This is a genomic window from Devosia aquimaris, from assembly GCF_020169335.1.
Lineage (GTDB): Bacteria > Pseudomonadota > Alphaproteobacteria > Rhizobiales > Devosiaceae > Devosia > Devosia aquimaris.
In genome coordinates this window covers 783,459-894,117 of the sequence record NZ_JAIEZN010000001.1, presented here as the reverse complement: position 1 = coordinate 894,117, position 110,659 = coordinate 783,459, and the positions used below count along the sequence as shown (strand labels likewise).

The window sequence follows — 110,659 nt, the reverse complement described above, 5'->3', positions numbered from 1 at the left end:
GCCGATTTCGTCACCTTCCGGGCCCAGCATGTGCCCGAGGCCGTTGTGGCCGTGCCGGGTGCGCGCTCGGTGTACAAATCCGGGCGGCTGGTGGCGCGGGACGGCAAGCGCGTGGGGGTGAACTGATGCTCGAAACCGCCCTGGGCTTTGCTGGCGCCTTCACCGCCCCCCACCGCGCCGCCGCCCTCACCGGCCGCGATATCCTCAAGGCGGGCGGCAGTGCCGTCGAAGCCATGGTGGCCGCTGCGGCAACCATCGCGGTCGCCTATCCGCATATGAACGGGCTGGGCGGCGATGCGTTCTGGATCATCCATCGCCCCGGCCACGACCCCGTCGCCATTTCCGGCGCCGGACGCGCCGCGGCCCTGGCCACGCCCGAACGCTATGCCGAGCGCGGCCTCACCACCATTCCCGCCCGCGGCCCCGATGCGGCGCTAGTGGTGCCGGGCGCCGTCGCCACCTGGCAGGCGGCTTTGGCGGTGGCACCTGGGCGGTTCAGCCTTGGCGAATTGCTGGCCGATGCCATTGCGCTGGCCAAGGCCGGTGTGGCGGTGACGCCGCTGCTGGCCCACACCAGCCGGGTCAAGGCCGCTGAACTGCGCGCCATCACCGGTTTTTCCGCCGTGCATCAGCCGGGCGGCCAGCCGCATCAGGCCGGCGACCGTTTCGTGCAATCCGGCCTTGCCGCCACACTGGAGCAATTGGTCGCAGCCGGGCTCGACGATTTCTACCGTGGCGATCTCGCCGCTACTCATGGCGCCTTTCTGGACAAGGCCGATAGCCCGCTGCGCGCCAGCGACTTCGCCACGTACCGCGCCGAGACCGGCGCGCCGCTCGGCGTCACCACCTCGGCCGGCACCACCTACAATATTGCCCCGCCGACCCAGGGCATTGCCACGCTGATTGCCCTGGCCGCCTTTGACCGGCTGGGCATCACCGAGGCCGATGGCTTTGCCCATATCCATGGCATGGTGGAAGCCACCAAGCGCGCCTATAGCCTGCGCAACCGCCATGTGGCCGACCCCGATTTCATGACGGTGGACCCCAAATCCTGGCTCAGCGACGCCGCACTCGACGCGCTGGCCGCCGGCATTCACCCCAGCCGCGCCACGCCCTGGCCGGAGCCCTCATCGCCCGGCGACACCATCTGGATGGGCGCCGCCGACAAGGACGGCACGGTAGTCAGCTTCATCCAGAGCCTCTATTGGGAATATGGCTCAGGCCTCACCTGCCCCACCACCGGCATCACCTTTGAAAATCGTGGCGCCGGCTTCTCGCTGCGCCCTGGCCCCAACCAGTTGGCCCCAGGCAAGCGACCGTTCCACACGCTCAATCCCGGCATGGCCCGCCTTAAGGACGGGCGTGTGCTCTCCTTCGGCACGCAGGGCGGCGAGGGCCAGCCGCAGACCATGACGGCGCTCTATTCGCGCTATGTGCAGTTCGGCCAGGGCCTGCAGGCCGCCATCACCGCGCCGCGCTGGTTGCTCGGCACCACCTGGGCCGACCCCACCACGACGCTCAAGCTCGAAAACCGATTTGATCCCGCCCTGGTCCAGGCGCTGGCCGATGCCGGCCATGTCACTGAAACTGTGGGCGCCTTTGATCCCATGATGGGCAATGCCGGGGCCGTGGTGCATCATGCCAGCGGCCTGATGGAAGCGGCCACCGATCCCCGCTCGGATGGCGACGCCATCGCCTTCTGACCCGCCAAAGCAAGAAAGCCTGCCATGGACATGAGTTTCTCGCCGCTCGAACTGCTGATGCTGCTCGGCGGCCTGGGCGTGGCCTCGATCATCGCCGGGCTCGTCGCGGGCCTGTTGGGCGTGGGTGGTGGCATTGTCATCGTGCCGGTGCTGTTCTGGATTTTCGGATTCACCCATTTCCCCGACGATCTGGCCATGCACATGGCCGTGGCCACCTCGCTGGCCACCATCATTTTCACCTCCATCGTCTCCATGCGCGCGCATCACAAGCGCGGTGCGGTGGACTTTGACCTGCTCAAGCGCTGGGCGCCGGCGCTGGCCGTGGGCGCACTGGCTGGAGGCCTGGCGGCGCGGTTCTTCGAGCCGGCGGTGCTCACCGGCATTTTCGGGGTGGTGGGCCTGTTGGTCGCGGCCAATTTGGCCACCAAGCGCACGCTGGTCATCGGCCCCGCGCTCCCGGCCACGCCCATCCAGGTCGCACTGGCGACGGTGATCGGCTTTGTCTCGGCCCTGATGGGCATTGGCGGCGGCACGCTGGGCGTCCCGACCCTGGCGGCCTTTTCCTATCCCATCCATCGCGCCGTGGGCACAGCGGCGGCCTTTGGCGTGGTCATCGCCATTCCCGCTGCCCTGGGCTTTGTCATCTCGGGCTGGGACATCCCGGGCCGTCCGCCACTGTCACTGGGTTATGTGAGCCTGATCGCCGCCGCGATCATCCTGCCCTTCACCACCTTTTTCGCGCCCATCGGCGCGCGGCTGGCCCATTCGCTGGAGCCGATCTGGGTCAAGCGCGCCTTTGCGCTGTTCCTGGTCATCACCGCCGGCAAGATGCTCTATTCGAGCCTGACATGACGCCTGACCTGGTCATCGCCAATGCCCGTCTGCCCGGCGCTGCCATGCCGATGGACGTCGCGGTGGCCGGCGGACGGATTGCCGGCATTGCGCCGCAGATCGTCTCCGACGCGCCGCGCCACGATGCGCGAGGGGCCCTGCTCGTCCCCGGCTTTGTCGAATGCCATATCCATCTCGACAAGGCCGGCATTCTTGATCGCGCCAGTATTGTCGAAGGCACGCTGCCCGAGGCCGTGCGCGAGACGGCGCGGCTCAAGGCCGGCTTCACGGTCGAGGATGTGCATGCCCGCGCCAGCGCCGTCGTGCGCAGGGCGATCAGCCACGGCACCATGGCCATGCGCACCTATGTGGAAGTCGACCCACGCGCTGGACTGCGCTCGTTCGAGGCTATCAAGGCAGTGCGCGCGGAATTCGCTTCCTCCATCGATATCGAGATCTGCGCCTTCGCGCAGGAGGGGCTGACCAACGAGCCGGAGACGCAGGCCCTGCTGGAAACGGCGCTGGCTGATGGCGCCGACCTCGTCGGTGGCTGCAGCTATACCGACCCCGACCCGGTCGAGCATATCCGGCGCATCTTTGCCCTGGCCGAGCGCTTCGGCGTGGCCGCCGATTTCCATGTCGACTTCGACCTCGTGCCCACAGGCTCTGACCTGCCGGCTATCCTGGCTGAAATGGAGCGCCGGCGCTGGCAGGGCCCCGTGGCTTGCGGCCATGCCACCAAATTCTCCACCTGGGCGCCGGCCGAGCGAGACGCCATGGCCGACCGGCTGGCGGCTGCCGGCGTGGGCATTGTCGCCCTGCCCGCCACCGACCTGTTTCTTCTGGGCCGCAGCGCCGAAACACTGGTGCCGCGCGGCGTGGCGCCGCTGATGGCGCTGGCCGCGCGCGGCGTGGTCACCGCTGTGGCCACCAACAATGTGCTCAACCCGTTCACGCCCTATGGCGACGTCAACCTGCTGCGCATGGCCAATCTCTTCGCCAACGTGGCGCAACTTGCGCGCGATGATGATCTCGATGCAGCCTTTGCGATGATCGGGGCTCGCCCAGCCCAACTTCTGGGCCGCCAGCACGCCGTGAGCGTCGGCGCTGCGGCCGATCTCATTCTTGTTGATGCCACATCCGGCGCCGATGCCGTACGCCGCTGTGCGCCGGTCCTGGCCGGCTGGAAGCGTGGCCGGCTCAGTTTCGAGCGTCCGGCCCCCATCCTTCGATGATCGCCGCCAGCGTCAGTTGGCGCGCAGCTTGAGCGGGGCGCCGGGGCGCACGCGGCCATCCCGGCGGAAATCGCTGGGCGACATGCCCGCAATCTTGCGGAAGGATTTGTTGAAGGCGCTCAGCGAGCCGAAGCCGCTATCCATGGCCACCTGCAGCACATTGGCATCTTCCTGCATCAGCAGGGCCTGGGCGTAGCTCAGGCGCATCAGGTTCACATAGTCGTTCAGCGTCATGCCGGTGGACTTCTTGAACACGTTCATCGCGTATTTGGGATGAATGTCGGCAGCCGAGGCTATGTCGGCTGAATCGATGTCCTCGCGGAAATTCTCGGCGATGAAGTCGCAGATGCGCACCACGATCGGCGAGGATTGGTGGTCGAGCCCCTCGACCGTGAGGCCGGCCTTGTCGATGTCCGGCAACAGCTGGAACCGATCGAACCGGATGCGCTCGATGCGCAGCAGCAACTCGTCCACCGCCATGACCGCCTTCATGGGGTCGCCCGAGCGGGCATATTCATTCCATCGCGAGAAATTGAGGGTGTCGGCGATGTCGGTGGCGCGGGTCACCAGCGTTGCCCCCTGCATCAGCCGGGCCTGCACGTCGCGCGGCAGGCGCAGGCGGAAGAAGTGCACCAGCGGCAGATGGCCCCCGGTGTAGACCAGATCATCGGAGCAATCATCGAGCTGATGCGGCAGCCCACCCCAGAACAGGGCCATATCCCCTTGCTGGAACTGCACTTCGTGCCCGCTCATTTTGTAGTGGGCCCAACCGCGGACGATGTAGTTGACCTCGACCTGCGCATGCCAGTGAGGCGCCCGCATGATCAGCGGCGTGGCATGGAACATGCTCAGCGATGTCGGCAGGCGTTCCACGCCATTGGCGACGGGCTCGTAATAGGCCCTGTCCGCTATCTTACTTTCCGCCAACTCTGCATACCCTTTTGGTGGGACGCCACCGACTATTCAGATAGCTTAGAAATCGCTCATCGCAAGAGCAACCTTAAAGGGAGGATGAATATGAACCGTATTGCTTCGCGTCGTGGACGCGTGCTTGGGCTGGCTCTCGCCGGCGTGAGCTTTCTCAGCGTCGCTGCTGCCTCGGCCGGAGAAATCTCGGTCTGGGTGTGGGACAAGGCATTCAATGGCGACACCATGCGTGAGGCTGGCGCCATCTATAGCGCCGACCATCCCGATGTGACCTTCAATGTCGATGATACCGCCAGCCAGGACGACATCCGCGCCAAGCTGCAGACGCAGCTGCTGGCCGGCAGCACCGAAGGCCTGCCCGACATCGTGCTGATACAGGACGACGTGGCGCAGAAGTATCTGCAGTCCTTCCCCGGCGCCTTCGAGCCGCTCTCGGATTCGATCGATATGTCGCTGTTCGCCCAGTACAAGGTCGCCGCCGCGACCCTGGACGGCAAGTCTTACTCGGTGCCCTTCGATTCCGGCGTGACCGGCCTGTTCTACCGTTCGGACTATCTGCAGGAAGCCGGCTTCACCGCCGACGACCTCAAGGACATCACCTGGGATCGCCTGATCGAGATCGGCACCGAAGTCAAAGCCAAGATCGGCAAGCCCCTGCTCGACCTCGACCTCAATGACACCGGCGTCATCCGCATGATGATGCAGTCGGCCGGCGAGTGGTACTTCAATGCCGACGGCAGCCTGCATATCACCGACAACGCTGCCCTCAAGAAGGCCCTCGAAACCTACGCCAAGTTCTACCAGAACGATCTGGTGAAGCCGGTTTCCGGCTGGGCCGAATACACCGGCGCTTTCACCTCGGGTGAAGTGGCCGTGGTTCCGGTTGGCGTGTGGATCACCGCCACCATCAAGGCCAATGCCGATCAGTCCGGCAAGTGGGGCGTTGCGCCCATCCCGCGCCTCGACATGGAAGGCGCCGTCAACGCCTCCAACCAGGGTGGCTCGAGCTGGTTCGTGCTGTCGTCCTCGGACAACAAGGAAGAGACCATCGACTTCCTCAAGACCGTCTGGGCCGGCAATGACGACTTCTACCAGGACATCCTGATCAAGCGCGGCGCCGTTGGCTCGCTGCTGTCGGCTCGCAATGGCGAAGCCTTCAAGGCATCCGACGAGTTCTTCGGTGGCGCCCCGGTCTGGCAGGACTTCTCGACCTGGCTGTCGCAGGTTCCCAGCGTTGACTATGGCACCTTCACGGCCGAAGTCGACGCCGCTGTTCAGGCCCAGCTCCCCTCGATCATCGAAGGCGGCGACATCGACGCAGCCCTGCAGGCCATCAGCGACCAGGCCCAGCAGCAGATGCAGTAACCTCCCCGACGAAGGCGGGCTCCAACCTGCTTTCGTATGGGTCGGGCGCCATAACCTGGTGCCCGGCCCTTCGGCAGTTATTTCGGTTGTGCATCAGGGAGGGTGACAATTGGCGCAAGCGCGACTTGATCGCAAGGAACAGATAACCGGCTGGGTATTCATCGCCCCGGCGCTGGTCCTGCTCGGATTGTTTATGATCTATCCCATCGTCTGGTCGCTCTGGATGAGCTTCCAGGTCGGCAAGGGGATGAATCTCAGCTTTGGCGGCTTTGCCAACATATTGAGGCTGACCAAGGACGCCGTTTTCCTTCGGGCCCTGGGCAACACCTTCACCTTCTTCATCTTCCAGGTGCCGATCATGATCGTGCTGGCGCTGCTGTTTGCAGTGGCGCTGAACGACTCGACCCTGAAGTTCCGGGGCTTCTTCCGCACGGCGATCTTCCTGCCCTGCGCCACCTCGCTGATCGCCTATTCGACCGTCTTCAAGTCCATGTTCGCCATCGACGGCGTCGTCAACCAGACGCTGATGGAGTTGCACCTGATCAGTGCGCCCATCTCCTGGCTCGGCGACCCCTTCTGGGCCAAGGTGCTTATCATCATGGCCATCACCTGGCGCTGGACCGGGTACAACATGATCTTCTATCTGGCGGCGCTGCAGAACATCGACCGCTCGATCTACGAGGCCGCCCGCATCGACGGCGTTCCTGCCTGGGCCCGCTTCCGCTACCTCACCATTCCCATGCTCAAGCCGGTGATCCTGTTCACCACGGTGATCTCCACCATCGGCACGCTGCAGCTGTTCGATGAAGTCTACAACTTCAGCGCCGGCACCGGCGGACCGTCGGATTCCACGCTGACGCTGTCGCTTTACATCTACAATCTGACCTTCAAGTTCATGCCGAGCTTTGGCTATTCGGCCACCGTCTCCTGGGTGATCGTGGTTCTGGTGGGCATACTGAGCTTCCTGCAGTTCATGGTTGCCCGTGACAGGAGGACGTCATGACCTTCGCCATGATCCGTCGCGGCCTCGTCTATATCCTGCTGTCGCTGGCCGCCTTTGTCTCGATCTTCCCGTTTTACTGGATGGTCGTGGGCGCCACCAACACCTCGGCCGAAATCATCAAGGGCAAGTCTTCGCTGGGTGATGCGCTGTGGCTCAATGCCACCGCCTTCTTCACCCAGGTGGATGCGGTGCGCATCTTCTGGAACTCGGGCGTCATCGCCGTGGTGGCCACCGTGCTCACGCTGGCAGTCTCGTCACTGGCCGGTTACGGCTTCGAGATGTTCCGCTCCCGCATCCGCGAGCGGCTGTTCGGCTTCCTGCTGCTGCTGCTGTCGATCCCGTTCGCGGCCATGATGGTGCCGCTGTTCGTGATGTTCAGCCAGGCCAAGCTGGTCAACACCTTTACCGCGGTGATCCTGCCGACCGTCGCCTCGATCTTCATCATCTTCTACTTCCGCCAGGCCACCAAGGCCTTCCCGCGGGAGCTGCGCGATGCCGCCAAGATCGACGGGCTCAAGGAATGGCAGATCTTCCTCTATGTCTATCTGCCGGTGATGCGCTCCACCTATGCGGCGGCCACCATCATCGTGTTCATGGCCAACTGGAACAACTACCTGTGGCCGCTGGTCGTGCTGCAGACGGCCGAGAACAAGACGATCACGCTGATCCTGTCGGGGCTGACGGCGGCCTATACGCCTGACTATGGCATGATCCTGTTCGGCACGGTGCTGGCCACCCTCCCCACCCTTTTCATCTTCTTCCTGCTCCAGCGCCGCTTCGTTGAAGGCATGCTGGGCGCGGTCAAATAAGGTTCAGAACCATGAGCAGTCTCAAGCTTACGGACGTTCACAAGACCTACGGGAAACTCGAAGTCATCAAGGGCGTGAACCTCGAAATCCAGTCCAAGGAATTCGTGGTCTTCGTTGGTCCCTCCGGCTGTGGCAAGTCGACCCTGCTGCGCATGATTGCCGGGCTCGAACACATCACTTCCGGCGATCTCGAGATCGGCGGCGTGCGCATGAACGATGTCGATCCCTCCAAGCGCGGCATCGCCATGGTGTTCCAGTCCTATGCGCTCTACCCGCATATGACGGTGCGCGAGAACATGGGCTTTGCCCTGCGCTTTGCCGGTGTCGCCAAGGACCAGATCGCCAAGCAGGTCAACGAGGCTGCCCGCATCCTGGCGCTTGAGCCGCTGCTCGATCGCCTGCCCAAGCAGCTTTCGGGCGGTCAGCGCCAGCGCGTCGCCATCGGCCGCGCCATCGTGCGCAATCCGGAAGTGTTCCTGTTCGACGAACCGCTGTCGAACCTGGACGCCGAACTGCGCGTGCACATGCGCATCGAGATCGCGCGCCTGCACAAGGAGCTGCAGACCACCATCATCTATGTGACCCACGACCAGGTGGAGGCCATGACGCTCGCCGATACCATCGTGGTGCTGCGTGATGGCATCATCGAGCAGGTCGGCAAGCCGCTCGACCTCTATGACAATCCGGCAAACCTGTTCGTCGCCGGCTTCATCGGCTCGCCAAAGATGAACTTCATGGCCGGCGTGGTGACAGCGTCCGGCCATGGCGCAGTGACGGTAGAGCTGACCAACCAGGGCAAGGCGCAGGTCATCCTGCCGCTGAGCGGCCCTGCCCCGGCCGTTGGCGCCGAGGTGACCGTGGGTGTTCGTCCCGAGCATTTCCAGCCTGCCGGCAGCGGCGGTTCGGAGATCACCGTGGGCATCGACGTGGCCGAGCACCTGGGCTCGACCAGCTATATCTATGCCAATACCAAGAGCGGCGAGCAGATCATCATCGAGCGCGAAGAGTCCCGCCACGAGCTGGGCACGGACACCATCACCGTGGCCATCGATCCGGCCAGGACCTTCCTGTTCTCCGCCAAGGGCGAGCGCCTGCGCTAGGCCCCTCCTGCATTCGACGGTTCGGCTCGGCCACTGGCCGCCGGGCCGCCCGGTTTCACCCCCACTGCCGTTCGCCCTGGTTTTCGGCGCGGCCAATCGATAGGACACAAAAATGACTTCCAAAATCCGCTGGGGCATCATCGGGCCCGGCAGCATTGCCAAGGCCTTCTTCGGTGGCGTCAACGGCAGCCAGCATGGCGTCATAGCCGCCATCGCCACGCGCGATCCGAGCAAGCCGAACCTGGCCACTGATTTCCCCGGCATCCGCGTCGTGCATGGCTATGACGCCCTGCTGGCCGATCCCGAAATCGATGCCGTCTATATCGCCGTGCCGCATACCGGCCACGCCGAATGGGCGATCAAGGCCGCCCAGGCGGGCAAACACGCGCTGGTCGAAAAGCCCTTTGCGCTCTCTGCGCATGAAATCAGCGCCGTGCTGCATGCCCACCGCAAGGCTGGCACCTTCGCGGGCGAGGCCTTCATGTATCGCCTGCATCCGCAGACCGCCAAGCTGCTCGAGCTGATCAAGTCCGGCGTCATCGGCGAAGTCCGCATGATCCAGTCCAGCTTCGGCTTCTCGATGGGCAAGTTCCAGCCCGGCCATCGCCTGTTCGCCTCCGACCTCGCTGGCGGCGGCATTCTCGACGTCGGCGGCTATCCGGTCTCGATGTCGCGCTTGATCGCCGGCGCGGCCCTCGGCAAGCCCTTCGCCGATCCGGTCAAGGTCGCCGGCACTGCCAAGCTCAATGCCGAAGGCACTGACGACTGGGCCGCTGCCGTGCTGACCTTCGAGAATGGCATTGTCGCCCAGGTGTCCTGCGCCGTGATGGCGAACCTCGACAACGTACTGCGCATCCATGGCTCGGACGGTCGCATCGAAGTGCCGGACTTCTGGTTCGCCGGTGGCGACCGCACCCAGGGCCTGGGCAAGATCGACATCATCAAGAACGGCAAGACCGAAACGATCAGCGTGGGCGAAGAGCGCCACGTCTATTCCTTCGAGGCCGATGCTGCCGCCGAAGCGATCCTCGCCGGTCGCCAGGAGCTCTCCGCCCCCGGCATGAGCTGGGACGACAGCCTGGGCAATGCCCGCGTGCTGGACAAGTGGCGCAAGGACGCAGGTATCGAATACTCCGTCGAGACCCCGGCCAAGCGCGTCAACACGCTGGACAACCGCAAGCTGGGCCCCAACACCGGCGTCATCCCCAAGCGCTCCATTCCGGGTCTTTCCAAGCAGGCCTCGGCCGTGGCCTTGGGCTTTGAGGATTTCCAGACCTTCGCTTCGGGCTCGATCCTGCTCGATGCATTCTGGGAAAATGGCGGCAATATCTTTGATACCGCCTTCATCTATGGCGGCGGCTATACCGAAAAGCTGTTCGGCCAGTGGCATGCCAGCCGCGGCACGCGCGAGCAGGCTGTGCTGATCGGCAAGGGCGCCCATAGCCCGCTGGTCTATCCCGATGTCATCGCCAAGCAGCTCACCCAGTCGCTCGATCGCCTGCAGACTGACTATGTCGACGTCTATTTCATGCACCGCGACAACACCGATGTTCCGGTGGGCGAATTCGTCGATGCCATGGATGCCGAGGTCAAGAAGGGCCGCATCCGCGGGCCGTTCGGTGGCAGCAACTGGACCAAGGAGCGCTTCGACGAGGCCGTGGCCTATGCCGAACGCACCGGCAAGACCAAGCCACAGGCCCTCTCCAACAACTTCGCCCTCAGCGAAATGCTGGTGCCGATCTGGGATGGCTGCGTCACCGCCTCCACCGACGATTGGAAGGCCTGGCTCAAAGCCCGTCAGGTCACCAATTTCTCGTGGTCCAGCCAGGGCCGCGGCTTCTTCACCGACCGCGCCGGTCGCGACAAGCTCGATAACGAAGAGCTGGTCCGCTGCTGGTACAATGACAAGAACTTCGCCCGTCGCGATCGCGCGATCGAGCTGGCCAAGCAGCTCGGCCAGAACCCGATCCACATCGCCCTGGCCTTCGTGCTGGAACAGGATTTCCCCTCCATCCCGCTCATCGGGCCGCGCACCCTGGGCGAACTCGACGACAGCCTCAAGACCTTCGACTTCAAGCTGACGCCCGAGCAGGTCGCCTGGCTCGACCGCGGCTAGAGGTTGATGGAGTGTTGAAATGAAGAGGGCCCCGGTGGGGCCCTCTTTTTGTTGGAGGCATGAGGATGTCGACTGAGGGCCGTGGCAGGCTCTTCTCCCGCGCGTCGCCGCATTGGTGCGAACAGAATTTCCGCAGTGTTCACCGAAAGACGCACAGTTACACCAAGGTGCGTGCTTGTTTGCCTGGCCTGCCTGCCTTATGTTCATCGTCGCGGGACGATAAAGCCCGCAATGTTCTCAGGGCGGGGTGCAATTCCCCACCGGCGGTAAAGGCGGCAACGCCAAGCCCGCGAGCGCCTTTGGATTTCGGTCCGAGGGGTCAGCAGATCCGGTGTGATTCCGGAGCCGACGGTATAGTCCGGATGAAAGAGAACGGGACCAACGCTGGCGCGCCGGCGTCTGCACCGCTTTGCGGGCGCAGATGCGGGCCGTGGCGAGCCTTCCCGTAACCCTGAGGAAACTGGTTACGGAAAGGATTATTCATGAACCACGTTTCCTCCCCATCGACCAACGGCGCCGCAACGGGCGCCCTGTTCATGGTCATCGCGAGCCTGGCCTTCGCCGGCTCCAACCTGCTGCAATCGGCCCTGCCCACCCCCGTCGAATATGGCGGCTATGGCATGAGCTCGACCGGCATGGCCTTCTGGCAATATCTGATTGCCTCGATCCTGGCCCTGCCCCTGATCTTCCGCATCGGTATCGACAAGTTGCGCACCACGCGGCCGCTGCTGCATGAAATCCGCGCCTTCGTCTCGGCGCTGGGTGTGCATGTGTTCGTGTATGGCTTCGCCACCGGCGTGCCGATCTGGCAGATGGTGACGCTGCTGGCCACCGGCCCGCTCTTCATCGTGCTGGCCTCGACGCTCTTCCTGGGTGAGCGCGCCTCCAGCGCCCGCATCCTGGCGTCCCTGGTCGGTTTCTTCGGCGCCATCCTGATCTCCGGGGTGGGCGAAGAGGGTCTCACCTGGTCGACACTGATCCCGATCCTGGCCGCCGCGCTCTGGGCCACCACCGACGTGCTGACCAAATACCTCTCCCGCACGGAATCGCCTGAGACGCTGACCATCTCGCTGCTGGTGCTGGTGACGCCCAATCACCTGCTGATCCTGCTGGCGGTGAATGCGCTGAGCTGGCTGGCACCGACCGTGCTGCCAGCTGGCCTCGCCAATGGCTTCCCCTTCGCCCTGCCCTCGGGCGATGCGCTCTGGCTGCTGCTCCTGCTGGGCGCGCTCACCGGCGCGGCACAATATCTGCTGAGCTTTGCCTATAAGGTCGCCGACGCCACCTATCTGCAGCCTTTCGGCGATCTCAAGGTGCCGCTGAGTGGCCTCTTGGGCTGGATGATCCTGGGCCAGGTGCCCTCGGTCTGGTTCTGGCCCGGCGCGTTGATGATCCTGGCCGCGTCCAGCTTCATCCTCTGGGTCGAAGGCCACAACAGCCGCCAGCCGAGCCTGGCCTGACGCAAACGCCGGCCCTGCCCATGGCCGGGGTCGGCGTTCCCACTGCTAGAGACTGACCCAAGCCTGATCCTGATGGCTCCTGGCCATGGCATGTACCGCCCGCTCGATGTTGAGGCCGGCGGCAAAATCGATCACGCGGGCCGGCTCGCCCGCAATAGCCCGCAAGAGCTCGTGGCATTCGATCAACTTGAGATCATTGAAGCCCAGCCCATGGCCGGGTGCGGGTATGAAGCGGTCATAGGGCGCATGCTGCGGTCCGGCCAGAATGGTGCGAAAACCCTGTGTCCCAGGGTCGCCATCGGCCAGATAGAGCTGCAGCTCGTTCATGCGCTCCTGATCATAGGCGATCGTGCCCTTGCTGCCGAAGATCTGCAGCGCGATGCGCCCCTTGCGGCCCCAGGCCGAGCGATTGAGCGCCATCACCCCACTGATCCCCTCGCCGATTTCAAACAGGACGCTGGCGATGTCGAAGGTCTCGACCGTCCGACGGTTACCATCCTGAGTCGGACGAGCAGCGTAGGGCTTTGAAAGATTGGCAAAAACCCGGCTTACCGGACCGAAGAGCTGCAGCAGAAGGCTCAGCGGATGCACGCCGAAATCGTCGAGCGCGCCATAGCCGGAGCTGGCCTCGCTTTTCCAGTAGAACAGCGCTTCGGGGTCAGCCATGAAGTCCTCGTCCATCTCCAGACGGACGTGGTTGACGGTGCCGATGGTGCCGGCATCGAGGATTTCCCCGATCTGCCGTATCAGCGGGTTCTGAATGTAGTTGTAGCCCAGTATGGCCGTGCGTCCGCTGGCGCGGGCGGCCGCATACATGGCTTGGGCATCGCCAAGGGTCACCGCCATGGGCTTTTCGCACCACACATGCTTGCCAGCCTGGAGAGCCGCAATGGCCATTTCGGCGTGGAAGGCATTGGGCGTGGTCACCGAGACCACCTCGACCTCCGGATCAGCGATCAGCGCGCGCCAGTCGCCCGTGGCGCGCTCAAAGCCGAACTCGTCGGCGCGCCGGCGAGCAAAGTCGGCGTGGTTCTCAGCCAGGTGTACCAGGCGCGGTCGCGGGCCGTCGCCGAACACGGCCTTGACGCCATTCCAGGCCAGCGCGTGGCACTTGCCCATATAGCCGGTGCCGATCAGGCCCACGCCGATTGTTGCTGTCATCGCATCCTCCCATGCTGGGGGACAAATTAGTCCATTTGTTCCAATCCCGGAATTGGCTTTGTGTTGGCACTTGATTGGCTGGCACTATTGGGGATTATGGGGCCGACACCGCGCCAGCAGCGAGCCATGCAATGACCGATGCCGCCGAAAAAGCCGAACCGCCGCAGGACTTTGATTCCCTGCGCCTGGCCATCCTCGAACGGCGGAGCGAATTGCCAAAACGGCTGACGCAGGTCGCCGCCTATGCGCTCGACCATCCCGACGAGATTGCCTTTGGCACTGCGGCCAGCATTGCCGCCTCTGCCAATGTGCAGCCCTCGACGCTGGTGCGCTTCGCCCAGCATTTCGGCTTCGATGGCTTTTCCGGGCTGCAGCTGCTGTTTCGGGCCCGATTGCGGGAGCGCACGTCTTCCTATGAGGAGCGGCTGCGCACACTGGAGCAGAACGGCCCTGCCCTGGCCGAGAGCACGACGATCTTCAACGGCTTCGTGGCCGCTGCCCACCGCTCCATCGATGCCGTCGCTGCCGCGGTGGACCCCGCAGCCTTTGAGCGCGCGGTGACCATACTGGCCGAGGCAGAAACCATCTATCTCATCGCCAAGCGGCGCTCCTATCCCATCACCAGCTACATGGCCTATGCGTTCGGCAAGCTGAAGGTTCGCTCGCAACTGGTGGGCACCTCGGCAGGCATCGACGATGACCTGCTAGCCATGGCCACGCCGCGCGATGCTGCCTTTGCCATCAGCTTCTCGCCCTATGCCTCGGAAAGCGCCGCCCAGGCCCGCTCCATGGCGGGACGCGGCATACCGGTCGTGTCGCTTACCGATTCGGCGTTCTCCCCGCTCAGCGAGTGCTCGCGTGAGTGGTTCGAGGTGGTGGAGGCCGATCATGCCGGCTTCCGTTCCCTGTCGGCGAGTATGGCCTTTGCCATGGCGTTGACGGTCAGCATAGCGGAGAAGCGGCGCCGCGGCTGACGTTTCGCGTTTGGAATGTACATTCCATATTGACGGATATTCGAAACCGATGTTTCATGCCGGCCAACCAGCCTGCTGGACAATTCAACATCGGCCAACGGCCATTTGGGGAGGACGGCGCCAGCGCCTGCCCGCCCCGAAAAAGGAATACACATGCTCGACGTGATCACGATCGGCCGCGCCTCGGTCGACCTCTATGGCCAGCAGATCGGCACAAGGTTGGAAGACATCGGCAGCTTCGCCAAGTCGGTGGGCGGTTGCCCGGCCAATATCGCTGTGGGCACGGCGCGGCTGGGGCTGAAGTCCGCGCTGATAACCCGCGTGGGCAATGAGCAGATGGGCCGCTTCATCACCGAGCAATTGGCCCGCGAAGGCGTCGAGACGGCCGGCATCACCACCGATCCCGAGCGCCTGACGGCGCTGGTGCTGCTCTCGGTCGAGGCCGAGGGCGTCTCGCCGATGATCTTTTATCGCAGCGACTGCGCCGATATGGCCCTGTGCGAAGACGACATCGACGAGGCCCTGATTGCCTCGGCCAAGTCCATCGTCGTCACCGGCACGCATTTCTCGCGCGCCAATAGCGAAGCGGCGCAGAAGAAGGCCATCCGCATTGCCAAGGTCAATGGCGCCAAGGTGGCCTTTGACATCGACTATCGCCCCAATCTCTGGGGTCTGGCGGGCCATGAAGCCGGCTTCTCGCGCTATGTCGCTTCCGACGTCGTCTCGCAGAAGTACAAGTCCATCCTGCCCGACTGCGACCTGATCGTGGGCACCGAGGAAGAGGTGCTGATCGCCTCCGGCGAGGCCGATCTGCTGGCGGCGCTCAAGACCATCCGCTCGCTTTCCAACGCCACCATCGTGCTCAAGCGCGGTCCCATGGGCTGCATCGTCTATGACGGCGCCATTCCCGATGATCTCGAAAAGGGCATTGTCGGCAAGGGCTTCCCCATCGAGGTGTTCAACGTGCTGGGCGCGGGCGATGCCTTCATGAGCGGCTGGCTGCGTGGCTGGCTGCGCGGCGAATCCCACGCCACCAGCGCCACCTGGGCCAATGCCTGCGGCGCCTTCGCCGTCTCGCGCCTGCTCTGCTCGCCCGAATATCCAAGCTGGACCGAGCTCAGCCATTTCCTCAGCAAGGGCAGCAGCGAGCGGGCCCTGCGCAAGGATGCCGAACTCAACCATCTGCACTGGGCCACCAATCGCCGCCGCCAGATCCCCAGCCTGATGGCGCTGGCGATCGATCACCGCAGCCAGCTCGAAGACATGGCTGGCGGCGATGCCAAGGTGCTGGCTCGCATTCCGGCGTTCAAGGCGCTGGCGGTGCAGGCCGCCCTGCGCATTGCCGATGGCCGCCCCGGCTTTGGCATGCTGCTTGATGACAAATATGGCCGCGACGCGCTGTTCGCTGCAGGCTCCCTGCCCGATTTCTGGATCGGCAAGCCGATCGAGTTGCCCGGCTCGCGCCCACTCAAGTTCGAGTTCAGCCAGGACCTCGGCTCGCGCCTGGTCGACTGGCCGGTGGATCACTGCATCAAGGTGCTGTGCTTCTACCACCCCGACGACGATGCCGCGCTCAAGCAGCAGCAGATCGAGACGCTGCGCACCGCCTATGAGGCTGCCCGCAGAATAGGCCGCGACCTGCTGATCGAGATCATCGCCGGCAAGCATGGCGTGCTGGGCGAGGACACCATCGCCCGCGCCATGACCGAAATCTATGACGCCGGTCTCAAGCCGGACTGGTGGAAGCTCGAACCGCAGACCAGCGCGGCCGCCTGGGCGGCCATCGACACTGTGATCGAAACGCGCGACCCCTGGTGCCGTGGGGTGGTGTTGCTCGGGCTCGACGCCAGTCATGAAGCACTCGAAGCCGGCTTCACCCTGGCTCGCGGTTCGCGCAGCGTGCGTGGCTTTGCCGTCGGTCGCACCATTTTCGCCGATGCGGCGCGCCAGTGGCTCGCCGGCAACTTGAGCGATGACGCAGCGGTGGACGACATGGCGCAGCGCTTCGGCGCGCTGGTCGCGGTCTGGGAACGGCTGGGCCAAAGCGCCGCGTAATACGCCGCGCACAAGCATGCTAGAATGACACGAAGGCGCCCGACGCGCCCACGACGAGGATCAAGGCGATGAGCCCCAAGACAGTTCGACTAACGATGGCCCAGGCCGTGGCCCGGTTCCTGACCATGCAGAAGACCGAGATCGACGGCGAGATCATGCCGATCTTTGGCGGCATCTTCGCCATTTTCGGGCATGGCAATGTCGCCGGCATCGGCGAGGCGCTGCATGGCATCAAGGACACGCTGCCCACCTATCGCGCCCAGAACGAGCAGGGCATGGCCAATGCGGCCGTGGCCTATGCCAAGGCGAGCTTCCGCCAGCGCTTCATGGCTTGCACCACCTCGATCGGCCCCGGCGCGCTCAACATGGTCACGGCCGCCGCGCTGGCCCATGTGAACCGCCTGCCCGTGCTGCTGCTGCCCGGCGATGTCTTTGCCAACCGCCTGCCCGATCCGGTGCTCCAGCAGGTGGAAGACTGGGGCGATGGCAGCGTCACCGCTAACGACTGCTTCAAGCCGGTCAGCCGCTATTTTGACCGCATTACACGCCCCGAGCAGATCATCCCGGCCCTGCGCCGCGCCATGCAGGTCCTGACCGATCCGGCCGAATGCGGCCCGGTGACCCTGAGCCTCTGCCAGGATGTGCAGGCCGAGGCCTATGACTATCCCGAGAGTTTCTTTGCCGAGACCGTCTGGCGCGTGCGCCGGCCGATGCCCGATGCCGACGAATTCGCTGCCGCTGCAACGGCGCTGCTGCATGCCAAAAAGCCCGTGATCATCGCCGGCGGCGGCGTGCTCTATTCGCAGGCCAGCACGGCGCTGCGCAATTTTGCCGAGCGCTATGGCGTGCCGGTGCTCGAGACCCAGGCCGGCAAGTCCAGCCTGCCGAATGATCATGCGCTCAACATGGGTTCGGTCGGCGTTACCGGCACCTCCGCCTCCAATAGCCTGGCCGAAGAGGCCGATGTGGTGCTGGCGGTCGGCACGCGCCTGCAGGATTTCACCACCGGTTCCTGGGCGCTGTTCAAGAACGATGACCTCAAGATCATTGGCCTCAATGTCCAGCCCTTCGACGCGCACAAGCACCGCGCCCTGCCCCTGGTGGCCGATGCCAAGGCCGGGCTCGATGCCCTCAATCAGGCCCTGACCGGCTGGCAGGTGGAGAGCGCCTGGACCAGCCAGGCCAAGGCCGGCAAGGAGACCTGGCTGGAAGCCGCCGACAAGGCCACGGCCACCACCAATGCCGAGCTGCCCTCGGACGCCCAGGTGATCGGCGCCGTGCAGCGCGCGCGCGAAAACGCCGTGCTGGTCTGCGCCGCTGGCGGCCTGCCGGGCGAATTGCACAAGCTGTGGAAGGCCAATGGCCCGGGCAGCTACCACATGGAATATGGCTTCTCGACCATGGGCTACGAAATCGCCGGTGGCCTCGGCGTCAAGCTGGCGCGGCCGCAGGACGATGTCGTGGTCATGGTCGGCGACGGCAGCTACATGATGATGAACTCCGAGATCGCCAGCTCGGTCATGCTGGGCGCCAAGCTCACCATCGTGCTGCTCGACAATGCTGGCTATGGCTGCATCAACCGGCTTCAGATGGCCACCGGCGGCGCCAACTTCAACAATCTGTTGAAGGACACGCACCATGTCACGCTGCCGGGAATCGATTTTGCCGCGCATGCCGCCGCCATGGGCGCCCTCACCCGCAAGGTGAGTTCCATCGCCGAGCTGGAAACGGCGCTGCAGGAAACCGAGGCCAATGACCGCACCACGGTCATCGTGATCGATACCGATCCGTTGATCACCACCGATGCCGGCGGGCACTGGTGGGATGTCGCCGTGCCCGAGGTCAGCGACCGCCCGCAGGTCAATGCGGCCCGTGAAGCCTATGTGCAGGCCCTCAAGGCACAGCGCGCCGGCTAGTCACAGCCATTCCAAAATTCAGTGTCATTCCAGTCCCTGGCTGGAGTGACACGACATATTGACGAAGCCCCATGGGCTAGCATTCGGAGCATAAAGTGAAAGCAAAACTCGGCATGTCGCCCATCGCCTGGTGGAACGACGATCTGGTGGAACTGAGCGACGACGTCTCGCTGGAAGAATGCCTGCGCCAGTCGCGTTCGGCAGGCTTCACCGGCATGGAAAAGGGCCGCCGCTTCCCCGACGATCCCGATGTCATGCTGCCCATCCTGAGGGCTGCCGACGTGACGCTGTGCGGCGGCTGGTTCTCTGGCACGCTGGTCGATGAAGATCTCGCAGCCAACAAGGACCGCATCGCCCCGATGATCGCGCTGTTCAAGGCGGTGGACGCCCCCTGCATCGTCTATGGCGAAGTGGGCCGCTCCATCCAGGGCAAGCGCGAGATCCCGCTGGCGCAGAAGGCCAAGCTCTCCGATGACGAGATGAAGGCCTATGCCCGCAAGGTCACCGAATTCGGTGAATGGTGTGCCGAGCAGGGCATGCCCCTGGCCTATCACCACCACATGGCCGCCGTGGTCGAGACCGAGCCCGAGCTCGATGCCTTCATGAAGCACTCTGGCGCCGGCATTCCGCTGCTGCTCGATGCCGGTCACCTGGCCTTTGCTGGCGGCGACGTGCTGCGCGCTATCGACAATCACCACGCCCGCATCAGCCATGTGCACGTCAAGGACGTCCGCATGGATGTCATCAACAAGCTCGACCGCACCAAGCAGTCGTTCCTCGATGCCGTGGCGCTGGGCGCCTTCACCGTGCCGGGCGATGGCTCGCTCGATTTCGGCGCCATCGTGCAGAAGTTCGCCGACTATGGCTATGAGGGCTGGTTCGTCGTCGAGGCGGAGCAGGATCCCAAGGCCAACCCGCCGCTCAAGATGGCTCAGGTCGGCCACAAGGAACTGATGCGGGTGATGACCGCGGCCGGCTACACCGTCGAGACGCAGGGCTTCCCCAAGGGGTGAGTTTTGCCCCTGCCCTGTGCTAGAGCTAGCCAGACGCAATCGAAACGTGAAGGCAGAGCGGCGTGAAGGCAAATGAGGTAAGCTGGTTTCGTCCGCTGTGGCGACGCCTGTCAGTGGCGGTGTTCCTGACGATCTGGCTGGCATGGGAGCTGTTCTGGACCAAGGACCAGTTCTGGGCCTTCCTGGTCGGGGCCGCCCTGCTCTATGCGCTCTACAACTTCTTCTACGCGTTCCCCAAGGAGGACCCCACCAATGGCGACCAACCCCAACCTCCGCGTCCGCCCGAAGGGAACGACGGGCCAGGTGCATGATGTCACGCCGGCCAATGCCGGCTGGCAATATGTCGGCTTCGCGCTGCACAAACTGAACGACGGCGAGGTGGCTGGCGGTCAGGCCGGTGCCAATGAGCTGTGCCTGGTGCTGGTGAGCGGCAAGGCCCGCATCTCGGTGGACGGCGTCGATCTGGGCGTGATCGGCGAGCGCATGTCGCCGTTTGATGGCGCGCCCTGGGCCGTCTATGTGCCGCTGGGCAGCGAGTGGGTGGCCGATGCCACCACGGCGGTCGAACTGGCTGTCTGTGCCGCCCCCGGCGGCGGCAATTACACCGCGCAGGTGATCCCACCGGGCCGGCACCCGCGCATCACCCGTGGCAAGGGCGCTAATGTGCGCCATGTCTACAACATCATGCCCGAGGACGATGGCGCGGCCCATTCGCTGCTCGTCGTCGAGGTCATCACCCCGCAGGGCAATACCTCGTCCTATCCGCCGCACAAGCACGACCAGGATAACCTGCCGCATGAAAGCCAGCTGGAAGAGACCTATTTCCACCGGCTCAACCCGCCGCAGGGCTTTGCCATGCAGCGCGTCTATACCGATGACCGGAGCCTGGATGAAGCACTGGTGATCGAGGACGGCGATGTGACGCTGGTGCCCAAGGGCTATCACCCGGTGGCTACCACGGCGGGCTATGACCTCTATTATCTCAACGTCATGGCCGGGCCCAAGCGGGTGTGGAAGTTCCACAATGCGCCAGAGCATGAGTGGCTGCTGAAATAGTCCAAATGAAAAGGCCGCCCACCGGGCGGCCTTCGTGTTTCCGGCGTCAGAGGCAGGGCCTCAGCGGCCCTGGAACACGCTCTTGTCGGCCATGACGCCGGTGATCTCGCTCACCTTGACGGCGCGGCCTTCCTGGATCGACTTCAGCGCCGCATCGGCCAGTGCCAGGGCGATCAGGCCGTCGATGCCGCTGGGCGAAGCCGGAGACTTCGATTCCACCGCGTCGATAAAGGCGGTGATCTCGAGGGCGTAAGCCTCGGTGTAGCGGGTCATGAAGAAGTCATGCAGCGGCGGACGGGTGTAGCCCTTGGCATTGGCGACTTCGATGGAGACCGGGCGCTGGTTCTCGGCAGCAACGGCGCCCTTGGAGCCGTGCACCTCGATGCGCTGGTCATAGCCATAGGTGGCGCGGCGCGAGTTGGAGATGGTGGCATGCTTGCCCGAGGCCGTCGCCAGCATCACCGACACGCTGTCGTGGTCGCCGGCTTCGCCGATGGCCTTGTCGACCAGCACGGAGGCCTGGGCCGAGACGGTCTCGATCTCCTCACCGAGCAGGAAGCGGGCCATGTCGAAGTCATGGATGGTCATGTCGCGCAGGATGCCGCCCGAGCGCTTGATATAGTCCACCGGCGGCGCGCCGGGGTCGCGGGAGATGATGGTGACCATCTCGACGTCGCCGATCTCGCCCTTGGCGATCACATCGCGCACGGCCATGAAATGGGGGTCGAAGCGGCGGTTGAAGCCGACCATCAGCGTGCCGCCCTCGGCATCGACGACCTTGAGGCAGGCCTTGACGCGCTCGACACTGAGGTCGATCGGCTTCTCGCAGAAGATGGCCTTGCCGGCCTTGCTGAACTGCTCGATCAGGTCGGCATGGGTATCGGTGGGGGTGCAGATCACCACCGCATCAATGTCCTTGGCCGCCAGGATGTCGGCGATGGAGCGCACTTCGCAGCCATACTGGGTGGCGAGATCGGTGGCCGCCTTTTCGAAGGCGTCGGCCACAGCCACGAGCTTGGCCTTGGGATTGGACGACACGGCCTTGGCATGCACCTTGCCAATGCGGCCAGCGCCGAGCAGGCCGAAACGAACGGTCATTTGGTAGTCTCCGGTATGCGCGCGAACAGCGCGGGTCAGTTCACTCAGGCCAGGCCGCAGCGGGCAACAGCATCGAACTGGCCGCGCGGCGAGATAGCGTCGAAACCACGGCTTGCGCCCGGTCTCGGCCCGGGCAATTGACACGATGGTTCTGTTCCGAAGTCAATACGGAATGATCATTCCAAATGCCGCACCCACCATTCGTTGCAGGGCGGCGACAGGCAATCAGGCCTCGCGGGCCCGCTCCAGGATGCGCTTGCACTCAAGCAGTTCGCGCAAGACGTCTGACAGCTTGTCGCGCGACTCCCGGTCCAGCGCGGGGCTGCTGAGCATTACGGCCTCTTCGAGCTCGGCTTCATCACCGGCAGCCTCGGCCTGTTCGATCAGCGGCAGGATGTCTTCGAGCGGCTTGCCCTCGCCCACCGCGATCACATAGCGGCTGCCCTGATCCTTGAGGATGCGCTGCACACCCTTGATGGTAAAACCCTGGTCATAGAGCAGATGGCGGATACCGCGCAGCAGCAGCAAATCGTCAGGACGGTAATAGCGCCGCCCGCCGCCGCGCTTGAGCGGCTTGATGGTGTTGAATCGGGTCTCCCAGAAGCGCAGGACATGCTGTGGCAGGTCCAGCTCTTCGGCCGCTTCAGAGATTGTCCGGAAGGCGTCTGGCGACTTGTCCACGAAGGCTGAGACTCGCTGGATGGCTTATTTCCCAGCACCAACCATAGATTTGTTGATCTTGGACTTCAACACGTTGGACGGTTTGAACACAAGAACCTGCCGGGGCAGGATGGGCACTTCCTCACCCGTCTTGGGGTTGCGACCGATGCGCTCGTTCTTGGAGCGGACCTGGAAGGAACCAAACGAGGAAAGTTTGACGTTCGAGCCCGAAATCAGCGCGTCGCCGATCAGTTCGAGCACACGTTCAACCAGTTCGGCCGACTCTGTTCGAGACAGGCCGACCGAGCCATAGACAGCTTCTGCGAGATCAGCGCGTGTTACCGTTTTCTGCGTCATTCAAAACCCCGTATCGCCCGAATGGTTGTTTCCCGGTATCCGATACCCCGATCGCGCCATGTCGCCATGACCCTGATCAAGCCTGGGCGGCCAGGTATCAAACCGCAGGATTATGTCCGTTCAGTCGGCGTAGTTCGACCCGCATATGTCTATTTGTGAGGCCGATCCAACACCGCATCCTCCACCCAAGGAAGACACTAACGCCTTGAAACGGCTCAGGTCAATCACACCTACGAGAGCTTACCAGCGAATAAGTGAGGCGCCCCAGGTGAAGCCGCCGCCCATCGCCTCGAGCATGACGAGGTCGCCCTTTTTGATGCGCCCGTCGGCCACGGCAGCGCTCAGGGCCAGGGGCACGGAGGCGGCGGAGGTGTTGGCGTGGATATCCACGGTCATGATCACCTTCTCGGGCGGCAGGCCAAGCTTGGCCCCTGCCCCCTCGATGATGCGCTTGTTGGCCTGGTGCGGCACGAACCAGTCCAGGTCCTCGACGGTGTAGCCCGCCTCCTCCAGCGCGGCATAGACCACGTCGGTGATCTTGCCGACGGCATGGCGGAACACTTCGGGACCCTGCATGTGCACATGGCCAGTGGTGCCGGTGGTCGATGGACCGCCATCGACATAGAGCTTTTCCCAATGGTGGCCATCGGAGCGCAGCGCCGAAGCGAGAATGCCCTGTTCGGGGGCGTCGTCATCGAGTTCGATCTTTTCGAGCACGACGGCGCCGGCGCCGTCGCCAAACAGAACGCAGGTGGTGCGGTCGTTCCAGTCGAGCAGGCGCGAGAATGTTTCCGCCCCAATGACAAGCGCGCGGGTGGCAAGACCGTTCTTGATATAGCTGTCAGCGGTGGCAACGGCATAGACGAAGCCCGAGCATACCGCCTGCAGGTCAAAGGCCATGCCGTGGTGCATGCCCAGCTTCATCTGCACCAGCGTCGCGGCAGCGGGAAAGGTGTAGTCCGGCGTGGTCGTGGCGACCACGATCAGGTCGATGTCGTCGGGGGTCACGCCGGCGGCCGTCATGGCGCGTTTGGCGGCCTCGACGGCCAGATCAGAGGTGAACTGACCCTCGGCCGCAATATGGCGCTCCTTGATGCCGACCCTTTGCTGGATCCACTCATCGGAAGTATCGACCATGGTGGCCAGTTCAGCGTTGGTAAGCACCCGTTCAGGCAGGTAGCCGCCGACACCGCGGATAATGGTACGCGTCTTGGTCACGCCGGTTTCGCCTCGGGTTCTGAGTCAGGGGCGGCTGGTACCGCCTTGATGGGAAAGCGCTTCATGGTTTCGCCGATCTTGTCGATCAGGCGGCTGCGCGCCATTTCATAGGCCAGGCTCAGCGCGCTCTTGTAGCCCACTTCATCGGTGCCGCCATGCGATTTGATGACGATGCCGTTGAGCCCCATGAACACGCCGCCATTGACCGTGCGCGGATCCATGCGGCGGCGCAGGGCATTGAGGGCCGAGGTTGCAAAGAGCGCACCGATGCGGCTCATCAGGCTCGACTTGAGCGCGCTCCGCAAATAGGAGCCGACCTGGCGCGCGGTGCCTTCGGCGGTCTTGAGTGCAATATTGCCGACAAAGCCCTCGGTCACCACTACATCGACGGTGCCCTTGCCAATGTCGTCGCCTTCGACAAAGCCATGATAGGTAAAGCCCGAGCCGCTGGCCTCGGTCAGGATGCGCCCCGCTTCCTTGATCGATTCCAGGCCCTTGACCTCTTCGGTGCCCACATTGAGCAGGCCAACGGACGGCGACTGGTCATCGAACAGGCAACGCGCCAGCGCGGAACCGAGAATAGCGTAGTCGACGAGCTGCTGGGCGTCGGCGCCAATGGTCGCGCCCATGTCCAGCACGACGATGTCCGAACGCAGGGTCGGCCAGAGCGCGGCAATGCCCGGACGGGAAATGCCTTCCATCGGACGCAGGCAGAAGGTGGCCATGGCCATCAGCGCGCCGGTATTGCCGCCGGAAACGGCCACGTCCGCCTCGCCGTCCTTGACGGCCTGGATCGCCATCCACATCGAGGAGGTTCCACGTCCCTTGCGCAGGGCCTGGCTGGGCTTTTCGTCCATCGCGATGACCACGTCACAGTGGCGCACGCTGGAGGCAGCCTTGAGGGCCGGGAATTCCTCGAGCAGGGGCGCGATGGCGTCCTGGCGCCCGTGGAAGATGAACCGTGTGTTCTTGCGCTCCTTGAGCTGCAAGTAGGCGCCATGGATGACAGCGCGCGGCGCATTGTCGCCGCCCATGGCATCCACTGAAAGTGTTATTGTATCGGTCATTTCCGCCCGTTTTCGGCCTGCTCGGCAGGCATGCGAACATATCTCATCGGCGAGTCGGTGCAAGCCCTGCACCCCAAACTAGGGGTCAGAGTCGCTGTTCTTCTTGAGTTTGTTGAGCGCGGCGAAGGGACCGGACTCGGCGGGGCCGAGATCAATGCCCAACGTTTCCAGGCTCTCGCCCGGCCGGCGGGGATAGGGATCGAGTGCCAGGGACAGTGTCTCGATCAGCAGCGCACTGAGATCGACCTCGGGGCCATCGATATGGTCGGGGAAATCGTCGTCTTCCAGATCCACGAAGACCTCAGAGCCCGGCGTAGGCGCATGGCCGGTTGGCTCCGGCAGGAAAATGCGGTCAACCGGCTCGTCGATATCCTGGAAAACCGGCTCGAATGATACCACTGAGGGTTGTTCGATCCGGGCATCCAGGCGCCCCTGAGCGCGAATGCCGCCACGGAATGGCACGACGGTCAGCTCTGCCTTGAAGCGCTCGATGGCCGTGAGCTTGAGTTCGCGCGCCAGGGTCGAGAGCGTGTCAGAATCGAGATCGACTGACAGGCTCCGGCCTGCGGACGGTAGACGGTCGATGCGGACGATGGCGTCGAACAGGGGTTCGTTTGCGCTCATGCGGCTTCCTCGAAATGCAGTGTTCCAGCAATGATGGCCTCGGCCGGCTGTCCGGCCAGAGCGCGGTCCTGCGCAATCATATAGTCCGCCAGCGCCCGCACATGGTCACCGCTCGCGTCGTCATAGACATTGCGCGACAGCACACCTTCAAGCGCCAGCGGGTCCTGTGCATCCATGGCGGCATTGATGGCTGCAAGAAGGCCGAAGAACAGATTGCCCATCTTCTGGATCTTCTTGGGAACCCCCAGATCGCCGACGCCCATTTCCCGCAGCGAACGATCCATATCCTTGAAAAACAGATCGAAAACCGCCTGGCTGAAGTCCTTGCCAGGGCCGGAATCGGCGCGCAGGCGGCGGAACAGCAGGGCCATGTGGAGGCTGATCATGTCAAAGCGTCCGGTCACCGTGTCGGGCACCTGCCAGTCAGCGTAGAACCGCGGCTGCCGGGATTGCGCCACAATGGCATTATAGATCGCGTACACAGGCGCGGGATCGGATTTCTTGCGGAACAGGCTCAGGATCATGGGATTGCGTTCCGCTTCGTGATTGGCCTAACACCGGGGCAAAAGCGCCAACCGGATCAATGCCAGCTTGCCAGAGGGACACCTTGGCAGCTACACATTCCGGCGGTTGAAGCGTCGCCGCCATATAGCCGTGCCTATAGTCGAGAGCCATCGGGAAAGTCAAATTCATGCACCTGCGCACCGTTTCCGGTTCCATCGCGCCCCTCGCCGCCCTTGCCCTGATGACGCTGGGCCTCGCGGCCTGCACCAGCAGCACGGCGCTGGTGACTGCGCGTACGCAGGGTTATGAGATTTCCGACAGTGCCCAGGCGCAGATCCGGCCAGGCCAGAGCCAGCAGTTGGTTCAGCTTGTGCTCGGTTCGCCGCAGTCGACCAATGCCTTTGGTGATCAGACCGCCTGGTATTACATTCAGACGAAGGTGCGCCAGACGGCGTTTGGCATGACGATGATCGATTCGCGCACCGTGCTTGCGGTCTATTTCGACAAGAACAAGAAGGTGGTCGACAAGGCCGTCTATACGCTCAAGGACGGCAAGTCCGTGGCGATCGAGACCCGCCGCACCCAGTCTTTCGGCGAGGACCGCACGTTCATCGACCAGATCCTGCAGTCGTTCTAGGACGCAGCGGACTGAAATGCAAAAAGCCCCGGAAACCCGGGGCTTTTTTTGTTCCAGCCAGAGGCGGACAAGCTAGACCGACTTGGTGAGATCAGACCCCGCCTCGCGGGCAATGGCGTCCAGGGTGGCGTTGACGAGGCCGCTGGCGTCGTCCTCATAGAAGGCCTTGGCCACATCGACATATTCGGTGATCACGACGCGCGGCGGAATGTCCTTGCGGCGCAGCAGTTCGAACGCGGCAGCCCGCAGGATGGCACGCAGCGTCGCATCGACGCGCTCCACCGGCCAGCCATCCGCCAGGGCACGATCCACCGCCGGGTCGATGGCCAGCTGGTGCTTGGTCACGCCGGTGACGATCTGGCGAAAGAAGTCGGCGTCGGCGGGCAGGTATTGCTCGCCCTCGATCTCGCGGCCGAGATGGAAGCTGCCGAACTGGGCCAGCGTGTCTTCCAGCGTCGCGCGACCGATGTCCATCTGGTAGAGCGCCTGAACCGCGGCTAGGCGGGCAGCGCCGCGCTGGTTGGCAGGACGATCCACCTGGGGATCACGCTTGGGGGCATCAGCCATTCATTGTCACTCTGTTTGTTCCGGCCGTGGCGCCGGGCAGCAAGGGCCAACCCCATAGTCGCCCCGGCCGGGAACTTCAATACAATAGCGGGGGCAGAGGCTATGCGCGGCGGCGATAGATGGTCAGATTTGCCCCAGGGGCCCGCTGTTCGCGTACTGGCTCAAGGTCGGCGGCCGCCAACATGTCGACCAGCCGGCCATCCGCCACGGCAGCAGGACCGCCCTGCCCGGCCCCATCAAGCGCGATCAGCGTCACGGCATCGACCAGGTCCGCCTCCAGCAGCGCCGCCAGTAGGCGCGGCCCGGGCTCGACCAGAACGGACTGCTTGCCGCGTTCGGCAAGGCTCGCGAGGGCTGCGGCCAGGTCAGGCCGACCGCCCTTCCCGGGAACCCGGATCACTTCGACAGAGACGGGCGCATCCACCGCCGTGTCAGATTGTGCAATCACCGCGGTACGATGGCCGGTGAAGCTGCCAATCAGATTCAAGCGCCGGTCAACGCCCTTGCTTCCCGACAGCACCACCCGCAGGGGCGTGCGCGTTGCCAGACCTGCGCGAGCAATCACTGGTGTAGCTGTGCGCGTGCGGGCGCCGGACGCCCCCATGATAATGGCGTCAGCGCGGGCGCGCTCGAGGTCGAGCCAATCGCGCGCCGTCCCCGACGCCGGATCGACCAGCGTGTCGTCGGCATCCACCACCAGCGCGACCGTCACGAAGGGCCGGTTGTGTACATGGCGCAGCGCCTGGCCGGCGTTAAGCTCGGCGGAAGCCTGGTGCGCGGCAAAGACAATCTCGACGCCCGCCGATTGCAGGCGCTGTTCGGCGACACCGGCTTGCGCCGGATCCGCATTGGCCTGTCCAATCACCACGCGCATCACGCCTGAGCGCACGATGGCATCGACACAGGGGGGCGAGCGGCCCCAGCTGGCGCAGGGCTCCATGGTCACATAGAGCGTTGCACCAGCAGCGTCGAAGCCGGCGCTGTCGAGCGCCAGTGCCTCGGCATGCGGATGACCGCCCCGCGCCGTCACGGCACGGGCAATCAGGCACTGGTCAATGGGGTTGACGACAAGCGCGGCAGAAACCGGGCTGTCCGCCGTCGTGCCGCGCGCTGGCGTTGCCAGGCGCACTGCTGCGTCGAGCCAACGCAGGTCTTCTGGCGTGGCAGCGCTCAATCCTCGTCGCGCAGGACGCCCTGCCCTTCAGCCAATTCGGCGAGGAAATTGCGGAAGTCGTCTGCTGCCGAGAAGTTTTTGTACACGGAGGCGAAGCGCACGAAGGCGACGTCATCGAGGCCCTTGAGACCGTCCATGACGAATTCGCCGATCTGGTCGGAGGTGACCTCGACATCGCCCAGGCTTTCCAGCTGCCGAACAATGCCGGAGATCATGCGTTCGATGCGGTCTGTCTCGACCGAGCGCTTGCGCAGCGCGGTATAGACAGAGCGCGCGAGCTTCTCACGATCAAAGGGCACCTTGCGGCCGCTCTTTTTGACCACGGTCAGATCGCGCAACTGCACTCGCTCGAAGGTGGTGAAGCGGCCGCCGCATCCGTTACAGACGCGACGGCGGCGAATGGCGCCCGAATCCTCGGTCGGCCGGCTGTCCTTGACCTGCGTATCGTCGTTGCCGCAATAGGGACAGCGCATGATGGACCTTACTGACCGTAGATGGGGAAGCGGTCGGTGAGCGATTTGACCTTGGCGCGGACCTGGGCCTCGACGGCGCCATTGTTGTCCTCGCCATTGGCCTTGAGGCCATCGAGCAGCTCGATGATCAACTCACCGATCAGCTTGAACTCGGCCTCGCCGAAACCGCGCGACGTACCAGCCGGCGTGCCCAGGCGTACGCCCGAGGTGATGGCCGGCTTTTCCGGATCAAACGGCACCGCATTCTTGTTGCAGGTGATGTGTGCCCGCTCCAGCGCTGCCTCGGTGGCCTTGCCGGTCAGGCCCTTGGGGCGCAGGTCGACGAGCATCAGGTGGTTGTCGGTGCCGCCGGTGACAATATCGACGCCGCCCTTGACCAGGGTTTCGGCCAGCACCTTTGCATTGGCGACGACCTGGGTTGCATAGGCCTTGAACTCGGGCTGCAACGCTTCCTTGAAAGCCACGGCCTTGCCGGCGATGACATGCATCAGCGGGCCGCCCTGGATGCCCGGGAAGATGGCCGAGTTGATCTTTTTGGCGATGGCTTCGTCATTGGTCAGGATCAGGCCACCGCGCGGGCCGCGCAGGGTCTTGTGCGTGGTGGTGGTCGCCACATGGGCGTGCGGGAACGGGCTGGGATAGACCCCGCCAGCCACCAGGCCCGCCACATGCGCCATGTCCACGAACAGGATGGCACCCACTTCGTCGGCGATGGCGCGGAATTCTGCCCAGTCGAGCACGCGGGAATAGGCCGAGAATCCGGCCACGATCATCTTGGGCTGGTGTTCGCGGGCCAGGGTGCGAACCTGTTCCATATCGACGAGGCCGTCCTGCTTGCGGACGCCATACTGAATGGCGTTGAACCACTTGCCGGACTGGTTGGGCTTGGCGCCATGGGTCAGGTGACCGCCCGCATCCAGGGACATGCCCAGGATGGTGTCGCCGGGCTGGATCAACGCCTGATAGACGCCCTGGTTGGCCTGGGAGCCGGAATTGGGCTGCACATTGGCATATTCGACGCCGAACAGCTGCTTGGCGCGCTCGATGGCCAGCGTTTCGGCCACGTCCACATATTGGCAGCCGCCATAGTAGCGACGGCCCGGATAGCCCTCGGCGTATTTGTTGGTGAGCACCGAGCCCTGGGCTTCCAGCACCGCCTTGGAGACGATGTTCTCGGAAGCGATCAGCTCGATTTCGCCCTGCTGGCGATCCAGCTCATTGCCAATGGCATCGGCCAGTTCAGGATCGGTGTCGGCAATGGAATTGCTGAAGAAATTGGGAAACAGCGAGGAAGCTGTGGTGGCGCTCATGGGACAAGAACCTCGCAAGGGGCAAAACGGATTGGCGTGGTGGTGGCTTTATCACGCCACGAAGCGCGATTCCAAGGCCGGGACGGTCGGGATGTTGGCATGGGGGCTCCCCTGTTGACGAAATGGGTGCCCAGGCGAGCGGCTCTACAAGGTTCGCGTTCCCCGATGGTTCCCCATCTCTTCTCGCCAGTCGCGCGAACGGGGCATTTATGGCGCAGAACACCGATCAGCGGAAGTGCAAAAATCGTCTGCCGGTCAGGCAAACTTGCCTGGCGTGCGCGGCGGCGGGACGGTTTCGGCCAGCTTGCGGCGCAGCTTGGCCAGGGCCAGTTGCTGCATCTGGAGGCGCGTCGCGACCAGGGGAGCGATGACAATCACCTCGACGCCGGAATCGGCATCGATGGCCGCCACCCGCATCTGGCGTCCGACCTGCGAAAATTCGAAATAGACTTCACCCTGCCCCATGAGGGCAGTTTAGCAGAAATCGGCACGCCGCCAACAACAACGCCCTCCAAAGGGAGGGCGTTGGCAAGCGGCATGGATTTCGGACGGTCAGGCGGTCTCGAAGCTGACCTTGCCCTGCTCGTCGAACTTGTAGACGTCGTCACGGAAGCTGACGGTGCCCTGGCGATTGGCCCAGGCCGTGATGTAGGTGGTGTGCAGCGGCACGCGGGCCTTGCATTCCACATCCAGACGCTGGTTGGACTCGAAGGTCGCGTCGACCTTGGCCTGATCCCAGTCACCATTGTCGCGCAGCAGCCAGTTGACCAGCGTATTCACGCCCTCGACGCGCACGCAGCCGGACGAGTGGAAACGGGCGTTCTCATCAAACAGCGCCTTGGCCGGGGTGTCGTGCAGGTAGCAGTCGTAGGGGTTGTAGAAGTTGATCTTGCAGTGGCCCATCGAGTTCTCGGCACCGGGCTCCTGGCGATACATATAGTTTATCGCGTTGCCCAGATTGTCCCAGTTGATGCTGGCCGGGGAAATCTCGTTGCCGCTGCCGTCGTAGATATGGATGTTCTGCTTGGCCAGATATTCCGGATCCTGCTTCATGTACTTGGTCAGGTCGCGCTCAACGAGCGACTTGGGCACATGCCAGTAGGGGTTGAAATTGATCTGGGAGACCTTGGACGCCATGATCGGCGTCGCGCGGTCGACACGGCCGACGACGGCAGTGTGGCGCTGCTCGACCATGCCGTCGTTGACGGCCTCAATGGTGGCGGCAGGAATATTGACCACGACATAGCGCGGGTTGAGGTTGGCGGCCATGCTCTGAACGCGGGTGTAGTTCAGATATAGCTGCTGCAGGCGCTGCTGGGCCGGCACGGCCATGGCGTACCAGGTGGCTTCGTCCACCTGGCCGGTGATCACCAGCCCGTGGCGCGCCTGGAACTTGCGCACGCCTGCGTCGGCCGCAGCGTCAAAGATATCGCTGACGTTCTGCACCATTTCCATGTCGCCCGAAGAAATCAGGCGGCGCTTGAGCGGAATGACGCCACGGCCGGACTGGCCGAGCTGCAGTCGATAGGCTTCCTGCGGGATTTCTTCCCAACCGCCGGCGGCGACGAAGGGCTCGTACTGGGAGATCGCCAGCTGCAGATTGTAGACGGTATCAAACGACAGAATGGGCTCGTTGGTCGCAATCAGCGCCTCGGCAGCGGTGGTATTGCCGCCCTTGTCGGCGTCGCGCAGCACGCGATTGCGCTCGAACAAATCGAACATGGAGTCGCTTTCCTGCGCCCGCAGGACCGCCGGCATCGCCAGGGAAGCCCCTGCGATCGCGGAGTAGCGAAGAAGAGAACGTCGATTGAGCCGCATTGATTCACCCGAAAAGTCTGGCCGCCAGAACAGTTGGACTAATTACCATCGCATCGGCCTGGTCACAACGCAGTCAAGCGCATGTGAACCAGTCCACAGGACTATCAGAGGTGTAGTTGGCAATGGTTTCCAAGCCCGTAATGCCACCGTTTGCGCAGGGTTTGGGGCGAAAATGCGAACGCCGGCCCTGGTGGACCGGCGTTTGGCAGGCAGTGTGGCTCTGCCGCAACAGTTTGACGTTGGCGCGTCCTAGAGCTTGTACAGGATCTGATCGACCCAGAAGCGCTCGAGGCGGGCCAGAGCCTTGTTCAGGCCGTCGAATTCGTCGTCGCCCAGGCCGCCGACCTTGTCGATGGACTTGAGGTGACGATCATAGAGCTCGTCGATAACTTCGGCCACTTCCTCGCCCTTGGGGGTCAGCTTGATGCGGACCGAGCGGCGATCAGAACGCGAGCGCTCCTGATAGATATAGCCGGTCTGAACGAGCTTCTTGAGGTTGTAGGAGACGTTGGAGCCCAGGTAGTAGCCACGCGAACGCAGCTCCCCGGCGGTCAGTTCGGCATCGCCGATGTTGAACATCAGCAGGGCCTGTACCGGATTGATGTCGTCCCAGCCCATGCGGTCGAACTCATCCTTGATGAGATCGAGCAGGCGGCGGTGCAGACGCTCAACCCGGGAAACAGCTTCCAGATAAAGCGGCTTCAAGCTCTGGGTGCCTTCCGGGGCCACGGCCTCGGCTGCGTTGGATTTGAATGCCATTTAAGCCTCACTGTCTTTAAGTCTGTGCGATTTTTCGCATCTCATGAGCCTAAAATACGGCGACCATTCTAAGATCGCCCTAAGCAGCGTGATTAAAAGCATCTTACTGGAAAGCAATGAGAATTTGGCTTTATGCTTCGTTACACCGATAGAGAAAATTGTAACCTTACGCGGGTGTGAACGCCGCTAAGGGTAACAAGAGGCTGACCGGTGAGAGGGCGTCAGTCGCCCGCGTGGGCGCGGCGCTGGCGCAGCGTGAGCACGAAGATGATGATGATCGAGACCAACAGAACCAGGCGCAAGGCGAAGCCGACGGCGGTCATGTCCACATCCGGGCTGCCGGTCAGATAGAGCAGCAGTTCCACGCCCGTGGCGCCCGCGAGCAGCACGGCGCCCCAGCTGGCCTTGATCCACAGGCCAACAGCGGCGAACAGGCGGGCCAGGGCGAAAATCGCGAGATAGACGAATCCCGTCATGCCCATCGCCGTCAGCGGGCTGACCGCGCCCAGGTTCACACCCAGCAGGCGCGCTGCGTCGCTGAGACCAAGTGCCAGGCTGAGGATGGCGATGATGCGGATATAAATGCTGATGGCGGGTGCGGTCAGTTCCATGGCGGTTTTGTATCTGGCCACCGGGGATGCGACAAGCCGGAGCTTGGACTGCTCTCGTTGCACTGCTAAACCGCAGGCAACACAGGAGACGAGAATGGGCGAGCCCTGGACGAAGCACGACATGGACTTTCTGGGCGGACGCCGCCTGCGCCGTACGCGCCGCACCGGCTGGAGCCGCGCCATGGTGCGCGAGACAGTGCTCACGCCCTCCGATCTCATCTGGCCGCTCTTCGTCATCGAGGGCCACAATGAGAAGACGCAGATCCGCACCATGCCAGGGGTGGAGCGGTTGAGCGTCGATCTCTGCGTTGAGGCCGCGCGCGCTGCCCGTGACGCGGGCATCCCGGCGCTGGCATTGTTTCCCAATACGCCAGACCACCTGCGCAGCGAGAACGCCGCCGAAGCCTATAATCCGGACAATCTGATGTGCCGCGCACTCAGCGCGATCAAGAGCGCCGTGCCCGAGATCGGCCTGATCGCCGATGTGGCGCTGGATGAGTATTCCAGCGATGGCCAGGACGGATTGGTCCGCGACGGCGAAATTCTCAACGACGAGACCGTCACGGTCATGATCAAGTCGGCTCTGGTGCAGTCGCGCGCTGGCGCCGACATCATCGCGCCCTCGGACATGATGGACGGCCGCGTCGCTGCGATCCGCGATGCGCTCGATGACAATGGCTTCGAGCAGACGCAGATCATGGCCTATGCTGCCAAATATGCGTCCTTCTACTATGGACCGTTCCGCGAAGCCGTGGGCTCGGGCAGCCGCCTCAAGGGCGACAAGCGCACCTATCAGATGGACTATGCCAATTCTGACGAAGCCCTGCGCGAGATCGAGCAGGACATTGCCGAAGGCGCGGACAGCGTGATGGTCAAGCCCGGCATGCCCTATCTCGATATCGTCCGCCGGGCGAAGGACAACTTCAATATCCCCATCTATGCCTATCAGGTGAGTGGGGAGTACGCGATGATCGAGATGGCTGCCGCCGCTGGCGCCATCAACCGCAAGGGCGCGATCTTGGAAAGCCTTCATGCCTTCAAGCGCGCCGGCGCCAATGGCGTGCTGACCTATTTCGCACTGGAAGTGGCGCGGGACCTGGGCGCCTGACCTGCGGTGGTGGCTTGATGGCGCTGCCAGGCGCTCTATGGTCACATTTGTGTTCCCGCGCCTCTTGCAGGGGTGCGGGCGGATAACAATGTGATGATCATGTACCAGACCCAGACTGCAACACCCGCCCTGCCCGACCCCGAAAGCGCGCCCGAGCTGTTCGATGGCCTGCTGACGCGCCGGGTATTCGCGTTCATCATCGACCTGATCGTGATGGGCTTCATGATCGTGGCCTTTTCTCTGGTCGGGCTGATTGCCGGCTTTGTCACCTTTGGCCTGGGCTGGCTCGCCTTGGTCGTGGTCGTGCCGGCCAGCATCGTGCTCTACTACGCGGCAACGCTGGGCTCGCCCCGCCGGGCCACGCTGGGCATGCAGGCGATGGATATTGTGCTCACGCCCACCCGTGGGCAGCCGCTGGATGGCTGGATGGCCTTCATCCACGCCGGCGTGTTCTGGATCACGACCTGGATTTCCTGGCCGATTTCGCTGCTGTTCGCGCTGTTCACGCCCCGCCGGCAGATGATCCACGACCTGATTACCGGTACGCTGATGCTGCGCCGTTCGCCCATGGTCCGCCATTGGAACGAGCACGCCTCGCGGCACCGCAGCCCGTATTGAACAATTGCGGCGGCTGCCCACGCGGCGTAGAATAGGCGGGCAGCAGCCAAGGGTCCTTGATGACCGACCAATCGCCTGAAACGACTCAACTCTTTCTGACGGCCTCGATGCCCTGCCCCTACCTGCCCGGGCGGCAGGAGCGGAAGCTGTTTACCCATTTGACCGGCCGTCGTGCGGCGACGCTGCACCATCTGCTGAGCGAGAACGGCTTTCGCCGCAGTCAGAACCTGATCTACCGCCCGGCCTGCGAGGGCTGCAACGCCTGCCAGTCGGTGCGGATTGTTGCCAATGAGTTCGTGCCGTCCAAGCGCTTCCGACGCGTGCTGCGCAACAATGACGACCTCAGCATCGATGTCCGCCCCACTGCGGCGACCTCAGAACAATATGAACTGTTCAAGCGCTACCTCGACTCGCGTCATGCCGGCGGCGGCATGACGCAGATGAGCATGGTGGACTATGAATACATGGTCGAGGATACGCCGGTGCAATCGGTGCTGGTTGAGTACCGCCTGCGCCATCATCCCGACCAGCCATTGGTGGCCGTTGCGCTGACCGATGTCATGCAGGATGGCCTGTCGATGGTCTATTCCTTCTACGATCCCGATCTCGCGCACCGGAGCCTGGGGACCTTTCTGATTCTGGACCATATCGCCCAGGTGCGCTCGGCAGACCTCGACTATGTCTATCTCGGCTATTGGGTGAAGGACTCTCCCAAAATGGCCTACAAGGCCGAGTATCGCCCGCTCGAAGTGCAACGCGGCCCGTTGGGCTGGTGCCCGCTCGACTAACCCCCCGCCATCATTGGGCCACACCACTTGGCGACAGCGTCCGCTGATCGGATGACTGGATTCGCCATGGCAGCGCTGCGACACATGATCGGCCTCTGCCTCGTGCTGGGTGCATTGGCAATTGCGACGCTGGCGCTGGCGGCGCTGTTCGGCTTTGCGATCGCGCCATTCGATTTGATCAACCACACCCAGATCGTGCTGTTTCCCGCGATGATTTTCGCGCTGGTGCTGGTTGCCATCTTGCTGTCCGGGCAGAAGCGAAGCCTTGCCATGATCTATGTGTTCATGGGCCTGGCCGCATCGGCCAATGTCATGTTGCCGGACGTCATTGCCGCCCTGCGGTCGCGGCCGAGCTTGCCGGACAGCGGCAGCATCACGCTGATGACGCATAATGTTTTCGGCATGAACTACCGCATGGCGCAGGTGCAGGCGGCCATCGAAGCGGAAGACCCCGACATCATCGTGCTGCAGGAATATTTCGGCGAGCAGGCCACGGATCTGCATCCGCTGCTGCTGGCGAAGTATCCCTATTTTGCGCGCTGCCGCGGCGGCAAGCGGGCCAATCTGGGCCTCTATTCGCGTATTCCATTCGTGCAGACCGAAGACGGCGCCTGCCCCAACAATGCCTATGGCTCGGACCGCACCGGGCATATTCTGGTGCAGTTTCAGACCGCAGGGGACAAGCGGTTCTCGGTGATCACCACGCATCTGGACTGGCCGGTGCCGGTGTCGCGCCAGAGCGAACAACTGGCCGATCTGTCCGAGGTGCTGGACGGCATCGACGGGCCGCTGATCCTGGCGGGCGATTTCAATTCGACGCCGTGGTCATATGCGTTGCGCGGCTTTGTTGCCCGCAACAATTTGCAGCGGGAGACGCAGGCGCTGCCGACGTTTCCCAAGCGCTTCTATTATTTCGGGGCCTGGCGCAACGCCATTCCCCTGTTGCCGCTTGACCATGTGATGACGCGCGGCGGCATTGTCGTGCACGATCTGCACACCGGTCAGCCCACGGCGAGCGACCATCTGCCGGTGGTCGTCCGCTTTTCGGTGCCCTAGCGCCCGCCTCAGTTCATTTCGAGATCGAAGACAATCAACCCATCGCGGCCGCCATCAAGGGCAGCCACGAGGCGCCCGCCGGCCGCCTGGTGCGCCGGATCGACCAGATAGCGGTCGCGTGCGGCGGCGTCGGCCAGATCCATGATGAAACCATCATTGAAGCCCTGGGCCAGCCCTTCGGGTGAGACATTGGCACCAAAGTCGGCACGCAGCAGGCCATCGACCTGGCCCACCAGATCGCCGAGTTGCGCATAGATGGCAGCGCGCTCGTCGGTGGAGACGTCGGCACGGAATTTGACGAAAACGCAGTGACGGATCATCCGACGAACCTGTTGTTGCGGGGGAAACCATTGGGTGGCTGGCGCCCGGCAGTGGCGCGATCGGCCAGCCAGTCGGTCAGCTCCTCGGTGGGCTTGGTATAGGTGCGGCCGGAACTGTCGGTCCAGGTCAGGCCATCGGCGGCATAGAAGGTCTTGAGGTCGGAAATCCCGCCATCCTTGTAGCGCTGCAGGCGCACGCCCTTGCCGCGGCTCATTTCGGCGAGCTGGGTCAGCGGGAAGACCAGCAGCTTGCGATTCTGGCCGATGACGGCAACACGGTCGCCCTGCACCGGCACGAGGAGGCGCGCCTCTTCGGGGGCGGCGACATTGAGGATCTGCTTGCCCTTGCGGGTATTGGCGATCATCTCGTCCTCGCCCACGATGAAGCCATAGCCATTGGACGAGGCGATGATGCGCTTCTGGCCGGGGCGGTAGATGAACAGGTCGACAATGTCCTGCCCCTCTTCCATGTCGACCATGATGCGCACCGGCTCGCCCTGCCCGCGGCCGCCCGGCAGCTTGTCGCCGGCCAGGGTATAGACCTTGCCGCCGGTGGTGAGCATGAGCAGCTTGTCAGTGGTCTCGCACTTGAGCGTCAGCTTGAGGCGGTCGCCAGCCTTGAAGCCCTTGTCGTCGTTGACATCGATGGTGTGGCCCTTGGGCGCGCGGATCCAGCCCTTCTCTGACAGGATCACCGTGATCGGCTCGCGCTCGATGAAGGCCTCTGTGACTTCGGAAAGATCGGCATTGGGCGCCGCCTTGAGCTCGGTGCGACGGGCGCCGAGCGGATGGGGCGAGCCATCGGCCTCAACCAGCGGATAGGCCTTCTTGAGCGATTCTATCTGCGTGCTGATGGCGCCCCACTGGCGCTTCTCGGAGCCCAGCAGCGCCTCCAGATGTCCCTTTTCCTCAGTGAGCGTCTCGTGCTCCTTGCGCAGCTCGATTTCCTCAAGCTTGCGCAGCGAGCGCAGCCGCATGTTGAGGATGGCTTCGGCCTGCACGTCGTTGAGATCGAAGGCAGCCATGAGGCTGGCCTTGGCATCATCCTCCTCGCGGATGATGCGGATCACCTCGTCGAGGTTGAGATAGGCAATGATATAGCCGGCCAGCACGTCGAGGCGGTGGGCGATCTGCTCGAGCCTGTGCTGCGAGCGGCGGACCAGAACTTCCTTGCGGTGTTCGAGCCAGGCCTTGAGCACCTGCGCCAGGCTCATCACCTTGGGCACGGCGCCCTTGTCGAGCACGTTCATGTTGAGCGGGAAGCGCGTCTCAAGGTCGCTGACCTTGAACAGCTGTTCCATCAGGATGACAGGATCGACGGTGCGGGCGCGCGGCTCGAGCACGAGGCGAATATCGTCCGAGCTTTCGTCGCGCACGTCCTTGAGCAGCGGCAGTTTCTTGGCCAGCAGCAGTTCGGCGATCTTTTCGACCAGGCGCGACTTCTGGATGCCATAGGGAATTTCGGTGACGACGATAAGATAGACGCCGCGACCGGTTTCCTCGATCTCCCATTTCGCGCGCAGGCGGAAGGAGCCACGGCCGGTCTCATAGGACTGGGCGATGGACTCAGGCGATTCCACCAGGATGCCGCCCGTGGGGAAATCGGGGCCCTTGACGAACTGCGTCAGGTCATGGGCCGTCGCATTGGGATTGACGTTAATCAGGTGCAGGGCTGCTTCGCACAGCTCATAGACATTGTGCGGCGGGATGGACGTCGCCATGCCCACGGCAATGCCGGTCGAGCCATTGGCCAAGAGGTTCGGGAAGTTGGACGGCAGCACCACCGGCTCTTCGTCTTCACCGTCATAGGTCAGCTTGAAGTCGATGGCGTCTTCGGTGATGCCCTCTAGCAGGCGCATGGCCACGTCGGTCATGCGGCTTTCGGTGTAGCGCATGGCCGCAGCGTTATCGCCGTCGATATTGCCGAAATTGCCCTGGCCATCGACCAGCGGGTAGCGGAGGGCAAAGTCCTGCGCCAGGCGCACCAGCGCATCATAGATCGACTGGTCGCCATGGGGATGGAACTTACCGATCACGTCGCCGACGATGCGGGCAGATTTCTTGTAGCCCTGGCCCGGATCGAGCTTGAGCAGGCGCATGGCATGGATGATGCGGCGGTGCACCGGCTTGAGCCCGTCACGGGCATCGGGCAGCGCGCGCTGGGTGATGGTGGACAGCGCGTAGGAGAGGTACCGCTCCTCAAGCGCCTGCTTGAGGTCGACAACGCGCTGGTCGTCGGCAGGCGGCAGGGTATCGGCATCGGACATCGGCAAGCATTCCACAGAGAACGAATCAGGAAATCACTATAGCCGCTGGGGACCGCCTGCGGGCGGAGACAGCAGGTTTTGCACGGCTTTGGGCGCAATTCGGCGGGAAAGATCGTCCGCTTCAGGCGCTTTTGGCGAGAATGAGGCCTTGGCGCCTCCAAGCCCCAGGGTGACGCGCTGTGGCGGAGAAGAAACCCTGGGTGAGGAGGGTCATCAGAAGATGCCCAGTTGCTTGCGCCCCCGTCATTGCCCGGCTTGTCCGGGCAATACAACACGAGTTAAAGGCCGATAATGGTCAGCCGGACAAGCCGGGTGATGACGCCGAGTGTACTCGTAGAGCGGCGCATTGACCGAAATGGCCCCGCTCACACCTCGCGGCTCAGCATCTCGCTCAGCAGTTCACGCGTCGGCGATGGCTGGATTTGGCGCGGCCCCCAGACCTGGGTTTCGAGAAAATGGCCGGTAAGCCGCAGGGCATCGGCGATGTCGTGGGGCCCAGCGTTGCCGCGGGCGGTGAGGAAACTAGGGAGTGGCAGCAGGCGATCAAGATAGGGCGCCGCGGCGGTGCGAGAGACCGCGCGGCCTGACTTGGGGGAGACATGGGAGAGATCATCGCTATCGCCGGTGACAGCGCATTGGGTGAGATCGAGCCCGAAGCCGAGATCCTCGAGCAGGGCCAGCTCGAACTGCGCCAGGGCGACGCCGTCAGGTGGGCTGTCGATCAGGCGCAGGGCCATGCCGAGCAGGCGATCATGCGGATCGCGCTCGGGCAGCAGGCGCAGATGCTCGCAGACCAATTGGCTGAGATAGAGCCTTGTGCGATCCTCGATGAGGGCGGCGGCGCGGGCTTGCAGGAGCTCAACGGTAAACAGGCCGAGCTGGTCTTCAAGACGCGCCCGCCAGGTGAGCTGGATGGTATTGCCCGGCTGCAGCACCGGCGACAGGCGCCGCGTACGACCGCCGCGCACCAGGCCGAGGTGACGCCCCCTGCCCGCCACCATGGCCTCGGCAATTACGCTGGTTTCGCCGTGGCGCCGCACACCGATCAGCAGGGCTTCACCGGTCCATTCCATGGCATCAGACCTGTTGCGGCGTGACCAGGTGGCGGCTGGACATCAGTCCTTGCCATGCGGGTATTCCAGCCCCATTTCGCGGTAGCGCTCGGGGTCGTCGCCCCACTTCTCGCGGACCTTGACGAACAGGAACAGGTGGATGGGGACTTCATACATCTCCATCAGCTCCTTGCGGGCTTCCTGGCCGATGGTCTTGATGGTCTGGCCGCCGGCGCCGAGCACGATCTTCTTGTGGCTGTCGCGCGTGACATAGACCACCTGGTCGATCTTGTAGGAGCCATCCTTCTGGATCTTGAAGCTCTCGGTTTCGACGGTGCAATTGTAGGGGATCTCGTCATGCACGCGCAGGAAGAGCTTTTCGCGCGTGATCTCGGCGGCGGTGATGGCCATGGTGAGATCGGTGAGGTGATCCTCGGGGAAATGCCAGGGCCCGGGCGGAATGTGCTTGATGCACCAATCCATCAGATCGCCGACGCCATGGCCCTTGAGCGCGGAGATCATGAAAGTGGCCTCAAAGCGCAGGCGCTCGTTGAGCGTCTTGCTGAGTTCGAGCAGCGCCTCGTTCTTAATTGTGTCGATCTTGTTCAGGATCAGGATGCGCGGATGATTGATATTGGCCAGGCCCTCGAGGAGCTTGTCGATATCGGGCGTGATGCCGCGCTCGGCGTCGATGATGAAGCCGACGATGTCGGCGTCCCCCGCCCCGCCCCAGGCGCTATCGACCATGGCGCGGTCGAGCCGGCGCTTGGGCGCGAAAATGCCGGGGGTGTCGATGAAGACCAGTTGGGCCTTGTCGGTGGTGACGACGCCGCGCACCTGGCTGCGGGTGGTCTGCGCCTTGTGGGTGACGATGGACACCTTGGTGCCGACCAGGGAATTGAGCAGCGTCGACTTGCCGGCATTGGGCGCGCCGACCAGGGCGATGAAGCCACAGGATGTATCGGTCGGCTGGGTGAGTTCGGTCATGGGGTTCCTGTCAAAGGGAGGGCCACACCTTCTGGGAGATCAGGAACAGTTCGGCGGCCTTGTGTTCGGCGATCTTTTTGGACGGTCCGGTGGCGCTCAACGGTTCGAAATCACCCAGGGTGACGGCGATGGTGAAACTGGGGGCATGGTCGGGCCCGGTGCGTTCGATCTGGGTATAGGTGGGGGGTTCAAGGCCGCGGGCCTGGGCCCATTCCTGCAGCGTGGTCTTGGCGTCGGCCTTGTTGGCCTGGCCGTCGGCAAGGAATTCCTCGAACATGCGCTCGACGAACTCATAGGCCTTGCCCATGCCGCCGTCGCAATAGATGGCGCCAATGACCGCCTCGGTGACGTCGCCGAGAATGGCTTCTTTCTCGGCGCCGCCGGTGCGCGCTTCGCTCTCGCCCAGGTTCATCTCCGACCCCAGATTGAGCGTGCGGGCGATGATGGCGCAGGTTTCCTTGCGCACCAGGGTATTGAGCGTGCGGCTCAGCTCGCCCTCATTGGCCTTGGGATAGCGGCGATAGAGCATGTCGGCGACGACCAGGCCCAGGACCCGGTCGCCCAGGAACTCCAGCCGCTGATAGGAGCGTTCGATGCGCTTGGCCGGGGAGACGGCGCTGGAATGGGTGAGCGCACGATTGAGCAGATCCGGGTCGGCAAAGCGATAGCCCAGTCGGAACTGCAGTTTTTCGTGATCGCGCGCGCCTCGACTCATCTGTCGATCGTCTGGAACATGCGGTCCCACCGCACATTGGCCGGCCACTGCCAGATCTGCCAGGGCGGAATATTGTCCTTGATCGAGAAGAAGCGGGCCTCGGCCTTGGCGATCAGGTTGACGGACGGCACATAGCCAACCTGGCTGAGCACGCGGCTATCGGCCGAGCGGTCACGATTGTCGCCCATCATGAAATAATGGCCGGCGGGCACGACATATTCGGAGGTGTCGTCGAGCGGACCGGTGTCGGAGATTTCCTGGATGGTGTGGACATTGCCCTCGGGGAAGGTCTCGCGATAGACGGTGACATCGACCGTGCGACCTTCGCTATCGGTATCCTGGGCCTTACCGATCTCTTCGCGCTCGACCATGGTGCCGTTGATATAAAGCCGCCCGGCCTTCATCTGGATGGTATCGCCCGGCAGGCCGACAACGCGCTTGATGTATTCGATATTCTGCGGCACCGGACGGAACACGGCGATATCACCGCGATTGGGCTCACGACCGAAGATGCGGTTGGCGATGGGCAACTCAAAATCGAGGGCGGTGAAATCGCCATAGCGGCCCAGCGAGAAGGAATGCTTGCCGTAACCCCAGACGAATTTGTTGGCGACGAAATAGTCGCCGATCATCAGCGTCTGCTGCATGGATGCAGTGGGGATGGAGAACGGCTGGTAGAGGAAAGAGCGCAGCACGATGGCGATGAGCAGCGCCTCGACCACCACCACAATGGTGTCCAGCCACTCGCTGGTTGCGGACTTGGGCCCGGATTTGGGTGCAGGCTTGTCAGCAGGCTGGCTCATGAAAATCCCCGAAATACTAGCGACGCAGGGTTAGTCCGTTGCGGTCCCCGGGTCAATTGAGTTGGCCGGCAGACAAATCGGAAAAGACTACACAGTTTGCGGCGCAACGTCCGGCAGCGCCTCGATGATGACGAAGGCCTGGGCCAGGCCGGCGTCGTCGGTGATGGTGAGGTGGATGTGGGGCGTGTGACCGGGCGGAACAAGACGCGCCAGGGCCTTGGCAGCACCATTGGTCAAAACCATGGTGGGCTTGCCCGAAGGCAGATTGACCACGCCCATGTCGCGCCAATAGACCCCCCAGGATATGCCGGTGCCCAGGGCCTTGGAACAGGCCTCCTTGGCGGCGAAGCGCTTGGCATAGGACGCGGCGCGCTGGGCGCGGCGATCGGACTTGCGGCGCTCGATCTCGGTGAAGCAGCGCTGGGTAAAGCGCTCACCGTATTTTTCCAGCGTCTGCTCGACGCGATGGATCTGGATCAGGTCCGAGCCCAGGCCGATGATCACTTGACCCCCTGAATGCCACGGCTGCCGGGCTTGACGGCGGGAATGGCGGCCAGTTCGGGCGGAAGCTGGTCGACGGGATAGGCGGGAACCTTGAACTCTATGAGGCTGACCAGCGGCACGCCGACATCGGCCTCGCCGCCCGAGCGATCGATCAGGCAGGCGGCAGCCACGACATTGGCGCCGATGCGGCGCAGCGCCTCGACGCATTCGCGGATGGACAGGCCCGTCGAGACAATGTCCTCGACGACGATGACCTGGTCGTCCGGACTGATCTCAAAGCCGCGGCGCAGCTCGAACTGGCCTTCCACGCGCTCGGTATAGAGCGCCGGCAGGCCAAGGTGGCGCGCCGTCTCGTAGCCGGGAATGATGCCGCCAATGGCGGGCGAAACGACCTTGGTCACGCCGCCGAAGCCATCGGCGCGAATCTTGTCGGCCAGGGCGCGGCAGAGCTTTTCGGTCTCTGCGGGATATTGGAAGACTTTGGCCTTCTGCAGGAACACCGGCGAGCGCAGCCCCGACGACAGGATGAAATGCCCCTCCAGCATGGCGCCGCAGGCGCGGAAAATGTCGAGGACCTCATCTTTGTTCATCGCTAAACCTCTTGTCGACCTTGCCGTCCCATTCGAGCGTGGAAATCATGGAAGCCTCGCGAATGCCGGCGCGCTGCACGGCGCTCAGGCCGGGGCTGCGCTTGAGCGTTGCCAGAACATCGGTGAGTTGCGCAAGGTCGCGCACCTCGATTTCAAAGATCATCTGGTGAAAGTCAGGCGAAATCATCCGCATGACCAGATTGTTGATATTGGCGTCGCAGGCGGCGATGGCCGAGGAGATCTGCGCCAGTGAGCCGGGTTTGTTGACCGATTCCATGGAAATGACGGTCGGATAGAGCCTATCTTCGCGCCCGTTGAGGTTCCAGCGCACATCGACCCAGGCGACGTCGCTGTCATGCATGTCGATCAGCGCATCGGAATGGATGGGATAGATCAGCATGGGGCTGTCGGGCTGGAGAATGCCGACGAGGCGATCGCCGGGGACGACGCCCTCCCCCGAGACGGCCACGGGCATGTGGAAATCGAGCTGGGACAGCGCCGCCTTGGCGCGCGGACCGGAGCGCTGGCCACCCGGCACGCGGAAGCGGTAGAGATCGGTGGAGCGGAGGGCGAACCAGCCATCGGCGGTGTCGGCGACAGGCAGGTCGAGCTTGCGGCGGCGCTTGTTCAGCCCCTTGATGCGGGCCAGTTCGGTGGTCAATGCCTCGGCGCTGACCTTGCCCTCGCCCACGGCGACCAGCAGGTCCCGGCGGGCGGCAAAGCCCAGCGCCTCGCAAAGGGCCGCAGACTCGCTGTCGTCCAGCATGACGCCTTCGCGCTCAAGCAGCATGTTGATCACATGCTCGCCCAGGGCCAGGGTCCGCTGGGCAGCGGCATTGCGCACGGCGCGGCGGATGGCGGCGCGGGCCTTGCCGGTAGCGGCGATGCCCAGCCAGTTCATGGGCGGCAGATGGTTCTGGTCGCGGATGATCTCGACTTCGTCGCCGCTGCGCAGCTGGGTGACCAGCGGCAGGATGGCGCCGTTGATCTTGGCGCCAACGGTGGTGTCGCCAATGTCGGTATGCAGCGCATAGGCGAAATCGATGGGCGTTGCACCGCGCGGCAGGGCAATCAGGCGCCCGCGCGGGGTAAAGCAGAACACCTGGTCCTGGAACAGCTCGAGCTTGGTGTATTCCAGGAAATCCTCGGTGGAGGAATTGCCGGTGGTCAGATGCGCAATGGTGGAGCGCAGCGAGCCATAGGCCTGGGATTCGTTCTCGATGCGGCTCAGGTCTGCCGAGGCACCATCCTTGTAGAGCGCATGGGCAGCAATGCCGAACTCGGCCACGCGATCCATGTCCTCGGTGCGGATCTGCAGCTCGGCGCGCTGGCGACCGGGGCCGACAATGGTGGTGTGGATGGACTGGTAGTCGTTGTGCTTGGGGACCGAGATATAGTCCTTGAAGCGCCCGGGCACGACCTTCCACTTGGTGTGGACCACGCCCAGCGTGCGATAGCACTCGGCGACCGAACCCACGATGACGCGGAAGCCGATCATGTCGGAGAGCTGTTCGAGGGCAATCGACTTGCGCTCGATCTTGTTGAAGATCGAGAAGGGCGACTTCACCCGCGCCTTCACGCGGGCAGCGATACCCTCAGCCGCCAGGCGCTCGGTGAGTTCGCTGGAAATGGTGGCAATGGTCTCGTGATAGGTGACCTGCATCTCGTCGAGGCGGGCGACGATGGCGTTATAGTGCTCGGGCTGCAGGATGCGGAAGGAAATGTCCTCCAGCTCGTTGCGCATGTCCTGCATGCCCATGCGGCCGGCGAGCGGCGCATAGATATCCATGGTTTCCTGGGCAATACGGGTGCGCTTTTCGGGCGGCATGTATTGCAGGGTGCGCATGTTGTGCAGGCGATCGGCCAGCTTGACCAGCAGCACGCGCACGTCCTGGCTGATGGCCAGGAGCAGTTTACGCAGGTTTTCGGCCTGGGCCTCCTCGCGCGAAACCAGGTTGAGCCGCTCGATCTTGGTCAGGCCATCGACAATGGCGCCGATCTCGGCGCCGAAGAGCTGGTCGATTTCGGCACGGGTGGCGTCGGTGTCCTCGATGGTGTCGTGCAGCAAGCCCACGGCAATGGAGGCGTCATCGAGCTTGAGCTCGGTGAGAATGGCGGCCACTTCGAGGGGATGGTTGAAATAAGGGTCGCCGGAGGCGCGCTTCTGCGAGCCATGCTTCTGCATGGCGTAGACATAGGCCTTGTTCAACAACTGCTCGTCGACGTTCGGGTTGTAAGCCTGAACGCGTTCGACCAGCTCATACTGACGCATCATGGAAGTGTCGCCGCTCGCTCTAAGTTTTCAGCTTAGCGCATTGAAAGAAAATGGGAAGGGCGGGAATGGAGTTCGCTGCTCTCCGACTGTAGGGGCCACCCAATCCCCGCCCTACCGCCCCAACAAGGAGAAAGATGGGACGGCGTGCCTCTGGCAAGCAAAGACCTGAAAGCAAAACACCCCCGGCTCGCGCCGAGGGTGTCGAATGCAGGATGGCGAAGCCTCAGTCGTCGCGGCGTTCCGGCGGAGCCAGGCTTTCGATGCCGCGCAGCAGCTCTTCTTCGCTCATGGTGTCGAAGGTGTCGGCATCGTCGTTGCCCGAGCCCTCGATCATGGGGGCGGCATGGCTTTCGGGCTCGTCAACCTCGACATATTTCTGCAGCGAATGGATCAGGTCCTCGCGCAGGTCGTCGGGGGATATGGCGCCATCGCCAATTTCACGCAGCGCCACGACGGGGTTCTTGTCGTTGTCGCGCGAGACGGTGATCTGGGCGCCGGACGAGATCATGCGCGCACGATGCGCGGCCATGAGCACGAGATCGAAACGGTTCTCGATCTTTTCAATGCAGTCTTCAACGGTGACGCGGGCCACGGACGTCTCCAAAATTTATGGAATGAGCGCTCCCCATACACGAGCATGGCGCCGGGCACAAGGATAGCGTGCCCCATTGCAGGCGAAACTGCGCGCTAACTTGCATGGCGCGCCAAAACATGTCATCACACACAAAATTTAATGATCCTCTGCGGAATTTAAGAAGTCCCTAGCCAGCGTTGAGCACGGCCGCCGTGCCAGACCCATTTTTGAAGGCCAGACAATGACAATTGATCCACGAGAAAAGATCGCCCTGTTCATCGATGGCGCCAATCTCTATGCGGCCTCCAAGGCAATCGGCGTTGACATCGACTACCGCCGGCTGCTGGCAGAATTCAAATCCCAGGCCTATCTACTGCGCGCCAATTATTACACCGCGCTGGTCGAGGATCAGGAATATTCCTCGATTCGGCCGCTGATCGACTGGCTCGACTACAATGGCTTCAATGTGGTGACCAAGCCGGCCAAGGAATTCACCGATGCCGGTGGGCGTCGCAAGATCAAGGGCAATATGGATATCGAGCTGTGCGTGGACGCGCTCGAACTGGCCCCCTACTACGACCACATGGTGCTGTTTTCCGGTGACGGGGACTTTACCGCCCTGGTGGCATCGCTGCAGCGCCTGGGCAAGCGCGTGACGGTGGTCTCGACGCTGACCACCTCCACGCCGATGATTTCCGATGATCTGCGGCGCCAGGCCGACTTCTTCCTCGACGTCGCCGAGCTGGCCAAGACCGTGGGGCGTCCGCCCAGCACGCGGCCCGTTGCCCCTGCCCCGGTTGCCGTGCCGGCAGAGCAGGACTAGCCCCGCCCGCCTTCTTTCATGATGCGCGACTTGTCGCGATTCCAGTCGCGATTGCGCTCGGTTTCGCGCTTGTCATAGTTCTTCTTGCCCTTGCCGACGCCGATCAGCACCTTGGCAAAACCCTTGTCGTCGAAGAACAGCTTGAGCGGCACGATGGTGTTGCCGGCGCGGGAGACTTCTTGATCGAGACGGGCCAGCTGCTTGCGCGAGACGAGCAGTTTGCGCGGTCGCTTCTCTTCGTGGTTGAAGCGATTGGCCTGCAGATATTCCGGGATATGCGCATTGATCAACCACAGCTCGCCCTTTTCCGGCGAAGCATAGGATTCGGTGATCTGTGCCTTGCCCAGACGCAGTGACTTGACCTCGGTACCGGTCAGCACGATGCCGGCTTCAAGCGTTTCACCGATCTCATAATCATAGCGCGAGCGGCGGTTTTCAGCCACGAGACCGTGGCTGATCACACCGTTCTTGGATTTGTCGTTCTTTGGGGCCATGAGCCTTAGATAAGCCCTGCGCGGGCCATTGCAATGTTCATGGCCTCTTCGGTGGCCGAAGACACCGGCACCAGCGGCAGGCGCAGTTCATTGGCACAGAGGTTGAGCCGGTTGGCGACATATTTCGCCGGCGCCGGATTGGGCTCCATGAACAGGTCCTTGTGCAGATAGACCAGCTTGTCGTTGATCTCGAGCGCCTTGCGGAAGTCGCCGGCCAGCGAGGCCTCCTGCATGTCGGCGCACAGGCGTGGCGCGACATTGGCCGTGACCGAGATACAGCCATGGCCACCATGGGCATTGAAGCCCAGGGCCGTGCTGTCATCGCCGGAAAGCAGGATGAAGTCGCTGCCCAGCTTGGCGCGCTCCATGCTGGCGCGTTCCATGTTGCCGGTGGCATCCTTGACGCCGATGATATTGTCATGGGCGTCGCGCAGGCGGGCGATGGTGTCCACGGTCAAGTCAACAATGGTGCGACCGGGCACGCTGTAGAGGATGACCGGAATGCCGATGGCGCTGGCCACAGCCGAGAAGTGCTGGAACAGGCCTTCCTGATTGGGCTTGTTGTAATAGGGCACGACCGACAGCACTGCGTCTGCGCCGGTTTCCTCGGCGAAGCGGGCGAGCGACACCGCCTCGGCGGTGGAGTTGGACCCCGCGCCGGCGATCACCGGGATGCGCTTGTTGGCGACCTCGATGGCGATCTCGACGACCCGGCGGTGCTCGTCATGGCTGACCGTGGGGCTTTCGCCCGTGGTGCCAACCGGCACAATGCCATGGGTGCCCTGGCTGATCTGCCAATCGACAAAGCTGGCGAAGGCTTTCTCATCCACCAGCCCATTGCGCATGGGAGTGATGAGTGCCGTAATCGATCCTCGCAGCATTTGTCGTCTTTTCCTCGATCTGGTCGCCGGCCCGCGGCCGTGGCGAATAAGAAGAACGGTCATAGCGCCGTTTTTGTGCGGCGCACCATAGTTTTTATCACATCGCTTCACAACGCATTGTTAGCGGGCGCGCCCCGGCGGCGGAAATGGCTTGAGGCCAGGCAAAGCGTGACGCTAGATGGGGGCAACACAGGATGACGCCCTTGGCCCGAGCCCGATCCGTTCCACCAGACCATGCCGCCTTCGCCGAGCTGCCAATCCAGCGCGTGACGCTGGGCCATGGGCTGTCGCTGGCGGTGCATGTGAGCGGTCGCCTGACGCAGCAGCGCGTGCCGGTGGTGTGCCTGCCCGGCTATCAGCGCAACATGAGCGACTTCACCGGATTTTCCGCGCATTTCAACCGCTTGGGTGCGGCGGACTGGCCGGTGGTGCTGATCGACTTGCCTGGGCGCGGCCGCTCGGATGACCGGCAACGCGCCGAGGACTACAGCACGCTGCGGGACGCTGAGGATGTGGCGGCCGTGCTGGCGGCGCTGGGTATCGGGCCTGTCGTATTAGTCGGCCAGGGACAGGGCGGACAGGTGGCCATGGCGCTCGCCGCAAACCATCCGCTGTTGTTTGCCGGGACGGTCCTGGTCGATGCCGGACCGGTCACCGATTCCCGCGGGATCGTGCGTTTGCGCAACAATCTGGCGCATGTGGAAAGCCTGCGCGGCGAGAAAACCGTGCGTGCTGGATTCCGCCGCATGCTGGCGGGCGATTACCCCGGGCAGGCAGAAGACCGGCTGGATGCACTGATGGGGCGCAGCCACTATCTCGACAAGCGGGGGCGAGCACGGCCGCTTTATGATCCGCGGCTGGTGGCGGCGCTGGCCGAGATCAATTTCGACGACGTGCTGATGGCGCAATGGCCGCTCTATGATGCGCTGCGTTGCGCGCCGCTGCTGCTACTGCGGACGCAGCTGAGCGACCAGGTGCGGCGGGAGACGTTTGACGAAATGGTACGCCGTCGGCCGGACGCGACGGCCATCACCCTGGCCGGCCAAGGCTCCCCTGCCCTGTTTGACGGCACCGACGAAACTGCCGCCATCGCCCGCTTTGTGATGGACATCAGCCAGCAACGGCTGGGCCGCGCCGCCTAATTGTCGGCCGGCAGGCGTTCAGCCAGCATGCGCTCGGCCTGTGCTACCCATTGCTCGCGGCGAATACGCCCCTTGAACGCCAGGCGCGCATCGACCCAATCGACATTGGCGCGGTCCCAGGCGGCAATCTGATCGAGATGATAGATGCCCAGGGCATGCAGCGATGCCTCGATCTTGGGCCCAATGCCCTTGATGGCCTGCAGCTTGTCCGGCGTGCCGTTGCGCGGCGCCGCCAACGCCGGGGGCCGCGGATCGGCCGGGGGTGCAGGTGGAACTGGCTCAGCGGGCGGCGCCGCGCGCGTGGGCAGTTCGGGTGGCGGATCATTGGCCGCGGCGGCCGCCAGGCGCGCTGCAGGCGTCGGCACCCGACGCGGCGGCGGGGCCGGCGCGGCTTCGGCCATTTCCGGCGGCACGATGCGTGTCCCCTGTGCGGCATGCAGCAGGCGATGCAGGCCATAGCCGAGCAGGCAGCCGACAACATAGGCCAACAGCACGAGCAGCGCGGTTTCGGCAACATGGGCAATATTGGTCATTGCACCACTCACGGCTTGGGCGGGCTGAAGCTTCGCCAGCCCACCACGACGCCAATTGCCAGCACCACGGCCAGGTAGGGCCAGTAATAGCCCAGCAGAAACTGAAGCCCGGCCCAGCTCATGACAAACGGCCTAGCGCTGGCGGCAGATCACGGCGCGACATTGCTGACCGTCACCACGATGCGGCGGTTGAGGCGCTTGCCGGCGGCCGTGTCATTGTCGGCGACCGGGCGCGCGGCGCCATAGCCGACCGCATAGAGCAGGCTGGGATCGACACCGCGTTCGATCAGGGCCGAGACCACGGCTTCAGCGCGGGCAACCGAGAGCGCCAGGTTCTGCTGCGGATCGCCATCGGCATCGGTGTGGCCCTCGACATGGATCTGCGCCGGTGGGCAGGCCTTGAGGTCCATGGCCAGCTCGTCAAGGGCACGTTCGGACTCCGCCGAGATCAGCGCCGCGCCCGACTGGAACAGGATGGCGTTGCGTCCGGAGAAATCGGCCAGGATGCCAATGCAGGCCGACAGATCCGGCGATGGCGGGGTTTCGGGCACCGGTTCTGTGGCGGCCACTTCCGGCTCGGCAGCCGGTGGCGGCACGGCGACATCGAGCCTCCATGTGGCGGCGGTATCGGTGGCCACGGCGGCACTGATGGCGTCATTGGTCACCGGATCGGGCGCCGAGCCGCTCAAGCGCCAGGCGCCATTGGCGAAGTCGAGCTGTCCCGTGGTGAGGCGCTGGAGGGCACGCAGGCCGATTTCGGCGCTGGCGAGGAAGCCATTGGGGGCGCCTTCGGCCAGGCTGACCGCAGCCGCATCGCCCTTGGAGAGAGCGGTGAGCCGCTGCAGGGCGGCATCGTCCGGCACTTGGCCGCTGAGGATAACGCTGCCATCGGCCGATCGGCTGGCCGAGAAGGCATAGGCCGGGTCGACGACTGGCGGCGTCTGCTCGACCGGTGCTTCGGTTGCGACCGGTTCGGCCTCGGTCACTTCCGCTGTCGCCGCGGGTGTTTCGGTCACGGCGGGTTCGGCGGGCACGGCTTCGGCGGCAGCATGGACGAGCGTGACTTGCCAGTCCTGCGCCGGCGTGCGGCCGCCGGACAACAGGGCCGTCACCGCAGCGTCATCGGCATCCGCCGGCAATGTGCCTTCGATGGACCATTTGCTGCCGTCAAAGCTGACGCGACCTTCGGTCAGCGGCGCCAGAGCGTCGAGGCCGGCAACCACATCGTCGGCAAAGCCGGCGGGCGCATTGGGATCGATGACGGTCTCGTCAACCGCCCCTGCCCCGGCCCGCACGCTGATGAAGCGCTTGAGCGTATCGGCAGGGACAAGCCCGGTCATGGTCACCACGCCGTCTGCGGCCTTGGTCGCCGACCAGACATAGGGCGAGGCCGGCAGGGCTTCGGGCGCCGTGATGGCAACTGTCCAGGCCGCGGTGTCCGTAGCCTTGGACAGTGCGGCCAGAACCGCATCGCGCGCCTCGGCAGAGGCGGCATTGCCGCTGAGCGACCAGGCATTGCCGTCATAGCTGGCCGTGCCGCTCTCGAGCGCAAGGACCGCCGCCAGGGCGGCACGCGCGGCCGTGTCGAAGCCTGCGGGTTCGCCGGTCGCAATGGTGAGGCCGTCGCTGGCGCCGGGGCCAGCCTGGCGCACAAGCGCCTGGCGTATGGCGGGCGTGGGCGCGGAGCCAGCGAGGCTGACGCCAGCCGCCGACCGCGTGGCCGACCAGATATAGGGCGAGGCTACAGCAATCACCGGCTGCGGCTCGGCCAGGGCCATGGACCAGCCGGCGGCGGCTAGCTGTCGGGTGGCAAAATCAGTCTCGGCGGCAGCCTTGTCGATGGCCGACTTGGGCGTGCCGGTGAGCAGCCAGCCCGAACCGTCAAAGCTTATCTTGCCCTCAGCCAGCCACTGCAAAAGGTTGAGCCCGGTCTTGGCGGAGTCGACGAAATTGGTGGGGGCGCCAGAGGCAAAGCTGGTCGATGCCGTCGCACCAGGTCCGGCGGCCGTTTTCAGGGTCACCAGATCCTGCGGATTGGGCACGAGGCCCGTCAGCACAATGGTGCCGGAGGGCTGCTTGACGGCAGCAAATTCATATTGCGCGGCGCGCGGCGGCAGAATGTCACCAGCCGTCAGGGTCAACCCCTGCGGCGCCTGTTCGGCGACAGCGGCCAGCAGCGCCTGGTAGTCGGCACCGCTATTGGCCGTGCCGGTCAGGGTGATGGCCGTGCCATTGAGTGCGAAACGGCCCTCGCTCATGCGATCGAGCATGGTGAGACCGAAATCGACTGCCGACTGGTAGCGTTCGGGCGCGCCGCGGCCGAGCTTGAGGAAACTGGCATCGGCACCCTTGTGCTGGGCCAGACGCTCGCGCGTGGCCTCGTCGGGCGCATAGCCATCGAACACAATGGTGCCACTGGCCTGCCGCGTGGCCGATACCCAATAGTCGGCGATGCGGGGCGGCTCGAGGGTGATAATGGAGCCAGCGGGCTCGAGTGCTTCGACAACGGCCTGGGCGACAGCCTCGCTCGGCGGCGCGCCCGTGAGGGTGCTGATGCCATCCGTGATGCTGGCCGAACCGTATTCAAGACGCGAAAGTTGTTCAATAAGCGTCTGAGACAGCGAATCAAATCCCTCTGGCGCACCGGACCCAAGGGCAAGGCCGGTGGACACGGTAAGGCCCGCTGCAGCGGCAGTGCGCAAGCGATCTGCCAGTTGATCATTGGGCACGAAACCGGAAATCGCGATGCTTTGGCCATCCGAAACGGCAGTCCACTCATAGGGGGACACCAGCGCCGGCTCGATCTCCACCTTACCCAGGGCCGTCCCCTGCGGCGCACCCGCGCGCATGACAATGAGCAGGTCACGATAATCGCGGACCGACTTGGCACGGCCGGTCACATTGACCGTCAGATCGGAGACCTCGATGCTGCCTTGATCGAAATATTGCAGGTGATCGATGGCAAATTCGGCGCCGGCCAGCCAGGCTTGCCGATCCTTCAGGCCGGAACTGAGCACAAGATCGCCCTGCCCCACGCCGGCGTGGGCCAGAAGTTTGTCGCGCGTGGTGATATCAGGAACTCCGCCGGAGACCGCGATCGCGCCATCGGCAATGCTGACCTCAAAACGATAGGGCGCCAGCACCGGGGCCAAGGTCACGGCGGTGGCAACGCCGCGCACACCAGCAAGACTGGAGAGCTGGTTGACCACGGAATCGACCCGAGCCTGATCGGTCGTGGTGCCGGACAGAGAAATGTCGCGCATGTCGACGGACAAGTCGGCCCAATCGACGCCGGCCCGATCAAGAACGGCACGGGATTGGGCTGAAACATCATCCGCAATCCTGGATGAGGTCATGGCCAGACAAATCGTGGTTCCCCCCAGGACTGTGGCCAGCCCAGGCACGACCCACTTCAGAAGGTCCCTGATCATTCAATATCCAGTGAAACGTCCGCAACTGCGGCAACGCTAGAGCATTTCGACCGGCGATGAAATGGATTTTGGTTCGCTAACGGCCTGTTCTCTAACGCATTTTCGCGAGCGGGTCAGGACCTGACAGCTCATGGGGCTAGCAGAGGCAGAATCAGCGGTGACGCAGCCGGCAAAATGTCGCTGTGGTCGGCTCCGTCGCCGCGCGGTCAACAGTCCAGGCGCGAGGATGGCGAGCAACGGTCACCCCGCAAAAGCAGAAAGGCCCGGCGTGAGCCGGGCCTTTCCGTAGTGGGTCGTAATCCGAGGATTACTGGAAGGCCTTGGCAGCCTTGAAGGTGACCTTGTAGGCACCGTTCTGCTGGACAGTGGCGCCAACCGACGAGGTGAAACCGCCGCCAGGAGCCCAAGCCAGGGTTGCACTGCCGTACACGTCCGACAGAGCCGGGGTGGCAACAGCAATGGTGCGCTCGGTGCGGCCATAGACGCCGACTTCGCCGGTGACGGTGATGGTCTCGGAGAGAGCAGCAACGAGCTGAGCGGCAACCTGGTAGCCAGCGCCCGAACCCGAAACGTCCTGACCGAAGTAACGGCCACCGAGGTTAACCGACACGCCTTCCGACACCTTGGCGCCGATGGAGCCGCCGAAACCGTAACCGGTCGAGCGGACGCCAGCAGCAGTGGTGCTGCTCAGGACTTCAGCCGAAGCTGCGATCGTGAACATGTCGAAGGTGCCCTGAGCCGACACGAGGCCGTTCAGGTAGCTGGTCTGGTCGCCAGCGAGGGTCGAACCACCGGCAGCCAGAGCGCCGCGGATCTTGAAGGCGTCGAACGTGCCGGTGAAGCCGGCATGGATCGCATAGGTGTCAGCGGCGGTAGCGATACCGTCGAGGATGCCACCAGCAGCAGCGCTGATGTGCGCGGTGACCGAGTCACCCGAGTACTGCAGAACGCCAACCAGGGTGCCGGCTGCGTCGATCTTTTCCAGACCGATCTTGCCGCCAACGCCGTTGCCGAAGTCGGATTCGAGCTGGATGACATGGCCGCCGGTTGCGGTGAAGGCCTTGTAGTATTCATCCGAGCCGATGACGCCCTTGTCTTCCTTGGAAGCAGCGAACAGGCCAGTGAAGTTGAAGGGCTCGTCGTCGCCCTTGTTGAAGATCGAACCCTTCTTACCAGCGGAGAGAACGGTCGCATCGCCAACCTGGACGTAGGCTTCGTCCATGAAGAACAGGTTGTTCTTCTGGTCGCCAGCAGCACCCAGAACGCCATTCACGAAAACCGACTTGTTTTCGTTCTTGATCTTGATCACAGCACGAGCAGGACCGAAGTCGCTCGATGCAGTGCCAACGAACTTCAGCCAGGACTCAACCTTCGAGTTCCACTCGTTGGTGCCGCCAGCGACGGTGTCGGGGGCATCGATGTCCTTGAGAACGACAACGCCGGCGCCGCCCAGGGGCAGGCTGGAGATGACGGTCTTGCCGTTGAAGTTACCGAAGTTCATTTCGTAGGAAACGGAACCCGAGATCTGCAGGCAGTTGTCGGCAGACGAGATGGTCAGGCCGGACAGGCCCAGGTCGTTGCAAAGGTCCATCGAGGTGAGGACGCCGAGATCGGCAGCAAAGCCCGAGGTCGAGAGACCGGCAGCAGCTACAGAACCGAGGATAAGGCTCTTGAGTTTCATTAGTTGACCTCCAAAGTCAGTCATTCTTGGTGCCGGCGGAGCGGCGGTTTGTCGAAACGCGACCACACTATTCGTGGTGCAGTGTGTTGTCGTCGCGTTGCGACCGACAAACGATCCCATGCATGGATTCGCAAGACCCACTCTACGCATGGCGAAAAAGGACGCAATCGCGCAAAAGCCGTTTTGTCGGGGCGGCAATATGGTTGCCAACCGTATGTTGCAGATTCAGCACACAGATTGAAACCTCTTGTTAACCCGGCTGAACAAGGCGTTAAATTTCCCCGATTTCTGGGCTTTTTAAGGCCACAGACCTGCGGACGGCACAAAGACGCCAGCAACAGCGCCGCGACGCCTGCAATTAAGAGCCACAAGGGAATGTGCAGATTTTGGGATGGAACTGTGGCGGCCGACGTGGTGGAACGGAGCACCAGGAGGAGAGAGTTCAATGGGCGACAAGGTAGCGGTGGTAACGGGGGGCGGATCCGGAATCGGCAAGGCGGCAGCGTTGGGTCTGGCGGCTGCCGGCTACAGAATCGCGATCTGTGGGCGCCGCCAGGATGCGCTCGACGCCGTGACGGCGCAGACCGGCGGCCTGGGCGTGTCGTGCAATGTGACCGATCCGGAATCGGTCGGCGCCTTCTTTGAGGCCGTGATGGGGCGCTATGGCCGGGTCGACGTGGTGTTCAACAATGCCGGGCGCTTTGCACCCGCCGCCTCTGTGGGCGATCTGGCGGTCGATGTCTGGCGCGAAATGATCGACACCAATCTCAACGGCGCCTTTTACGTGGCGCGCGAAGCCTTCCGCATCATGCGCGACCAGAGCCCCCAGGGCGGGCGCATCATCAACAATGGCTCGATCTCGGCGCATGTGCCGCGGCCGCTGGCGGCGTCCTACACCACCTCCAAGCATGCCATCACCGGGCTGACCAAGGCGATTTCGCTCGATGGCCGCCCCTATGGGATTGCCTGTGGACAGATCGATATCGGCAATGCCGCCACAGACATGACCAGCCAGATGAACAGCGGCTCGCTGCAGGCCAATGGCAGCGTAGTGCCAGAACCCACGTTCGACGTGCGTCATGTCGTGGACGCGCTGGTCTATATGGCCGAGCTGCCGCTGAGCGCCAATGTCCAGTTCATGACCGTGATGGCAACCAACATGCCTTATATTGGTCGCGGCTAGCGACGAGGGCGCCATTCGGCCGCAGGCCTCATGGCCTTCTCGCCTCAAATCGCTCCACCGGAGCGATTTGCCCTAGCGGACGGCTCGAAGTGTCCAGTTCATGACGGTCATGGCAACCAACATGCCTTATATTGGTCGCGGCTAGGCGCACACGACCTCGCTACACCTGGAAGACCTGGCGGCCACTGATCCAGGTGGCGCTGACTCGGCGGGCGTCATCAAGATGCACGAAGCTGGCCAGCGCGCCCGGGCCGAGGTGGCCATGCAGGTCCGCAATGCCCATGGCCTCTGCCGGATAGAGCGCGGCCATGCGTAGCGCCTCGTCCAGCGTGAGGCCGATGGTGCTGTGCATGAACTCGACAGCATTGATCATGTCGAGATCGGCGCCGGCCAGGGTGCCATCATCTAGGCGAAGGGCGCCATTGGCGCGGGTGATGGTGCGGCCGTTGAGCGTAAAGCTGGTGAGGTCGGTGCCGGTCTGCGACATGGCATCGGTCACCAGGAAGATGTGACCCGTGCCGTGTTTGGCGCGCAGCGCCGCCCGGATCGCCGCGGGGTGGACGTGGATGCCATCGGCAATCAGGCCGGCATGCACATGGGGCGAGGCCAGCACGGCGCCGACAACGCCGGGCTCGCGGTTGCCCAACTGGCTCATAGCATTGAACAGATGCGTGGCCATGGTCGCGCCAGCCTCGAAAGCGGCGGTGGCAACGTCAAAGCCGGCATCGGAATGGCCGATGCTGACCACGATACCGGCAGCCTGCAGCGCGGCAATCATGGCCGGCTCGACCGTTTCGGCGGCCACCGTGACCAGGAGATTGGGCAGTTCGGCACGCGCCGCGATCAGGCGCGCGCAATCCTCGGCGTCCATGGGGCGGATGAGGTCGGGGTGATGGGTGCCCTTGCGGGCCAGCGACAGATGCGGCCCCTCGAGGTGCAGCCCGATGAAGCCGGGCACGGCGGCGTCCGCCGCGGCCTTGCCGGCGGCAATGGCAGCGACATTGACCGGCACGGTGTCGGTGATCAGCGTGGGCAACAGCGCCGTGGTGCCGAACTGGGCATGGGCGGCGCAGATGGTGCGGATGCCCGACAGGGTCGGGTCGTTGTTGAACAGTACACCTCCGCCGCCATTGACTTGCAGGTCGACGAAACCGGGAACCAGCATGCCACCAGCAAGCGTGACGCGCTCGGCGTGCGCGGGCACGTCCGCAGCGCGGACAATGCCCGAGACGTGGCCGAACTCGGTGAGCAGGGCCGCATCGTCATGCCAGCCCTGGCCGTCGAAAATGCGCGCGCCGCTGATGGCCTGTAGATCACTCATACTGTTTCGGTGACCTTCTTGAGCGCCGGCGGCAGGTCGGGATTGAAGCCGCGATGGCGCGAGAGCGCCTCCACTAGACCATAGAAGGAGACAATCAGGGCCAGCGGGTCGGTGATCGAATGGCCGGTTGCGGCAAAGGGCAGCGCTTTGGCGGCGCCCGGCAGACTGCTAGTGAGGAAGGCCAGTGCCCCCTGCCCGGCCAGCTTGTGGGTCATCTCGGCAACCGAGGTTTCAGCGGCATCGCGGGCGGCCAGGCCGAGCACCGGATAGCCGCGCGTAACGATGGCGACCGGGCCGTGCATCACTTCGGCGGCGCTGTAGGATTCAGCCTGGATGTTGCAGGTCTCCTTGAACTTGAGCGCAGCTTCATTGGCGATGGCAAAGCCGGGACCGCGGCCCAGGACATAAAGAGCATTGTGGCCATCAAGCGCGCCGATCATCTCGGACCAGTCGCAATGCACGGCCTTTTCGAGCGCCTCTGGCAGATCGTTGACGGCGGCCAGAAGGGCAGCATCGCCACTCCAGCGGGCGATCAGCGCCAGTCCGGCGACGACGGACGCGACAAAGGTCTTGGTGGCCGCCACGCTCTTTTCAGCGCCCGCAAGCAGGTCGATGGTGAAATCAGAGGCCTCTGCCAGGGGCGAGCCGGCGGTGTTGGTGATGGCGATCGAGAGGGCGCCGGAGCGGCGGGCCGACTGGGCCATGCCAACGATGTCAGGCGATTTGCCAGACTGGGATACCGCAATGGCGGCGCCGCGGCCCAGCTTGATGTCCTTGCCATAGATGGAGGCGATCGAGGGGCCGATGGAGGCGACCGGCAGGCCCAGGGTCAGCTCGGCGGCATATTTGAGATAGGCGCAGGCGTGGTCGGACGAGCCGCGGGCCACCGTGGCAATGACATTGGGATCGCGCTCGCGCAGGGCAGCCGCAGCGGCATCCAGTACAGTGCCGCTCTTATCCAGGAAGGTCGCGATGACGCCGGGGATCTCGTTGATTTCACGGCGCATATGGGTCTGGTCGGTCACGTCTTGCTACTTCCGGTCGTTGGAGAGTCGCCGAGCCGAAGTTCGGCGACAAAGTCATAGGTGTCGCCCCGATAGATGGAGCGGGTGAATTCGATCACGCGCCCAGACGCGAGATAGGAGGTGCGCTCGATATTGAGCCCGGCCGAGCCGACGGCCACCTGCAGCAGCTGGGCATCATTGGCGTCGAGATTGGCGGCGCGGATACGCTGGATGGCGCGCGTGGGCCGGTTGCCGGACTTGTCGAGGTGGCGATAGAGCGAATCCCCGATCGCCAGGGGATCGGGCAGCACCTGGGTGGAGAGCGAGGCCCGTTCGATCGCCAGCGGAATATCGCCGGTCAGGCGCAGGCGGGAGATGCGCGCCACGTGGTCACCGGCCGACAGGCCGAGAATGATCGTTTCCTCCGGCGAGGGCAGATAGATGCCGCGATCAAGCCACTCGGCGCGCACAGCCATGCCACGGCGGGCCATGTCCTCGGTGAACGAGGTGAGCTGGGACAGGGATTGTTCGACGCGCTGGGTCTGCGGCGCAACGAATGTGCCCGAGCCATGGCGCTGCACCAGAATGCCATCCTGCACCAGTTGCAGCACGGCCTTGCGCACGGTGACACGGGACACATCGACCCGGGCGGCCAGGTCGCGCTCGGACGGCAGGGCATCGCCCGCGCCAATATCGCCACGGTGAATGGCGTCTTCAATCCAGCGTTTCAACTGCAGGTAGAGGGGTCCCCCCTGGGGCAGGACGATGGGACCGGCGGAAAAGAAACTGTTGGACAGCTCAGTCACTCACTTCCCTCTTGCGTTCATAGATCTTGGTGACCTGCATACCATCGATCCCCGGGGATCGGGCAAGCGCTGTCCCGTGCGACATAATACCAATAAAATACCATTCACCAAGCGCAAAACCAAGCCCCTGTGGATTTCGCCGCATGCCGTTGCGCCAATTGCGCTATGTCGCGCAATAGAGTGAGCAGTGAACCGCCGCGGCGGTCGCCATGTGGACAAGTGGTATTTTTTTGGCATTATCGCCACGAGTGGAGACCAGCATGACGTCAGCCCGGACAGAAATGAGCCACCCCAAGGCGCTGGGCCTGGACACGCAGAGCCCCACCGCGATTCTGGAGACGCTGGCCCTGGCCCAGGCGGAGGCTGCGCGTGCCGTGCAACTTGCGGTGCCCGAGATTGCCAGGGCGGCGGAGCTTGCGGCGGCGGCGCTGCGGTCCGGCGGCAGGCTGATCTATGCCGCAGCCGGCAGCTCGGGCCTGATGGCGCTGGCGGACGGTGCGGAACTGCCGGGCACCTATGGCATCGGACGCGAGCAGATCGTCATTCTGCTGGCCGGTGGACTGGGTCAATTGCCGGGCTTGCCGGGCGGCCCTGAGGACGACGCCGAAGCGGCGCGGCGTGAGTTGGCAGCGCTTGCGGTGGGACCGAAGGACTGCGTGATCGCGCTAACGGCCAGTGGCTCGACGCCCTACCCGCTTGCCGCGGTTGAGGCGGGCCGGACGGCAGGCGCCGCCACCATCGGCATTGCCAACAATCCCGATGTGCCGCTGTTTGATCTGGTTGATGTGGGCATCTGTGTCGCCACCCCACCCGAGGTGATTGCCGGCTCGACCCGGATGGGCGCGGGCACGGCACAGAAGATCACGCTCAACATGCTGTCGACCATGGTGGCGATCCATCTGGGGCATGTGCATGACGGCTACATGGTCAATGTGGTGGCGGACAATCTCAAGCTGCGCGGGCGGGCCCAACGCATCGTTATGGCCGTTGCGGGCGTGAATGCCGAGGCGGCCGAGCGCAGCCTGAGCCTGGCCAATGGGGCGGTCAAGATCGCGATTCTGCTGGCCAAGGGCGCAAGCGATGTTGCGGCTGCGGCGCAGCTGTTGGCAGCAGCGAACGGGCGCCTGCGTCCCGCACTTGAAGCGCTGACACTTTAGGCCCGCACAGAATTTTCATTTCATTGTGACAAGGCTTGGTTCAACGTTTCCAGGCAGGAGGCCCAGGGGCGCAGCAGGCGCCGGCCTGTGCACAAACTGTCATCCAAGCTGTAGAGTGCCAGAACCTCCCTCGCAGCAAGGCGCGACAATCGCAACCCAACCGTTACGCTTTCGGTGCAGGCAAGTCTTTGCGGCGCCATCATCTTTTTCAAAACCCTCATAGCACTCAACGCGATAGAGACGTAGTCACCACACTGCCTTGGCGCTGTTACACAACTGTCGCACAGCTGTGATTTGTACCGCGCAGTCGCCACAACCCGTGCCGCGCGTTTTCTCTTGAAATGTCGAGAGAGCTGGCGTTTGCTCAAGTTCGGGTGAGGTCGACGGAAGATCGATGAAACCCACGGGCAAGCAGCCTTGCCTGTTAGAACATCTGTTCCATGAACAGATTCAGGGAGAGACTGAATGAAACGTCGCGCTTTTCTGATTTCCGCTGGTGGTGTGGCCGCCGGCATGGTCCTGCTGCCCCGCGTCTCGTCTGCCGCTGAAGGCAAGATCGACTGGTACACATCCTCGGACACCAACATCCTGGACTTCTGGACCAATGTGATCGCCCCCAAGTTCGAGGCCGCCAATCCGGGCCTGAGCATCAACCTGATCGACGCCGGCGACGGCGCTGGCCAGGACGCCATTGCCGACCGTGCTCTGGCTGCCATGCAGACCAGCACCGATCCGCAGGCTGACTATTTTGAGACGGCCGATCCGCTGAGCCCGAAGGGCGCTATGGAAGCTGGCCTTTACGTCAACCTCAAGGAAAGCCTGTCGAACTGGTCCAAGGTCAATCCGCTGGCCATCGAGACCGACTTCGCAGTGCCCTATCGCGGCAGCCAGGTGCTGCTGGCCTATGACACCACCAAGCTGCCGGCCGCTGACGTTCCCAAGACCTGGGACGACCTGGTCACCTGGATCAAGGCGAACCCGGGCCAGTTCATCTACAACCGCCCCGACAAGGGCGGCTCGGGCGGCAATTTCGTGCGTCGCGCCATCCATGAAGCCAATGGCCGCGACCCGAGCCTGTTCACTCTCGACAACTTCACGCCCGAATATGCCGAAAAGACCCTGGCTCCGGCCTGGGAGATCCTGAACGACATCGCGCCGTCGCTGTTCGACAACGGCGCCTATACCTCGGGCAACACCCAGTCGGTGCAGCTGCTCGGCCAGTCGGCTGTGACGATGATCCCGGCCTGGTCCGATCAGGCCCTGCAGGGCATTGCCACCGGCGTGCTGCCGGAGACCACCGGCCTCGTGCAGCTCACCGACCTGGCTTTCTCGGGCGGTTTCTCGCGTGGCGTCGTGCTCTCGAACGGCGCCAACAAGGACGCGGCCCTCAAGCTGGCGGACTTCGTGCTCACCGAAGAAATCCAGGGCGCGATCATCGTGGAACTGGGCGGCTTCCCCGGCGTGTCGTGGGACAATGTCGCCGAAGACCTGCGCAACAAGTACAAGGACATCGTGCCCTCCTCGATCCCGACCTTCCCGGGCGGCGACTGGGGTTCGGCGATCAGCGATGGCTGGTACCGCAATGTTGCTCCCAACGTTGATCGCAACGCCTGATTATGACCGCTAGACCCGTATCCTGGGTCCAGCCGAGCAGGAGGCTAACCGGCCTCCTGCTCGTGGCTGTGCCTGTCCTGCTTTTTGCATGGATGACCATCTGGCCGATCCTGTCGGGCCTGACGACGGCGCTGACGCCGCAGCAGGCCGATGGCTCTCGCCCCCTCTCATTTGACAATTTCGTCACCTTCTTCTCGGATCCCTACAGCCTTGCCAACCTGGGCATTACGCTGTGGACCTGCCTGATCACGCTGGGCCTGCTGCTGGTGATCTGCATTCCGCTGGCGCTTTATCTGCGCTTCGCGCAGGGCCGTCTGGCCACCTATGTGCAGACCATGGCGATGTTTCCCATGTTCGTGCCATCGATCATCCTGGCCTTCGCGTTCATCCGCGTGCTGGGCCCCAATGGCATGGCCGATCTGCTGCTGAACGCCGTGGGCCTGCCCAAGATTCGGTCGCCCTATCTCACTCCCTGGGGCCCGGTGATCGGGCTGGTGTGGGACAATATCCCGCTGACCGTGCTGATCCTGGTGTCCGGGCTGGGCGCTGTTTCCAACCAGGCCGTCGAGGCTGCCCGCGACGTCGGCGCCAAGCCGCTGGCGCTGTTCTGGCACATCATACTGCCGCGCATGTGGACGTCGGTGGCCGTGGTGGTGAGCTTCACCATGCTGGGCCTGTTTGCCTCGTTCACCCTGCCCTATGTGCTGGGTCCGGCTTCGCCCGAAATGATGGGCCCGTTCATGCAGCGCACGTTCCGCGATCTGCGTAATCCCGAAATGGCCCTTACCCAGGCAACCATCACCATGGTGTTCTGCATTGCCTTTGGCCTGTTCTATGTCCGGGCCGTGGCCCGCAACAGGGGAAACTGACCATGGCGACTATTGCTGTTGCAAAGCCCCGTAGAGACTGGGTCGGCATTGTCTTTGCCCTTGTTCTGACGGTGGTGATCGTGGTGCCCATGCTCGTCGTGGTCACCTGGTCGGTGTCCAATGTGTGGCGCTTTCCATCCGTGCTGCCGCAGGAATTCGGCTTCAAGTTCTGGCAGATGACGCTGGCCCGCTCTGACGTGTGGAGCGCGCTGACCATGTCGCTGTCGCTGTCGGCGGTCGTGACCGCGCTGTCGGCGCTGATCTGCCTGCCGGCCGCCTATGCCTTCGCGCGTATGGAGTTTCCCGCACGGACGCTGCTGTTCTTCTCGTTCCTGGCCGGGCAGGCCTTCCCCAAGTTTGGTCTGTTGGTGGCGATTGCCGCCATCTTCCTCCAGCTCAACCTCATCGCCACCTTCTGGGGCGTGGTGCTGATCCAGCTGGTGGGCACGCTGCTGTTCATGATCTGGATTCCGGTCGCCGCCTTCCAGGCCGTGGACCGGCGCATGGAAGAAGCCGCGCGCGATGCCGGCGCCAAGCCGCTGCGCGTGTTCTGGTCGATCACCCTGCCGCAGGCCGCGCCGACCATCGGCGCGGCGGTGCTGCTGAGCTTTGTGGGCACGTTCTACGAAACCGAGGGCGCCTGGCTCATCGGTGCCCCGCAGATCCGCACCATGCCGGTGCTGATGATCAGCTTCATCAACAACCAGCCGGTGATCCAATACGCGGCAGTGCTCTCTGTCCTGCTCTGGATTCCCTCACTCATCGCGCTCGTCTTCACGCGCCGCGTCGTCAATTCGGGCAGCTTTGCCCGCGGCTTTGGAGCCTGATTTCTTATGTCCAATCTGTCGATCTCAAACGTCTCCAAGCTGTTCTCGACCACGCTGGCGGTCGATGATTTCTCGCTCGATGTCGCCGACGGTGAGCTGGTCTGCCTGCTGGGGCCGTCAGGCTCGGGCAAATCCACCCTGCTGCGCATGGTGGGCGGGTTCGAAATGCCGAGCGAAGGCTCGATCCGCATCGACGGCGAGGAGGTGGTGCACCTGCCACCCGAAGAGCGCCCGACCGGCATGGTGTTCCAGAGCCACGCGCTGTGGACGCATATGAATGTGTTCAACAATCTGGCGTTCGGCCTGAAGCTGCGGCGCCTGCCCAAGGCGCAGATCCGCGAGAAGGTCGAGGCCGTGCTCGAACTGGTGGGCCTGGGCGGCTATGGCACGCGTGGCGTGACGCAGCTCTCGGGCGGGCAGCAGCAGCGCGTGGCGCTGGCGCGGTCGCTGGTGCTGGAGCCGAAAATCCTGCTGCTCGACGAGCCTTTTGCGAGTCTGGACCAGCACTTGCGCGAAAGACTTCGCGAAGAGGTGCGCGACATTCAGCAGCGGCTCAAGATCACCACGCTCTTTGTGACGCATGGCCAGGACGAGGCGCTGTCGATGGCCGACCGCATTGTGGTCATGCGCGACGGCAAGACCGAGCAGATCGACCGGCCCGACATTGTCTACCGCGAACCGCGCACGCCCTTCGTCGCCGGCTTCATCGGCACGATGAACCTGATCGAGGGCGTGGTGCAGAACGGAGTCTTCTCCAAGGCCGGCTATTCGACCCCGGTGCCGGTGGCCGATGGTCCGGCAGTGCTGGCCATCCGCCCCGAAGCGCTTGAGCTGACCGTGGCTGGCGAGAACGCGCAGGGCCATGTGCACCGCGTCACCGACTATGGCACCCATGGCCTGGTCGACCTGGTGCTGCTCGATGGCACGCGGCTCAAGGCGATGGTGTCCCATCCGGACCTGTTTGCTACCGGCCAGGGCGTCTCGCTGGCGCCCAAGGCCATCGCCGCCTATCGCGACAATGTGCTGATCCATCGCGTCGCGCTGGGCAAGGAAACCGCCGCTTTGCGGCAGCTGGTCGACGCCTGACCTTCGGCCGGCCCCGCGGGGCCGGCCCTCCCCCTCTCTTGTGGACTGATCCGCCATGACCGACCCGCTTTTCATCGCCCGCGACGGCCACCGCAGCTGGCTCAAATGGCATCGCGGGCGGCGCAAGGCGTCCGACCCGGTGTTCACCGGTGCGCGCATCCTCGAAGCCATGCGGCTTGGCGCCAGCGTCGAGGTCGATCTGGTGCTGACGGCCGATGGTGGCCTGGCCGTATTGCATGACAAGACCCTGGACCGCGAGACGACCGGCACCGGTCCCGTCGCCAAGGCGAGCGACGCCGCCATCCGCGCGCTGCACCTGCGGGACAATGATGGCGCGCCGATCGCCGACCGGGTGATGCTGCTCGAAGATTTGTGCGCCTTGATGGCCGAGGGGAGCGTGCATCCCGATGCGCTGCTGCAGCTCGACTACAAGGAAGACGAAACCGTGCTGACGCCGGCCGTGCTGGACAAATTCGCGCGGGCGACGGCGCCGGTCGCCAAAACAATGATTGCCTCGTCCGGGTCGGCCGAGGCCGTGCGCCTGCTGACCGAGGCCGTTCCAGGCATGCGCAGTGGCTATGATGCCAGCGACGAGGCCAGGTTCAAGGCCGCCATGGCCAATGGTACGCTGCAGGGCTTTGTCGACGATGCCGTCGCCGCCCTGCCCGGCACGGACATGATCTATCTCTATTGGGAGATCGTGACGCTGGCCGCCGATGCGGGCTTTGACATGGTCGGGGCCTTCCATGCCCATGGCAAGCGCATCGACGCCTGGACCATCCGCGAGGCTAGCGCCGCCACCAGGCCAGCAGTCGAGAAGCTGCTGGCCCTCAAGGTCGATCAGATCACCACCGACGACCCCGAGGGCCTGCTGGCCCTCATGGGGTGAGGCGCGGTGGCGGGCCTCAGTGCCTGCCGGCTTCCGGATCCTTCTTCGGCACATCCTTGAGCTTGTCGAGCAGATAGGCGTGCGTGGCCTTGTTGGCCACGATCAGCGTGCCCGTGCGCTCATAGACATCGGGGCCGCGCCCCCACCAATCGGTCACCACGCCACCGGCTTCCTGCACGAAGAGGATGCCCGCTGCCGTATCGACAAAGCCGGTTTCCTCGAAATAGCCGGTGAGCCGGCCCATGGCGACATAGGCGCAGCTATTGGCGGCGCTGCCGACCACGCGCACCGAGCTGATCGGCGCGCGAATGGCGTCGAGGCGCTGGTAGAAGCCGGGATAGGTGTGCATGCCGGGCGTGGCCATGCCGGTGCCGATGTTGAACATGCCCGGATCAACCTGTTCGCTGACCTTGAGCCGTTCGCCATTGAGGAAGGCGCCGTGCCCGGCGACGGCAATGAACATCTCATCGGCTGGCGGATTGTAGAGCACACCGCAGACCGTCTCATTGCCGCGGCGCAGGGCCAGGGAAATGGTGTAGTGCATGCCATTGATGAAATTGGTCGTGCCGTCGATGGGATCGACCAGCCAGCGGTGTTCGTTGTCGTTGTCGACCGGGGCGAATTCCTCGCCGGTGAAGCTGAAATCGGGATAGCGCTCGAAGAGGTAGCGGCGGATGAGCAGCTCGCTCTCCTTGTCCGCCTCGGAGACGAAATCGGCCGGGCCCTTGATGCCGATCTCGAGATCGCGGAAGCGGGCGAAATAGCCCTGGGTGAGCGCGCCAGCCTGGCGGGCAACGGCAATCATGTCTTCGAGAACGGCTTGGTAGTTCATGCTGGCTCCGGCGGCGTGGACTCGCCGAATTTGGCGAGTCGTCGTGTTGGCCCAGCTTACATCACGGCGCCCGTTACAGGCATGTGACGGGCGGCGGAAAAGCAGGGGAGAAACCGCTTTCCGCCGCCCGGCCGGTCACTCCTTGGCTGCGCCGGCCATCAGGCCGTTCATCAGCGTTTTCTGCAGGGCGATGAACATCACCAGCATGGGCAGAACGGACATGACCGAGATCGACAGCAGGCGCGGCCAATCGATGCCGAAGCGGCCCACGCTATTGGCCAGGGCGAGCTGGACAGTCCACTTTTCCTGCTCGGTGATGATCAGGAAGGGCCAGAGATAGTCATTCCAGCGATAGACCAGGTTGAACGCCAGCAGCGTGCCGATGGCCGGCAGGGCCAGCGGAACGATGATGCGCAGCAGGATGCGCCACTCGGGCGTCTTGTCGATACGGGCGGCCTCCAGCAGGCTGTCCGGAATGGTCAGGATATACTGGCGCATCAGGAACACGCCGCTCGGCGTGGCAGCCGGGGCGATGATGAGGCCGGCCAGCGTGTTGAGCAGGCCCAGGTCGCGCAGCACCAGGAACACCGGGATCAGCACGATCTGCAGCGGCACCATCAGTGCGGACATGATGAGCAGGAAGAAGACCGTGTCGCCCTTGAAGCGGAACTTGGCCAGGGCATAGCCGGCCATCACGCTGATGGTGACGGCAAGGACAGCCGAGAGCACGGCCACGACTGCCGAGTTCTGGAAGTAGAGCAGGAAGTTGGCGCGGCTGAAGGTGTCGTAATAGCTCTGCAGCGTCGGCGCCTGCGGCCACAGCGAGGGCGGCCACTGGAAGATCTCGGACTGCGATTTGAGCGAGGACAGGAACAGCCAGATCGGCGGCAGCGCGAACAGCAGCAGGACGATGGCAATGCCGACATAGCGCCAGGGGGACTGGGTTTGGGTCATGACCGCTTCCTTGCGAAACGCAGCTGCAGAATGGTGAGAACCATCAGGATGATGAACAGAACAACCGACTGGGCGGCGGCGGCGCCGGCCTGGTTCACCGTACGGAAGGCGGTCTCGTAGATGTTCTGGATGAGATAGACGGTGGCGCGGCCGGGACCGCCCGTGGTCAGCGAGACGACGAGCTCATAGACCTTGAAGGCCTCGATGATGCCCAGCACCACCACCACAACGATCGAGGGCTGCAGCAGCGGCACGGTGATGCGGGTGAACTGGCGCCAGCGCGAGGTGTTGTCGATGGCGGCGGCCTCGTAGAGGTCGCTCGGGATGGCGGTCAGACCGGCAATGAGCACCATCATGTTGAAGCCAGCGCCGCCCCAGACCCAGACGATGACCACGGCGATCTGCGCCAGCAGTTCATCTTCCAGCCACGGCACGGCGCCGATGCCGAACAGGCTCAGCACATAGTTGATCAGGCCGCTGTTGCGCCCGAACAGCCAGGCCCAGATGACGCCCACGATCAGCATGGAGATCATGGAGGGGAAAAAGACGATGGTGCGCACGAAGGCGTTGACGCGCGACTGCGGCGCCAGCAGCACGGCCAGCGCCAGCGACACCGCCAATTGCAGCGGCACGGCGACGACCACAAAGCCGATGGTCTTGAGCAGCGCGACCTGGAAATTCTTGTCACCCAGGAGATGGGTGTAGTTGTCCAGCCCGACGAAGACGGGGTGGGTGCTCTCCACCTGCGGCACCACGACGATGCCACGGGTGAAGAAGCTCATCACGATCCCCTGCAGCAGGGGATAGATGGTGAAGATGAACAGAAGGGCGACCGTCGGGAGCAGCAGCAGGTATGGCCAGGCCACACGGCCCAGTCGCCCCAGGGACCAGCGCCGGGGCGCTGGCTGCGTTTGCACGGGATTTGCCATCAGGTCGCCCTCGTTCACTTAGCGGCCAGCCGCGATAGCGGCTTCAGCAGCGGCACGGATACCGGCAACGGCTTCCTTGGTCGTGATCTGACCAACGTAAGCCTGGGTGATGCCAGCCTTGATCGAATCCCAGGTCGCCTGCATTTCCGGCCAGGCCTGGTCGGTGGCAGCATAGCGCGGGCTGGTTTCGAGTTCCTTCTGGAAGGCCACCACGGCCGCCTGAGCGTCGGCGCTGGCATAGTCGACAGCGGGGGCGTTCTTGTTGGCGGGCAGCAGGCCGAAGGTCTTGGCGTATTCGGCCTGGATTTCCGGCGAGGTCATCCAGTTCACGAAAGCGGTGGCTTCTTCGAGGCGCGGGCTGGTGTTGAAAGCCAGCAGGTAGTTGCCGCCCACGTTGGACGAAGCAACAGTGCCCTTGGGGGTCGGGCCGGCAACCCACTTGAACTTGGCGTTATCGCCGAAGTTGCCGATCTGCCAGCTGCCCGACATATAGGCGACGGCCTGCTGGTTGACGAACATGTCGACCGGGCTGTCCGAGCTTGCACCCGACCACAGGCCGGGGGGCATGTACTCATTGGCCATGGCAATGAACTGGTCCATGGTCTTTTCCCAGGACGCATCGTCCATGGCCACGGTCAGCGGCTCGTCTTCGGAGAAGACGTGGTTGCCGTACTGGAACTCATAGGTCAGGAAGCGGTGTGCCGAGACGTCCCACACGAGCGGGAAGCGGACGCCGGCCTTTTCGGCGACTTCCTTGAACTTGGGCAGGGCTTCGTCCCAGGTCCAGCCGTCAGCCGGGATCTCGACGCCGGCCTTGGCGAAGGCGTCGGCGTTGTAATAGATGCCCACGGCAGTCACGTCGAGCGGAGCAGCGATGACCTTTTCATCGAGCTTGGCGCCATCGGCCCAGCCGGCGACGAACTGGTCGATCCATTCCGGACCGTTGACCTCGGCCCAGTCGACCAGGAACGGACGAATGATGGGCGGCATGGACGAGCTCAGCGAGACGTCGGGGAAGCTGCCGGATGCTGCGAACTGCTGGAACTTGGTGCCCGTGGTCTCGTAGGGCACGATCTGCAGGTCAAACGTGGTGTCGGGGTTGGCAGCGGTGTACTGGTCGAGCATGCCGCGCAGCTTGGCTTCCTGCTCGTCGCCGTCGACATACCACATCAGCTTGAGTTCGGACGCAAAGACGGGCGACAGCATCGCCGTGCTCAGCGCCAGGGCAATGGTGCCCAGCTTCATCAGTTTCATGCGCAGTTCCTCCTAGTGTCCGCACGCGGACGTTACGTTATCCCTCGTCTGCCAGGCCGACGGCATCGCGGTATCGCACCGCGACATCGGCAGGCAGACCGCTCCATCCCTGGAGCAGCGATCCACGCCCAAAGGGCGGTGAATAGTATTCGATGGCGCCGGCCCAGCCGCTGCTCAGGCACGCCTGCCACCAGCGGGTGAGCGCGTAGCGCGCGCCCGGCAGGCCGCGGCGCAGGCGCTCTTCGGCATAGACGCCATCCCAATAGGGCCAGTCCGATCCGTTGTGGTAGCGGAAGGCAAAGGCCGATTTGGCGCGGGTATGCGCCGGCTTCTTGTAGGGCGGGAAGGCGCAGAGCACGCCCCAGTCGCCATAGGGCTGGATGGTGTTGTTGCGGCTCTCGAGCTTGGTGGTCGCGGTTTCCAGCGTGGTCAGCGCATGATCCTTGCTGATGGCGTCGTAGCGCAGCAGGGTCAGGCTATCGAGGGCGAAATGGTCTTCCACAAAGCCATCGGTATTGCGGTATTCGGCGACGTGACCGAGTTCGGGCTGCCAGAGGGCGGCATCGATGGCGCTGCGGGCTGTCCTGGCCAGGTCACCCGCCTGCTTGGCCAGGTCGGGATCGATGGTCGCGCCCATGGCCACAATGGCGTCCAGCGCGCCGACCCAGAGGCCGAGATTGTAGGAGACTAGGCCCTCGCGGAAGACATTGTCGGCCCAGTCGCGATCGTGATCGGGCTTGCGCGGCAGGCCGTCGGGGCCGGAGGCGGCGACATAGCGCTTTACGATGGCCTGGACATGGGTCCAGTGCAGGCGGGCCTCTTCGCTGTCGCCGGTGGTGCGCACATAGTCGCCCAGCGTGAGGATGAAGAACAGCGGGCTGTCGAAATGGTCGCTCCACCAGTCCTGCGGCCGGGCGTGTTCGAGCACATAAGGATGAGTGGTGCGGCGGAAGATGTCCCAGGCCGCCGACTGCGCGGGACCGGAGAGGATGATGGCGCTCGGCGCCTCGCCATCGGGCTGGATGCCCTTGGCGAGCAGGCGGATCTGGTCGCGCACGGCTTGCGGCGCCAAGGTCAGCAGCGGCTGCAGCGTCCAATAGCCATCGCGGTAATAGGTGCGCGCCGGCGAGCTATAGCCCTGCCCTGCCGCAAGACCGGCAAAGCTGCCATCGCGCGCCTGGCGCATGCTGGAGAGCGCCGCATGGGTGCCCTGGATGACCATGGAGCGCATCAGCGGGTCGGCCTCGGGCAGACGATCGCATTTGGCGAGATAGGCCTTGGCCTCGGCAACGATGGCCTCGACCGACAGCGACAGGGCCGCGACGGCTTCGTCGAGATCGGTGCCGCCGGCAATCACCAGATCGTCGCCGCGCTGCTCAATGGCGACAGCACCCCATTCCAGCACCAGAGTGCGGCGAATGCCGCGACGGCTGGATTTTGGCTTGGGGGTATTGGCGTCGGGCGTGTGCCACCAGGCCGCCTTGGTCTTGGCTGCGAGGCGCTGCAGCTGCGTGCCGCGAATGACCATGACCGGCGCCGACTGCGCGACATAGACGCCACCGCCTTGGGCGGCCTCGATCAGGTTCGGCCCATAGGCATAGGGCGCGCTGAGCGGGGTAAACGAGAGCGTGGCAATGGCGCCAACGCCCCAGACCGAAACGGTGATGCGGCCATCGGGCTCGCAATCGGCCTGCAGCCGGGGTGCCATGATGGGCAGCAGAACCGGCGTATCGGTGCCGGCCAGCCCGCTGGCGAGGGGCCACATGACATTGCCATGCTCAGTGTAGGTCATGGACCGGCTCATGCGGCGGCTCCCTTGTCGGCGGAAAAGCTATCGGCGACGAGCGCGGCGCGGGCAAGGCGTCGGGCCTGGGCCAGTGCGCCCAGCAGGCCGGCGCGATCCCCCAGGCGGCTGCGCTCGACGGCGCAGGGTGTGGGAACCAGGCGTGCCAGCCAATGGGCAACCTGCTCGGAGACGCCCGGCCGCGCGCCGATGCCGCCACCCAGCACAATAACGCCGGGATCGAGCAGGGCCACGACGGCCCCCAGACCGGTGGCCAGATCGCGCAGGCTGGCGTCAATGATGGATTTGGCCAGATCGTCGCCGCCTTCAGCGCTGTCGAACAGGCCACGCACGGTGGTGGCGCTGCTGCCAGCACGGCGGGCGCGCTCAAGAATGCCACCGGTGGACACGACGGCCTCAAAGGCGCCGCCCGGATTGGCCGCGATGGCCGCCAGGGGATCGGCGCCAAAGGGCAGAATGCTGATTTCGCCGGCAGCGCCGCTGGCGCCGCGCAGAATGGCCGAATCCACGATCAGGCCCATGCCGATGCCGGTACCCAGGGCAACAAAGGCCAGCATGCCGGACTGCATCTGGCGCGCCGAATATTCGCCGACGGCGGCTATATTGACGTCGTTTTCCACAAAGACCGGCAGGCCGGTCGCGTCGCTGAGCGCCTTGGCCAGAGACACGCCGGCTGGAAAGGGCACATGCGGCGACAGGCTCACCGAGCCGTCTGCCGCGACCACGCCGGGCACACCCACCACGATCTGGGCAACCTGGTCGCTGGTGGCGCCGGCGCGGGCCATGAGATCATTGACCATCTCGACCAGCTGGCCGAGCACGCTGTCGACATTGGCCGATTCCGTGGCCCCGGTGCCCTCGGCGATCACCGCGCCCTGGGCATCGCCAATGGCGCCGTTGAGCTTGGTGCCGCCCAGATCGAGGCCGATAACCAGCCCTGCCCTATTGGTCGGGGCAAGCCAGCCGGCCTGGTTCAGGCGCTCGGCCGCCGCCTCGGCAAGGCCATGGCGCGCCGCCGCAGGATCGGCAAGCACAGCGTCGATGGCAGTGAGCAGGCTGGCAGCGGACAAGATCGGACCTATTTGTTCGTAAGCATGACGAATGAAATGAAATTGTGACAGGCTTGTCAAGCGGCTTCCCATCGGGCGGCGTTTGGCGCTTTGATAGGTGTGCTTGACAGGCTGTGCAAAGGCGTCGAGTTAGGCAGGGTCCAGAACAATTGCACGTGGCTGAAGTGAATCAACGTCTCGTCGCCTCGCCGGTCCTGCGCCAGCTTTCGGTTCGATCCGTGATGGAGCGCCTCTTGCTGGACGGCGCCACCTCGCGCGCCAGCCTGTCGCGGGCCACGGGCCTGTCCAAGCAGACCATTTCCGAAGTGATGCTGGTGTTGACCGAGCGCGGCTGGGTCAAGGAAAGCGGCATGATCTCGGGCGGCGTGGGCCGCACTGCGGTGCGCTACGAGATCGACGCCACCGCCGGCTTTGCCCTGGGGCTGGATCTGGGCGCCAGCACGCTGCGCGGCGTGCTCGCCGATATTTCGGGCACCGTTGTGGCCCAGCACGAACTGGCCGCCGATGGCCAGGGCGGGCAGTTGCCGGCGCAGGCCAAGCGACTCAAGCAGATGCTGCTCGATGCCGCCAAGGCCCCGGCCGACCGGCTGCAGGTGGCGACGGTGGCCACCCCGGGCGTGATGAGCCCGCAGGGCCGGCTGGACCTGGCGCCCAACCTGCCGGGAATCGGCGAGCTGGACCTGGCCGGACAATTGCGCAGCGCGCTCGAATGCCAGGTGATGTTCGAGAACGACGTCAATGCGGCGGCGCTGGGCGAATATTGGGAAGCCGGCGAGAATGCCGACAACCACTTCGCCTTTGTCTCGATCGGCACCGGCGTGGGCCTGGGCATTCTGGTGGACGGGCAATTGCTGCGCGGCAGCGCGCTGGCAGCCGGCGAAATCGGCTATCTGCCGCTGGGGGGCGATCCCTTTGCACCCGAAAGCCTGGAACAGGGCGCGCTGGAAACCAGCATCGGCGCCAACGGCATCCTGCAGCGCCACCAGCGATTGGGCGGCACGGCGCAGAGCGTGCGCGAAATCTTTGACGCCCTCGAGGCCGGCGACCGCATCGCCGACGAGACCATCACCGAAACGGCGCGCATCGCCGCGCTGCTGGTGCTGACGGTCACCTCGGTGATCGATCCTGACCGCGTGGTGTTCGGCGGCAATATCGGCGGTCGTCCGGAACTGGTCCGGCGCATCGCCGACTGGATGCCCCGCGTGCAGAAGCGCCCCATTCGCGTCGAGGCCAGCCGGCTGGGGCCGCGCGCCACGGTACTGGGCGCCGCCGCCATGTCGCTGGGGCAGATGCACAACTCGCTGTTTTCCACATTGGAAGTGCCTGGCCGGCTGGGTCTGCCGACCCTGCGGCGCTAGGTCTTGCAGCAAAGTCATTCGTTCGTCATATTGACGAATGAAGTGCGGTCGGGCAGATTTCGCCGCCAAAGGACGGGATTTTGGGTCCCGCCACGTTTGCAGGAAGATAGATCATGGCCTCTTTGCAGCTCGATGCGGTGTACAAGTCATTTGGCGAGACCGAGATCATCAAGGGCGTCGACCTTGAAGTGAAAGACGGCGAATTCGTCGTTTTCGTCGGCCCCTCGGGCTGTGGCAAATCCACCCTGCTGCGCCTGATCGCGGGGCTGGACAGGGTCAGCGGCGGCCATATCCGCATCGGCGGCAATGACGTGGAAGCCCTCTCCCCCGGCGAGCGCGGCATCGCCATGGTGTTCCAGTCCTACGCGCTCTATCCGCACATGACGGTGCGCGAAAACCTCTCGTTCGGCCTGCAGAACTTCAAGCTGCCCAAGGACGTGATCGAGGCCAAGGTGCTCGAAGCGGCCCGCATGCTGGCCATGGAACCCTATCTGGAGCGCCGTCCGCGTGACCTCTCGGGCGGGCAGCGCCAGCGCGTGGCCATCGGCCGCGCCATTGTGCGGGATCCGCAGGTGTTCCTGTTCGACGAGCCGCTGAGCAATCTGGACGCCGCGCTGCGCGTGCAGACCCGCGCCGAAATCACCCGGCTGCACCAGCGCCTGAAGGCCACCATGATCTATGTGACACATGACCAGGTGGAGGCCATGACCATGGCCGACCGCATTGCCGTGCTCAATGCCGGCAAGCTCGAGCAGTTCGGCACGCCCGAAGAGCTGTTCATGCACCCGGCCAACAAGTTTGTCGCGCGCTTCATCGGCTCGCCGAGCATGAATGTGTTCCCGGCCACGCTGAAGGCTGGTGGCGAGACCACGCAGGTCGAGGCCCTCGATTTCGGCACGCTGGACCTGCCCGTCGATGCCGGGAGCCTGGCCGCCGGCACCGCGCTCGAAATCGGCATTCGCCCGCAGCATCTGCGCCCCACCGAGGGTGCCGGCGCACGGTACACGGTGTCCTATGCCGAAAGTATCGGCACAGAGACCTATGTCTATGGCAACATGGCCGGCACCGCAGACGAGATCATCCTGCACATTCCCGACCACCGCAAATTCGTGCCCGGCCAGGTGATCAACGTCGCCGTTGATCCCACGCTGGTGCATGTGTTCCGCGCCGACACCGGCCTGACCCTGCCGGCACGCGCATGAGCCTGGTTGCTGGCAGTTCGGCCCTGCAAACGGCCGAAATCCAGGCCGCCATCGATACGGCTGCAGCCGCCGGTGGCGGCCGCGTGGTCCTGGGCGATGGCGAACATGCCACGGGCGGCCTCGTGCTGCGCAGCGGCGTGGAACTGCATCTGGCCGAGGGCGCGATCCTTCGCCCGGTGGCAGACTATGACGCCTATGCCGACAATGTGGTGACGGTGATCGCCGAAAGCTCCAACCGCGCCATCATCCGCGCCAAGGATGCCAGCAGGATCGCCATCACCGGCAAGGGCCGCATCGTGGCGCCGGGCCAGGCCTATATCATCGGCGAGGACGAGAGCGTGGGCACCTATACGCCGGCGCAATATCGCCCGCGCGTGCTGGTGTTCGAGAACTGCACCGATGTCCGGCTCGACGGCATTGCGGTCGAAGATTCCCCGATGTGGACGCTGCATCTGGTGGCCTGCACCAATGTGTCGGTGACCCATGTGCGCGTCACCAACAATGAGCGCCTGCCCAATACCGATGGCCTCGTGATCGACAGCTGCAGCAATGTGCTGATCGAGAATGTGCGCATTGCCACCGCCGATGACGGGGTGTGCCTCAAAACCTCATTGCAGGGCGAGACCATCGGCGTCTGCCGCAATGTCACCGTGCGCCACTGCGAAGTGGCCAGCCAGAGCTGTGCGCTCAAGCTGGGCACCGAAAGCTTTGGCGATTTCGAGGACATCGTCTTCGAGGATTGCCAGGTGCTCCGCTCCAACCGGGGCCTGGGCATTTTCTCGCGCGATGGCGGCAAGGTGCACAATGTACGCTTCTCCCGCATCGTGCTCGATTGCCACGAGACCGCCGATGGCTTCTGGGGCTCGGGCGAGGCGCTGACCATTACCCTGGATGACCGCCGCGCCAGCCGCCCGGCCGGCGCCGTCAGCGGCATTGTCTTTGAGGATATTTCGGGCTCGATGGAAGGGGCGATCAACCTGGTCTCGACCGGCAAGGCCGCCATCAGCGACGTGCGCATGGCGCGCGTGCACCTCATCCAGAAGCCCGGCAAGCTGGGCACCGGCCGCACTTATGACATGCGCCCCACTTCAGCCGACCTCGCGCCTGCCGCCCATATGGCCGGCCGCGCCAATGCCTGGGTGCGCGGCGAAGACGGCGCCATTGTGGGCCTGGTCCCCTACCCCGGTGGCATGCCGGGCCTTTATGCCCCCGCCATCGCGGGCCTGGCGCTCGACGACGTGGCCATCAGCCGCCCCGAGAAGCTGCCCGAAGGCTGGAACGTGGCCGTGGCGGTGACTAGCTAAGGGCTGGTTGGCGAAGGATCAGAGCGATGAATATGCAAATGGCGGCCCTGGTGGCCGCCATTGGTGTGTTTGGGGTTACGATTGACGTGCAGACTGCGCTGAATGGCCTGCGGCGTCAGATCGATGCCCAACCCGCTCCAGATAGCCGGCGACCGCCTGCGCGACCCGCCCTGCAAGCGCGTCGGTCGGCAGGACACCTTCGGCGGCGGCGTTGATCAGCGATCGCGCGATAATCACGCCGGTTACCAGGTCGCTTGGCGCCAGGCCACCGAACCGGGCGGCCAGGCGCTGCGCCGACAAATCGGCAATCTGCTGCGCCATTTCGGCGGCCTCGCTGTCGAGCGCCAGCATGGGCTCGAGCCGCTCAATGGCCAGCGCAAGCCTGGGGCGGGCAAACTGGTGGCTAATCGCCTCGGCAATCATGGCATCGAACGCATCAACTCCATCGGCCGGAATAGACTGCAGCCGGCCCAGAAACATTTCGCGTTCGCGCCGGACCAGGGCGACGAGAATGGCCGTCTTGTCCGGATAATATTGGTAGAGCGTGCCGATGCTGACGCCGGCAACCTCGGCCACGCGATTGGTGTTGAGCGCGGCCTCCCCCTCAGCCTCAAGAATGCGAGCCGCCGCCTCGACAATGGCCGCACAGGTGGCCAGCGCGCGCTGCTGTCGCGGGATTTTTCGCTGTTCTGCCGGGGACTTGGCGACCTCTTGCGGCATGGCACGCCTATGCGAGTTGGAAAACCGAGTGATTGCTCGATTGTAGGCGTTGTCGCCGCAACAGCAAGCACTGAAAGGCTCCATCCATGGCACAGACTGACAAGAACCAGGCCCTCACCGTCTTCATCCTCGTGCGGGCCCTGCCCGCCTGGCTCGCCCTGCCGCACGCCGAGCGGCGCAGCATCGGCGCCACTGCGGCTCCGATCGAACCCGACGTCACCTTGCGCCAGTTTGACTGCGAAGCCTTTTCGGCCATGTGTTCCGATATCTGGATGCTCAGCGTGCCCTCCCCCCGCGCGCTCAACCACACCATCGAACGCCTGCGCGACACCGCCCTGTTCGCCCAGCCTTTTTTCGAACTCGTCGCCATCCTGCCGGCGATCGAAGACGGGTGGCAGGCCTACGAGGCGGAGACGCACCATGGCTGAGTCCCGCCCGGTCATCGTCACCGGCGCCAGCCGCGGCGTTGCGGGCCTGGCCCCCTATCCCGGCGGCATCCCGGGCCTCTTTGCCCTCGCCATTGCGGGCCTGGTGCTCGACGACCTAGTCATCAGCCGCCCCGAAAAGCTGCCCGAAGGCTGGAACGTGGCAGTTGTGGTGACCGGCTGAGGGCTGGTCGGCGACGGATCAGAGCGATGACATATGCACATGGCGGCCCTGGTGGCCGCCATTGGTGTGTTTGGGGAGAACAAAGCGGATCGATGCTGGGCGGCGCCTTGTGCTGGTTGGGACCTACCTCGTGGCCGGAATTTCTGGCAATCGAGCAACCATAATGCTAGATTGAGGAGATGGATACACTTGAGAGCATCAGCATCGATTTCTACCCGTGGGCCGCGCCATCGCCGGAACAGCGGGCAGCGTTCGATGCCTTGTCGCCGGCTGACAAGCGCAAGGCGATCCTAGCGGCGATCGAAGAAGGGTTTGATAGCCCGATCTCTGAAAAGTCTATTGACGACATTATCCGCGAAACCCGCGACGCCTCCAGGCATGCGTCATAGGCTCACCCAGCGCGCCGAAAGCGATCTCAAAGACATCTATCGCTATACCGTGCGCAGCTTCGGCACCCGCCAGGCCGAAAAATACCTGCGCGAACTTGACGTCGTCTTTGCATTGATTGCCGATCATCCAGAGATCGGGCGCGTCTATGCGGGACAGACGCGCCACTTCCCCCACGGCAAACACATCATTTTCTATCGCGTCATGGACGAGACCGTGGTGATTGGGCGCATATTCCACAGCGCTCGCGCTGCGCGAGAGGTTGATTAGCATAAGGCCTAGTGGAGAGGATCATTGTGCTAGGAACGCGCGGCTTGGAGTTGGGCAGGATGGGAGGAGGGCTTTCAAGTTAAATCAATAGCACCACTGACAACTCTAGCTGCCGCCCGACACTAGGGCCGCTCAAAGCTCATGTTGCCGCACCAAATATCCTAACAATCCAATCGATAGCAGCGACCGCCTGTGGGGAGTTTAGAATAGTTGCAGCGTAAGACCGTAAAGCAACGTTGTTCGCGACTACAAGACCCATCATGACTATGCCAGCGCCCGTTCCGACATTGGAGTAAAAGCCGTCTGCAATTTGACGGGATGCATGTGCAACTTCGCTCTTTCCAGCCAGCGCTGCCCTCTTGGCATAGTCAAAGGCCCCTTGAATTAGCGCAGCGAAGAAATTTCTTCGGACTTGGTTAACCAGATCCACTTCAGGGATCACGACATCTGGCGCCTGTTGTATTTCCCTAGGCAACTCATCCGCAGCAATCTCGGCCAAGGCTTCCGGGGCAGCAATATTGGCTTCTACGACTTGCTCCACGATTCTGTTCGTAGACTGAAACTCTTGGTTTGCCGCAGATTCTCTTTCCGGCTGTACTCGCCACAAATCCCGCTGACGGAGTCCTGGGTCTGTAGCCGCTAAGTTATTGAACTCGTCACAAAGTGCGCCCAACATTTCAGCGACCGCCGCGTCAAGTACGGCGGGATGTCCGTCCGGATGGTTCACTACCGCCAAGTGGGCCCTGTAGAGCCGTCGCAACTTATTCCCTGCTCGCCAAAGGCCGAACACGCGTGCGTCGCCAATGTCCGTCGGTAGCGCTGCAACGAACGAGCTAAGGGGCTTTTCAGCATCACCCAGCATATTCTTGCTGGCCGCCACAAGCGTCAAAGCCTCCACGCGAAGCGATTCATATGCCTCTCGTTGTTCCGGAGTATCTAGCAGGGTCTCAAAGATCTTTCGGTCACCAACATCGATTCCGCTGGTGGTTACCCGAAAGACCGTTACCGCTCGGCTCTGTGCTGGAACACCAGCGTTGGGGGGCGGCACGATCGCCACAGGTCGTTCAGCCTGCGGCGCCACAGTGACTCGCCCCACCTTCACGGCAGAAACCGGACCAGCTGCGATGTTTGCTTTGCTTTCGTCATATGCTGGCGGGTCAACAGAGCCGGTGCTCGCGTCACCTATGGCCGCTGCACTTCGTGCTTCTTGATCAAGAGCCTCTATTGCTCTTTCGATTGCCAAATCAGCACCCACTGTGTCTGCGTCGATATCCACCTCACGCAGGTCAGCAGCGGGGGCTCTTTTGTTTTCCTCCGCCATCAGCGCTGCCAGCGTGGCAATCAGGTCGTCGCCATCCTGGCTTTGCTTATTCTGGGCAAGACGAATAACAGCCTCGCTGGCTTCCTGCTCAACCTCGCGAATGCAATCCTCGAGCTGAAGCCTGTGCTGGGTAATGTCGCGCGCGGACAATGGGGGCGTGATCGCACGCAACTGACCAACCAGCGCGGAACGTGCTTTCTCGTAGACCGCCCGGCGGGCGGCGCCATTATTCTGCGGCAGCGCGGAAATGGCCCGGCGCAACAGCTCTTTGTAGTCCGCCACGCTGTCTAGCACCACTTCTCGGTTTGGAGACTTATCTCTCTTCAAGCTAATTAGTTTGTGCAATAGCAGTGGTGATCAGAGCAATACCAAGCTCCCACCAACGCTTCTGGGACGCAGAATTGGTGAGGTCTAGGCATTCCACAACACCAAATTACATCAATTGGATGCAGAGGCGGTGGTAGCGTCTTCGATGGCTCAATCTGAAAATGAGTTGGACTTTGAGTGGGAAGCCCTTGCGCCGCAGATTCGAAAATTGATGGCGTCAACTGGTTGCCAGCGCAAAATGGCGGAGAGGATGCCCGCCGTTTCCCGTAAAGTATTGAAATTGCTGACGCCTCGCCTTGCTATTTTCCGTATTTGCTCCATTTTCGATGCTTGAGTTATGGCATCGGGATTCCACATGGCGCGCAACAAACTCACCGAAACTAAGATCAGGGCTCTCAAGGCGCCCGGTATAACGTCGGATGGGGACGGACTGTATCTGCGAGTTCGCACGGGTGGCTCGAAGCAATGGCTGTTCATTTTCCGCAGAGCCGGCAAGCGCACAGAGCTTGCGCTGGGAGGCTATGGCCAGGGTACCGCGCCAGTATCGCTAGCGCTCGCCCGTGAGAAGGCCGAAGCGATACGGCAACGGCTGGCATCTGGGGAGGACATACATTCCAAGAAGACATTCGCTGAAGTGATGGAGGACGTCATCGCAGTCAAGATGGCGAGCTTCAAGAACGAAAAGCACAAGGCGCAATGGCGCATGACACTGGACGTGTACGCAAGGCCCCTGCACAAGACGCCAATTGGCCAAATTACGCGCGACGATGTCGTGGAAACTTTGAAGCCGATTTGGTCGACCATTCCAGAAACGGCAGACCGTACACGCATGCGGATCGCGGCGGTGATGGATCATGCGAAGGCGCGCGGCCTTTTCGTTGGCGACAACCCAGCGGACTGGCGAGGCGGACTGAAAGAGCTACTGCCAGCGCGCAAGAAGCTCACAAGAGGGCACCACGCCGCGGCTGCGTATAAAGATATGCCGGCCATCGTCGGCCACTTGCGCGGCGCGTCCGGTGTCGCCGCGCGCGCCGTAGAATTTGCTGCTTTGACTGCCGCTCGCTCCGGTGAAGTTCGGAATGCAACCTGGGCGGAAATCGACTTCGACTTGCGCGTCTGGAACATTCCTGGCGAACGCATGAAAGCGGGTCGCGACCATGACGTCCCCCTATCCGATCGCGCCATGGCAATTCTGGACGCCCAAAAGCAGATTGCGACATCTGATCTGATCTTTGAGGGCGACAAGGCAGGGCGCCCCATTTCAGATACTGCCATGACGAAGGCGCTACGCCGAGGCGGCGACACCAAAGCCACGCTACACGGCCTCCGCTCGAGCTTTAGAGATTGGGCGGGCGATGTGACCGGCTATCCGCGCGAGGTTATGGAGCATGCGCTCGCGCACGTTATCAAGGACAAGGCAGAGGCCGCATACAGGCGCGGAAATGCACTGGCGAAACGCGCCATGCTGATGAACGAGTGGGCTGCCTATCTAGAGAAGCCATCCGCGATTGCCTCACCTACAAAGCCCAGGGTTACTTGAGTGAACTGGACGGTGCGCCGAAGGTCGCCAAGGCTGCCGTCGAACATTGGTCCGTACTCAAAGGTCAACACTCGATCGGCCAACTGTAGTCGTATCTCGGCTCGCGGCGTCGGTCCGTAGAGATACACTGTCGTTGCTTTGTGGTTTGGATCCCGATCGGATGCGCTGAAATCCACCCTCTGTGCGGCAACGCTTTCGACCATTTCAGCCAGCGCTTTGCCGAAGGTCTGGCCCAACATCACGGCGTCTACACCCTCCTCCCTCACTCTGCGCGCAGTCAAATCACCGTAAGACAGCACCAAATCAACCGCATCCTTTGGGTTTGCATCCCATGCGGTGGCAATGATCAGATTGGCTGCATCGTTATAGGTCATTGGGGTCATGCCCCTGCCCCGCAGAGCCCTCGTCCGCAAACCGGCCTCGGCCAAGTGTCGATCAATGACAGTCACCGTATCGATACTAACGCCCATGTGGCGCGCCACGCAGGCGACTAGTTCTTTTTGGGTTGCCATTCTGCGGTCCTGGCTCGTTCAACGCCCGGTAGTCGCACAAATAATAAATGCGCGCAATACAGCTATTGACATAAATGTGTAACGCGCTATTATGCGTTATGGCATATCACAGGAGGAATATTATGAAGGCTGATAACGACAATGGTCCGCGGCTAATGGCGCCCAAGGAGGCGGCACTTGCCACTTCGTTGTCGCGCCCACTTCTTACACTGATGGCCGCCGAAGGACATTTTCCAACGCCGGTCCGCCTGGGTGAACGCCGCATCGCCTTCGTTCGCTCAGAGGTCGACGCCTGGATCGACGCCCGGATCGCAGCACGCGCTGCGTGAGCAGCAGAAGCTGCTGAGCAATAGGCGCCGGGCCACCCTCAAGGCGCAAACCATCCCTTCTCCGCCCGACGCCTAGCCACCCACACCGCAACACCGACCACCAGCGCCCGCACCTACGCGGACGCTCAACTTTGCACGCCCAGACGGGCGCTAACGGAGATACAAGATGCGACTTATTCAATCACACCCCATCGCGCCAGAAGGCGACCGAAGCGGCCACACTTGTATTGGCCTCATTGACGTCGAGCTGACCCCTGACGTGCGTGTCTACAAGTTGCGCGTGCTGCGGATGCGCGACGGGCGCTATCGGGTCCAGGCACCCTACGCCGGCAAGCACCTGGCGGCGTCGTTTTCCCCCGACCTCGCAGAGAAGCTCACTGCAATGGCGATCGAGGCGCTGCAGGTGGCGGCATGAGCGGTGCGGGCCAGACGCAGTCTGAAAAAATAGCCGACACCACGCGTTACTGGAACCACGGCATCACCAACGCGACAGGGCCAGTTGCGCAGTTTCGCATGGCGCAACTTGTCGATTTCGATGGCCGACTGACCGAGACAGCTCGGGTCGTATATCGGTTCTTGGTCGGGTGGTACATGGTGGACCATGGCAATGCCATGGCTTCGGTTCGGCATGTAGCGAACACCATGCAGTCGCGCCTGCCGTCCGGCGTATGCCCGTCCCGGTCAGCGATACAGCGCGCCATCACCTTGCTGATTGCCAATGGCTGGCTGATGCGAGCCTTCATCGGGAGGGGGCGCAGTGCCTCCCGATATGTTCCCACCATGGATGTACTGGAGCTGGCATCAAGGGGTGAGTTTCCCCGTAGCGTCCCACGCTACCGGGACACTGCAGAGGTAGAACTAGCGTCCCACGCTACCGGGACAGAGCTGTCCCACTCTACCGGGACGCTAACGGCTCTTGCGTCCCACTCTACCGGGACGAAGACTCTACTACCTGCCCCGCGTACAGACGCGGGGACAGGTGGACTGGATGATTGCGCCACGCCTTGGGCGCCGCTCGCGGTTGGCCTGGAGGCCACCGCCGCGCGGATGGCGCAAGATTTTGAGAAGCTGTGGAAGGCTTACGGCCATAGGCAGCGCAAGGCCGATGCGCGTACTTCATTTGAGAAGCTGGCCCCCACCCCTGAACGGGTCATCCAGATGATTGAGGCGGCAACGGCGTGGCGTCTGGCATGGGAAGAACAGAACAAGCCGGACGCCCCTCGCTTCAGTCTAAAGAAATGGATTGAACGGGAGGAATATGAGTGCGAGCCCCCGACTGCGTACAAGGCCAAGGAGCACAAGCCAACAAGCCCAACAAAGACCTCGCCACCGGGCAGCTTGCCGAGAAAGTTCAAGATTGAAGCTGCCGGCGTTGATACTTACGACGGTATGTCGGTCGACCTGTCTTTAGAGTTCAGCCCCGTTGATGGCGGGAACTGGGAGTCGGTGTTTCTCAATCTTGAGCTGGGCGACCTCACCACTGAAGTTCTCGACGGAGCGCCCAATAGCGAGTTCGCTGGGTTCTGGCGCGCGCTGCGGTTCATGGGTCATCCCGAACAGCCCAGTGACCTCGTAGGTTGCCTGTTCTGGGCAACCGGAATGGGTGATGATTTCGAGTATCACACGGAAGCCGAGGCGCTGGCGTTGATCAATGGCGAGCCCGACGCGGCGCCGACCGTCGAGGTTGATCCGCTTCCCGACTGGCTGCTGACCACGCCAGAGCCATTGCCTGACCTCAAAGGGCCGCGCTGGGTTCCAGACGCGAACGCCCCTTGGCGCCGTGTCAAAGCTGCATGACGACCTATCGCTTAGGTCGATTCACTTGGTGCGCAAGGTCAGAAATCCGATTCTCGTCAATATTCGAAAAGCGCCAGTCTTTGCGGATCCGAGGAATCGCGCGACCCTTTGACTAGGCCACCAAGAGCCGAACCATAAACATCACCGAAAGCCCCTCGACGCCTTTTCGCGCCGGCGGCGGAGCCGTGCCTACCGACTTCAACCAGGGGACTACTGCATGACTGTGATCCAACTTCAGAAGCCTATCGAGTCGCCCGTCTTTATCGGCAAGCCAGCGAACGAGAATTTCACCGCCGACGAACTGCCAACCGCCATCCCACCCGACAAGGCTGCGATGCGGCTCGAGATTGAACGTCTGACTGTAGGGCACGCTGTTACGATATGTCCGCCCCGCAAGGCCAGAACCGGCATCAAGCCATGGAAGCCAGCTCGCGCTGCCAATGACAACCAGGCCCCCTTGTCCTGGCCGCTGGCCGAAGCCCTGCGCCGCAGCGGCAAGGAAACCGATATCGAAATTTGCGAGATTTATCGCGGGCTCTATTCGGTGATGTCAGCCTCGCCGCTGCAGGGCAAAGACGTCGAGATGGCATCCGAGGACAATGAGAATGATTTACGCATCGAGGTTCGCAGCGGCAAGCTGACCGAAGCCAAGACAGAAATAGACTATCACGAAGTGCGCGAAACCGCTCGCACCCCAGGCATTTCGACAAAGGCGACGAACAAGGGCGAAGGCACGGCTGGGGAGCGCTACATCGCGACCACCGCGCACTTCAACGAAACCACCCTGATCACGCAAATTGACATGCGCGGTGCTTGGGCGCGCCTGCGGGCAGCCATCCGGCCTTTGCTGGCTGCGTTCGAGGACGCCTGCCTAGACGGCCTTACCTTCACTGAAATCGGTGAGGTTCGCGGCTTTAAGGACAAGCAGGCAAGCGCGGCAGGAAGGGCTTTGGTGTTTGAGGCTATCGGCGCCCTGTCCGAGGAATGGGTCGACATCAGGCGGGAGGCGCGCGAGCTTGAACAGCAGGCCGACCGCAACGTTCTCCGGTTCCGGGCGAAGCGAGAACGGGCCATGAGCGACTATCTGGGCGTCGCCGCTTAGGCGGGTGCACCCCATTCCCGCTGCGGCGGCTATTGATGAGAGGGTCGCTCACCAGCGGCCCTCTTTGCATTTTAGGCAGGCTGATAGCTTCGCCTTTGACGGGCCGTTCCATCCCCTGGCGCACCCGTCAAGAAAATGATGTCAAAGGACGACATCTGGCTCCGCTTCGGCGGGGCCTTTTTTTCGAACCACAACATGTGGTCGGCACCGACAACACGAACCTCCCGCTGGTAGCGCGGGAGTAGGCGTCGAGCGCGGCGCCATCGGCGGGCAGCCCGCCGCGCTCCGCCACCCATCCTCGAAAGGAATATCATGGCGACCATCGCCCAAACCGTCGCCTTCTTGGCGCGGGAACTAAACCTGCCTGAACCTTACGTCGCCCAGCGCGCCCGGCGCCTGCGCGAAGCAGGGCTATTGCCCGCGTCGAACGGAAGGGACCATCCTGCTATTCGCGTCGAGCACCTGGCTTCCCTTGTGCTGGCCCTGGCGGCCGATGTCGCGGTCAAGGACGCACCAGGCGCTGTGACCACCTACAGCGGGTTGATGCTGCACGGCGTGGACCCTGCAGTGATGCCGGAACACCTTCGCCCGTCTGGCTATACGGTTCGCCACTATCTCGAGCATATCCTCAAGTCACTCACCGCGGATGACGCCGACTGCAACGCCAACCGGCGCCTAACGATCGAACTCGTCTCGAGTTGGCCTGAGGTTCGGATCTTCGATCCCGCTGACGGACACAGCATGATTTTTGTGAAGTCGACCGCTCTGCCCAATCATTGGCAGGGCGATGCTGTTCGCCGCTCCACCACCATCCATGGCCGCGCTCTTTTCCGCGTAGCCCACGCCCTACTTTAGGAGCCACACATGGCCAAATCCAAGCCTCTTCAGATCCCATCCCTCACCGAGGCCAGCTCGGAATACAGCGCCATCATCAACCGGCTGCGCGAGCTTGAAGCACGGCGCGCCGAAATCGAGCGCGAGATTCACAAGGTTCAGCGTGGCCGCATCCCTGCGGGCATGATCGACCATGCATCGCGCGGCCGTGGGGAGCGAGCTGCGGCGCTTCTCGGCGACGTACTGGGCGCCGATGCACCATCTTTCGAGGTGCAGCCAAGCGCTGCCGACATTGCCGAACACCTGGACAAGCTGCGCATCGAATTTGCCGACGTTGACGCGGCCATTGCCATTCTGAAGGCCAAGCAATCGCCTGCCCACACGGAAGCGTCCAGACTGGTTTGCGAGATCGTTCGACCGGGCTACGAGGCAGCCATTCGACGTACTGCCCTGGCCCTTGCGCCGGCACTCGCTGCACACCGTGAGATGTTGCGCATCACTGGCGAATTGAGTGACGGCGACGTGCGCTGGGTCAGCCACCTCGCACAGCCCACCAGCCTGCGCCGCGCTCTTGGCGAACCTTGGGACCGCGATACAGCTGCGGATCGGTTCATCCAGGAAGCCATCGCCAGTGGCTTCGTCACAGACAAGGAAATCGAGGAGGCCTCAAATGGCTAAAGTCGAACGCGCCACCGCTCGCCGCGGCACGCCGAGTGGCAAGGTTACCCTCAACGGCCGGGCCATCAACATCCCTGATTTCGACGCCGTCACATTCGCCAAGAGCCTAGCGAAGCGTAGCAAGCCCGTTACCCTTCAGGATCGTGAGGCCAGGCTCCGGGCCGCGGAGAAAAAACTTGGCATCGGCTAGAATGGAAACCAGAAGCCAGGACAGCCCCACGGCCAATGGCACCATTCTGTCGGGGTACGCAGCACGCTTTAACTCGCCGGCCATTATTGCGGGGGCTTTCGTCGAGCGCATTGCTCCTGGCGCGTTCTCACGGTCACTAGGCAGCCGGGACGTCGTGGCATTGATTGGCCATGACCATGCGAGGGTGTTGGGCCGCAAGTCCAGCGGCACGCTAACGCTACGCGAGGACCGGCAAGGGCTGGCCTTTACGCTGGACGTGGACCCGACCACCCCGGACGGCCAAACCGCCTTGGGCACTGTCGGCAGGCGTGATGTGAAAGGGTGTTCGTTTGGCTTCCAGGTCTTGAGCGAGTCATGGCGCGAGACCGACGATCTGCCGGAGCGGACCCTGGAAGAGATAGCGCTCTTTGAAATCACATTGACCGCCTTCCCCGCCTATGACGACACCACAGTGGCGTTGCGCTCATTGGAAGCCCGCCAGACTGGCGCGGCACGTCGGGTTCGAATGAAAGCCGAACTCGAGCAGAAGGTCCGCGGGCTCATCTAAACCAGCACTTAAGCCTCATTGGAAAGCAATAAATGGCACTCTCTGGACTTCACATCACTTGCGGATACGCGAGTTCCTCCTCCCATCGGCATCTCGGCCTATCCCTGCTTGGAAAGGTCGTGTGGGCGCAGACCATGACGGAAGCCGGCACCACGGAGCACGCTGCGCCGTCAGGTAACGACACCCGAGGCGCCCCCATGTTCCAAGTTCGCAGTTCTGTTGATGCGTTCGTTTCGCCCGACCCAACACCCGACGCATCGTCCGCGAACAGCAAGCGCATCTTCGTCCCTGCTGGTGAGCGGGTTGAGTTCTATGCAGAGCCTGGCGACAAGCTTGCGTGGGTGGCTGCGTAATGAAGAAGGCCCCGGCAGCTGTTCAGCGCCAAGGCCTTGCAGCCGTACAGCTTGGGGAACGTGCCTGCAGGACAAGAGTGATTAAGTAAAATGCGGCGCTTCAGTGTCCCTTCTGTGGCTAGGCTTGCTCTGCTGAGTCATGTGCCCACGGTGTGAGCGGATTGCGAGTGTAATATACAGTCACTGTTGCCCGGCACCCATCACAACCATAAGTGGCCGTGGTGCCTCTGCCGCCAGTCGCACTTCTGTCCTGGCCTTTGAACTGGAGGAATGACTTTTGACGTTTGTTGAAACAGTTTGCACAAAGCCAATGGGGTGGCTCCTCGTCTTCCACTCCAGCCTTCGGCATGTAAGCGAACGCACCCCGATCTATGGCCTTCAGCTCGTAGCGCTGCTTCTCAGCTTCCCAATCTTTGAGGCCCACAATCTCTTGTTCAAGTTCGCCTACGCGCTTAACGAGCGCCAACTGAGCCGCCTGGGCCTCTAGCACCTGCTTCTGGATCATGAGCACGGCGCCGTCACGGGTCGCAGCATCACGGATCTCGACTAGGCCTTTTGCGTTGTCAAACAACGATGTGAAGATTTGAAGTGCAGCGATAGCTTCGACGGCCATGAGTTTCCTCCCCTTGGAATGGAGGAGATACCCTAGTCCTATTTGATCCAAGACCTATCCATTTTTTCACCAGCGCTGACAAGACCGGGCTGGGCAGCCCATTACCCAATCAGTAGCTGTGCACCAGCGTCAACCGATCGGTACCTGCCACCAGCCCAGCATCTGTCCCACAGTGATTACGACGGCGACAATAGTGGCAATTTCGGCAAGTACAGTCAGGGTCATGCGCATTGGTGTCAGCGTCCATTTGTTAAAGCTGACCTCCTATTGAGCACACGATTCCCGTGTTGTCTGTAGCAATATTGTGACGCCTATTTTGGGTGACAGGTGCACAACCAGGTGCATCAGTGGTCAACCCGACCCATCACGCTCAAATAAAACGGCCCCGTCGCTGAGAAGCGCCAGGGCCTTAACACGTGCTTGGGCACGAGGCTGCAGAATATAGGGGAAGGTCTAGCCGGCCTGCAAGTGCAAGCCCCACGGGGGGGCTACTCAAAGGTCTTTCGCAGGCCCTTTTGCGTACCGGCCCCATGGCAAAAATTGTCCATCCGCAAAATTCGGAATTTGAAAACTCGGAAAGAGGCCTGCTATGAATTCTCCATGGGCAGCATTCTCGAACACATTCAGAAAGAGTGGGGAACCTTGAAAGGCGCCCCCCTGGCATTCTTCGTTCTTCTGTTTCTGGGTTTGGCATTGGGCGGTGCAGGAGGGCATGCGTGGCGCGGTCAGGAAGTGGCAAACCTGGAAAGCCTGATGCGCCTCAAGGACGGCGAACTGACAACGCTCACCAAGCAAATGGAAGAGCGGCTCAAGAAGGTGGAAGACAGGCTCTCTGAACAGCAGGTCACCACACTTGAATCGAGTTTGCGTGAGATCCCGTCCAAAATTGAGATAGTGAAATCCAGGGTTGGTGGACTGGAACCCGTGATTGCTGGCCAGTTGGAGACAGTGTTTTCGGACAGCGGTTGGAAGGTTCTTACAGATACGACGCCGACCGAGCCGGCAAACTGGACCAGCGCGGTCTTACTGGGAATACCGGAAAGCCCAGATGGGGCAGCCCTAAAAGCCGCATTTGACGCCGCCAATATCCCGTATGATGTTCGCGTTTTGCCGAGCTCTGAGACGGCACAAATTTGGCTTAAGGCCACAGAGTCCATCGTTACCGCCGACTAGCCCCTTGGGGGGGCATTCCGATCCCCAACGAAACCGGATTTCGCACACCGTCCGCCCCCTAACGCGCGCATTTCCCCAATTCAAATGTTGGGGGGGGCTGTCTATTTTGCGTCTTGCGTTACCCAAACCGGACTATTGCTGGAGCCCTTCACAAGTTCGATGCCCCGCTCACAATCGGCTTTCTTCACGTAGCCCTCGCCGCTATCAGCAATTATCTTGGTATTCGACGCTTGATAATGCCACCGGTATTCACCCTTGGCGTCCTTGTAGATGAGGAATGATGGATACGGACGTTCTGCCACTTTGCTTCTCCTTCACTAGCTAGTTATTGCTCCCGCACAGCTTCTCACACGGGGCGCCGTCACCATCGCCGTCTAGCCGTCCACCCCAAGAGCAGTTGTAGAGGTACCACTCGGCCTCTTCGCACGAACGTATCTGGCCGCAAGTCCGCCTAGGCTGGCAACTGACCTGGGCTACATCAACGGCGTAGATCGCCGGGTCAGGCACACTTTGCTCAATGGCTGCGACTGGTGCTGCCAAGAATGCCAGCACCAAGATTGCCGCCTCACGCATCACATTGCCGCAAAGGTTATGCCGCAGTTCTTGATACGATTGACTTGCTCAATTGCCTGCATCTCGCCCTTAAGACGAGCGACCTCCGCAGCTGCAGCCCCATCCCCCTTCATGAAGAAGGCGGCTGGCCAGAACAACACAACAGCAACGGTGGTCATTCCCACATCCTGGCTGCGGTTTTTTTCCTGCTGCCCTGACGCAGCGACCGCTCTAGCAGAGACCGCCTCAGCCTCGGCTCGCAGCTGCTTGCAACTCAAATTCTCATAAAGGCCAGTAGATACATAGGCAGGCGCTATATCTTTCGGCGCCGAGGCGCAGGCAGCAAGACTTAATGTCGCGACGAGCGCGATAGCAGTATTTCTAAACATGATGATCCCCCAACAGTGACAATACAATAGTCGTCAACTTGCGGCCGTCGCAAGCTTAAATGTTTGCGGTTCGTTGATTTTCTGGCCGCTCTCACAAAACCCGCCTGGTGGGGCGGGTTTTCATTTTCCCAGGAAACCCCATGACCAAATTCGACCACGTCAAAGCCCGCTTCAGCGGCGCCGACCTCACCTTCCGCATTGCCAGATCTGACCTCGACACTCTCGAGGCGCTGGGGACACCGGCATTCCAATTGTTCCGAACCATCACAGCAGGCCACTGGACGGTTAAGCAATTGCGGTTCGTCCTTGCCTTCGCGCTGGCCCCGACCGGCAAGTTCACTAAGTTGGCCACGGCCGGTGGTGACGTCGCAAAAAGCCTGGCAGAGATGCGCGTTGTCGATCCGCGTGTCGATGCTGCCTTCGCAAAGAATCCTCCCGGCGACTATGTGCCCCTGGTGCAGGCCGTGCTCGCGGCGGCGTTGCTCGGCATCGACGAGGCGGACGCCCACTTCACGGATGAGCCCGATGGCCCGTGACAATGGCTTCAAGGACTTCGCCAACCGGATGGCGAAGGTGCCGGACAGCATTAGGCGACAGACCAACAAAGCCATCGAGACCAATGCCGCCGAATGGGTGAAGGTGAGCCGTGCCACCGCACCCAAGGATCCCGAGGACGGCACGCCGCTGCATGACTCCATTCGCCACTATGCCACCGACACAGGCGGCCAGGTGGTACGGGCTGGTGGCGAGACAACCACCAAGGACAGCCCAGCAGGGCCGTCGGATTACGCCATCCACCAAGAGTTCGGCACTACCGATATGCCGGCTTCGCCATTCTTCTGGCCGGTATATCGATCTTTCAAAAAGAGATGGGCGAGCCGTCGCAGCCGCGCGCTGAACAAGGCATTCAAGGAATTTCAGAATGGCCAGTGAGCCGACTCTCTACGCCCGCATGGAATTGCGGTTGAACGACTTTGAGCGAAAACTTCAGCGCGCCACCAAGTCCACCGACACGACGATGAAAAAGATCGAGGCCCGTGGTGACCAGCTCACCGCCCGCCTGCAGGGCATGGGCACAGGCGCTTTCGGCGGGCTGATCCGCGGCGCTGGCCTGGCGCTGGCTCCGATCCTTTCGGTTGGCGCGGCGCTCAACACAGCCAAGGCCGCACTGGACGATTTCGACGCGATCGCCAAGTCCGCCAAGGCCTCCGGCCTGGACCCCGAAGCATTTCAGGAGTTTGCGTTCGCGGCCGATCTGGGCGGCGTGTCGATGGACGAGTTCTCAAAGTCCCTCGAAACATTCAACAAAAACGCCGGCCTCGCGGCTGTTGGCAAGGGCAAAATGTTGGCGGCGCTGAAGGCGCTAAACCCCGAACTGCTCACGAATATTCAAGCGACCACTTCGCAGTCCGAACGCCTGAAGTTGGCCGCCGATGCGATTGACAAGACGGGTTCAGCAAGCGCCAAGGCTGCGCTGGCGACCACGCTCTTTGGCGATAGCGGAACGCGGATGGTGGAGGCCCTCAAGGGCGGTTCGGCGGCGCTGGCCGAGACGGCAACCCAGGCCCGCAAGCTGGGCATCATTGTCGATCGTGACCTGATCGCGCGCGCCGAGACGATGTCGGACGAGTTTTCGACGGCGTCCAAAGTCATGAATCTTCAATTTCAGCAGGCGCTTATCGACCTCGCTCCGCTGTTGATTGGCACCGCAAAATTGACGGGCGAACTGGCCGCCGGCATCAACTACCTCTCCGAATCGATGCAGGCGCTTGGTCAGCGCGGCACCGCACGGCTTGAGCAGGATTTGGCGGGGATCAACGACACCCTTGCGAAGGCCAACGCCACCATGGCGCCGGGCGTCGTCGGCACTATGGGCGTTGAAATCGATCCATCGACCCAGGCGAAAATGGTGGCCGAGCGCGACGCGATTTTCGCGGAACTCAAGAAAAGAGCTATCGATCAACTCCGCGTCGACTTGAGCCGGCCAAAGCCGACCGAAGATCCAACGGCCCCCAGCGGCGGCGGTGGCGACGCTGCGGCGAAGTCCGCGCTGGCCCACGGCGACGCGGTAAAAAAGCTGATCGCTGACCTACAATTCGAACGCGACACCCTCGGCGAAACTGCACTCGAGCAGAACATCCTGAACACGCTCCGAAACGCTGGTGTCGACGCGGCGAGTGCGGAAGGCTTGGCCATCCGTGGCCTGGTCACTGACTTGGAAAGCCAGAAGTCCGCCATCCAGGCGAATGCCGATGCGATGAAGGAGTTTGAAGGACTGGCGACGAATGCGTTGACCGGTTTCATCTCTGACCTCCGCGACGGCAAGTCGGCTGGCGAGGCGCTTGGCAATGTCATGAACTCCATTTTGGACAATGTGATTCAGATCGGCGTCCAAAGCCTGGTTGGCGGCCTTTTCGGCGGCGGCGGTGGTGGCATTGGCAAGCTGTTCGGCTTTGCCAATGGTGGCATTGCCGCACATGGGAAGCCTATGCAGACGTTCGCCCGCGGCGGCGTCTCTCGCACCGCTGCGATCTTTGGCGAGGCCGGCCCAGAAGCGGCCGTTCCGCTGCCGGATGGGCGATCAATCCCCGTGAAGTTCATGGGCGCCCCCGGCCCTATGTCCAGCCAGAGGCAAGGCGGCGGGGCGCTCACGGTCCACGTTTCTTTGGACAGCGAACTGTTGCGGGCCGAAGTCCGCGATACCGCTGGCGCCGTCGTCGCTACGGCAGCGCCGCAAATTGTCAGGGCTGCGAATTCAAATGCACCCAGTGTCGTCGCAGAAAAGAGCCTGCGCTTCGGCAACTAAGACCCGAAAAATCCACCTCTTCGGCCCGCTTGGCGCGGGCTTTTTTGCACCCAAAAGGAGGCCAAATGGCACTCACCATTGACGACGTCTGGCGCGACTACAACACGCGCGGCGTGCCGGCGAGCGGCGACTATAAGCCGAGCAAGTCCGAGATCCGCCGGCTGCTGAAGCAGATGTTCGGCGGCACTGCCGCTGTCGGTGATTTCCAGGGTGCCTGGGCGATCGGCACCTCCTACATCACCGCGGACTACGTCGAGAACGGCGGGTCACTGTGGCTGGCCAAGCGGGGCAACATTGGCGTCACTCCTATTGAGGGCGATGATTGGACCCTGCTCTTGCCTGGCGTGACCGTTGCTGATGCGACGGTGACTGATGCCAAGGTAGCCGCTGGAGTCGCAGCGGCGAAAATCAACTACCTCCTTCCAGCGACAGGCGCGCAAACCCGCACTGTGCAAAGCCGGCTCACTGACATGGTGAGCGTTTTTGACTTCATGACTCCAAGTGAAGTCGCCTCGGTGAAAGCCCGTGACGGCTTGGTCGACGTTACCGCCGCGATCAATGCCGCAGTCGCGTCGGGGCATTCGGTGACTATGCTTGAGGGGCTTGCCCGCTGTGATGGCATGATCATCATCGGCCCCAACCAGTCGCTAACGCTTGGTCCGGCAGCCCGGCTCAAGCGCTTTGCCCTCAAAGCCGACGGCGCGACTGCGGGCAGCCAATTTCCTGTTGTCCATGTTAAGGGCAACTGGGCGCGCTTCTCTGGCGGCTCAGTTGAGAGCCTGTGCAATTCACCAAGCGGTGTCGTCTGCTGTGGCCACCTCGACAGCACAACCTCCAACTACAATTCTCTGTTCTGGCGGTTTGAGAATTGCGATGTGTATTGCAAAGATTTCGGCGGCGCTGCTGCGTCTCCATACCCTAACTTTGCCCAGGGCATTGGCGTCTACGTTCCGAGTTCGCAGCCCAACCTGGGCAACAGCACCGTCAACTACTTCGGGCTGATCTCGAACATCACGGTCTACAACGGCACTACGAATCTGTACCTGACCGACCTGGCGAACAGCCACACCATCCAAAATTTCCGATCAGAGTTTTTCTACCATCACGCAATCGTCTTGTCGGGCGCATATGGCAATTCGATCTATGGGACGTTTTTGAACGGCTCTTACAAGGACGATGCCGAAGCAATCTACCTCACTACGAAAAGCTATCCGGCGGCACCTTACGCGTCGTCTCTGCAGTCCAACTACAACAATATTTTCGGACTTACGAGCGAACTGTATACTGATGGCTGTGTTACGCTGAAGGTTGATGCGGATTGCCAGAACAATTTCGTGCAGATTGGGCACAATTCTGGCGGCGCAGTCTATTGGACGGATCTCGACGGCGCCAACACTATCCTTGAACCACATAAGAACCAGATGGCCGGCCAGATGACGCTGCGTGGTCACCTCTATCCGGGCGCCACCGCTAACTTCAATCTGGGCTCTGGCACGTCTGAGTGGAACCGCATCTACCTAGTCAACGCGCCCATCGTTTCATCGGATCGCGCGCTTAAGCAAGACGTCGACGCGCTCAACGAACGCGAGCTTCTCGTCGCCCGCGCCATCCCCGGCCTCGTGCGCCGTTACCGGCTGACCCGCGAGGTCGACGTCGGAGCGGCTGGATTCCACATTGGCTTGATCGCCCAGGACGTTGCGCTCGAATTTTCCAAGCACGGACTCAACGCTGCCCACTATGACCTGATCTCGGTTGACCCCGAAACCGGCCGCATGGCGCTGCGCTATGAAGAGCTTGCAATGATGGCGATCGCTGGTCTGGCTGCCTAAACTGCCTGGCCGGCGCTGCAAGGCGCCGGTCTAGCTTGTTCGCCTTTCGTTCTGCATGCTATCCATCGAATCCCCGAATGGAGACTCGATCATGCAGGTGCCGGCGCGCCTCCGGTGGACAGTTGAACAGGGCAGGTTCGCAGCGTACCCACTCGGTAACAACAAGCGTGACCGGCTGGCGATCGTGCAGCACCAGGCGCACCGCCCCACCGGGAGTCAGTGGTGGTGGGCCGTGCGGTGGCCAGGGTGGTTTGCCGATGACGGCGTCGCCGCCGAAAAACAGGAGGCCGCCGACCGTGCGACTGAAGCCTGGTGGCGCCTCATAGTCACGCCGCAGCCGCGGGACGTGGATGCTGAGCTGGACGTCATTGTCGCGCGCATCCTGGTGATGCCGCCGCCAAATAGCCTATTCTCGGAACCGACCGATTACCTGCAGCGGCTCAACCAGATGCTAGCGCGCCAATACGCCACTGAGATGAAAGCGGAGACTATGCCGCCGGCAGTGCGCAATGTGCTGGCGGGGCTGTCGGCGGAACTGTATCGGCGGCGGGTGGGTTAGGGATCCACCGGGTCACCAGCCATCCATCTGACAAGTTCAACAACGTTCTTGCACTGTAGTTTCAGCATCGCATTGCCGCGGTGAACCTCGATCGTGCGATCGCTGATACCCAAGCGTTTACCGATCTGTTTGTTCGTATGGCCAGCATAGAGAAAATGTAGAACCTGCTTTTCCCGATGTGTAATTCTATTTTCTAGGCGAAGTCTGTCGTTAAAATCGATTGTGCTTGCAATTGACGGGTTCTGCTGTGGCACGACCAGCCCCCAAATAGGTCATGCGCTAACTTATACAACAGACTAGCTCGGTCCTTATAGGGAATCTACGTAGACCGTGCGATGTCGTTATTCACCCAACAGCCCATTCGTCGTCGTCATCCTCGCCGTCGCTAGGCAATGCCGCAAACGACTTCTCAACTGCGACCCTGGACCATACCCGGCGCGCGTCGATCTGTTTTGGCTTTGGCATGCGGCCGTCCTTGACCATCTCGTCAAACTTGCTTGGCGATACGTCTATAAAGGCGGCCGCCACTTCGCGCGACAAGCCGATCGGCTGGAGGCTACGGGGCAGAGCGTCGCCGCGGCGCGGTTTCTCGGTCATCAGAGTCGTCTCTTTTTAGAACCATTTAGAGCGGCTTGCTCCCGCTCCCACTTCAACATTGGGTCCTCTTCACTTTCGCCATCCTGAGGCACCCAAGGTTGGCCGGCCAGCGCCCGCTCCAGTTGCACACGACTCCATCGGCGCGTCCCCATAATGGCCGGCGGCACGATACCGCGACGCACCCAACCGTCAAATCCGCTTGGCGTCAGGCCACATAGCTCTGCGGCCTGCGGGCGCGTTAGCGTTAGTGCCGTCAGGGAGGAAGCGTCCGGTTGCCTGCTCATCGCAAAGCCACCCCAGGGCCTGCGGCAGTGTCACCGTCGCCGAGGAACTGCACGCCGGCCGCCTCAAGGGCTGCCCGGATCGCGGCAAGATTGTTTGGGCCTGGCAGGCGCCGGCCCTTCTCGAAATCGCGGATTGTGCTCTCGCTGAGATTCGACATGGCGGCCAGTTTAGACTGCGACCAATCGAGTAGGCCGCGTGCGGCCCGAGACTGTTGAGTAGTGATTGCTTCCATGTAATCCGACTACCACAAACGGAAACCGTTGACACCTGCTGGATTTCGTGTTTTACGTTAACTATTAACGAAAATCGTTGGCCGCAGGAGCAATCGCCATGAACGTCGCCCAGATCACCCGCCTTGCCGAAATCGAAACCGCGATCACCAAGTTCATTGCGGCAAACGCAGCCATCCCCAACACGGCGACAGACGATGTCATGGACGCAGCGCTGGAGGCGGCCAGCGACGCGCTCAGTGCGGTTGCGGCGACGCGCTCCAATTCTCTCGAGGCCGTCGATCGCAAGCTGAAATTCGCCACCACCCTCGACTCGCTGGGCGGCTGGGATGACATGACGGCGGAACTCCGCGCCGAATGCCGGCACGAGGCTGTTGCGCTGGAACTGTTCGGAGTGCGCCGCGCCGCCTGAAGGGGGCTGGTGACGTGCCGGTAGTATCAATCGCGTCGTTTTAGCTGTTGGCACGATCGCGCTGGCCGATGGTGCGCACGTGTAGCAGCAAGAGAATCCCTGCCCCGGCCAATCGCCACGCGCATTCCCTGGAACACCTGCCGGGGTGGGGAGCACTTATCGAAGTTATGGCAAAAGGCGAATAACCCGAAAAAACTCAATGAAATCAAGGGGAATGGCGGAGAGGATGGGATTCGAACCCACGAGACCCTTTTGAGATCTGCGCCCTTAGCAGGGGCGTGCCTTCGGCCACTCGGCCACCTCTCCGTCAGGGCGTGGATACCGGGCATGGTTGGATATGGCAAGCGCTTTTTGCCCCCAAATGCCCCCTGCCCCCAAGCGGTTGCGCAAGGCGGGTTTTTGCGGGGACGGCGGGCAGTGTGTCAGCCCCGCGACGCCTGCGCCCAGGCTGGGAAGGAGCCTTCAGCAACGGGCTCTGTGGCTGCCTGCTCGCCTGCCACGCCGCCCAAAGTCCGCGCCAACAGCGCCCACTTGGCAAGGTGGGAATCAAAAGCCCCGGCGTGGGGCCGGACGGCAGCGCGAGGCTGGCCGAGCGTCCCATGCCGGGGCGAAAGCGTGTGGAACCGGTGCGCGCCGATCAGCGCTGGTTGAACAGCACCTTCTGGGCGTCCTTGTCGGTGGCCAGGTTCGAGCTGGGCACGTCCTTGCCGACATTGAGGCCCTTGGCGACGCCGGGGCGGGCATTCATGCGGTCGAACCAGGCGCCAAAGGCGGAGAATTCGTTGCGGTCAATGCCGTAGCGTTCCCAGGACTGGGCCCAGCCGATGCTGGCGATATCGGCGATGGAATAGTCGCCGGCGATATAGTCCTTGCCCTTGAGCTGGTCGTTGAGCACGCGGAACAGGCGATGGGTCTCGTCGCTGTAGCGCTTGATGGCATAGGGGACTTTTTCGGGCGCATAGACGCTGAAGTGGTTGTTCTGGCCCAGCATGGGGCCGAAGCCGCCGACCTGCCAGAACAGCCATTCGTCCACCTTGACCTGCTGGCGCGGATCGGTGGGATAGAGCTGGCCGAACTTGAGGCCGAGATATTTCAGGATCGCGCCGGATTCAAAGATCGAGATAGGCTGGCCATCGGGGCCCTCGGGATCGACAATGGCCGGGATCTTGTTGTTGGGCGAAATGGCCAGGAACTCGGGCTTGAACTGGTCGCCCTTGCCGATGTCGATGCGGTGATAGACGTAGGGGACACCAAGCTCTTCGAGCATGATGTGCACCTTCTGCCCGTTGGGCGTGGGCAGGGAATAGACGTCAATCGGCTTGGTCTGGGTGGTCATCGCGATTCCATTCACGGTTGCGGTTACCCCGACTATATCGGTGCTTTACGATGGTAGGCAAGGCAACCGCGTGGGATTGCCTTGCCCCGAGTGACGCATCTGCGGCACAAATGTTGCGCGCATGCTGCGCATTTCAGGCGCGCTTCAGCACCATCTGCGGCCGCCCATTGCCGCGCATGGCGGGCGAGATGCCATGCACGTCCACGGTCGCCACCACGCGCTGGCGCAGGGCGGCGAACATGAGATCAGGCGTCACATTCACCGGCTGATCGAACATGATAGTGACCGTGCTGTGCTGCATATCGCCCAGCAGTTGCACGCCGATCAGCTTGCCGGTGAAGGGCTGGTCGAGATAGGTGCCGGTGACGCGCTGGCCGACCTGGAAGGCGATGGGCGCCCGGTCGGGCAGCATGGCGCGGGCGGTGTTCCAGTCACGGAAGCCGTGGCTACGGGCTACGCGCTCGAGCGCAGCGCCATGGGTGATGGTTTCGCCAGCAGCGGCAGCACTTTCGCGCAGCGCCTTGGCTTCGGACTTCAATGTCTGGACGGATTGGATATCGAGTGAAAACGACATGACAGGACCTCTCATTTGCATGAGGCGACTGTTGCATGGGTGCTCGCATTGCCATGAAGCGCCTCGCAAAGATGAACCTGATCAGTTCGTCTGCTCGGGACTGGACTTCACCGTCGGAATGACTTCCGGCGAGCGGCAGGTGCCAGCAACCGGGGGCGGATATGCGCCTCATGGCCAGCATTGTCAACTCCGCCGCCCCCTCCGCGATCAGCAATGGTGATGGGCGCGATCACACATTTCGGTTGGGCATGGGCGCCACAAGCGCGTAAGCAGCAGGCAGGCGCGACAGACCAAGAGCCCGTTCCGGGCCGGCGCGCGGGGAGAGAACATGATCGAAACGCTGTTCCTGCTGCTGGCCGGTCTGGTCGGTGGCGCGCTCAATTCGCTGGCCGGCGGCGGCTCGTTCATCGTGTTCCCAGCGCTGCTGCTGGTGGGTGTGCCGCCCGTAATTGCCAATGCTTCCAACACCTATGCCGCCCTGCCCGGCTATATGAGCGGCGCGTATGGCTATTGGCACGCCATGGCGGCGCACAAGCATCGGCTGGTGGTCTATGGGCTGGTGGCGGCGGTGTTCGGCTATATCGGCGCAGAACTGTTGCTGGTGGTATCCAACGAGCTGTTCAGCCTGGTGGTACCCTGGCTGATGGGCTTTGCCGTGCTGCTGTTTGCCTTTGGCAACAAGATCAACGGCTTTGTGGCGGCACGCGGCGGCGGCCGACGGGGCATGAAACTGGCCGGCTCGGCGCTGCTGATGGCGTTCCTGGCCGCCGTCTGCGTCTATGGCGGGTTCTTCAATGCCGGGCTGGGCATCCTGCTGCTGGCGTTCCTGGCCACAGCGGGGCTGACCGATATTCACGCCATGAACGGGCTCAAGCTCTACGTGTCGAGCATTGTGGCGCTGGTGGCGGTGGCGCGCTTTGCGGTCAGCGGCTCCATCGATTGGTATCACGGCTCAATCGCGCTGGTGGGCGTGGTGGTGGGCGGCTACCTCGCCGCCCGCAATGCGCACCGCATCCCTGCCAGGTGGATCCGCCTCGCCGTGATCGTCTATGGCGTGTTCATGACCGGCTATTTCTTCTGGGGCGCCTATTTCTAGGGCGCGTCGGCCCGGCGAATCCACACCGCCGCATCGTGGAAGGCCGCGCCGCCGAAGGGTGGCGCGGGCGTGGCATTGGTCAGCGTATTGATGCCCCAGCCGCCGCGATGCGCCTTGTTTTGGTGCAGGCCCTCGGCGATCAGCACACCGGTGGGCAGGCCCGTGCGGATGCGGGCGGTGAGATCGACCTGGCCACGGCGATTGCCGAGCGTGACGAAATCGCCATCGGCAATGCCAAGCTCCGCCGCATCATCGGGATGGATGAAGACCGAAGGCGCGCCTTCGCGCTTCTGGCTGCCCGGCGTCTCGTTGAAGCTCGAATTGAGGAAGGCGCGCGCCGGGCTGGTGGCCAGGCGGAAGGGGTGGGTGGCGTCGGTCGCTTCGGTGATGGCCCAGTGGCCGGCAAAGCGCGGCATCTCGGCTGGGTCGCAGACCCATTGATAGGGCTTGCGCTCTGTGGCGCCCTGCCAGTTGGGCGCAAAGCGGAAGCGTTTGTCCGGCCAGGCAAAGCCATCGGCAAATCGCGCCTCGGCATCGGGGCGCTCGCGATCGACAAAGCCGGTCTGTTCGACCGCGTCGAGCGCGGGATAACCGGAGCGCCGGAAGGTCTCGGCAACGATGTCTCGGTCGCTGGCGTGAAAGCTGGGGTCATCGAGCCCAAGGCGCAGCGCCAGGGCGTTGATGACCTCGTGGTTGGAGCGCGTCTCGCCCGGCCGCTCGATGACGGCGGGGCCATAGAGCACGCGGGTGTGGCCGCCACGGGTATAATAGTCGTTGTGTTCGAGGAACATGGTGGCGGGTAGCACGATATCGGCCAGTGCCGCTGTCTCGGTCATGAACTGCTCATGCACCACCAGGAAGAGATCCTCGCGCGACAGGCCGGCGCGGGTCAGCGTCTGGTCGGGGGCGACGGAGGCCGGATTGGTGTTCTGCACGATCATAGCCATGACCGGGCCACCGCCCTTTAGCGCTTTGCTGTCGCCGGTCAGCACCGGGCCGATCTCGGACATGTCGAGCCAGCGCGGATCACCCTTCTGGCGGGCTGCGCCGGTGATGGCGGATTTGTCGAGCCGCCAGGTGCCCGAATTGGAATGGAAGGCGCCGCCGCCGCGATGTTGCCAGGCGCCGGTCATGGCCGGAATGCACAGCGCGGCGTGCATGGCCGTGGCGCCATTGCGCTGACGGGTGAAGCCATAGCCCAGGCGGAAATAGCTGCGCGGCGTGGTGCCGACCAAATGGGCGAATTGGGTGATCTCGGCGACCGTCAGGCCGGTGATCTCGGCGGCCCATTCGGGCGTGCGGCTGGCGAGATGGGCCTCGAACTCCGGGCTGAAATCGGTGTAGCGGGCCATATAGGCGCGGTCGGCGAGATTTTCGCGCAGCAGGATGTGCATCACCGCAACGGCCAGGGCGCCATCGGTGCCGGGGCGCAGGATGAGGCCGAGATCGGCCTGGGCCATGGTGGCGGTTTCATAGATATCGATGACCACGACCTTGGCGCCGCGCTCCTTGCGGGCGCGCATGGCGTGGGTCATCACATTGACCTGGGTGTGCACGGCATTGGTGCCCCAGATGACCACGCAGTCGCTCTCGGCCATCTGCTCGGGATTGACGCCGCCCAGCAGGCCCGTGCCGGCGATGAAGCCGGGCCAGGCCAGGCCGGTGCAGATGGTGTCGTATTGGCGGGAATAGCCCTTGGCCGCGCGCAGCCGGTCGATGCCGTCGCGGTGCACATGGCCCATGGTGCCCGCATAATAATAGGGCCAGATGGCCTCCGCGCCATGTTCGGCTTCAATGGCGGAAAAGCGCCGCGCGATTTCGTCCAGCGCCTCGTCCCAGGTGATCGGCGCGTATTGGCCACTGCCCTTGGGGCCCGTACGCCGCAGCGGCTGGGTCAGCCGGTCGGGGTGGTGCACGCGCTCGGCATAGCGGGCGACCTTTTCGCAGATGACGCCGGCCGTATAGGGATCGTCCTTGGCGCCGCGCACACGGCCGATGGTGCGATTGTCGATCACATCGACATCGAGTGCACAGGCGGATGGGCAATCATGCGGGCAGACCGAGCGAACGGTGCGAGAGACGAGCGTAGTGTTCATGGCGGGACGGTAGCCGAGGCGGCCATCGGCCTCAATGCAATTGCGGTGATGTCGGCCATCGCTTTTGCGAATGGGGTCTCTTCACATGTTGATTCAGCTTTGCGAGGGCGTGATTCAACCCCGATGGCCAACCCCTTGCCTTTGATGGGGATTTGCCATTTCGCGCAGTCTCGGACTCTCGGCGGAAAAATGCCGGTCTGGACTGTATTATTTGACGCTAAACTGGCCTGACGCTGAAACAATTTCCGGATGGTGGCCGTTGCTGCTGGCATGTGCACGCCAGTCTCCTCGCCGCCGCGGTTTCACCGCGTTTCCACAGTCAATCCACGGGACAATGCCATCGCCATCCGCATGTTCACCGACCCGGCTGGGCTGGTCTGCGTGGTCAGCGCGCCGGTCCGGCAATGGGGCCTCCGCGTGTTCACGCCCACACCTTCCGCACCGGATGCTGCACTGGAAGCCCTGCCCTATGCGCAGTTCCTGATGCACTATCTGGGGGCCGAGCGGGTCGAGGTGGAACTGGACGCCAATCTGGAGTGGCACGCCGAGTGGGGCACGTTGCTGGCAGGCTAGACGAAAAAGGGGGCCGAGGCCCCCTTTATGTCGATCAGATCTGCGGCTTGCGCTTGGGCTTGTGGTCCTTGGCGCGCGGGGCGCCATCGGGCTTGCCGGCCCACTTTGGCTTGCCCTTGTCCTTGTTGGCCGGGGCCTTGCTCACCTTGGGCGGGCGCGGCTTGTCGAAATCCGGCTTGGGTGCGCGGGACGCGGTGTCTTCAGCCGGATTCCAGCTGCCGGTCACCGGCGCAGCAAAGTCATCCTCTCGCAATCCGGCAGAGCCGTAGCGCGCCTTGCGGTCGGCACGCTCGGGGCGCGGTGCGTTGGGATCGTAGCGCTCCACCGGGCCGGGCGGACGGCGCTGCGACGGGGGCGGGCCGACGCGACGTTCGCCGGGACCGTCGACCGGCGCAATGGTGACGCCACGCTCCCCGGAGCCGTTCTTTTCCACGCTACGGGCAAAGGCATCGGCCTTGGGCGCGGCAACTTCAAAGATGGATTCGGTATCGAAGATGCGGATCGAGCCGATGGCCGTCTTGGTGACATTGCCGGCCTTGCACAGCATGGGCAGCAACCAGCGCGGCTCGGCCTTGTGCTTGCGACCGACCGAGACCTTGAACCAGGTGCCGCCCTCGAATTTTTCGCGGACGCGCGGGTCGCTGTCGCCGGGCGCGCCGGGAACCGGCGACGCGGTGACATCCTCTGGCGCCGGGCGGGCCGCCAGTTGCTGGCGCAGATAGGCGGCGGCAATGGCCTCGGGCGTGTAGCGGGCGAGAAGCTGGCCGACGAATTCGGCCTCTTCCTCGGCCACGGGCAGCGTCAGCGCTTCAGCCGACAGAATGCCCTCGCGGAAGCGGGCATCGATCTCGGCGGCCGATGGCGGCGCCATGGTGGTGACATCGAGCTTGGCGGTCGCCAGCACCCGCTTGGCGACATTGCGGCGATGCAGCGGGGCGATGATGACGCAGGTGCCCTTGCGACCGGCACGACCGGTACGGCCCGAGCGGTGCAGCAGCGTATCGGCATTGGTCGGCAGATCGGCGTGGATGACGAGGTCGAGATTGGGCAGATCGATACCGCGGGCCGCCACGTCGGTGGCTACGCAGATGCGGGCGCGACCATCGCGCATGGACTGCAGCGCATTGGTGCGCTCGGCCTGGCTGAGTTCACCGGACAGGGTCACCACATCAAAGCCGCGATTGTGCAACCGAGCCGAGAGATGCTTCACGCCTTCGCGGGTGGAGGCGAAGACGATGGTGTTGACCGATTCAAAGTAGAGCAGCGTGTTGATGATGGCGTTTTCGCGCTCGGCGGTCGGCACCAGCATGAGCTTGTAGTCGATGTCGGCATGCTGCTCGGTGGCCGAGGTGGCGGCGACGCGCAGGGCATTGCGCTGGAAGGTCTTGGCCAGCTGGGCGATGGCCTTGGGCACGGTGGCCGAGAACAGCAGCGTGCGGCGGTCTTCGGGGGCGGCGTCGAGGATGAACTCAAGATCCTCGCGGAAGCCGAGGTCGAGCATTTCATCGGCTTCGTCGAGCACCACGGCGCGCAGGGCGGACATGTCCAGCGCTCCGCGCGTAATGTGATCGCGCAGGCGGCCCGGCGTGCCCACGATGATATGAGCGCCGCGTTCAAGCGCGCGACGCTCGGTACGGGCATCCATGCCGCCCACGCAGGAGGCGGTCTTGGCGCCGGCATCGGCATAGAGCCAGTCGAGCTCGCGCTGCACCTGAAGAGCCAGTTCGCGGGTGGGGGCGATGACCAGGGCCAGCGGGGCGCCGACCTCGGTGAAGCGGTCGGTATCGCCGAGCAGCGTGGTGGCGATGGCCATGCCGAAGGCGACGGTCTTGCCCGAGCCGGTCTGGGCGGAGACCAGCAGGTCTCGCCCTGCGGTTTCGTCTTCGATAATGGCGGACTGCACGGGCGTCAGCGTCTCATAGCCTTTGGCGGCCAAGGCGCGAGCGAGCGGGGCAGAAATGGTATCAGGCAGTGACAATGGGATTCTTTCGGGTGGGTGAGAACCCCCACCCTGCCCTCCCCTTTGATGGACGGGAGTGCGCGAAGGAGTTCCGGATTTTAGTGCACAATAGCACATACAAGCAAAAAAGGCCGCCCGGCGGGCGGCCTTCGCATTTCAGGGGTGCGGCGGGGTCAGTCCTTGGTCTGCTGACGCAGTTCGGCGACCGACTTGCCCTTGTGGCCCCAGTTTTCCAGCGGCACATCCTCGATGACGATATGCGTGTTGTCCGGGTTCTTGCCGAGCACCTTGACCATCACATCCGTAATGCCGGCGATGACGGCGGATTTCTGCTCCGCCGTTGCGCCTTCGACAATGCGAACGCTGATGAAGGGCATTAGCCGACCAGTTCGTCGTCGTTGAAGAAGAACTTGATTTCTTCGGCAGCGGTTTCCGGAGCGTCCGAGCCGTGCACGGAGTTTTCGCCGATCGAGAGGGCGAATTCCTTGCGGATGGTCCCTTCAGCGGCGTTGGCCGGGTTGGTGGCGCCCATGACTTCGCGGTTCTTCAGGATGGCGTTCTCGCCTTCCAGGACCTGCACGACGACGGGCGAGGCAATCATCTGCTCGACCAGTTCGCCAAAGAAGGGGCGTTCCTTGTGGACCGCGTAGAAGCCTTCGGCCTGGGCGCGGGTCATGTGGATTTTCTTGAGGGCGATCGGGCGCAGACCGGCTTCCTCGAACTTGGCGACGATCTTGCCGATGAGGTTGCGACGGACGGCATCCGGCTTGATGATGGAGAAGGTGCGTTCGAGCGCCATGGGTAGATCCTTGAATGGGTCTGTTGGAAAGGTCGCGCCTTGTAACGGGAGACTGCGACACAGGCAAGACGGCTGAGTGCAGCAATCGCCGGGATGGTTGACCGTGCCGACCGCATAGCGCCAAATCGGGCGCGTTCGGCCCATTGTTGCGCGACGCCGGGCACCTCGCATGCGGGAATGCCGGTTGCCATTGCGGCGACATGACTTTATCGGAGCACAGAGACTTCTTTTGCAGGGCCCGGACCGGGCTGCCCGGTATTGCGGGCACCCTGCCCTCTTCCATAGATTGCCGCTCGCCATGCTGACCATCAACAACCTCGTCTATCGCATCCAGGGCCGCGAACTGTTCGAGGACGCCTCGGTGGTGCTGCCGACCGGCTCCAAGACCGGCTTTGTGGGCAAGAACGGCACGGGCAAGACCACGCTGTTCCACCTGATCCAGGGCCATATCCAGGCCGATGCCGGCAGTATCGAGCTGGTCAAGAAGGCCCGCATCGGCGCGGTGGCCCAGGAAGCGCCGGCTGGCAATGAGAGCGTGCTGGATGTGGTGATGGCCGCCGACAAGGAGCGCACGGCGCTGCTGGCGGAATCGGAGACCGCGACCGACCCCGACCGGATCAGCGAGATCTATACGCGCCTAGCCGATATCGACGCCTATACCGCCGAAGGGCGCGCGTCAGCGATCCTGAAAGGTCTCGGCTTCGAGCAGGACCGGCAGAATTCGCCGACGCATGAGCTGTCCGGCGGCTGGCGCATGCGCGTGGCGCTGGCCGGCGTGCTGTTCAGCCAGCCCGACCTGCTGCTGCTGGACGAGCCGACCAACTATCTCGATCTCGAAGGCACGCTGTGGCTGGAGAAATATCTGGCCACCTATCCCTATACCGTCTTCATGATCAGCCACGACCGTGACCTGCTCAACAAGTCGGTCAATTCAATCATCCACCTCGAACACAAGAAGCTGACATTCTACAAAGGCAATTACGACACGTTCGAGAACACTCGTCGCATGCAGATGGAGCTCAACAACAAGAGCCGCGACAAGGCGCTCGACCAGGTGGCGCATCTGCAGAAGTTCGTCGACCGCTTCCGCGCCAAGGCGACCAAGGCCAAGCAGGCCCAGTCGCGCATGAAGATGATCGAAAAGCTCAAGCCGCCGGCGGCGATGTTCGACGAATATGCGGCGCCCTTCACCTTCCAGCAGCCCAAGGCCGAACAGGCGACACCGATGATCACGCTGGACGGCGTGTCGGCGGGCTATGGCACCAAGACCATCCTGCGGCAGATCAACATGCGCATCGATCCCGGTGACCGCATTGCGCTGATCGGCGTGAATGGCAACGGCAAGTCGACCTTCGCCAAGCTGTTGGCCGGTGACATCAAGCCGATGGGCGGCAGTTTCAACAAGGGCAAGAAGCTCGAGATCGCCCATTTCGCGCAGCACCAGATGGACAAGCTCAAGCCGGACTGGACGCCGTTCGAGCATGTGGTCGAGCTGATGCCCACCGACAGCGAGGCGCGGCGCCGCTCGCGGCTGAGCCAGATGGGTCTGACCAAATCGCGCATGGACACGCTGGCCAAGAATTTGAGCGGCGGCGAGCGCGCGCGCCTGTTGATGGGCCTGATCACCTTTGGCGGGCCGGGCATGATGATCCTGGACGAGCCCACCAACCACCTGGACATCGACAGCCGCGACGCGCTGGTGCACGCCCTCAACGACTATGAAGGCGCCGTGCTGATCATCAGCCACGACCGCCATCTCATCGAGGCGACCTGCGACACGCTGTGGATCGCCGAGAACGGCACCATCCGCGAGCTGGACGAGGATCTGGACAGCTACCAGGCCAGCATCACCTCGTCCAAGGAGGGCAAGGGTGGCACCAAGGCCGAGCGCAAGGCCAACAAGGCCGAGGCCGCTGCCCGCCGCGCCGAGATCGCGCCGATCAAGTCCGCCATCAAGGATGCCGAAGCCAAGATCGCCCGGCTCAAGACAGAGCTGGCCAAGGTGGACGCGCAGCTCGAAGACCCCAAGGTCTATAATGGCAATCCGGAGCGGGTGATCGCCCTGGGCAAGGACAAGGCACGCTACAGCGCCGAGATCGACGCCAATGAAGAAAAGTGGCTGGAGCTGAGCGCGCAGCTGGAAGAGGCCGAGCGGGCATGACTGCGCTCATCGCCCAGGATGTGATCGCCACGCTGGGGCTGAAGCCGCATCCCGAGCGCGGCTGGTATGTGGAGACCTTCGCCGATCCGGCCAGTGTGGACGGTCGCGCCCGCTCCACCGCGATCTATTATCTCCTCCAGGCGGGCGAGGCCTCGCGCTGGCACCGCGTCGATGCTGTGGAGGTCTGGCACTATTATGCCGGGGCGGCGCTGGAGCTGTCGGTCTCCGATGGGTCCGAGACCGTGGTGAACCGGTTGGGTAATGACCTGGCCGCGGGCGAGCGGCCGCAGATTGTGGTGCCGGCGCACGGCTGGCAGGCCGCGCGCAGCACTGGCGCATGGACGCTGGTGGGCTGCACGGTTGCGCCCGGCTTTGTGTTCTCGGGTTTTGAACTGGCTGCGCCGGATTGGACGCCACGGGGCTGAACCCCAGGGGGCAATGGCACCCACCGGGTTCCCAAGCCTCCATTGCGACACCGTTTAGCCTTTTTGGGACAGCACGTTGACAGCGGGCGGCCATTGTCCTTGTGTGGCTGTGAGATGGGCTGAGAGCATCGCATGGGTTTGCGTCGATCACATCTGCTGGGAAGCCTGGTCGCGCTTGTGCTGGGCCTGACGGGCGCGGCACAGGCCACCGAACTCAGCAAGGATGAGTATCGCGAGCAGCGCCGCTTTGCGGCCAACAACAGCATGTTCGTGCTCTACCATGAGATGGCGCATCTGCTGTTTGACCAGCTGCAACTGCCAGTGCTGGGCCGCGAGGAAGACGCCGCTGACAATGTGGCCACCTGGACGCTGCTCAACAAGGGTACGGAGCGGGCCGACCAAGCGGTGCGTGATGCGGCGCGCGGCTGGTTCCTGTCCGGCATCGCCTATGACAGTGGCGGCGTGGAAAGCGACTATGCGGCGGCGCATGCGCTGGACAAGCAGCGCGCCTATCAGATCGTGTGCCTGATGGTGGGCAAGGACGAGCCAAGCTTCCGCCCGGTGGCAGAAATGTATGACGTGCCGGACTATCGGGTGGAGAGCTGCGCCTGGGACTATGACGTGATCAACCGCAGCCTGCGGCGCGTGCTGGATCGGGGCCAGGAATTCACCGGGCAACAGACCCGGGTGCGCGTGACTTACAAGCCTGCCGGTGGCGCCCTGCGCGAAGCCGCTGACGCCTTCAAATCCAGTGGCGTATTCGACCAGGTGGCGGACGAGCTGCGCCAGCGCTTCCGCCTGCCCAGGCAGGTGCGGTTCAATGCCGAGCGCTGTGGCGAGCCCAATGCATTCTATGATCCGGACACGGTGGAAATCATCTTCTGCTACGAGCTGATGCAGGATTATATGGACCTCTATGCTGCCGAACTGCCCAAGACCGGGGCGACCGGCGGCAAATCGGGGACCGGCAAG

The 110,659-nt window shown here is 63.2% G+C and carries 116 protein-coding genes, 1 tRNA gene and 2 riboswitches (2 of these 119 only partly in view); of the genes, 59 read left to right on the top strand and 58 right to left on the bottom strand.

The window, feature by feature from the left end; all coding sequences use genetic code 11:
* The 4 genes in view from K1177_RS04305 to K1177_RS04290 are tightly spaced (at most 24 nt apart) and all read left to right on the top strand, a layout consistent with a single transcriptional unit that may run on beyond the window.
* A protein-coding gene (locus K1177_RS04305) for an amidohydrolase family protein (protein WP_224702089.1) crosses the window boundary here: on the top strand, window positions 1-126 show its 3' end. It extends 1,083 nt beyond the left edge of the window; only the last 126 of its 1,209 coding nucleotides appear in the window; the start codon falls outside the window, past its left edge; the stop codon is at window positions 124-126.
* Window positions 126-1,703, top strand: a complete 1,578-nt coding sequence (locus K1177_RS04300) for a gamma-glutamyltransferase family protein (RefSeq protein WP_224702088.1) — start codon at window positions 126-128, stop codon at window positions 1,701-1,703. The genes K1177_RS04305 and K1177_RS04300 overlap by 1 nt, the downstream gene beginning before the upstream one ends.
* Window positions 1,704-1,727: 24 nt before the next feature.
* A complete protein-coding gene (locus tag K1177_RS04295) occupies window positions 1,728-2,555 on the top strand; it encodes a sulfite exporter TauE/SafE family protein (RefSeq protein ID WP_318153269.1) in 828 nt (275 codons plus the stop codon).
* Window positions 2,552-3,769: an amidohydrolase family protein gene (locus tag K1177_RS04290; protein WP_224702087.1), complete on the top strand. Its 1,218-nt coding sequence runs from the start codon at window positions 2,552-2,554 to the stop codon at window positions 3,767-3,769. Before K1177_RS04295 ends, K1177_RS04290 begins: the two co-directional genes overlap by 4 nt.
* 12 nt (window positions 3,770-3,781) lie before the next feature.
* Here the strand turns inward: K1177_RS04290 and K1177_RS04285 are convergent, their stop codons facing one another.
* Window positions 3,782-4,681 (bottom strand): helix-turn-helix domain-containing protein, encoded by a 900-nt coding sequence (locus K1177_RS04285; protein ID WP_224703686.1) that lies wholly within the window; start codon window positions 4,679-4,681, stop codon window positions 3,782-3,784.
* A 105-nt stretch (window positions 4,682-4,786) separates the two neighbouring features.
* On the opposite strand from K1177_RS04285, the gene K1177_RS04280 reads away from it, so the two are divergent.
* The 6 genes from K1177_RS04280 to K1177_RS04255 all read left to right on the top strand — a co-directional run bounded on the left by K1177_RS04280 (window position 4,787) and on the right by K1177_RS04255 (window position 12,549).
* A complete protein-coding gene (locus K1177_RS04280; protein WP_224702086.1) occupies window positions 4,787-6,061 on the top strand; it encodes an ABC transporter substrate-binding protein in 1,275 nt (424 codons plus the stop codon).
* Between the two features lie 109 nt (window positions 6,062-6,170).
* On the top strand, window positions 6,171-7,064 hold the full coding sequence (locus K1177_RS04275) for a carbohydrate ABC transporter permease (protein WP_224702085.1): 894 nt from the start codon (window positions 6,171-6,173) through the stop codon (window positions 7,062-7,064).
* The gene (locus K1177_RS04270) at window positions 7,061-7,873 is read left to right on the top strand and encodes a carbohydrate ABC transporter permease (RefSeq protein WP_224702084.1); all 813 of its coding nucleotides are present in this window, start codon (window positions 7,061-7,063) and stop codon (window positions 7,871-7,873) included. The genes K1177_RS04275 and K1177_RS04270 overlap by 4 nt, the downstream gene beginning before the upstream one ends.
* 11 nt (window positions 7,874-7,884) lie before the next feature.
* Window positions 7,885-8,973, top strand: coding sequence for an ABC transporter ATP-binding protein (locus tag K1177_RS04265; protein WP_224702083.1), 1,089 nt, complete (start codon window positions 7,885-7,887; stop codon window positions 8,971-8,973).
* A 112-nt stretch (window positions 8,974-9,085) separates the two neighbouring features.
* The gene (locus tag K1177_RS04260; protein WP_224702082.1) at window positions 9,086-11,089 is read left to right on the top strand and encodes an aldo/keto reductase; all 2,004 of its coding nucleotides are present in this window, start codon (window positions 9,086-9,088) and stop codon (window positions 11,087-11,089) included.
* A 229-nt stretch (window positions 11,090-11,318) separates the two neighbouring features.
* A riboswitch (FMN riboswitch) is annotated at window positions 11,319-11,467 on the top strand.
* A gap of 104 nt (window positions 11,468-11,571) precedes the next feature.
* Window positions 11,572-12,549 (top strand): DMT family transporter, encoded by a 978-nt coding sequence (locus tag K1177_RS04255; protein WP_224702081.1) that lies wholly within the window; start codon window positions 11,572-11,574, stop codon window positions 12,547-12,549.
* A 45-nt stretch (window positions 12,550-12,594) separates the two neighbouring features.
* Here K1177_RS04255 and K1177_RS04250 read toward each other — a convergent pair whose 3' ends face one another.
* Entirely contained in the window at window positions 12,595-13,710 is a 1,116-nt protein-coding gene (locus K1177_RS04250) for a Gfo/Idh/MocA family protein (protein ID WP_224702080.1), read from the bottom strand.
* 131 nt (window positions 13,711-13,841) lie between these two features.
* Here K1177_RS04250 and K1177_RS04245 point away from each other — a divergent pair, with 131 nt between their 5' ends.
* The 6 genes from K1177_RS04245 (at window position 13,842) to iolB (ending at window position 20,724) form a co-directional block, all read left to right on the top strand.
* Entirely contained in the window at window positions 13,842-14,684 is an 843-nt protein-coding gene (locus K1177_RS04245) for a MurR/RpiR family transcriptional regulator (protein ID WP_224702079.1), read from the top strand.
* 153 nt (window positions 14,685-14,837) lie between these two features.
* Window positions 14,838-16,739 carry a bifunctional 5-dehydro-2-deoxygluconokinase/5-dehydro-2-deoxyphosphogluconate aldolase gene (locus tag K1177_RS04240; protein ID WP_224702078.1) on the top strand — a complete coding sequence of 634 codons (1,902 nt, stop codon included), beginning with the start codon at window positions 14,838-14,840 and terminating at the stop codon, window positions 16,737-16,739.
* Between the two features lie 68 nt (window positions 16,740-16,807).
* Entirely contained in the window at window positions 16,808-18,655 is a 1,848-nt protein-coding gene (iolD, locus tag K1177_RS04235; RefSeq protein ID WP_224702077.1) for a 3D-(3,5/4)-trihydroxycyclohexane-1,2-dione acylhydrolase (decyclizing), read from the top strand.
* A gap of 95 nt (window positions 18,656-18,750) precedes the next feature.
* Entirely contained in the window at window positions 18,751-19,668 is a 918-nt protein-coding gene (iolE, locus tag K1177_RS04230; RefSeq protein WP_224702076.1) for a myo-inosose-2 dehydratase, read from the top strand.
* A gap of 62 nt (window positions 19,669-19,730) precedes the next feature.
* Window positions 19,731-19,979, top strand: coding sequence for a hypothetical protein (locus tag K1177_RS04225; RefSeq protein WP_224702075.1), 249 nt, complete (start codon window positions 19,731-19,733; stop codon window positions 19,977-19,979).
* The gene (iolB, locus tag K1177_RS04220) at window positions 19,921-20,724 is read left to right on the top strand and encodes a 5-deoxy-glucuronate isomerase (protein ID WP_224702074.1); all 804 of its coding nucleotides are present in this window, start codon (window positions 19,921-19,923) and stop codon (window positions 20,722-20,724) included. The genes K1177_RS04225 and iolB overlap by 59 nt, the downstream gene beginning before the upstream one ends.
* A gap of 60 nt (window positions 20,725-20,784) precedes the next feature.
* Here iolB and iolG read toward each other — a convergent pair whose 3' ends face one another.
* The 7 genes from iolG to K1177_RS04185 all read right to left on the bottom strand — a co-directional run bounded on the left by iolG (window position 20,785) and on the right by K1177_RS04185 (window position 26,272).
* The gene (gene iolG / locus K1177_RS04215) at window positions 20,785-21,822 is read right to left on the bottom strand and encodes an inositol 2-dehydrogenase (protein WP_224702073.1); all 1,038 of its coding nucleotides are present in this window, start codon (window positions 21,820-21,822) and stop codon (window positions 20,785-20,787) included.
* 225 nt (window positions 21,823-22,047) lie between these two features.
* Window positions 22,048-22,503, bottom strand: a complete 456-nt coding sequence (locus tag K1177_RS04210; RefSeq protein WP_224702072.1) for a MerR family transcriptional regulator — start codon at window positions 22,501-22,503, stop codon at window positions 22,048-22,050.
* Between the two features lie 24 nt (window positions 22,504-22,527).
* Window positions 22,528-22,839: an integration host factor subunit alpha gene (locus K1177_RS04205; protein WP_224702071.1), complete on the bottom strand. Its 312-nt coding sequence runs from the start codon at window positions 22,837-22,839 to the stop codon at window positions 22,528-22,530.
* Window positions 22,840-23,079: 240 nt separating this feature from the next.
* The gene (locus K1177_RS04200) at window positions 23,080-24,057 is read right to left on the bottom strand and encodes a beta-ketoacyl-ACP synthase III (protein ID WP_224702070.1); all 978 of its coding nucleotides are present in this window, start codon (window positions 24,055-24,057) and stop codon (window positions 23,080-23,082) included.
* The gene (gene plsX / locus K1177_RS04195) at window positions 24,054-25,124 is read right to left on the bottom strand and encodes a phosphate acyltransferase PlsX (protein WP_224702069.1); all 1,071 of its coding nucleotides are present in this window, start codon (window positions 25,122-25,124) and stop codon (window positions 24,054-24,056) included. Before plsX ends, K1177_RS04200 begins: the two co-directional genes overlap by 4 nt.
* A gap of 78 nt (window positions 25,125-25,202) precedes the next feature.
* Window positions 25,203-25,748 carry a YceD family protein gene (locus tag K1177_RS04190; protein WP_224702068.1) on the bottom strand — a complete coding sequence of 182 codons (546 nt, stop codon included), beginning with the start codon at window positions 25,746-25,748 and terminating at the stop codon, window positions 25,203-25,205.
* Window positions 25,745-26,272 (bottom strand): ubiquinol-cytochrome C chaperone family protein, encoded by a 528-nt coding sequence (locus K1177_RS04185; protein ID WP_224702067.1) that lies wholly within the window; start codon window positions 26,270-26,272, stop codon window positions 25,745-25,747. The genes K1177_RS04190 and K1177_RS04185 overlap by 4 nt, the downstream gene beginning before the upstream one ends.
* Window positions 26,273-26,439: 167 nt before the next feature.
* Here K1177_RS04185 and K1177_RS04180 point away from each other — a divergent pair, with 167 nt between their 5' ends.
* Complete coding sequence (locus tag K1177_RS04180; protein ID WP_224702066.1) at window positions 26,440-26,889, top strand: outer membrane protein assembly factor BamE; 450 nt, start codon at window positions 26,440-26,442, stop codon at window positions 26,887-26,889.
* A 72-nt stretch (window positions 26,890-26,961) separates the two neighbouring features.
* Here K1177_RS04180 and nusB read toward each other — a convergent pair whose 3' ends face one another.
* The 8 genes from nusB to K1177_RS04140 form a co-directional block, all read right to left on the bottom strand.
* Window positions 26,962-27,456 (bottom strand): transcription antitermination factor NusB, encoded by a 495-nt coding sequence (gene nusB / locus K1177_RS04175; protein ID WP_224702065.1) that lies wholly within the window; start codon window positions 27,454-27,456, stop codon window positions 26,962-26,964.
* 100 nt (window positions 27,457-27,556) lie between these two features.
* Entirely contained in the window at window positions 27,557-28,630 is a 1,074-nt protein-coding gene (locus K1177_RS04170; RefSeq protein WP_224702064.1) for a bifunctional diaminohydroxyphosphoribosylaminopyrimidine deaminase/5-amino-6-(5-phosphoribosylamino)uracil reductase RibD, read from the bottom strand.
* On the bottom strand, window positions 28,627-29,103 hold the full coding sequence (gene nrdR / locus K1177_RS04165; protein ID WP_224702063.1) for a transcriptional regulator NrdR: 477 nt from the start codon (window positions 29,101-29,103) through the stop codon (window positions 28,627-28,629). Before nrdR ends, K1177_RS04170 begins: the two co-directional genes overlap by 4 nt.
* 8 nt (window positions 29,104-29,111) lie before the next feature.
* Window positions 29,112-30,413 carry a serine hydroxymethyltransferase gene (glyA, locus tag K1177_RS04160; protein ID WP_224702062.1) on the bottom strand — a complete coding sequence of 434 codons (1,302 nt, stop codon included), beginning with the start codon at window positions 30,411-30,413 and terminating at the stop codon, window positions 29,112-29,114.
* A 121-nt stretch (window positions 30,414-30,534) separates the two neighbouring features.
* A riboswitch (ZMP/ZTP riboswitch) is annotated at window positions 30,535-30,617 on the bottom strand.
* Between the two features lie 51 nt (window positions 30,618-30,668).
* On the bottom strand, window positions 30,669-30,878 hold the full coding sequence (locus K1177_RS04155) for a DUF6898 family protein (protein ID WP_224702061.1): 210 nt from the start codon (window positions 30,876-30,878) through the stop codon (window positions 30,669-30,671).
* Window positions 30,879-30,965: 87 nt separating this feature from the next.
* Window positions 30,966-32,135, bottom strand: a complete 1,170-nt coding sequence (locus K1177_RS04150) for a L,D-transpeptidase family protein (RefSeq protein ID WP_224702060.1) — start codon at window positions 32,133-32,135, stop codon at window positions 30,966-30,968.
* A gap of 345 nt (window positions 32,136-32,480) precedes the next feature.
* A complete protein-coding gene (gene ldtR, locus K1177_RS04145) occupies window positions 32,481-32,990 on the bottom strand; it encodes a transcriptional regulator LdtR (protein WP_224702059.1) in 510 nt (169 codons plus the stop codon).
* A gap of 221 nt (window positions 32,991-33,211) precedes the next feature.
* Window positions 33,212-33,601 carry a DUF6163 family protein gene (locus tag K1177_RS04140; protein WP_224702058.1) on the bottom strand — a complete coding sequence of 130 codons (390 nt, stop codon included), beginning with the start codon at window positions 33,599-33,601 and terminating at the stop codon, window positions 33,212-33,214.
* A 94-nt stretch (window positions 33,602-33,695) separates the two neighbouring features.
* Here K1177_RS04140 and hemB point away from each other — a divergent pair, with 94 nt between their 5' ends.
* The 4 genes from hemB (at window position 33,696) to K1177_RS04120 (ending at window position 37,171) form a co-directional block, all read left to right on the top strand.
* Window positions 33,696-34,709 carry a porphobilinogen synthase gene (hemB, locus tag K1177_RS04135; RefSeq protein WP_224702057.1) on the top strand — a complete coding sequence of 338 codons (1,014 nt, stop codon included), beginning with the start codon at window positions 33,696-33,698 and terminating at the stop codon, window positions 34,707-34,709.
* 93 nt (window positions 34,710-34,802) lie between these two features.
* Entirely contained in the window at window positions 34,803-35,327 is a 525-nt protein-coding gene (locus K1177_RS04130) for an RDD family protein (protein WP_224702056.1), read from the top strand.
* Window positions 35,328-35,386: 59 nt separating this feature from the next.
* Window positions 35,387-36,115 carry an arginyltransferase gene (locus K1177_RS04125; protein ID WP_224702055.1) on the top strand — a complete coding sequence of 243 codons (729 nt, stop codon included), beginning with the start codon at window positions 35,387-35,389 and terminating at the stop codon, window positions 36,113-36,115.
* 66 nt (window positions 36,116-36,181) lie between these two features.
* The gene (locus tag K1177_RS04120) at window positions 36,182-37,171 is read left to right on the top strand and encodes an endonuclease/exonuclease/phosphatase family protein (RefSeq protein ID WP_224702054.1); all 990 of its coding nucleotides are present in this window, start codon (window positions 36,182-36,184) and stop codon (window positions 37,169-37,171) included.
* An 8-nt stretch (window positions 37,172-37,179) separates the two neighbouring features.
* Here K1177_RS04120 and K1177_RS04115 read toward each other — a convergent pair whose 3' ends face one another.
* The 10 genes from K1177_RS04115 to rpoZ all read right to left on the bottom strand — a co-directional run bounded on the left by K1177_RS04115 (window position 37,180) and on the right by rpoZ (window position 47,276).
* Window positions 37,180-37,491, bottom strand: a complete 312-nt coding sequence (locus K1177_RS04115) for a Dabb family protein (protein ID WP_224702053.1) — start codon at window positions 37,489-37,491, stop codon at window positions 37,180-37,182.
* Window positions 37,488-39,758, bottom strand: coding sequence for a DNA topoisomerase IV subunit A (gene parC / locus K1177_RS04110; RefSeq protein WP_224702052.1), 2,271 nt, complete (start codon window positions 39,756-39,758; stop codon window positions 37,488-37,490). Before parC ends, K1177_RS04115 begins: the two co-directional genes overlap by 4 nt.
* Before the next feature lie 365 nt (window positions 39,759-40,123).
* Entirely contained in the window at window positions 40,124-40,831 is a 708-nt protein-coding gene (gene recO / locus K1177_RS04105; protein ID WP_224702051.1) for a DNA repair protein RecO, read from the bottom strand.
* A 42-nt stretch (window positions 40,832-40,873) separates the two neighbouring features.
* Window positions 40,874-41,797 (bottom strand): GTPase Era, encoded by a 924-nt coding sequence (era, locus tag K1177_RS04100; RefSeq protein ID WP_224702050.1) that lies wholly within the window; start codon window positions 41,795-41,797, stop codon window positions 40,874-40,876.
* A 10-nt stretch (window positions 41,798-41,807) separates the two neighbouring features.
* A complete protein-coding gene (gene rnc, locus K1177_RS04095) occupies window positions 41,808-42,512 on the bottom strand; it encodes a ribonuclease III (protein WP_224702049.1) in 705 nt (234 codons plus the stop codon).
* Window positions 42,509-43,315 (bottom strand): signal peptidase I, encoded by an 807-nt coding sequence (gene lepB, locus K1177_RS04090; RefSeq protein WP_224702048.1) that lies wholly within the window; start codon window positions 43,313-43,315, stop codon window positions 42,509-42,511. The genes rnc and lepB overlap by 4 nt, the downstream gene beginning before the upstream one ends.
* Before the next feature lie 87 nt (window positions 43,316-43,402).
* Window positions 43,403-43,819: a holo-ACP synthase gene (gene acpS, locus K1177_RS04085; protein ID WP_224702047.1), complete on the bottom strand. Its 417-nt coding sequence runs from the start codon at window positions 43,817-43,819 to the stop codon at window positions 43,403-43,405.
* Window positions 43,816-44,409 (bottom strand): orotate phosphoribosyltransferase, encoded by a 594-nt coding sequence (gene pyrE, locus K1177_RS04080; protein ID WP_224702046.1) that lies wholly within the window; start codon window positions 44,407-44,409, stop codon window positions 43,816-43,818. Before pyrE ends, acpS begins: the two co-directional genes overlap by 4 nt.
* Complete coding sequence (locus K1177_RS04075; protein ID WP_224702045.1) at window positions 44,396-46,684, bottom strand: RelA/SpoT family protein; 2,289 nt, start codon at window positions 46,682-46,684, stop codon at window positions 44,396-44,398. Before K1177_RS04075 ends, pyrE begins: the two co-directional genes overlap by 14 nt.
* Window positions 46,685-46,907: 223 nt before the next feature.
* Window positions 46,908-47,276 carry a DNA-directed RNA polymerase subunit omega gene (rpoZ, locus tag K1177_RS04070; protein ID WP_224702044.1) on the bottom strand — a complete coding sequence of 123 codons (369 nt, stop codon included), beginning with the start codon at window positions 47,274-47,276 and terminating at the stop codon, window positions 46,908-46,910.
* 223 nt (window positions 47,277-47,499) lie between these two features.
* Between rpoZ and K1177_RS04065 the strand changes: the two genes are divergently transcribed.
* Entirely contained in the window at window positions 47,500-48,081 is a 582-nt protein-coding gene (locus K1177_RS04065) for a LabA-like NYN domain-containing protein (protein WP_224702043.1), read from the top strand.
* On the opposite strand, the gene smpB is transcribed toward K1177_RS04065, so the two are convergent.
* Entirely contained in the window at window positions 48,078-48,575 is a 498-nt protein-coding gene (smpB, locus tag K1177_RS04060; RefSeq protein WP_224702042.1) for an SsrA-binding protein SmpB, read from the bottom strand. The two genes, K1177_RS04065 and smpB, sit on opposite strands and share 4 nt — an antisense overlap.
* 5 nt (window positions 48,576-48,580) lie before the next feature.
* Window positions 48,581-49,456 carry a 4-hydroxy-tetrahydrodipicolinate synthase gene (dapA, locus tag K1177_RS04055; protein WP_224702041.1) on the bottom strand — a complete coding sequence of 292 codons (876 nt, stop codon included), beginning with the start codon at window positions 49,454-49,456 and terminating at the stop codon, window positions 48,581-48,583.
* 203 nt (window positions 49,457-49,659) lie between these two features.
* On the opposite strand from dapA, the gene K1177_RS04050 reads away from it, so the two are divergent.
* Complete coding sequence (locus K1177_RS04050) at window positions 49,660-50,598, top strand: alpha/beta fold hydrolase (RefSeq protein WP_224702040.1); 939 nt, start codon at window positions 49,660-49,662, stop codon at window positions 50,596-50,598.
* On the opposite strand, the gene K1177_RS04045 is transcribed toward K1177_RS04050, so the two are convergent.
* The 3 genes from K1177_RS04045 to K1177_RS04035 form a co-directional block, all read right to left on the bottom strand.
* Window positions 50,595-51,131 carry a hypothetical protein gene (locus K1177_RS04045; protein WP_224702039.1) on the bottom strand — a complete coding sequence of 179 codons (537 nt, stop codon included), beginning with the start codon at window positions 51,129-51,131 and terminating at the stop codon, window positions 50,595-50,597. The genes K1177_RS04050 and K1177_RS04045 overlap by 4 nt on opposite strands.
* Window positions 51,132-51,280: 149 nt before the next feature.
* A complete protein-coding gene (locus K1177_RS04040; RefSeq protein WP_224702038.1) occupies window positions 51,281-54,487 on the bottom strand; it encodes an OmpA family protein in 3,207 nt (1,068 codons plus the stop codon).
* 382 nt (window positions 54,488-54,869) lie between these two features.
* Window positions 54,870-56,243 (bottom strand): porin, encoded by a 1,374-nt coding sequence (locus K1177_RS04035; protein WP_224702037.1) that lies wholly within the window; start codon window positions 56,241-56,243, stop codon window positions 54,870-54,872.
* A 445-nt stretch (window positions 56,244-56,688) separates the two neighbouring features.
* On the opposite strand from K1177_RS04035, the gene K1177_RS04030 reads away from it, so the two are divergent.
* Window positions 56,689-57,426 carry an SDR family oxidoreductase gene (locus K1177_RS04030; protein WP_224702036.1) on the top strand — a complete coding sequence of 246 codons (738 nt, stop codon included), beginning with the start codon at window positions 56,689-56,691 and terminating at the stop codon, window positions 57,424-57,426.
* A 160-nt stretch (window positions 57,427-57,586) separates the two neighbouring features.
* Here K1177_RS04030 and nagA read toward each other — a convergent pair whose 3' ends face one another.
* From nagA to K1177_RS04015, 3 genes are read right to left on the bottom strand one after another with little or no spacing between them, the layout of a single operon-like run.
* Complete coding sequence (gene nagA, locus K1177_RS04025; protein ID WP_224702035.1) at window positions 57,587-58,747, bottom strand: N-acetylglucosamine-6-phosphate deacetylase; 1,161 nt, start codon at window positions 58,745-58,747, stop codon at window positions 57,587-57,589.
* Window positions 58,744-59,754: an SIS domain-containing protein gene (locus K1177_RS04020; protein ID WP_224703685.1), complete on the bottom strand. Its 1,011-nt coding sequence runs from the start codon at window positions 59,752-59,754 to the stop codon at window positions 58,744-58,746. Before K1177_RS04020 ends, nagA begins: the two co-directional genes overlap by 4 nt.
* A 14-nt stretch (window positions 59,755-59,768) precedes the next feature.
* Window positions 59,769-60,557 carry a GntR family transcriptional regulator gene (locus tag K1177_RS04015; protein WP_224702034.1) on the bottom strand — a complete coding sequence of 263 codons (789 nt, stop codon included), beginning with the start codon at window positions 60,555-60,557 and terminating at the stop codon, window positions 59,769-59,771.
* A 260-nt stretch (window positions 60,558-60,817) separates the two neighbouring features.
* Between K1177_RS04015 and K1177_RS04010 the strand changes: the two genes are divergently transcribed.
* The 6 genes from K1177_RS04010 (at window position 60,818) to K1177_RS03985 (ending at window position 66,999) form a co-directional block, all read left to right on the top strand.
* Window positions 60,818-61,714, top strand: coding sequence for an N-acetylmuramic acid 6-phosphate etherase (locus tag K1177_RS04010; protein ID WP_224702033.1), 897 nt, complete (start codon window positions 60,818-60,820; stop codon window positions 61,712-61,714).
* Window positions 61,715-62,179: 465 nt separating this feature from the next.
* Window positions 62,180-63,328, top strand: a complete 1,149-nt coding sequence (locus tag K1177_RS04005) for an extracellular solute-binding protein (protein ID WP_224702032.1) — start codon at window positions 62,180-62,182, stop codon at window positions 63,326-63,328.
* 2 nt (window positions 63,329-63,330) lie between these two features.
* Complete coding sequence (locus K1177_RS04000) at window positions 63,331-64,197, top strand: ABC transporter permease (protein WP_224702031.1); 867 nt, start codon at window positions 63,331-63,333, stop codon at window positions 64,195-64,197.
* 2 nt (window positions 64,198-64,199) lie between these two features.
* Window positions 64,200-65,024, top strand: a complete 825-nt coding sequence (locus tag K1177_RS03995; protein ID WP_224702030.1) for an ABC transporter permease — start codon at window positions 64,200-64,202, stop codon at window positions 65,022-65,024.
* 6 nt (window positions 65,025-65,030) lie between these two features.
* Entirely contained in the window at window positions 65,031-66,110 is a 1,080-nt protein-coding gene (locus K1177_RS03990) for an ABC transporter ATP-binding protein (protein WP_224702029.1), read from the top strand.
* 55 nt (window positions 66,111-66,165) lie between these two features.
* The gene (locus K1177_RS03985) at window positions 66,166-66,999 is read left to right on the top strand and encodes a glycerophosphodiester phosphodiesterase (RefSeq protein WP_224702028.1); all 834 of its coding nucleotides are present in this window, start codon (window positions 66,166-66,168) and stop codon (window positions 66,997-66,999) included.
* Window positions 67,000-67,015: 16 nt separating this feature from the next.
* On the opposite strand, the gene K1177_RS03980 is transcribed toward K1177_RS03985, so the two are convergent.
* The 6 genes from K1177_RS03980 to K1177_RS03955 form a co-directional block, all read right to left on the bottom strand.
* Window positions 67,016-67,831, bottom strand: a complete 816-nt coding sequence (locus tag K1177_RS03980; RefSeq protein WP_224702027.1) for an inositol monophosphatase family protein — start codon at window positions 67,829-67,831, stop codon at window positions 67,016-67,018.
* A gap of 135 nt (window positions 67,832-67,966) precedes the next feature.
* Window positions 67,967-68,785, bottom strand: a complete 819-nt coding sequence (locus K1177_RS03975) for a carbohydrate ABC transporter permease (protein ID WP_224702026.1) — start codon at window positions 68,783-68,785, stop codon at window positions 67,967-67,969.
* Window positions 68,782-69,714: a carbohydrate ABC transporter permease gene (locus K1177_RS03970; protein WP_224702025.1), complete on the bottom strand. Its 933-nt coding sequence runs from the start codon at window positions 69,712-69,714 to the stop codon at window positions 68,782-68,784. The genes K1177_RS03975 and K1177_RS03970 overlap by 4 nt, the downstream gene beginning before the upstream one ends.
* An 18-nt stretch (window positions 69,715-69,732) precedes the next feature.
* Complete coding sequence (locus K1177_RS03965) at window positions 69,733-70,968, bottom strand: ABC transporter substrate-binding protein (RefSeq protein WP_224702024.1); 1,236 nt, start codon at window positions 70,966-70,968, stop codon at window positions 69,733-69,735.
* Window positions 70,969-71,005: 37 nt separating this feature from the next.
* Complete coding sequence (locus K1177_RS03960; RefSeq protein WP_396119387.1) at window positions 71,006-72,760, bottom strand: glycogen debranching protein; 1,755 nt, start codon at window positions 72,758-72,760, stop codon at window positions 71,006-71,008.
* A gap of 8 nt (window positions 72,761-72,768) precedes the next feature.
* The gene (locus tag K1177_RS03955) at window positions 72,769-73,842 is read right to left on the bottom strand and encodes an ROK family protein (protein WP_224702023.1); all 1,074 of its coding nucleotides are present in this window, start codon (window positions 73,840-73,842) and stop codon (window positions 72,769-72,771) included.
* 164 nt (window positions 73,843-74,006) lie between these two features.
* Here K1177_RS03955 and K1177_RS03950 point away from each other — a divergent pair, with 164 nt between their 5' ends.
* The 3 genes from K1177_RS03950 to pglB all read left to right on the top strand — a co-directional run bounded on the left by K1177_RS03950 (window position 74,007) and on the right by pglB (window position 77,706).
* Window positions 74,007-75,200 (top strand): ROK family protein, encoded by a 1,194-nt coding sequence (locus tag K1177_RS03950; protein ID WP_224702022.1) that lies wholly within the window; start codon window positions 74,007-74,009, stop codon window positions 75,198-75,200.
* Between the two features lie 113 nt (window positions 75,201-75,313).
* Complete coding sequence (locus K1177_RS03945) at window positions 75,314-76,402, top strand: ABC transporter ATP-binding protein (protein WP_224702021.1); 1,089 nt, start codon at window positions 75,314-75,316, stop codon at window positions 76,400-76,402.
* A complete protein-coding gene (pglB, locus tag K1177_RS03940; RefSeq protein WP_224702020.1) occupies window positions 76,399-77,706 on the top strand; it encodes a polygalacturonase PglB in 1,308 nt (435 codons plus the stop codon). Before K1177_RS03945 ends, pglB begins: the two co-directional genes overlap by 4 nt.
* A gap of 75 nt (window positions 77,707-77,781) precedes the next feature.
* On the opposite strand, the gene K1177_RS03935 is transcribed toward pglB, so the two are convergent.
* Entirely contained in the window at window positions 77,782-78,426 is a 645-nt protein-coding gene (locus K1177_RS03935) for a TetR/AcrR family transcriptional regulator (RefSeq protein ID WP_224702019.1), read from the bottom strand.
* Between the two features lie 86 nt (window positions 78,427-78,512).
* Between K1177_RS03935 and K1177_RS03930 the strand changes: the two genes are divergently transcribed.
* The 4 genes from K1177_RS03930 (at window position 78,513) to K1177_RS03915 (ending at window position 79,692) form a co-directional block, all read left to right on the top strand.
* The gene (locus tag K1177_RS03930) at window positions 78,513-78,854 is read left to right on the top strand and encodes a darcynin family protein (RefSeq protein WP_224702018.1); all 342 of its coding nucleotides are present in this window, start codon (window positions 78,513-78,515) and stop codon (window positions 78,852-78,854) included.
* Window positions 78,847-79,035, top strand: coding sequence for a hypothetical protein (locus tag K1177_RS03925; RefSeq protein ID WP_224702017.1), 189 nt, complete (start codon window positions 78,847-78,849; stop codon window positions 79,033-79,035). The genes K1177_RS03930 and K1177_RS03925 overlap by 8 nt, the downstream gene beginning before the upstream one ends.
* Window positions 79,036-79,214: 179 nt before the next feature.
* A complete protein-coding gene (locus K1177_RS03920; protein ID WP_224702016.1) occupies window positions 79,215-79,424 on the top strand; it encodes a hypothetical protein in 210 nt (69 codons plus the stop codon).
* On the top strand, window positions 79,414-79,692 hold the full coding sequence (locus K1177_RS03915) for a type II toxin-antitoxin system RelE/ParE family toxin (RefSeq protein WP_224702015.1): 279 nt from the start codon (window positions 79,414-79,416) through the stop codon (window positions 79,690-79,692). The genes K1177_RS03920 and K1177_RS03915 overlap by 11 nt, the downstream gene beginning before the upstream one ends.
* Window positions 79,693-79,831: 139 nt before the next feature.
* Here K1177_RS03915 and K1177_RS03910 read toward each other — a convergent pair whose 3' ends face one another.
* Window positions 79,832-81,340: a hypothetical protein gene (locus K1177_RS03910; protein WP_224702014.1), complete on the bottom strand. Its 1,509-nt coding sequence runs from the start codon at window positions 81,338-81,340 to the stop codon at window positions 79,832-79,834.
* A 145-nt stretch (window positions 81,341-81,485) separates the two neighbouring features.
* Here K1177_RS03910 and K1177_RS03905 point away from each other — a divergent pair, with 145 nt between their 5' ends.
* Together K1177_RS03905 and K1177_RS03900 are read left to right on the top strand one after the other, a co-directional pair.
* Window positions 81,486-81,674: a hypothetical protein gene (locus tag K1177_RS03905; RefSeq protein ID WP_224702013.1), complete on the top strand. Its 189-nt coding sequence runs from the start codon at window positions 81,486-81,488 to the stop codon at window positions 81,672-81,674.
* Between the two features lie 21 nt (window positions 81,675-81,695).
* Window positions 81,696-82,880: a tyrosine-type recombinase/integrase gene (locus K1177_RS03900; RefSeq protein WP_224702012.1), complete on the top strand. Its 1,185-nt coding sequence runs from the start codon at window positions 81,696-81,698 to the stop codon at window positions 82,878-82,880.
* Here the strand turns inward: K1177_RS03900 and K1177_RS03895 are convergent.
* Window positions 82,826-83,254 (bottom strand): hypothetical protein, encoded by a 429-nt coding sequence (locus K1177_RS03895; RefSeq protein WP_224702011.1) that lies wholly within the window; start codon window positions 83,252-83,254, stop codon window positions 82,826-82,828. The genes K1177_RS03900 and K1177_RS03895 overlap by 55 nt on opposite strands.
* A 260-nt stretch (window positions 83,255-83,514) precedes the next feature.
* Between K1177_RS03895 and K1177_RS03890 the strand changes: the two genes are divergently transcribed.
* The 8 genes from K1177_RS03890 (at window position 83,515) to K1177_RS03855 (ending at window position 88,869) form a co-directional block, all read left to right on the top strand.
* Window positions 83,515-83,721 (top strand): helix-turn-helix transcriptional regulator, encoded by a 207-nt coding sequence (locus tag K1177_RS03890; RefSeq protein ID WP_224702010.1) that lies wholly within the window; start codon window positions 83,515-83,517, stop codon window positions 83,719-83,721.
* 166 nt (window positions 83,722-83,887) lie between these two features.
* Entirely contained in the window at window positions 83,888-84,136 is a 249-nt protein-coding gene (locus tag K1177_RS03885) for a hypothetical protein (protein ID WP_224702009.1), read from the top strand.
* 632 nt (window positions 84,137-84,768) lie between these two features.
* Entirely contained in the window at window positions 84,769-85,518 is a 750-nt protein-coding gene (locus tag K1177_RS03880; RefSeq protein ID WP_224702008.1) for a hypothetical protein, read from the top strand.
* A gap of 217 nt (window positions 85,519-85,735) precedes the next feature.
* Window positions 85,736-86,620, top strand: coding sequence for a hypothetical protein (locus K1177_RS03875; protein WP_224702007.1), 885 nt, complete (start codon window positions 85,736-85,738; stop codon window positions 86,618-86,620).
* Window positions 86,621-86,932: 312 nt separating this feature from the next.
* A complete protein-coding gene (locus tag K1177_RS03870) occupies window positions 86,933-87,475 on the top strand; it encodes a hypothetical protein (protein ID WP_224702006.1) in 543 nt (180 codons plus the stop codon).
* Window positions 87,476-87,484: 9 nt separating this feature from the next.
* Window positions 87,485-88,132: a hypothetical protein gene (locus K1177_RS03865; protein ID WP_224702005.1), complete on the top strand. Its 648-nt coding sequence runs from the start codon at window positions 87,485-87,487 to the stop codon at window positions 88,130-88,132.
* Window positions 88,125-88,322, top strand: coding sequence for a hypothetical protein (locus K1177_RS03860; protein WP_224702004.1), 198 nt, complete (start codon window positions 88,125-88,127; stop codon window positions 88,320-88,322). Before K1177_RS03865 ends, K1177_RS03860 begins: the two co-directional genes overlap by 8 nt.
* 1 nt (window position 88,323) lies before the next feature.
* Window positions 88,324-88,869, top strand: coding sequence for an HK97 family phage prohead protease (locus K1177_RS03855; RefSeq protein WP_224702003.1), 546 nt, complete (start codon window positions 88,324-88,326; stop codon window positions 88,867-88,869).
* A gap of 471 nt (window positions 88,870-89,340) precedes the next feature.
* Here K1177_RS03855 and K1177_RS03850 read toward each other — a convergent pair whose 3' ends face one another.
* A complete protein-coding gene (locus tag K1177_RS03850; RefSeq protein WP_224702002.1) occupies window positions 89,341-89,835 on the bottom strand; it encodes a hypothetical protein in 495 nt (164 codons plus the stop codon).
* A 600-nt stretch (window positions 89,836-90,435) separates the two neighbouring features.
* On the opposite strand from K1177_RS03850, the gene K1177_RS03845 reads away from it, so the two are divergent.
* A complete protein-coding gene (locus tag K1177_RS03845; protein WP_224702001.1) occupies window positions 90,436-91,008 on the top strand; it encodes a hypothetical protein in 573 nt (190 codons plus the stop codon).
* Window positions 91,009-91,109: 101 nt separating this feature from the next.
* On the opposite strand, the gene K1177_RS03840 is transcribed toward K1177_RS03845, so the two are convergent.
* Genes K1177_RS03840 through K1177_RS03830 form a run of 3 tightly spaced genes read right to left on the bottom strand, consistent with a single transcriptional unit; the run spans window position 91,110 to window position 91,949 of the window.
* Window positions 91,110-91,310 (bottom strand): YegP family protein, encoded by a 201-nt coding sequence (locus tag K1177_RS03840; RefSeq protein WP_224702000.1) that lies wholly within the window; start codon window positions 91,308-91,310, stop codon window positions 91,110-91,112.
* Window positions 91,311-91,329: 19 nt separating this feature from the next.
* Window positions 91,330-91,581 (bottom strand): excalibur calcium-binding domain-containing protein, encoded by a 252-nt coding sequence (locus K1177_RS03835; RefSeq protein WP_224701999.1) that lies wholly within the window; start codon window positions 91,579-91,581, stop codon window positions 91,330-91,332.
* The gene (locus tag K1177_RS03830; RefSeq protein ID WP_224701998.1) at window positions 91,581-91,949 is read right to left on the bottom strand and encodes a hypothetical protein; all 369 of its coding nucleotides are present in this window, start codon (window positions 91,947-91,949) and stop codon (window positions 91,581-91,583) included. Before K1177_RS03830 ends, K1177_RS03835 begins: the two co-directional genes overlap by 1 nt.
* Window positions 91,950-92,089: 140 nt before the next feature.
* Between K1177_RS03830 and K1177_RS03825 the strand changes: the two genes are divergently transcribed.
* From K1177_RS03825 to K1177_RS03805, 5 genes are all read left to right on the top strand, one after another.
* A complete protein-coding gene (locus K1177_RS03825; RefSeq protein ID WP_224701997.1) occupies window positions 92,090-92,485 on the top strand; it encodes a hypothetical protein in 396 nt (131 codons plus the stop codon).
* Window positions 92,475-92,882 (top strand): HK97-gp10 family putative phage morphogenesis protein, encoded by a 408-nt coding sequence (locus K1177_RS03820; RefSeq protein ID WP_224701996.1) that lies wholly within the window; start codon window positions 92,475-92,477, stop codon window positions 92,880-92,882. The genes K1177_RS03825 and K1177_RS03820 overlap by 11 nt, the downstream gene beginning before the upstream one ends.
* Window positions 92,872-94,755, top strand: a complete 1,884-nt coding sequence (locus K1177_RS03815) for a hypothetical protein (protein WP_224701995.1) — start codon at window positions 92,872-92,874, stop codon at window positions 94,753-94,755. The genes K1177_RS03820 and K1177_RS03815 overlap by 11 nt, the downstream gene beginning before the upstream one ends.
* A 65-nt stretch (window positions 94,756-94,820) precedes the next feature.
* Window positions 94,821-96,584, top strand: a complete 1,764-nt coding sequence (locus K1177_RS03810; RefSeq protein ID WP_224701994.1) for a tail fiber domain-containing protein — start codon at window positions 94,821-94,823, stop codon at window positions 96,582-96,584.
* Between the two features lie 91 nt (window positions 96,585-96,675).
* Window positions 96,676-97,143, top strand: a complete 468-nt coding sequence (locus tag K1177_RS03805) for a hypothetical protein (protein WP_224701993.1) — start codon at window positions 96,676-96,678, stop codon at window positions 97,141-97,143.
* Here the strand turns inward: K1177_RS03805 and K1177_RS18550 are convergent.
* From K1177_RS18550 to K1177_RS03790, 3 genes are all read right to left on the bottom strand, one after another.
* The gene (locus tag K1177_RS18550) at window positions 97,140-97,397 is read right to left on the bottom strand and encodes a response regulator transcription factor (protein ID WP_224701992.1); all 258 of its coding nucleotides are present in this window, start codon (window positions 97,395-97,397) and stop codon (window positions 97,140-97,142) included. The genes K1177_RS03805 and K1177_RS18550 overlap by 4 nt on opposite strands.
* Before the next feature lie 91 nt (window positions 97,398-97,488).
* Window positions 97,489-97,740, bottom strand: a complete 252-nt coding sequence (locus tag K1177_RS03795) for a helix-turn-helix transcriptional regulator (RefSeq protein ID WP_224701991.1) — start codon at window positions 97,738-97,740, stop codon at window positions 97,489-97,491.
* Window positions 97,741-98,020: 280 nt separating this feature from the next.
* Window positions 98,021-98,257: a helix-turn-helix domain-containing protein gene (locus tag K1177_RS03790; protein ID WP_224701990.1), complete on the bottom strand. Its 237-nt coding sequence runs from the start codon at window positions 98,255-98,257 to the stop codon at window positions 98,021-98,023.
* Between the two features lie 98 nt (window positions 98,258-98,355).
* On the opposite strand from K1177_RS03790, the gene K1177_RS03785 reads away from it, so the two are divergent.
* The gene (locus tag K1177_RS03785) at window positions 98,356-98,667 is read left to right on the top strand and encodes a hypothetical protein (RefSeq protein WP_224701989.1); all 312 of its coding nucleotides are present in this window, start codon (window positions 98,356-98,358) and stop codon (window positions 98,665-98,667) included.
* Between the two features lie 215 nt (window positions 98,668-98,882).
* On the opposite strand, the gene K1177_RS03780 is transcribed toward K1177_RS03785, so the two are convergent.
* The 3 genes from K1177_RS03780 to K1177_RS03770 form a co-directional block, all read right to left on the bottom strand.
* Window positions 98,883-98,973, bottom strand: a tRNA-Ser gene (locus K1177_RS03780).
* A gap of 331 nt (window positions 98,974-99,304) precedes the next feature.
* The gene (locus K1177_RS03775) at window positions 99,305-100,003 is read right to left on the bottom strand and encodes a glutathione S-transferase family protein (protein ID WP_224701988.1); all 699 of its coding nucleotides are present in this window, start codon (window positions 100,001-100,003) and stop codon (window positions 99,305-99,307) included.
* A gap of 133 nt (window positions 100,004-100,136) precedes the next feature.
* Entirely contained in the window at window positions 100,137-100,577 is a 441-nt protein-coding gene (locus K1177_RS03770; RefSeq protein WP_224701987.1) for a glyoxalase superfamily protein, read from the bottom strand.
* Between the two features lie 328 nt (window positions 100,578-100,905).
* Between K1177_RS03770 and K1177_RS03765 the strand changes: the two genes are divergently transcribed.
* On the top strand, window positions 100,906-101,673 hold the full coding sequence (locus K1177_RS03765; RefSeq protein WP_224701986.1) for a sulfite exporter TauE/SafE family protein: 768 nt from the start codon (window positions 100,906-100,908) through the stop codon (window positions 101,671-101,673).
* Here the strand turns inward: K1177_RS03765 and K1177_RS03760 are convergent.
* The gene (locus tag K1177_RS03760) at window positions 101,670-103,769 is read right to left on the bottom strand and encodes a molybdopterin-containing oxidoreductase family protein (protein ID WP_224701985.1); all 2,100 of its coding nucleotides are present in this window, start codon (window positions 103,767-103,769) and stop codon (window positions 101,670-101,672) included. The two genes, K1177_RS03765 and K1177_RS03760, sit on opposite strands and share 4 nt — an antisense overlap.
* 270 nt (window positions 103,770-104,039) lie before the next feature.
* On the opposite strand from K1177_RS03760, the gene K1177_RS03755 reads away from it, so the two are divergent.
* Window positions 104,040-104,342: a hypothetical protein gene (locus K1177_RS03755; RefSeq protein WP_224701984.1), complete on the top strand. Its 303-nt coding sequence runs from the start codon at window positions 104,040-104,042 to the stop codon at window positions 104,340-104,342.
* A gap of 34 nt (window positions 104,343-104,376) precedes the next feature.
* Here K1177_RS03755 and K1177_RS03750 read toward each other — a convergent pair whose 3' ends face one another.
* The 3 genes from K1177_RS03750 to ndk form a co-directional block, all read right to left on the bottom strand.
* Window positions 104,377-106,320, bottom strand: a complete 1,944-nt coding sequence (locus tag K1177_RS03750; protein WP_224701983.1) for a DEAD/DEAH box helicase — start codon at window positions 106,318-106,320, stop codon at window positions 104,377-104,379.
* Window positions 106,321-106,475: 155 nt separating this feature from the next.
* Window positions 106,476-106,679, bottom strand: a complete 204-nt coding sequence (locus K1177_RS03745) for a tautomerase family protein (protein WP_224701982.1) — start codon at window positions 106,677-106,679, stop codon at window positions 106,476-106,478.
* A complete protein-coding gene (gene ndk / locus K1177_RS03740) occupies window positions 106,679-107,101 on the bottom strand; it encodes a nucleoside-diphosphate kinase (RefSeq protein ID WP_224701981.1) in 423 nt (140 codons plus the stop codon). The genes K1177_RS03745 and ndk overlap by 1 nt, the downstream gene beginning before the upstream one ends.
* A 298-nt stretch (window positions 107,102-107,399) precedes the next feature.
* Between ndk and K1177_RS03735 the strand changes: the two genes are divergently transcribed.
* From K1177_RS03735 to K1177_RS03725, 3 genes are all read left to right on the top strand, one after another.
* Entirely contained in the window at window positions 107,400-109,262 is a 1,863-nt protein-coding gene (locus K1177_RS03735; protein ID WP_224701980.1) for an ABC-F family ATP-binding cassette domain-containing protein, read from the top strand.
* Window positions 109,259-109,687 carry a cupin domain-containing protein gene (locus K1177_RS03730; protein WP_224701979.1) on the top strand — a complete coding sequence of 143 codons (429 nt, stop codon included), beginning with the start codon at window positions 109,259-109,261 and terminating at the stop codon, window positions 109,685-109,687. The genes K1177_RS03735 and K1177_RS03730 overlap by 4 nt, the downstream gene beginning before the upstream one ends.
* A 132-nt stretch (window positions 109,688-109,819) precedes the next feature.
* Window positions 109,820-110,659: the 5' portion of a DUF4344 domain-containing metallopeptidase gene (locus K1177_RS03725; protein ID WP_224701978.1), read on the top strand. Its footprint extends 21 nt past the window's final position; the window shows 840 of its 861 coding nt (coding positions 1-840); its start codon is at window positions 109,820-109,822; the stop codon falls past the right edge of the window.

What these genes read in the sequence shown, in the direction of transcription:
- recO (WP_224702051.1), bottom strand. Translation starts at nt 40,831, where the DNA reads ATGGAATGGACCGGTGAAGCCCTGCTGATCGGTGTGCGGCGCCACGGC.
- K1177_RS04075 (WP_224702045.1), bottom strand. Translation starts at nt 46,684, where the DNA reads ATGATGCGTCAGTATGAGCTGGTCGAACGCGTTCAGGCTTACAACCCG.
- K1177_RS03835 (WP_224701999.1), bottom strand. Translation starts at nt 91,581, where the DNA reads ATGCGTGAGGCGGCAATCTTGGTGCTGGCATTCTTGGCAGCACCAGTC.
- K1177_RS04250 (WP_224702080.1), bottom strand. Translation starts at nt 13,710, where the DNA reads ATGACAGCAACAATCGGCGTGGGCCTGATCGGCACCGGCTATATGGGC.
- K1177_RS03850 (WP_224702002.1), bottom strand. Translation starts at nt 89,835, where the DNA reads ATGGCCGTCGAAGCTATCGCTGCACTTCAAATCTTCACATCGTTGTTT.
- K1177_RS04155 (WP_224702061.1), bottom strand. Translation starts at nt 30,878, where the DNA reads ATGGGGCAGGGTGAAGTCTATTTCGAATTTTCGCAGGTCGGACGCCAG.
- K1177_RS03870 (WP_224702006.1), top strand. Translation starts at nt 86,933, where the DNA reads ATGGCGACCATCGCCCAAACCGTCGCCTTCTTGGCGCGGGAACTAAAC.
- K1177_RS04190 (WP_224702068.1), bottom strand. Translation starts at nt 25,748, where the DNA reads ATGAGCGCAAACGAACCCCTGTTCGACGCCATCGTCCGCATCGACCGT.
- K1177_RS03890 (WP_224702010.1), top strand. Translation starts at nt 83,515, where the DNA reads ATGAAGGCTGATAACGACAATGGTCCGCGGCTAATGGCGCCCAAGGAG.
- K1177_RS03990 (WP_224702029.1), top strand. Translation starts at nt 65,031, where the DNA reads ATGTCCAATCTGTCGATCTCAAACGTCTCCAAGCTGTTCTCGACCACG.
- iolD (WP_224702077.1), top strand. Translation starts at nt 16,808, where the DNA reads ATGAGCCCCAAGACAGTTCGACTAACGATGGCCCAGGCCGTGGCCCGG.
- K1177_RS04290 (WP_224702087.1), top strand. Translation starts at nt 2,552, where the DNA reads ATGACGCCTGACCTGGTCATCGCCAATGCCCGTCTGCCCGGCGCTGCC.
- K1177_RS03765 (WP_224701986.1), top strand. Translation starts at nt 100,906, where the DNA reads ATGATCGAAACGCTGTTCCTGCTGCTGGCCGGTCTGGTCGGTGGCGCG.
- K1177_RS04280 (WP_224702086.1), top strand. Translation starts at nt 4,787, where the DNA reads ATGAACCGTATTGCTTCGCGTCGTGGACGCGTGCTTGGGCTGGCTCTC.
- K1177_RS03830 (WP_224701998.1), bottom strand. Translation starts at nt 91,949, where the DNA reads ATGTTTAGAAATACTGCTATCGCGCTCGTCGCGACATTAAGTCTTGCT.
- iolG (WP_224702073.1), bottom strand. Translation starts at nt 21,822, where the DNA reads ATGACCGTTCGTTTCGGCCTGCTCGGCGCTGGCCGCATTGGCAAGGTG.
- K1177_RS03860 (WP_224702004.1), top strand. Translation starts at nt 88,125, where the DNA reads ATGGCTAAAGTCGAACGCGCCACCGCTCGCCGCGGCACGCCGAGTGGC.
- K1177_RS03980 (WP_224702027.1), bottom strand. Translation starts at nt 67,831, where the DNA reads ATGAACTACCAAGCCGTTCTCGAAGACATGATTGCCGTTGCCCGCCAG.
- K1177_RS03945 (WP_224702021.1), top strand. Translation starts at nt 75,314, where the DNA reads ATGGCCTCTTTGCAGCTCGATGCGGTGTACAAGTCATTTGGCGAGACC.
- K1177_RS03905 (WP_224702013.1), top strand. Translation starts at nt 81,486, where the DNA reads ATGGCTCAATCTGAAAATGAGTTGGACTTTGAGTGGGAAGCCCTTGCG.
- K1177_RS03970 (WP_224702025.1), bottom strand. Translation starts at nt 69,714, where the DNA reads ATGGCAAATCCCGTGCAAACGCAGCCAGCGCCCCGGCGCTGGTCCCTG.
- K1177_RS03760 (WP_224701985.1), bottom strand. Translation starts at nt 103,769, where the DNA reads ATGAACACTACGCTCGTCTCTCGCACCGTTCGCTCGGTCTGCCCGCAT.
- nusB (WP_224702065.1), bottom strand. Translation starts at nt 27,456, where the DNA reads ATGGCTGATGCCCCCAAGCGTGATCCCCAGGTGGATCGTCCTGCCAAC.
- era (WP_224702050.1), bottom strand. Translation starts at nt 41,797, where the DNA reads ATGACCGAACTCACCCAGCCGACCGATACATCCTGTGGCTTCATCGCC.
- K1177_RS03880 (WP_224702008.1), top strand. Translation starts at nt 84,769, where the DNA reads ATGGCGCAAGATTTTGAGAAGCTGTGGAAGGCTTACGGCCATAGGCAG.
- K1177_RS04010 (WP_224702033.1), top strand. Translation starts at nt 60,818, where the DNA reads ATGACGTCAGCCCGGACAGAAATGAGCCACCCCAAGGCGCTGGGCCTG.
- rnc (WP_224702049.1), bottom strand. Translation starts at nt 42,512, where the DNA reads ATGAGTCGAGGCGCGCGCGATCACGAAAAACTGCAGTTCCGACTGGGC.
- glyA (WP_224702062.1), bottom strand. Translation starts at nt 30,413, where the DNA reads ATGAGCGCCACCACAGCTTCCTCGCTGTTTCCCAATTTCTTCAGCAAT.
- K1177_RS04000 (WP_224702031.1), top strand. Translation starts at nt 63,331, where the DNA reads ATGACCGCTAGACCCGTATCCTGGGTCCAGCCGAGCAGGAGGCTAACC.
- K1177_RS03815 (WP_224701995.1), top strand. Translation starts at nt 92,872, where the DNA reads ATGGCCAGTGAGCCGACTCTCTACGCCCGCATGGAATTGCGGTTGAAC.
- K1177_RS03995 (WP_224702030.1), top strand. Translation starts at nt 64,200, where the DNA reads ATGGCGACTATTGCTGTTGCAAAGCCCCGTAGAGACTGGGTCGGCATT.
- K1177_RS03845 (WP_224702001.1), top strand. Translation starts at nt 90,436, where the DNA reads ATGGGCAGCATTCTCGAACACATTCAGAAAGAGTGGGGAACCTTGAAA.
- K1177_RS03730 (WP_224701979.1), top strand. Translation starts at nt 109,259, where the DNA reads ATGACTGCGCTCATCGCCCAGGATGTGATCGCCACGCTGGGGCTGAAG.
- K1177_RS04125 (WP_224702055.1), top strand. Translation starts at nt 35,387, where the DNA reads ATGACCGACCAATCGCCTGAAACGACTCAACTCTTTCTGACGGCCTCG.
- K1177_RS03785 (WP_224701989.1), top strand. Translation starts at nt 98,356, where the DNA reads ATGAACGTCGCCCAGATCACCCGCCTTGCCGAAATCGAAACCGCGATC.
- K1177_RS04045 (WP_224702039.1), bottom strand. Translation starts at nt 51,131, where the DNA reads ATGACCAATATTGCCCATGTTGCCGAAACCGCGCTGCTCGTGCTGTTG.
- K1177_RS03795 (WP_224701991.1), bottom strand. Translation starts at nt 97,740, where the DNA reads ATGACCGAGAAACCGCGCCGCGGCGACGCTCTGCCCCGTAGCCTCCAG.
- K1177_RS03745 (WP_224701982.1), bottom strand. Translation starts at nt 106,679, where the DNA reads ATGCCCTTCATCAGCGTTCGCATTGTCGAAGGCGCAACGGCGGAGCAG.
- nagA (WP_224702035.1), bottom strand. Translation starts at nt 58,747, where the DNA reads ATGAGTGATCTACAGGCCATCAGCGGCGCGCGCATTTTCGACGGCCAG.
- pyrE (WP_224702046.1), bottom strand. Translation starts at nt 44,409, where the DNA reads ATGAACAAAGATGAGGTCCTCGACATTTTCCGCGCCTGCGGCGCCATG.
- K1177_RS04295 (WP_318153269.1), top strand. Translation starts at nt 1,728, where the DNA reads ATGGACATGAGTTTCTCGCCGCTCGAACTGCTGATGCTGCTCGGCGGC.
- K1177_RS04120 (WP_224702054.1), top strand. Translation starts at nt 36,182, where the DNA reads ATGGCAGCGCTGCGACACATGATCGGCCTCTGCCTCGTGCTGGGTGCA.
- K1177_RS03885 (WP_224702009.1), top strand. Translation starts at nt 83,888, where the DNA reads ATGCGACTTATTCAATCACACCCCATCGCGCCAGAAGGCGACCGAAGC.
- nrdR (WP_224702063.1), bottom strand. Translation starts at nt 29,103, where the DNA reads ATGCGCTGTCCCTATTGCGGCAACGACGATACGCAGGTCAAGGACAGC.
- K1177_RS03935 (WP_224702019.1), bottom strand. Translation starts at nt 78,426, where the DNA reads ATGCCGCAAGAGGTCGCCAAGTCCCCGGCAGAACAGCGAAAAATCCCG.
- K1177_RS04240 (WP_224702078.1), top strand. Translation starts at nt 14,838, where the DNA reads ATGCTCGACGTGATCACGATCGGCCGCGCCTCGGTCGACCTCTATGGC.
- hemB (WP_224702057.1), top strand. Translation starts at nt 33,696, where the DNA reads ATGGGCGAGCCCTGGACGAAGCACGACATGGACTTTCTGGGCGGACGC.
- K1177_RS04140 (WP_224702058.1), bottom strand. Translation starts at nt 33,601, where the DNA reads ATGGAACTGACCGCACCCGCCATCAGCATTTATATCCGCATCATCGCC.
- K1177_RS04065 (WP_224702043.1), top strand. Translation starts at nt 47,500, where the DNA reads ATGACAATTGATCCACGAGAAAAGATCGCCCTGTTCATCGATGGCGCC.
- K1177_RS03755 (WP_224701984.1), top strand. Translation starts at nt 104,040, where the DNA reads ATGTGCACGCCAGTCTCCTCGCCGCCGCGGTTTCACCGCGTTTCCACA.
- K1177_RS03825 (WP_224701997.1), top strand. Translation starts at nt 92,090, where the DNA reads ATGACCAAATTCGACCACGTCAAAGCCCGCTTCAGCGGCGCCGACCTC.
- K1177_RS03960 (WP_396119387.1), bottom strand. Translation starts at nt 72,760, where the DNA reads ATGACCTACACTGAGCATGGCAATGTCATGTGGCCCCTCGCCAGCGGG.
- K1177_RS04005 (WP_224702032.1), top strand. Translation starts at nt 62,180, where the DNA reads ATGAAACGTCGCGCTTTTCTGATTTCCGCTGGTGGTGTGGCCGCCGGC.
- K1177_RS03865 (WP_224702005.1), top strand. Translation starts at nt 87,485, where the DNA reads ATGGCCAAATCCAAGCCTCTTCAGATCCCATCCCTCACCGAGGCCAGC.
- K1177_RS03975 (WP_224702026.1), bottom strand. Translation starts at nt 68,785, where the DNA reads ATGACCCAAACCCAGTCCCCCTGGCGCTATGTCGGCATTGCCATCGTC.
- K1177_RS03790 (WP_224701990.1), bottom strand. Translation starts at nt 98,257, where the DNA reads ATGGAAGCAATCACTACTCAACAGTCTCGGGCCGCACGCGGCCTACTC.
- lepB (WP_224702048.1), bottom strand. Translation starts at nt 43,315, where the DNA reads ATGAGCCAGCCTGCTGACAAGCCTGCACCCAAATCCGGGCCCAAGTCC.
- plsX (WP_224702069.1), bottom strand. Translation starts at nt 25,124, where the DNA reads ATGACCGATACAATAACACTTTCAGTGGATGCCATGGGCGGCGACAAT.
- K1177_RS04270 (WP_224702084.1), top strand. Translation starts at nt 7,061, where the DNA reads ATGACCTTCGCCATGATCCGTCGCGGCCTCGTCTATATCCTGCTGTCG.
- smpB (WP_224702042.1), bottom strand. Translation starts at nt 48,575, where the DNA reads ATGGCCCCAAAGAACGACAAATCCAAGAACGGTGTGATCAGCCACGGT.
- K1177_RS03775 (WP_224701988.1), bottom strand. Translation starts at nt 100,003, where the DNA reads ATGACCACCCAGACCAAGCCGATTGACGTCTATTCCCTGCCCACGCCC.
- iolB (WP_224702074.1), top strand. Translation starts at nt 19,921, where the DNA reads ATGGCGACCAACCCCAACCTCCGCGTCCGCCCGAAGGGAACGACGGGC.
- K1177_RS04255 (WP_224702081.1), top strand. Translation starts at nt 11,572, where the DNA reads ATGAACCACGTTTCCTCCCCATCGACCAACGGCGCCGCAACGGGCGCC.
- pglB (WP_224702020.1), top strand. Translation starts at nt 76,399, where the DNA reads ATGAGCCTGGTTGCTGGCAGTTCGGCCCTGCAAACGGCCGAAATCCAG.
- K1177_RS04035 (WP_224702037.1), bottom strand. Translation starts at nt 56,243, where the DNA reads ATGAAACTCAAGAGCCTTATCCTCGGTTCTGTAGCTGCTGCCGGTCTC.
- ndk (WP_224701981.1), bottom strand. Translation starts at nt 107,101, where the DNA reads ATGGCGCTCGAACGCACCTTCTCCATCATCAAGCCGGATGCCGTCCGT.
- K1177_RS04265 (WP_224702083.1), top strand. Translation starts at nt 7,885, where the DNA reads ATGAGCAGTCTCAAGCTTACGGACGTTCACAAGACCTACGGGAAACTC.
- K1177_RS04260 (WP_224702082.1), top strand. Translation starts at nt 9,086, where the DNA reads ATGACTTCCAAAATCCGCTGGGGCATCATCGGGCCCGGCAGCATTGCC.
- dapA (WP_224702041.1), bottom strand. Translation starts at nt 49,456, where the DNA reads ATGCTGCGAGGATCGATTACGGCACTCATCACTCCCATGCGCAATGGG.
- K1177_RS03985 (WP_224702028.1), top strand. Translation starts at nt 66,166, where the DNA reads ATGACCGACCCGCTTTTCATCGCCCGCGACGGCCACCGCAGCTGGCTC.
- K1177_RS03770 (WP_224701987.1), bottom strand. Translation starts at nt 100,577, where the DNA reads ATGTCGTTTTCACTCGATATCCAATCCGTCCAGACATTGAAGTCCGAA.
- K1177_RS04300 (WP_224702088.1), top strand. Translation starts at nt 126, where the DNA reads ATGCTCGAAACCGCCCTGGGCTTTGCTGGCGCCTTCACCGCCCCCCAC.
- K1177_RS03900 (WP_224702012.1), top strand. Translation starts at nt 81,696, where the DNA reads ATGGCGCGCAACAAACTCACCGAAACTAAGATCAGGGCTCTCAAGGCG.
- K1177_RS03930 (WP_224702018.1), top strand. Translation starts at nt 78,513, where the DNA reads ATGGCACAGACTGACAAGAACCAGGCCCTCACCGTCTTCATCCTCGTG.
- K1177_RS03805 (WP_224701993.1), top strand. Translation starts at nt 96,676, where the DNA reads ATGCAGGTGCCGGCGCGCCTCCGGTGGACAGTTGAACAGGGCAGGTTC.
- K1177_RS03875 (WP_224702007.1), top strand. Translation starts at nt 85,736, where the DNA reads ATGACTGTGATCCAACTTCAGAAGCCTATCGAGTCGCCCGTCTTTATC.
- K1177_RS04150 (WP_224702060.1), bottom strand. Translation starts at nt 32,135, where the DNA reads ATGTTCGATTTGTTCGAGCGCAATCGCGTGCTGCGCGACGCCGACAAG.
- K1177_RS04180 (WP_224702066.1), top strand. Translation starts at nt 26,440, where the DNA reads ATGCACCTGCGCACCGTTTCCGGTTCCATCGCGCCCCTCGCCGCCCTT.
- K1177_RS04245 (WP_224702079.1), top strand. Translation starts at nt 13,842, where the DNA reads ATGACCGATGCCGCCGAAAAAGCCGAACCGCCGCAGGACTTTGATTCC.
- K1177_RS04185 (WP_224702067.1), bottom strand. Translation starts at nt 26,272, where the DNA reads ATGATCCTGAGCCTGTTCCGCAAGAAATCCGATCCCGCGCCTGTGTAC.
- K1177_RS04020 (WP_224703685.1), bottom strand. Translation starts at nt 59,754, where the DNA reads ATGCGCCGTGAAATCAACGAGATCCCCGGCGTCATCGCGACCTTCCTG.
- K1177_RS04115 (WP_224702053.1), bottom strand. Translation starts at nt 37,491, where the DNA reads ATGATCCGTCACTGCGTTTTCGTCAAATTCCGTGCCGACGTCTCCACC.
- K1177_RS04030 (WP_224702036.1), top strand. Translation starts at nt 56,689, where the DNA reads ATGGGCGACAAGGTAGCGGTGGTAACGGGGGGCGGATCCGGAATCGGC.
- K1177_RS03925 (WP_224702017.1), top strand. Translation starts at nt 78,847, where the DNA reads ATGGCTGAGTCCCGCCCGGTCATCGTCACCGGCGCCAGCCGCGGCGTT.
- K1177_RS04040 (WP_224702038.1), bottom strand. Translation starts at nt 54,487, where the DNA reads ATGACCTCATCCAGGATTGCGGATGATGTTTCAGCCCAATCCCGTGCC.
- K1177_RS03735 (WP_224701980.1), top strand. Translation starts at nt 107,400, where the DNA reads ATGCTGACCATCAACAACCTCGTCTATCGCATCCAGGGCCGCGAACTG.
- K1177_RS03855 (WP_224702003.1), top strand. Translation starts at nt 88,324, where the DNA reads ATGGAAACCAGAAGCCAGGACAGCCCCACGGCCAATGGCACCATTCTG.
- K1177_RS03895 (WP_224702011.1), bottom strand. Translation starts at nt 83,254, where the DNA reads ATGACCTATAACGATGCAGCCAATCTGATCATTGCCACCGCATGGGAT.
- K1177_RS03810 (WP_224701994.1), top strand. Translation starts at nt 94,821, where the DNA reads ATGGCACTCACCATTGACGACGTCTGGCGCGACTACAACACGCGCGGC.
- parC (WP_224702052.1), bottom strand. Translation starts at nt 39,758, where the DNA reads ATGTCCGATGCCGATACCCTGCCGCCTGCCGACGACCAGCGCGTTGTC.
- K1177_RS03965 (WP_224702024.1), bottom strand. Translation starts at nt 70,968, where the DNA reads ATGAAACTGATGAAGCTGGGCACCATTGCCCTGGCGCTGAGCACGGCG.
- ldtR (WP_224702059.1), bottom strand. Translation starts at nt 32,990, where the DNA reads ATGGCATTCAAATCCAACGCAGCCGAGGCCGTGGCCCCGGAAGGCACC.
- K1177_RS04130 (WP_224702056.1), top strand. Translation starts at nt 34,803, where the DNA reads ATGATCATGTACCAGACCCAGACTGCAACACCCGCCCTGCCCGACCCC.
- K1177_RS03915 (WP_224702015.1), top strand. Translation starts at nt 79,414, where the DNA reads ATGCGTCATAGGCTCACCCAGCGCGCCGAAAGCGATCTCAAAGACATC.
- K1177_RS04205 (WP_224702071.1), bottom strand. Translation starts at nt 22,839, where the DNA reads ATGACGCAGAAAACGGTAACACGCGCTGATCTCGCAGAAGCTGTCTAT.
- K1177_RS03820 (WP_224701996.1), top strand. Translation starts at nt 92,475, where the DNA reads ATGGCCCGTGACAATGGCTTCAAGGACTTCGCCAACCGGATGGCGAAG.
- K1177_RS03920 (WP_224702016.1), top strand. Translation starts at nt 79,215, where the DNA reads ATGGATACACTTGAGAGCATCAGCATCGATTTCTACCCGTGGGCCGCG.